This is a genomic window from Microbacterium sp. CH12i (assembly GCF_000685355.1).
Lineage (GTDB): Bacteria > Actinomycetota > Actinomycetes > Actinomycetales > Microbacteriaceae > Microbacterium.
Window position 1 is genome coordinate 169258 of record NZ_JHET01000006.1, and the last position, 114054, is coordinate 283311.

Below are 114054 nucleotides of genomic sequence, written 5' to 3' on the forward strand. Positions count from 1 at the left end.
GCATTGCTGAATTACGCCACCGCAGTCGGATATGGCGCAGATGAAGACCTGTTCGAACGCCGCTGGCCCGCGTACCATGTGGTCGGCAAAGACATCCTGCGCTTCCACGCGGTGATCTGGCCCGCGCTGCTGATGGCCGCCGGAATCGACGTGCCCAAGGGGGTCTTCGCGCACGGCTGGCTGCTCGTCGGCGGCGAGAAGATGTCGAAGTCGAAGCTCACCGGCATCGCGCCGACCGAGATCACCGACGTTTTCGGCTCAGACGCCTACCGCTACTACTTCCTTTCCGCGATCGCGTTCGGCCAGGATGGCTCGTTCAGTTGGGAAGACCTCTCGGCCCGCTACCAGTCCGAGCTTGCCAACGGCTTCGGCAACCTCGCCTCCCGCACGATCGCGATGATCGAGAAGTACTTCGACGGTGTCGTGCCCGAGGCGAGCGAGTACACGGAGCAGGATCTCGCAATCCAGAAGATCGTGTCGGATGCCCAGGCTGCAGCCGACGCATCCATCGAGCAGTTCCGCATCGACGAGGCGATCCACGCAATCTGGACGATCGTCGACGCGCTGAACGGCTACATCACCGAAAACGAGCCGTGGGCACTCGCCCGCGACGAAGACAAGCGTGCGCGCCTCGGCACCGTGCTGTACACCTGCGCTGAGGGCCTCCGTGCGCTCGCTGTGTTGCTCTCACCAGTGATGCCGCAGTCCACTCAGAAACTCTGGGAATCTCTCGGTGCTGGGGCAGGCCTCGGCGCGCTTGACGCCCAGCCGATTCGCGAGGCCGGAACCTGGGGCACCCTCGCTCCCGGCACCAAGGTCACAGCCCTTGCGCCGCTCTTCCCTCGGGTCGAGTCCACCGCCTGAGCCATGACGTACGTGAAGTCTCGTGATTCAGATGGTCGCAAAGACCTGAAGTATCCGGCGGCCCCCGAGCCGCTGGCGGTCCCCGTGTACGACAATCACGCGCACTTGGAGATCACGGACGGCGTCGAGCCGCTCAGCCTCGCCGAGCAGCTCGATCGTGCACAGGCGGTCGGAGTCGCCGGTGTCGTGCAGGCCTCCGGCGACATCGAGTCATCTCGTTGGGCGGTGGATGCCGCGGCATCCGACCAGCGTGTCCTCGCAGCCGTCGCGATCCATCCCAACGACGCACCGACGTATGCCGAAGCAGGGCAACTCGACCACGCGATCAGCGTGATCGACGAGCTCGCCTCGCACCCGCGCACGCGCGCGATCGGCGAGACGGGGCTCGATTTCTTCCGCACCGAACCCGAACGCCAGGCGCCCCAGTTCGAGAGTTTCGAAGCGCACATCGCGCTCGCGAAGAAGCACGGCATCGCGATGCAGATCCACGATCGGGACGCTCATGACGCCGTGCTAGAGACACTAAACCGCGTCAGCGCGCCCGATCGAACGGTGTTTCACTGCTTCTCCGGTGACGACGCGATGGCGAGAATCTGCGCAGATGCCGGCTATTACCTGTCGTTCGCCGGCAACGTCACGTTCAAGAACGCGCAGAACCTTCGCGACGCGCTGAAGGTCACCCCGCTCGATCGCATCCTCGTCGAGACGGATGCTCCGTTCCTGACGCCTGTGCCGCTGCGCGGCCGGCCGAACGCGCCGTACCTCATCCCGCTCACCCTGCGGTTCATGGCAGCGGAGCTCGACATGCCTGTCGATGAGCTCGCCGCGCGGGTCGCCGCGAACACTGTCGCCGTCTACGGTTCGTTCGAAGACTGACAGCCTCTTCCCGATGTAGTCTCGAGTGAGTAAACTCGTGACTACATTGACGGGAGCGCATCATGACGCGAATCGGAATTCGGGAGCTGAAGGCGCAGTTGAGCGCTCACGTGAAGTCTGCGAGTGCTGGCGAACGGGTGCTGATCACTGATCGGGGTGCGGTAGTCGCTCAGCTCGTTCCGGCTGAAGGCGAGGTCCTGCTGCAGCGCCTCATTGATGAAGGTGTCGCGATGCCGCCGGCTCACCGGGTTCGTCGGACTCCTCATCCGCGCCAGATCTCCGGCACGGTCAGCGACCTTGTTTCCGAGCAACGAGATTGATTGTCTATCTGGACACTTCGGCGCTCCTGCCCCTTGTGATCGCCGAACCAGGATCGCCGGTTTCAAAGCGGTTGTGGAAGGACGCTCACGAGGTCGTCAGCACGCGTCTGGTTGTTGTTGAGGCTGCTGCCGCTCTCGCCCAAAGTGAAAGAATCGGGCGAACCTCGGCAGCCGCGCTGGCTGATCATTTGGAAGAGGCTCAGCTGATCATTGCTGACGCCACGTTGCTAGATGTGACGACGACAGTGATCAATCGCGCGGCTGAGATAGCAGTAACGCGTGGTCTGCGCGGGTATGACGCTGTGCATCTTGCAACAGCCACGTTGATTCGAGCGCGGGACGTTGTGTTCGCTTCTGGCGACCAGCGTCTGCTCACTGCTGCCGCAGAGGAGAGGTTCACCACCGTGGACACGAGTGGCCGGGCGAACTCTGCGGCACCGGTGTGAGCGCCAGATGGGGGAGAATGGCAGGATGACTGTCACCCTGCTCGGCGCCTCCGAGATCCGTCGCCTCGCTGCCGAGCTTGACGTCACTCCGACGAAGAAGCTCGGGCAGAACTTCGTCGTCGACGCGAATACCGTCCGCAAGATCGTGCAGGTCGGCGCAGTCAAGGCGGGAGAGCGCGTCGTTGAGGTCGGCCCAGGGCTCGGCTCTCTCACCCTCGCGATCCTCGAGACCGGCGCATCCGTCACCGCCGTTGAGATTGACCATCGCCTCGCCGCGCGGCTTCCTGAGACAGTTGCCGCGCACGGTGTGCCGGCGGATGCCCTGACCGTTGTGGATGCTGACGCCCTCCGAGTCACCGAACTCCCTGGCGATCCGACGGTCCTTGTCGCAAACCTCCCGTACAACGTGTCGGTGCCGGTGCTGTTGCATTTCATGGAGACGTTCCCAAACCTGCAGCGTGGCGTCGTCATGGTGCAGGCAGAGGTCGGCGAACGACTCGCAGCACCCTCTGGCAGCAAGATCTACGGCACACCGAGCGTCAAGGCCGCCTGGTACGGCAGGTGGCTTCTTGGCGGCACAGTGTCGCGCCAAGTTTTCTGGCCAGTGCCGAACGTCGACAGCGTGCTGGTCGTCTTCGAACGATCGGATGAGGTGCGCGGAGACGAAGAACTCCGCCGCGCGACATTCCGCATCGTAGATGCCGCATTCCAACAGCGCCGCAAGATGCTGCGCCAGGCGCTGTCTGCTGTTCTCGGCGGCACGGCGGCCGAAGCATCTGCCGTGCTTGAGAAAGCCGGCGTCGCCCCGACCGCCCGCGGCGAGCAGCTCGACATCGATGATTTCGTGCGCATCGCCCAGGCCTTGGACAGCTAACCTGGAGGCGTGACCGAAACGCCGCGCTTCCGCACCGATGTCCCTGAGATCCACCGCCCCTATGCGGCGAAGGATGACCGCTACGACCAGTTCGAGTACCGTCAGGTAGGAACGTCTGGTCTCTACCTGCCGCCCATCTCGCTCGGGCTGTGGTGGAACTTCGGTGACAACATCCCGCTCGACAACCAGCGCACGCTCCTGCGCCACGCGTTCGATCGCGGCATCACACACTTCGATCTCGCGAACAACTACGGCCCGCCGTACGGCTCGGCGGAGAAGAACTTCGGCCGTATCTTCGCCGAGGACTTCCGCCCGTACCGCGATGAGCTGATCATCTCGTCGAAGGCCGGCTGGGACATGTGGCCCGGCCCCTATGGCAACTTCGGCAGCCGCAAGTATCTCATCGCCAGCGCCGAGCAGTCGCTGAGCTCGATGGGTCTCGACTCGTCGACATTTTCTACTCGCACCGGGTCGACCCTGTCACTCCGATTGAAGAGACGGTCGGCGCCCTCGACACGCTGGTTCGTCAGGGTAAGGCCCTCTACGTCGGCATCTCGTCGTACAGCGCCGAGCGCACCGCGAAGGCCGTCGAAGTCGCCCGCGAACTCGGCACGCCGCTGGTGATTCACCAGCCCTCGTACTCGATCCTCAACCGTTGGACTGAGGCTGAGCTCAACGACACGCTGCGCACCTCAGGCCTCGGCGCGATCGCCTTCACCCCACTGGCCCAGGGCCTGCTGACTGACAAGTACCTCGGCGATGGCACCGCAGATCGCGCCCAGAAGCGCGGCTCGATCTCGGAAAAGCCGCTTTCCGCCGACGGACTCAAGATCCTTCGCGGGCTCAATGACATCGCGAAGGAGCGTGGCCAGTCACTCGCGCAGATGGCCTTGCAGTGGACATTGCGCGATCCGGTGGTCGTCTCGGCCCTGATCGGCGCTTCGCGCACCGAGCAGCTCGACGAGAACATTGCCGCGCTCAACGGGCCAGCGTTCTCAGACGAGGAGCTGTCTCGCATCGACGCCCTCTCCAACGGCATCGATGTCGACCTGTGGGCGTCTTCGTCCACCCTCTGAGTCGATCATGAGCCTCGCGGCGTTTCCCGAAGCGGTGCACGTTCGTGCGCCAGGGAAGATCAACGTCTACCTGGGCGTCGGTGCTCGCCATGACGACGGTTACCATGCCTTGGCGACCGTCTTTCAGGCGGTGTCGCTTTACGAGGACGTCATCGCCCGCGCAGACGACGACTTCTCGTTGAGCGTCTCCGGAGTCGCTGACCCTGCCAGCGTGCCGCTCGATGACCGCAATCTCGCGATGCGCGCAGCCAAGCTGCTCGCGACCGCGACCGGATACACCGGCGGGGTACACCTCGAGATTCGCAAGAGTGTGCCGGTGGCTGGCGGAATGGGCGGAGGGTCAGCGGATGCCGCGGCCGCCCTCGTTGCGTGTGATGCGCTGTGGGGCACCGGGCTGTCACCGCACCGCATGCATGAGTTGGCTGCCCGGCTCGGCGCTGACGTGCCGTTCGCGCTGCACGGCGGCACAGCTGTTGGCACTGGGCGCGGAGACCAGCTGAATCCGGCGCTGGCGCGCGGACGTTTCGATTGGGTGCTCGTCACGAGCGACGAGGGGCTGTCGACACCGGCGATTTACAGCCGCTTGGATGTGCACAGGGCTGAGAGTGGTGCCCTCGCCGATGATCCGCCGCTGTCGCTGGACGTGCCGATCACCGTGCTGCAGGCGCTGCGCGCTGGCGACCCGCATTCACTCGCAGCGTGCATGTACAACGACCTTGAGGTGCCTGCTTTGCTCGAGCGTCCGACTCTCGACGACATAATCAACGAAGGTCTGCGTGCTGGTGCGTTGAGCGGTATTGTCTCGGGATCCGGGCCCACCGTCGCTTTCCTGTGTGAGACACCGGAAATTGCACAGCTTGTGCAGAACGAGCTCGCAGTATCTGGGCGCACCGCGTTGCACGTACACGGACCGGTGCCAGGGGCCCGCATCATCTCGGCGTGATGCACTCTGCGGGTACGGGGGTCATAATGGAGGTTGATGTGACCGTGCACACGCAAAGGAGGCGATGCGATGGCAGCCTCCGGCGAACGCGCACGGGTGCCCAGCATCCGCGACGTCGCGCGCCTCGCCGGCGTATCGCACCAGACGGTTTCGCGGGTCCTGAACGACCACCCCAGCATCCGGCCCGAAACCAAGCAACGCGTGCTCGATTCCATTCGGGCGCTCGACTACCGTCCCAACCTCGCCGCACGCGCGCTTGTGACGAGTCGCTCGCACACGATCGGAGTTCTGTCGGCGACGGTTGGTGAGTTCGGGCCGACATCGTCCATCGCGAGCATCGAGGATGCTGCGCGGGCCGAGGGGTACTCGGTCACCACGGTGAATCTGCCGACGACGACGCCGGAGGCGATCGGTGAAGCCATCCGTCAGCTGACTCGCGAGCAAGTCAGCGGAATCGTCGCCCTCGCCCCGCAAGTGCGGGTGTTCAACGTGCTCCGCGGTATGGCTGTGGGAGCGCCGATCGTCAGTCTGCAGGCAGCCTCGGGGGCGGACGGGTTCAGTCTGTCCTCCGATCAGGTAGCCGGAGCCCGTGCGATCACTGAGCACCTCATTTCGTTGGGCCACAGCGAAATTCTGCATCTCGCTGGCCCTCAAGATTGGATCGAGGCCGAATCGCGCATGCGCGGCTATCTCGATGCGCTGCGTGAGGCGGATTTGCCGACCTTCTCACCGATCCGGGGCGATTGGACGGCCGACTTCGGCTATTTCGCTGGCACTGAGCTTGCTCGACGCGCGGACTTCACCGCTGTGTTCGCGGCAAACGATCTCATGGCGATCGGGCTCATGCACGGATTCCGCGATGCCGGAATCGACGTACCGCGCCAAGTCAGCGTCGTCGGCTTCGATGACATTCCGGTCGCCGCACACGTCTGGCCGCCGCTCACTACCGTGCATCAGGATTTCCCTACGCTGGGGCGGCGGGCAGTCGACATCCTGCTCGCAGAGATCCGTGGCGAAATGGTGCCCGAGTTTGCGTCTGTGCTGCCGCAGATGCGACTGCGCTCATCAAGCGCATCTCGATAACGCAACGAGAAATGATCTCCACTTGACACCGGAGATCGGAAGGCGCAATATTGTGTCTCATGTGAACGGTCACATTGAGAGTGACCGTCAAAGTATCGAGGAAGATCCGTGACCAGCACAGCAGCGATGCCCTCCGTGGCAGGGCCGATCTTGGAGATGCGCAGCATCACCAAGGAGTTCCCGGGAGTGAAGGCACTCTCAGATGTGTCGATCTCCGTCAGATCGGGCGAAATTCACGCCATCTGCGGCGAGAACGGCGCTGGCAAGTCCACCCTCATGAAGGTTCTCTCCGGTGTATATCCGTACGAACCTACGACGGTGACATCCTGCTGTACGGCGAGGAACAGCGCTTCAAGGACATCGCAGCCAGCGAACAGGCCGGGATTGCGATCATCCATCAAGAACTCGCACTCATCCCCGAACTTTCAATTACCGAGAACATCTTCCTCGGCAATGAGATCTCCCAGTTCGGCACGATCGACTGGCGCGCAGCGAAAACGCGCGCAATCGAGCTGCTCGCTCGAGTCGGTCTTCGCGAGGATCCTGACCTTGCCGTCAAGCACCTCGGCGTCGGCAAGCAGCAGCTCATCGAAATTGCCAAGGCTCTCAACAAGGACGTACGTCTGCTTATTCTCGACGAGCCCACCGCCGCCCTCAACGAAAAACGACTCTCAGCACCTCCTCGACCTCATCCTCGGACTTAAGGCCAAGGGCATCGCGTCGATCATGATCAGCCACAAGCTCAACGAGATCGAGCAGATCGCCGACGAGATCACGATCATCCGCGACGGACGCACCGTCGAGACGCTGGACGTCACTCGCGGCGAGATCAATGAAGACCGCATCATTCGCGGCATGGTTGGCCGCTCGCTGGAAAGCCGTTACCCGGATCGCACCCCAGAGATCGGTGAAGTCTTCTTCGAGGTCAAGGACTGGGTTGTTCAGCATCCCACCGTCGCCGAGCGCATGGTCGTCAAGGGCTCCAGCATCAACGTCCGTCGCGGCGAAGTCGTCGGCTTTGCCGGTCTCATGGGTGCGGGGCGAACCGAGTTCGCTCGCAGCATCTTCGGCCGCTCCTACGGCACATTCCTCAGCGGGCAGATGTTCAAAGACGGCGAGGAAGTTGAACTTCGCGACGTCGCCAGCGCCATCCGTCACGGACTGGCGTATGTCAGTGAGGATCGAAAGAGCCTGGGGCTGAACCTGCTCGACACGATCAAGCGCTCGATCGTCTCCGCCAAGCTGTCGAAGATCGCCCGGCGCGGCGTCGTCGATGACCGCGAGGAGTTTGCGGTTGCCGAGCGGTACCGCAAGGCCCTGCGCATCAAGACGCCGAGCGTAGAAGAGGGCGTCGCAAAGCTTTCGGGCGGAAACCAGCAGAAAGTCGTTCTCGCCAAGTGGATGTTTACCGACCCCGATCTGCTGATCCTCGACGAGCCCACCCGCGGGATCGATGTCGGCGCGAAATACGAGATCTATTCGATCATCAATGAGCTCGCCGCATCCGGTAAGGGCGTCATCGTGATCTCCAGCGAACTGCCTGAACTGATGGGTATCTCCGACCGCATTTACACGATCTTCGAGGGGCGAGTCACCGACTGCATCTCTGCTGATCAGGCCACTCCGGAGGCGCTCATGCGCAGCATGACCTCCACGAACCAGAAAGCGACCGCATGAGCACCACGACAACCGAGACCGAGAAGCGGGGCTTCCACTTCGGCGACATCAGGAAGATGTTCGGCGGGGGATCCTCGTCGCTACGCCAGTTCGGCATCCTCGGCAGCCTGGTCGCGATCATCATCATTTTCCAGGTGCTGACTCTCGTGTTCAAGGGCCAGGGGCTGACGCTCTCGTCCGGCAACCTGATCAACGTCATCAACCAGTACTCCTACATTCTGATCCTCGCGATCGGCATGGTGATGGTCATCATCATGGGTCATATCGACCTGTCGGTCGGTTCTGTCGCTGCGTTCACGGGCATTATCGTCGCGAAGTCGATGGCCGAATGGAACCTTCCTTGGCCGCTCGCGATCGTCCTCGGGCTGGTAGTCGGCGCTCTGGTCGGCGCATGGCAGGGTTTCTGGGTTGCCTATATCGGCGTGCCCGCATTCATCGTGACACTCGCCGGAATGCTGCTGTTCCGCGGGGCGAACCAGTGGGTCGGCGATTCGCAGTCGATTCCCGTGCCGGAGGGGTTTCAGCAAATCGGCGCCGGGTACCTCCCCGAGATCGGCGGACCGTTCCAGTTCAACGTGCTCACCATGTTGCTCGCGATCCTCGCAGCTGCATGGGTCATCTTCTGGGAGCTGCGCACCCGCCGGATACAGGCGAAAATGGGTTCAGATCGCGCGCCGCTCTGGGTGAGCACGACCAAGGTCGTCCTGCTATCGATCGTCATTCTCGTCGCGGGTTGGCTGTTCGCAAACGGTCGCCCTGGAACGAGCTTCCCGATCTCGGGACTCATTCTGCTTGCGCTGGTCATCCTCTACTCATTCATCACACAGAGTACGGTGTTCGGTCGACACATCTATGCAGTTGGCGGTAACCGTCAGGCCGCCCGTCTGTCGGGCGTGAAGGATCGCAAGGTCGACTTCTTCGTGATGATGAACATGTCGATGCTCGCGGCCGTCGCCGGAATGATCTATGTCGCCCGCGCCACAGCCTCCGGCCCTCAGGACGGAAACGGCTGGGAGCTGGATGCGATCGCTTCGGTATTCATCGGTGGCGCTGCGGTATCCGGCGGTATCGGCACGGTGATCGGGTCGATCATTGGTGGCCTTGTCATGGCGTTCCTGAACAACGGGCTGCAGCTGCTCGGTGCTGGTGCCGACGTCGTCTCGATGATCAAGGGACTCGTGCTCCTATTCGCCGTCGGCATCGATGTCTGGAACAAGCAGCAGGGCCGCCCCTCTCTGATCGGGCTCATGACCCGCAGGCGCAACCGCCCGGATGCCGCAAATCTCACTGACTTTCCGCAACCCAAGTAACCGCACCAACCAATAGAGATCACACAGAGAAAGAGACCCCATGAAGAAAATTGCATTTGCGGCGACAGCGTTGGTCGCCGCGACAGCTCTCGCCCTTACCGGCTGCTCTGGTGAGCGCGGCGGCGACGCCGGCACAGCATCCGGTGAGCCGGCCGCCGCCGGATTCGAAGCAGGATCGACAATCGGTGTCGCACTGCCTGACAAGACCAGTGAGAACTGGGTCCTCGCAGGACAGCTGTTCACCGACGGACTCGAGAAGGCGGGCTTCAAAGCAGACGTCCAGTACGCCCCGGCGAGCAACACCGTCGCGGAACAGCAGAACCAGATCCAGGCGATGGTAACGGGCGGCGCAAAGGTCATCATCATCGGTGCCAAGGATGGCAAGCAGCTCGCTACCCAGGTGCAGGCTGCCCAGGATGCTGGCGTCTACGTGATCGCATACGACCGCCTCATCGAGAACACCAAGGCAGTCGACTACTACGTCGCGTTCGACAACTTCAAGGTCGGCCAGCTGCAGGGCCAGGCTCTGCTGGACGGTCTTGCTGAGCGTGCCGGACATGATGCGCCGTACAACATCGAGCTCTTCTCCGGCTCGCCGGACGACGCCAACTCGGCCGTGTTCTTCAACGGTGCGATGGACGTCCTCCAGCCGAAGATCGACGATGGCACTCTCGTCGTCAGCTCTGGTCAGACCGAGATCGCGCAGACCGCGACCGAAGGCTGGAAGGCAGAGAACGCTCAGCGTCGGATGGACTCGCTGCTCACTTCGACCTACGGCACTGCCGAGCTCGACGGCGTTCTGTCGCCGAACGACACGCTCGCCCGCGCCATCATCACCTCGGTGCAGCAGGCCGGAAAGACTGTTCCGGTCGTCACCGGTCAGGACTCCGAGGTCGAGTCGGTGAAGTCGATCATGGAGGGCATCCAGTACTCCACGATCAACAAGGACACCGCGCTCCTCGTCGAGCAGTCGATCAAGATGGTCGGCCAGCTCCAGAAGGGCGAAAAGGTCGATGTCAACGACGAAAAGCAGTACGACAACGGTGTGAAGATCGTTCCGGCCTACCTGCTTGACCCGATTATCGTGACGAAGGCAAACGCTGCCGAGGCTTACGCCAACGTGCCGAGCCTGCTTGAGATTGTGAACTCGTTCAAGTAATACGCACGACTCATCAGGAAGAGCCGCGCAGCCGTTTGGCTGAGCGGCTCTTCTCGTGAGACCTCGCCCACATGCAAAAATCATATTATTGCGACATGATCGTTCTCGCGCTCGAAGCAAGCACGACCTCGGCGAAGGCGATGCTCTTCGACACCGACACGGGTTCGATCACGGTGCGCGACCGTCGGTTCGAGGTCGACTCGGCTGAATCGACCTCCCGCGACGGCGACGCTCTTTACACCCAGCTCATGGCGCTCGGTCGAGAAGCCGCCGCCGGCGTTGAGGTCGATCTCATCGTGCTCAGCGGCACCTGGCATGGGCTCGGCCTGTTCACCCCGGATCTGCGCGCAGTCACCCCGATCATGGAATGGTCGTATACCGGAGCACAGGACCTCTGCGCGCGCCTGCGCAAGGACCAGGAACTGACCTGGTGGTTCTACGAGCGCACCGGCTGCATGGTCAACGCCGCCTACCCCGTCTTCAAGCTCATGCATCTCGCTGAACAGGCACCTCGCTTGCAGGGCTGGTCGCGCTGGATCAGGCGAGTCTGATTTTTGCACGCATGACGGGGGAGACCTGGACCAACGATTCGCTGGCATCCGGCACTGGCCTGCTCAACGCTGAGTCGGCGACGTGGGATCGCGAGGTTCTCGCGCGTTTTCGCCTAGAGGACGTTGTGCTTCCTGAGCTCAAAGACACCAGCGCAACGGCGCCGCTCTCCACGGAGGCGGCCGTGCTCCTGGGCTTGCATGCGGGGATTGCCGTACTGACTCCTGGGCCCGACGGGGGTCTCAATCAGGTGGGGGCGCTAGCCACACAGCCCGGTGACATGACCTTCTCGATGGGCACATCGGGCGCGCTCCGCTTCGCGACCCTCCACCCGTCGCTCTCTCCCACGCAAAGCACCTGGTCGTATCGCTCGCCACTGGGTCCACTCAGCGGCGCGGCAACCTCTGGCTGTGGCAACTGCGTAGACTGGGCACGCGATCTCCTCTTCGGAATTTCCGCGGAGTATTCCGCCATTGAACCCTTGCTTTCGGCGGACAAGGACGACCTTCCGGTGTTCATGCCGTTCCTGTTCGGCGAACGCAGTCCCGGTTGGCAAGACCAACGTCGCGGAGGCTTCCTAGATCTGCAACCGCACCATACTCGGGCCGACATGTACCAGGCAGTCCTTGAGGGCGTCGTCTACTCGCTTTATCACTGCTATAAGGAGCTCACCGCGCTCAACGGCACACCGCGGCGCGTTGTTCTCTCGGGTGGTGTGCTCTCCTCGCCCTTCTGGACGCAGTTGACGGTCGATACCTTTGGCACTCCGATGGAGGTGTCCACCCAGCAGCACAGCTCTCTCGTCGGTGCCGTACGCATGGGGTTGCGAGTGAGCGGCCTTGACGAGCGACATCCGGCGTTCGATGACGAACAGCCTCAGATTGTCCAGCCGCGCGAAGAGCGTCGGGCGCAGTATGACGCAGGATTTGCCCGCTACCTCGATCAGTACACGCGTACCGTGCCGGGGGCAGGCAGCGTGGGATCTGGAGAGCCCCTCACCCGATAGAGCGCACCTCGCCGAGTACGACTTCCACGTAGCAGCGTGAGTGGCTCTCGGCGGCATCTGCATCGCCATGAGCGATGGCCTGCGCGGTCTGCACGTGGTGGTGCAACGAGGTTGGATCGGGAGTCGCCGGGGTCAGTCCTGCACGCGAGCGTCCAGCGATGATCGCAGAGATCGCGGGCTTATTGGCGGCCAGCATGAGATTGCCGCTGGAATCGAGGATGACGCGACCGCGCGATTCGAGCATGCCCATGGCTTCCAGCACCCGGACCGCCTCCCGGATGACGGTTCGAGATACTTTATGGTTTTCTCGAGCTCGGCGGCTAAAGATACGATCATTGTGGCAGGATGATCGGCGAGTTCACTCACGGCTGACTCACAGGTGTCCCAACATTGTCGAGGCGTTCACCGTGGCACGCAACTCGGATGTCTCGGGCAAGGTGATCGTCGCCGTTTGGCCTGACCGCACCTGAGCGCCGACGAACAGTGCCGACGAACTAGGCTCGATAGCAACATGGCACATCTTCTCGGGGCAGAGGCCCTTCATCTAGAATTCCCGACCAAAGTCGTTTTTGACTCGATCACCCTCGGCATCGAGGAGGGTGATCGAATCGGCATCGTCGGTCGCAACGGCGACGGGAAGTCGAGTCTGCTGGCGATGCTCGCAGGTCGCCTGCAGCCGGATGACGGACGCGTGACGATGCGCGCCGGAACCACGGTCGGAGTGCTGGATCAGGCGGATACGCTCGACGACTCCCTCACGATCGCGCAGTCGGTCGTCGGAGATGTGCCCGAGTACGAGTGGGCCAGCGACGCCCGCGTGCGCGACGTGATCCAGGGGCTGCTCGCCGATCTGGACTGGGATGCCTCGGTGCAGAGCCTCAGCGGCGGACAGCGTCGTCGTGTGGCGCTCGCCACTCTGCTCGTCAAAGACTGGGACATCATCGCCCTCGACGAGCCCACCAACCATCTCGATGTCGAGGCGATCACGTGGCTTGCGGGCCACTTGAACAAGCGCTGGGCAGTGAACTCCGGTGCCTTCCTCGTCGTCACCCACGATCGGTGGTTCCTTGATGAGGTCTGCACCGAGACCTGGGAAGTGCACGATCGAATCGTTGAGCCCTTCGAGGGTGGGTACGCGGCATACATCCTTCAGCGCGTCGAGCGCGATCGGATGTCGGCCACGATGGAGGCGAAGCGCCAGAACCTTGCTCGTAAGGAACTCGCATGGCTGCGCCGCGGCGCCCCGGCACGCACCGCCAAGCCGAAATTCCGTATTGACGCGGCGAACGCCCTCATCGAGGATGTTCCCGAGATCCGCGACAAGACTTCGCTGCAGTCGCTCGCTGTCTCTCGTCTGGGCAAGGATGTCGTCGACCTGTTGGATGCCGGCGTCAGTTACCCGGCGACGGAGTTCGGTCCTGCACGCGAAGTGCTCCGCGATATCGAGTGGCGGATCGCGCCCGGCGAGCGCACCGGCATCCTCGGCGTGAACGGCGCGGGAAAGTCGACGTTGCTCGGTCTCGTTGCGGGCACTCTCGAGCCCACCAGCGGTCGAGTCAAACGCGGCACGACTGTCAAGGTGAAGACTCTCACCCAGCGCATCGATGAGCTCACCACCGTCTGGAACGACCCCGTGCGCAAGGTCATCGCGAATCTGCGCACCGAGTACACCTTCGGCACCGGTTCCAAGGCGACGTCGCTCACACCGAGTCAACTGCTCGAACGGCTGGGATTCTCCTCCGCACAGCTTTCGACCCCCGTCAAGGATCTCTCCGGTGGTCAGCAGCGTCGTCTGCAGCTTCTCTTGGTGCTACTTGACCAGCCGAACGTGCTGATCCTCGACGAACCCACGAACGACATGGACACGGACATGCTCGCGGCCATCGAGGATCTCCTCGACTCCTGGCCCGGCACCCTCCTGGTCGTCAGCCACGACCGTTACTTCCTCGAGCGGGTCACCGACCAGCAGTATGCGGTGATGGGCGGGCATCTTCGGCATCTCCCGGGCGGCGTGGATGAGTACCTCCGACTGCGCACAGCAGAACAGAAGGCAGGGTCGTCCGGATCGAATCCCACCTCTTCATCGCACTCTCGGCCCGCTCTCGATGGTGCGGCACTGCGCACGGCTCAGAAAGAGCTTTCGGCGCTGGAGCGAAAGATCCAGAAGCTCACGCAACAGATCAACAAGGCCAAGCACGCTCTCGTCGAGCACGACCAGGGCGACTACGAGGGCCTTGCGGATGCGATGAAGCAGATCGCGGCGCTGCAAGCCGAGGTCGAGGCGGGCGAGCTGCGCTGGCTCGAACTCAGCGAACAGCTCGACTAAATCAGAACAGCTCCGCTGAGTCAGATACGCGGCGCGTACTGCAACGTCCGGCGCGACACGAACTCGCGCTCTTCACCCGAAAGCGGATCGGTGAAGCGCAGCTCTTTGGCGAGAAGCTGCAGTGGGTGCTCGTGATCATCGGGCTTCTCGTCAAGCAGCAGCGGGTACAGACCGTCGTTCAGGATGCCGGCGCCCACTGACGCGAGGTGCACACGAAGCTGATGCATCTTCCCCGTGCGCGGCTTCAAGAGCGTGTGGATGACGTGGTCGTCCGCATTGATGAGCTCGATGGCCGTCTCTGAGTTCGGTTCTCGCGTCGGGTCGACCTCGACGCACACCTGGGCGCGCAGTTTCTCGATGTGAGCGTGAACGGTCAGCGGGAACGGGTTCTCCCACCCTTCGGGTCGCGCGGAGACGGCCTCGTAGACTTTCTCGATCCGCCTCTTCTGGAACAACAACTGGTATGCGCCACGCGTCTGCGGACGAACGGAGAACATCAGCAACCCCGCCGTGGCGCGATCCAGGCGGTGAATCGGTGCGAGATCTGCGTTGTCGAGCTGTCTGCGCAGCCGCACCAGGGCGGAATTCTGTACGTATTTTCCGGCCGGAGTGGTGGGTAAGAAGTGCGGTTTGTCGATGACAACGAGATCGTCGTCCTGATACAAAATCTCCGAGTAGAACGGAATCTCTGCCTCAGCCGGGGGCTCGCGATAGTACCAGACGAACTCTTCCCCGCTGAGCGGGGTGTCACGCCGGACCGGCGTACCGTCGAAGGCGACGATCTCGCCGCGGTCGAATCGTTCGAGCAACCATTTCGGCTCCAGATGGAAGAATCGCTCGACCATATAGGCACTGACGGTGGGCCACGGTCCCGTACGCGGGACGTGCAGCCGCGTGGCGCCGACCCCGTCTCGGACGGGGAGGGGAGAGCGCATGGCCATCAGAGAGCGGCCATCAGGAGTCGTAGCTCAGGCTGAGTTTGCGCAGGAGCGACGCCATCCGGTCCCGATCTGGGCGAGAGAGCGCCTGCAAGAGCTCGGCCTCGACGTCGACGAGACGGGTGATCGCGGCATCCACTCGAATCTGTCCGTCTTCCGTCAGGGTGACCAAGACGCTGCGCCCATCGTCTGGATCTGCCTCGCGACGCACGAAGCGTCGGCCGACGAGACGGTCGATCCGGTTCGTCATCGTGCCGCTCGAGACCAGAGTCTGCTGAAGCAGTTGCTTGGGGGAGAGCTGGAACGGGGTACCGGCACGTCGCAGGGCCGAGAGCACGTCCCACTCCCAGTGTTCGAGGTCGCTGCGCCGGAAAACATCGCGGCGCGCGCGGTCAAGATGCTTCGAAAGTCGATCCATCCGAGAGAGCACTTCGAGCGGCGAGAAGTCGAGGTCGGGGCGCTGTGTGTTCCACGCGCCGACGATGCGGTCGACTTCATCTGCCTCGCTCATCGTTCTATTATCGGGCATTGTGTCAGAGGACCCACCCTCGGGCATGGCAGAATTGACTCGTGGCCTCAGGCTGCGGTCCGCCGTAGTGTAATGGCAGCACGACAGCCTTTGGAGCTGTTAAGTCCAGGTTCGAGTCCTGGCGGCGGAGCATGACCGATAACAAGCTTGCGATCATTGTGCTGGCCGCAGGCCAGGGTACTCGGATGAAGTCCCGGCTGCCGAAGGTGCTGCACCCGATCAGCGGGCGCCCTCTCGTCGGTCACGTGCTGACGACGGCATCCCGACTCGGCGCGGAGCGTATCGAGGTCGTGGTGCGTCACGAGCGCGATCGGGTCGTCGCGGTACTGAGTGAGCATTACCCGGACGCGGTGGTCGTTGACCAGGACGAGATTCCTGGCACCGGCCGCGCGGTGCAGATTGCCGTCGATGCGCTTCCCGATGACTTCTCCGGCGATGTGCTGGTGCTTTCCGGTGATGTACCGCTGCTTGAGGTCGATACGTTGCAGGCGCTCCTCGAGGCGCACCGCGGAGCATCAGCCGCCGCGACCGTGCTCAGCGCGCTCCTGGATGACCCGACCGGTTATGGTCGCGTCATCCGCGACGCGTCGGGAACCGTGTCACGCATCGTCGAGCAGAAGGACGCCACGGCTGCTGAAGCCGCAGTCGCCGAGATCAACGCCGGGGTGTATGTTTTCCGCGCATCCGCTCTTCGTACCTTCCTCGCGAAGGTCGACCAGAACAACGCCCAGGGCGAGATGTACCTCACCGACGTCATCGGTCTGTTGCGCGAAGCGCAAGAGACCGTTGCCGCCGAAATCGCCGTTGATACCGCAGCGACCTTCGGCGTCAACGACCGCGTGCAGCTCGCAGAAGCGGGCCGTGTGCTCAATGCTCGCATCGTGCGGCGCTGGCAGCGCGAGGGCGTCACGATTGTCGACCCGGCCACAACCTGGATCGATGACGACGCGAAGCTTGCTCCCGATGTGACGATCCTGCCGAACACGATCATCTCCGGCGCAACAGTCGTCGAGTCCGGCGCAACGATTGGCCCTGACACCTCGCTTCTCGACTGCGAGGTTGGCACGGATGCTGTCATCCGCCGCACCGACGCCACGCTTGCCGTGATCGGCGCGGGAGCAACTGTCGGACCATTCGCTTACCTCCGTCCAGGCACAGTCCTCGGTGCGAACGGCAAGATCGGTACCTTCGTTGAGACGAAGAACTCACAGATCGGAGAGGGAAGTAAGGTTCCGCATCTCTCGTACATCGGTGACACGACGATCGGCGAACGCGTCAATCTTGGTGCCGGAGCTATCACCGCGAATTACGACGACCTCGTCAAGCACCGCACCGAGATCGGTGACGAAGTGCACACCGGGTCGCACAACGTGTTCGTCGCTCCGGTTAGGATCGGAGACGGAGCAAAGACCGGAGCGGGAGCGGTCGTCCGCAAGGCGTCCCCCCTGGTGCCCTGGCCTTGAGTGTCGCCCCTCAGCGAAATGTCGAGGGGTGGGTCGAGAAGAATCGAGCCGGAACAGGTGCTGCAGCAGCGGCATCCCGGGTCAACAGAGCCGCAGAGTAAGGCAGGCCATGGCGCGCAAGAATAAGACCGTTGAGCTGGACCGAGACAACGGCATTGCGCCGGGGATTATCGCTAAAACCAAGAAGCGGCTGGTCGTCGCGGGTGGACGCTCGCATCCCGAGCTGACCGCCGCTGTTGCCGCGGCGCTGGGCACTGAGATCGCTCCGACCGAGCACCGCACCTTCGCCTCGGGCGAGATCTATTCGCGCTTCGAGGTGTCGATCCGCGGCTGCGACCTCTTCCTGATCCAGACCTTCGGCGAGCCGGTCAATGAGTGGCTCATGGAGACGCTGATCATGATCGATGCCGCGAAGCGTGCATCGGCCAAGCGCATCACCCTTGTGGCCCCGTACTACCCGTACTCCCGCCAGGACAAGAAGGGCCGCGGACGTGAGCCGATCAGTGCCCGTCTGGTCGCTGACCTCCTCAAGACGGCCGGTGCCGATCGCATCATGAGCGTCGACCTGCACGCCGCGCAGATTCAGGGATTCTTCGACGGCCCCGTCGATCACCTTTTCGCCAAGCCAGTGCTGATGGACTACTTCCAGCGAACGCTCAACGCAGCGGATCGTGAGATCCTCACCGTCGTCTCCCCAGATATGGGTCGTGTACGTGTCGCAGACACCTGGTCGCAAAGCTTGAACGCACCGCTGGCGATCATTCACAAGCGCCGCGACCCGAAGGTTGCGAACCAGGTCTCGGTGCACGAGATCGTCGGCGCCGTTGACGGCCGAACGTGTCTGCTCGTTGACGACATGATCGACACGGGTGGAACGATCGTGAAGGCGGCGCAGGCGCTGAAGGCCAATGGGGCGCACCGCGTCATCGTTGCCGCCACGCACGCGATCTTCAGCGACCCGGCTAGCGAACGCTTGCAGGATGACGCGATCGACGAGGTCGTCGTCACCGACACAATTCCGCTTACCCAGTCGCGTCGCTGGGACGGTCTCACAGTCCTGCCGATCGCTCCGTTGCTGGCACGCGCCATACACGAAGTCTTCGAAGACGGCTCCGTCACCAGCATGTTCGGTGGCGACGCGTAGCAGCCTGAGACACTGCTGCTGAACACAGCCGTCGCATAGCGGCTCGGAATAATCTCTAGTCATGATCAGCTCCGCCGTTTCGTCATCCGTCCGAAAGGGCGCCGCTTTGGTCGGCATCGCTGGCGCGTTTGTGCTGGTTGGTTGCTCAGGCCCAGCAGACGCGCAAGACGCCTCGAGCGTTGACACGGGTGCTGCACCCGGCCCGTCACCGTCGGGCGAAAGCTCCTCGGCATCGGGCGGCGATAGCTCCGCGGCGTCGAGCGGGTACAACGACGCACGTACACCGCCGATGGCGCCTATCAGACGCCGGAGACAGTGGAGAAGATTTCCGTCACTCTCACGCTCGAGGGTGGAGTTGTGACGGAAGTCAACGTCACCGGCGACCCGCAGGCCCGCGAGACCGAGCAGTACCAGGGCGCGTTCATCGACGGCATCGCCGAAGAGGTCGTCGGAGTCGCAATCGATGACCTGAACGTGAGCCGCGTCGCCGGCTCGTCACTCACCAGCGGTGGGTTCAACTCGGCGCTCGACGCGATCAAGGAACAGGCCACGGTCTAACGCCCGATGTCTCTCTGGCGTTTCGATGCGATAGGCACGACGTGGGAGATCGAGACAGACCACCCGCTCGATCAGTCCGCTCGCACCGCTGTCACTGAGGTCATCGACGACTTTGACCACACCTGGTCGCGATTTCGCGAAGCCTCACTGGTGACGAGTCTTGCGGCTGACGGTGGCATCGTCGACGCGCCAGCGGATGCCGCAGTAATGCTCGACGCGTATCGCGAGCTTTCTGCGGCCACCGACGGTGCGGTCAATCCGCTGGTGGGGGAGAGCCTCAACGCTCTCGGCTACACCGCCGACTACTCGCTCATTGTGGGAACGCCACGACCGGCGCCCGATCACTGGGCGACGCTGCTCACCTGGACGAATACACAGCTGTCGCTGGCATCCCCTGCGCTGATCGATGTCGGCGCGCTTGGAAAAGGACGGCTCGTCGACCTCGTGCTGGCGGCTCTCGACGCAGGGGGCAGCGTCGATGGCAATGTGACTGTCGATGCTGGCGGCGATCTCGTCGTGCGTGGCGGGGAGGTGCGGATCGGGCTGGAGCATCCGTTCGACCGGACGAAGGCGATCGGAATCGCGACCATCCGAAACCAGGCGCTGTGCGCGTCGGCCATCAATCGTCGCGCGTGGGGTGACGGACTGCATCACGTTCTGGATGCCCGAACCGGAGCGCCAGTGCGCACGTGGGCGGCAACCTGGGCGATCGCTCCGGAGACGATGCAGGCGGATGCCGCGGCCACCGCCCTGTTCTTCGATGGCGGCGCGGAACTCGCGAACCGCTGGGGAGTGGAGTGGGTGCGAATGAGTACTGACGGGCGCGCAGAGCGTTCTGAAAACTGTTCCGTTGAGCTCTTCACGACGCGCACACCCCTCGGATAGGGAAGAGTTGTTCTGTGACGTTTTCATTCACTGCCATCCGCCAACGGGTGCTCGCGGTCCTCGGGACCATGTCGATGTATCGGCTGGTGCTCTTCTCCTTGGCCGCCCTCGGGTTGATCGCGCTGGCGATGTCCGCCCTCGGCGTGATCGTATCGCCGACGCCGCTTGAACTGCTGGCGTCGTTCGTTGTGCTCGCTGTTGTGATCTCTGCGATGGATGCCGGCGTGCAGCGTCTGTTGCATCTGCCGTGGCGCGTCGAATCGTCGCTCGTAACCGCTCTGATTCTGCTGTTCGTGATGCGTCCGGCGCTGGATCCGGCCGGACTGTTCGGGCTTGCGCTGGCCGGAGCGCTCGCGAGCGTCTCGAAGTACATCATCGCCTGGCGTGGCAGGCATATCCTCAACCCGGCCGCTTTCGGTGCTGCCGTGGTCTCAATTGTCGGGTCCTTCGGCGCGTTCGAGTGGCTCGGCACATCGGCATCCTGGTGGGTAGGCACTGGGGTACTGGCGATCCCCGTTGCAGTGTTGGGGCTCGCGGTGCTCTGGCGCACCGAAAAGGTGCGCGTCGTGCTGGTCTTCCTGCTCATTGCCGTCGGCACGGCCGTCGTTCGTCAAGCCGTTCAGGCGCAGCAGTTCCACATCGCCTTCGACCTCCCTACGGCGGTGCAGTTCGCGATCCTGCAGACTCCGTACCTCTTCCTTGGCGCGTTCATGGTTTCTGAGCCGCTGACGAGTCCGCCACGGCGCTGGCAGCAGTTCTCTGTCGCGGCACTGGTCGGAGTGCTGGCGGGCTGGCCGATCATGATCGGCGGCCTGTTCTCGCTCGGCCAAGAGCGCGCGCTGCTGATCGGCAACCTGCTCGCTCTGATGTTTGCACTGCGCGGGTCGGTGCGCCTGACCCTCGAGAAGCGCGAGTTCATCACACCCACAGCGGAGGAGCTCACCTTCCGAGCGAAGGGGAAACTGAAGTTCCTGCCTGGGCAATATCTCGAGCTGGACGTGCCGCATCACCGCCCAGATGCCCGGGGCACGCGCCGCGAGTTCAGCATCGTTTCGGCCCCAGCGGACTTGCCCACGCTGCGCATCGCATACAAGAACGGCGATCAGAAGCATCCGTCGAGCTACAAGCGGGCCCTCGCCGATGCCGCGCCAGGCGCCACGCTCGCCGTCACCGGCACCTGGGGCGACTTCGTGTTGCCTCGAAGCGATGTGCCTGTACTGATGGTCGCCGCCGGCATCGGCGTCACTCCGTTCGTGTCGCAGCTGCGCGAGCTGCACGCGACCGGTGAACACCGTGATGTTGTGCTCGTGTATGTCGCGGCCGAGGCCGCAGAGCTCGCATTCCGCGACGAGCTTGAGGCGACCGGCGTGCGCACCGTCGTATTCACCAGGGATCAACCTGCGGACCTTCCCGCGCACTGGACATGGGCGCGGGGAGTGCGTCTTGACGCACAGGGCTTGGAGAGCGCCGTCCCTGACATCGGCGCGCGTCACGCCTTCATCTCCGGCCCGCCACGGCTCATCGCCGACCTTGCCCCCGCATTGCAGAAGGCGCACTCGCTCACAACCGACGCGTTCGCCGGGTACTGACCCGGAAGTCAGTACGACGTTGGAGCGGCGGACGTCGGCGTCAGCGGGAGCCGCACGGTGAAGGTCGTGTCACCCGGTTCGCTGGCGACGGCGATCGTGCCGTGGTGCCCTTCGACGATGGCCTTGGCGATTGCGAGCCCGAGGCCGGTGCCGCCGGTCTGGCGGGCGCGTGAGGTATCGCCGCGTGCGAAGCGCGCGAAGAGCTCATCGCGCACCTGCGGGTCGATTCCGGGGCCGTCATCGTGCACGCGGATGACGGCACAGTCGTTCTCCGCCCCCACGCTCAACGTGATCTCGGTGCCAGCCGGTGTGTGAGTGCGTGCGTTCGCGAGCAGATTCGTCACGACCTGGTGCAGACGTCCCGCATCGCCGATGATCACCACCGGATCCTCGGGGACATCGATGCTCCAGCGGTGCTCCGGTGCCGTCGGGCGGGCGTCGGCGAGCCCTCGAGCGCGAGCTGGGTAAGGTCGACCGAGCCGTGCACGAGTTCTTGGCCCTCGTCGAGGCGCGCGAGGAGAAGTAGGTCCTCGACCAGTCGGGTCATCCGCAGCGACTGCGCCTGGATGCGCTCCAGTGAGGTTTGGGTTGTCTCCGGAAGTGAGCGATCCCGCAGCGACAGTTCGGAGTACCCGCGGATCGACGCCAGCGGGGTGCGCAGCTCATGGCTGGCATCGGCGACGAATCGTCGCATCCGCTCTTCGTTCTGCTGGCGTGACGCGAGTGAGTCGTTGACGTGGTCGAGCAGCTTGTTGAGGGATGCCCCGAGGAGACCGGTCTCGGTCCGGGGATCAGCTTCAGATGCCGGCACGCGCTCGGTGATCGTCACCTCGCCGCGATCGAGTGGCTGGTTGGCGACCCTGGTCGCTGTTCCCGCCATCGCGCGCAACGGTCGCAGGCTGAGACGAATAGTGACCGCTGTCGTCAACGCGAGCAAGATGAGGCCGCCGAGCGTGGCAAGGGCAATGACGGTGAGCAACTGCGCCATCGTGCTCTGCACTTCGTTACGGGGAAGACCTGTGACTACAGCAACGGCGCCGGCCTCCCTGACCGTGACGCGGAAGGAGCCGAGGCCTTCCAGTGCGACAGCGGTATTCGGCGCGGCCTTAACTGCGTCATTGATCTCGAGAAGCTGCTTGTCGGTGAGATCGGCGGTGCCGTCTGGAGTCACCACGACGCCGCTCGCGCCGTCGGGCGACGCAATAGCGAGCAAGAGCCCCGGCCCCTGAAAGTGCTGTCCGTTCAGAACCGTCTTCGCTGTGAGGGGTTCACCCGACAGAGCTGATACTCGCGCCTGGTTGGCGACGAGATACGTGGTCTGGCTTGCCGTCGTGCCCACCTGATCCTGCAGGCGGCCCTCCAGTGCCTGCCCGAGCGTCGCGCTCGTAATGACCGCGACGATGATGAGGATGAGCGACACAAACCCGATGACAGCGGCCATCAGCCGCGTCTGCAGGGTCAGCGGGCGATGCGTCATCCTCATCAACGTCACTGCGGAGCCTTGATCATGTAACCGACGCCGCGCACCGTGTGCAGGAGCGGCGTGCGCCCGACGTCGAGCTTCTTGCGAAGGTATGAGATGTAAAGCTCGACCACCGAAGACTTGCCGCCGAAGTCGTAGCTCCACACCCGGTCGAGGATCTGGGCTTTCGAGAGCACCCGACGCTCATTGCGCATGAGGTACCGAAGCAGTTCGAACTCGGTTGCCGTCAGCTCGATCTCGGTGCCATTGCGCTCAACTTCGTGGCTGTCCTCGTTGAGGGTGAGATCGCCCACGCGCAGGATTGACTGTCCCTCCTCGGCGCTGGCGAGGCCCGTGCGGCGGATGATCGCACGCAGTCGTGCAATGACCTCTTCCAGGCTGAACGGCTTCGTCACGTAATCATCGCCGCCGGCGGTCAGTCCCGCGATGCGGTCGCCGACGGCATCCTTCGCGGTGAGGAACAGCACCGGCACAAGGTTGCCAGATTCTCGGAGCCTCCTCAGCACACTCATGCCGTCAAGATCTGGCATCATGATGTCGAGAATCAGTGCATCAGGCTCGAATTCGCGCGCAACCTGGAGGGCTTCAAGGCCAGAGGATGCTGTGCGCACCTCCCACCCTTCCATTCGCAGCGCCATTGATAGTAGGTCGGTGAGCATCTGCTCATCGTCTACGGCGAGGATGCGGAGCGCGGTTCCGTCGGGGCGACGCAGGTCGGGCTGATCATTCGTCATGTATTCATTCTGAGGAATTAGCTATGGGGTTTCTATGGAATCCTGTATGCGTTGACTGTGAATCATGCCACGCGACGAAGAAGGGCCGAGAACCTCGCGGTTCCCGGCCCTTCTCGACGAACGAACGATCAGTGCGTGTCTTCCGCCTCGATCTCGGTGCGGTCTCCCGACCACAACGTGTGGAAGGTGCCTTCCTTGTCGATGCGCTTGTAGGTGTGTGCTCCGAAGAAGTCGCGCTGACCCTGCACGAGTGCAGCCGGCAGTCGATCAGCACGGATGCCGTCATAGTACGCAAGGGAGGACGAGAACGCCGGGGAGGGGATGCCCGCCTCAGTCGCGGCGATCACAACTCGCCGCCAGGAGGCCTGGCCGCGAGTCAGGGCATCAGCGAAGTACGGCGCGGTTGCGAGAACAGGTAGTTCCGGCGTCTGCTCGTACGCATCGGCGATGCGGTTGAGGAACTGGGCACGGATGATGCAACCGCCGCGCCAGATCTTGCTGATCGCGCCCAGGTCAATCTTCCAGTCGTACTCAGCGGCACCGGCGCGAATCTCGTCGAAGCCCTGCGAGTAGGCGATGATCTTCGACGCGAAGAGCGCGAGGCGCACGTCTTCGATGAACGCCTCCGTGTCTTCAACTTCGAATTCTTCCTCGGGGCCAGGCAGTGCCGCGGCAACAGCGCGCTGCTCAGGGTGTGAGGACAGCGAGCGGGCAAATGTTGCCTCCGCGATGCCCGAAACCGGAACGCCGAGCGAGAGCGCGGTCTGCACCGTCCACGCGCCAGTGCCCTTGGCTCCGGCCTGGTCCACGATGACATCCACGAGCGGCTTGCCGGTTTCGGCATCGACCTGTCGGAGCACCTCGGCGGTGATCTCGATCAGGTACGACTCCAGCTCACCCTTGTTCCATTCGGTGAAGATGTCGGCGATCTCGGCGGGGGTCTTGCCCGTGCCGCGGCGAATGAGGTCGTAGGCCTCGGCGATGAGCTGCATATCGGCGTACTCGATGCCGTTGTGCACCATCTTCACGAAGTGTCCGGCGCCGTCGTGCCCGATGTGAGTGACGCACGGCTCGCCCTCGGCGACCGCGGCGATCGACTTCAGGATCGGGCCTAGTGTGATCCAGGACTCGTCAGAGCCGCCCGGCATGATGCTCGGGCCGAGGAGCGCACCCTCTTCACCACCAGAGATGCCAGCGCCGACAAAGTTGATGCCTGTCTCGCGGACGGCCTTCTCGCGGCGGATCGTGTCGGGGAAGTACGCGTTGCCGCCATCGACGATGATGTCGCCCGGCTCGAACACCTCGGTAAGCGCCTGGATCACTGCATCCGTGCCAGCACCAGCCTTAACCATGATGATCGCCGTGCGCGGCTTCTGCAGCGAGTCGGCGAACTCCTGGTAGGTGGATGCCGGGATGAACCCAGCCTCCGGGTGCCCATTCAGCAGAGTCTGGGTCTTCTCGTAGCTGCGGTTGAAGATCGCGACCGTGTTGCCCTCGCGGCTGGCGAGGTTGCGGGCGAGATTCGAACCCATCACAGCGAGTCCGACGACTCCGATGTTTGCCGTGGCGGCAGAGGACATTGATGCACCTTCCGTGGGGAGAATCGGCCGGACGCGACCGAGTCGCGCGAACCACTTCCAGATTAGTCGGATGCCGACACGGCCCAGACCCGCGTTACGGGCCGTGGAGCGTCAGTCCTTGCGGTAGCTGGTGCGGCCCATCGAGAAGAGCGCGCCGATCGTGAGCACCGTGGCGCCCAGCGCCATCACGCCGATAAGCCACAGGAGGACGTGTGAAAGGAAGGCGCCGTCGAGCATGCCGGACTCCGAGTTCTGCGAGGGGAAATAACCTGAGTTTCAGCCTACCCGCACATCGGTTACGATAGAGGAGTTCCTCGGCGAGGGATGCTTCGCATGCGCGGCATCCGTTATCGACGCGGCGAATCAAGCCTCGTGGTTTTTCGCACGTCATCGTCCGAGATATCGACCAATAGACCATCACGCGGCGAGTAGTTCGTCGCGTGCCCCGAAGGAGAATCAATGTCTGAGGACATCAAGGTCCACGCCGAGGTCCGCGAACAGTTCGGCAAGGGCTTCGCCCGTCGCCTGCGCGCTGCCGGCAAGATCCCCGCCGTCATCTACGGCCATGGAACCGAGCCTGTGCACGTCGCACTGCCCGGCCACCAGGTCTCGCTCATCATTCGCCGCGCCAACGCGCTGCTCCACCTCGACGTCGAGGGCACCGACCACCTCGCGCTCGTCAAGGACGTGCAGCGTGACCCGGTGTTGCAGATCATCGAGCACATCGACCTTCTCGTCGTGAAGAAGGGCGAGAAGATCCAGGTCGACGTGCCGATCATCGTCACCGGCGAGCCGTTCGCCGGCACCGTTGCCAACCTCGACGCGACCTCGCTCGCCGTCGAGGTCGAGGCGACGCACATCCCGCAGAACTTCGAGGTCTCGGTTGAGGGCCTCGAAGAGGGTCAGCACGTCACGGCCGCCGACGTCAAGCTGCCCAAGGGCGCAACGCTTCTCGCCGACCCCGAGATGCTCGTCGTCGCGATCTACGTTCCGAACGAGTCGAGCTCGGAAAGCACCGAAGCGGTCTCCGCCGAGGGCGAGTCCGCCGAGGGCCAGGCCGAAGCAGCTGCCGCGGAGTAATTCACCGAAGCACATGCACAGAGGGGACGCGAGCACATCGCGTCCCCTCTGTCGTATCCTGACGACGTTCGAGAGGCGAGAGACGCATGGCAGATACCTGGTTGATCGTGGGGCTGGGAAACCCCGGACAGCGATACGAAACGACCCGTCACAACGTCGGTCAGTTTGTCGTGGATGAGCTGGCAGCCCGGCGCAGCGAGAGCTTCCGAGAGCACAAGACCGGTGCGCGGGTCGTTGAGACGTGGCTGCGCCCAGGAGCAGCCAAACTCGTGCTCGCGAAACCCAACACGTTCATGAATGTCTCGGGCACTCCGGTCGCTGCCCTGGCGCGGTTCTACTCCGTGCCGCCAGAGCGAACGGTCATCGTTCACGATGAACTCGATATTCCGTTCGACACGCTCAAGCTCAAGGTCGGCGGCGGGCATGGCGGACACAACGGTGTGCGCGACGTCGCGCAAGCCATCGGCACTGCGGACTTCCCCAGGGTGCGGGTAGGCATCGGCAGGCCGCCAGGACGGCAGGACCCTGCGGACTGGGTGCTGTCGCCGTTCGGTAAGACTGAGCGCGAGACGCTTCCGATTCTCGTCGCCGACTCAGCGGATGCTGTCGAGCTGCTCGTCAGCGAAGGACTAGTAGCAGCGCAACAGAAGCATCATGCGCCGCGTTGATCATCAGCCGTAGAAGTTGACTGCTCCCGCAGTCGTGCCGATTCCGAGCGCAACGCTGAGCACCAGGAAGAAGATTCCAGGCGCGATCACCCCGATGATGAGACCGGCGATGCCCCAGCCGCGCCCCTGACGCTTCACGATCGCCATGATGCCGAAAACAATTGCGGAAATGCCTGCGAGCGTGCCGACCCAGAACGAGATCTCACCCATCAGCACCTGATCGCGCACGGGGGAGAGGAAGGACAGGTCGTTGTTCGACGTGCTGAGGTCGTCGACCGCGGTAGGCAGGTTGAAGCCGATCTGGTACCCGGCGATGCCGATGATGATCGACGAGACGACGGCGGCAATGAGCGATAGCCCAAACGCCACGATTCCGAGAACCGCTGCCTTCGGCGCTGCTTGGGCAGAAGGCTGAAAGCCGTCCGGAGGGGCGCCGTAGCCACCAACGGGTGCGGAATACGCTCCGGGAGGGGTCTGGTAGTTCTGCTCTAGAGGAGCAGCCTGGTGGTACGCCGGTGCAGCGGGCGGGGCCTGATATGCGGGCGGTGCCTGAGGGGCGGACGCTGGCGCCTGGGGCACCGGAGGAACGGAGCCGTACGGCGCGGGCGGCGGAAGCTGTGGATCGGTCACGCTCCCATCCTATGGCGCGCGACCGATCCACACAGGCTTCGTGATCAGACCCGGCGCAACAGCCCGACCTTGTCGTACACATCGGTGAGCGTGGCGTCAGCGACGGTATCGGCACGCGCAGCGTTCTGAGCGAGGATGCGATCAAGCTCGGCCGGGTCATCAAGAAGCTCAAGGGCCCGTTCGCGCACCGGTTCGAACTCGGCAACAACGACCTCAGCGAGACCCTTCTTGAAGTCGCCGTACCCACGACCGGCGTACTCGTCTTCGATCGAGGCGACCTGGCGACCCGTGAGGGCGGCGTAGATGGTCAGCATGTTCGAGACACCCGGCTTGTTCTCGCGATCGAACCGCACCGTGCCCTCGTTGTCAGTCACCGCTCGCATGATCTTCTTCGCCGACTTCGCAGGGTCATCCAGCATCCAGAGCACGCCGGCGTCGCTCTCTGCAGACTTCGACATCTTGGCCGTCGGGTTTTGGAGATCGAAGATTCGCGCGGTGTCCTTTTGGATCACGGGCATCGGCACAGTGAACGTTTCGCCGAAGCGCGAGTTGAATCGCTCGGCGAGATCGCGGGTGAGCTCAACGTGCTGCTTCTGGTCATCGCCGACGGGTACGACATCGGTCTGATAGAGCAGGATATCGGCGGCCATCAGAACCGGATACGTGAACAGCCCGACGCTGGTGGCGTCGGCGCCGTACCGGCTGGACTTGTCTTTGAACTGCGTCATCCGACCGGCTTCTCCGAAACCGGTAATGGTGCTGAGGATCCAGGCGAGTTCGGCATGCGCCCTTACGTGCGACTGCACGTACAGCGTCGACAGCGACGGCTCGATGCCGGCGGCGATGTACTGGGCCGCCGTGCGACGCGTCTTCTCACGCAACTCTTTCGGTTCCTGCGCGACGGTCAGTGCGTGCAGGTCGACGACGGAGAAATATGCGTCGTAAGAGCTCTGCAGATCCCGCCACTGCAGGAGGGCCCCAATGTAGTTGCCGATCTGGAGGGAGTCGGCGGAGGGCTGCATTCCTGAGTAGAGGCGAGGTTTCTTCACGACATCAATCCTATGGCGCTGGTTCCCTGCCGTGCCGCAGCGGTGACATACGCTGGTCAGATGGCCGAGTCTTCTCCACGCAGCACGCGACGCCGCCATGACATTCCACGCGATCGAGCGCTGTATGTCGAGACACGCATACACGCACCGCTGGAGACCGTATGGGCTCTCACACAGGATCCCGCCTCGCACGTGCGCTGGGATGCGCGGTTCACATCGATCATCCCCGTGCAGACACGCGAGGATGGCGCGCAGGAGTTCCGCTACGAGCTCGACCTCGGCCTGCACGTTATCCGCGGTAGCGGCGTCTCGCTGGGTGCCCGCGAAGGCGCCCAGGGCGAACGCACCTCAGCCCTGGTATTCGACACCGAAGATCGACTGTCCCCGCTCGGACGTGGGCGTGGCTATTGGCGATATATTCCGACCGACGACGGCGTGCGCTTTCTCACCGGCTACGACTACACGCCGGGGTGGGGGCCGATCGGACGCGTGCTTGACCCGCTGATCACCCGACACGTGGTGTGGTGGCTGACAGCGTGGAGCTTTGATCGGCTGCGGCTGTGGGCGGAAGAGGGAATCGTCCCTGAACAGACCAGTTGGTGGAGGTCGCTGTTGCCAGGATCCCGTCCGAGAGCGCGCGCTCGACGTTGCCTGGCCCGGCCGCCTCGTCGCACACAACACCGCGTCATGGACGATGCCCCATCCACACTCGCGGACATCGAGTCATGACAGCCGCTGAGGGGATATTCCGACGGGCTTTGGGCGATGACTTTGACCGCCTTCATCCGCAACTCCAGCGTCGCTTCGGCGTGGGAGTCGATGCGGGCTACGGGTGCGTTGGCACGGGAGTAATGCTGGAACTGCGCCGCGGTCCGTGGTGGACGTTGCCATTTCTCGCATTTGGGACAATGCGCAACATCATGTTCCCTGAAAAGGGGCGAGACATTCCCTTTCAGATCGACAATCACCCCTATATCGACGGATACGGACGCGAAATAGTCACGTTCGTGCGCACCATGCAAGTGCGCCCCGACCGCAGACGCCGCTTCGATGCGACGATGATCTACAGCCCGAAGCGCGGGCGGGTGGTGGACTACCTCGGAACCCACCAGCACCTCGCCGTCGATCTTGATCTCGCGGTCACCGATGATGGCGCACTCAGGCTCACCTCGGGGGAGCAGCGCTTCTATGAGGGGCCGCTGGCATTCCGCTTTCCCATGCTCTTCAGTGGAATTGCTCACCTCACTGAACGCTACGACGACGAACGGGAGCTGTTCATCATCGATCTCGTCGTGCGCAACCGTCTTATGGGCAGACTCTTCGGGTACCGCGGAGAGTTCACCTGCGAATATCCGAGTGCTGAGGAGATCCCAGTGACGGTGAAGCCATATCGGGAAGAGCGGCGCGAGTGAGCGTGCGCAGCTCGGTCTACCTCGAGGCCCTCGGCAGCGACGCGCAGCGATTGCAGCCAGAGGTCTTCGCGTACATCGCGGGTCCCCCTGAGGGGCAGGCAACAGGTGTCGGTGAGGGTATCTTCGAGATCGCTGGCAGCCGCTGGGGATGGCTGTCGCCGCTCATACGCCTCGTGATCGGACCAGGGCTGCTAGTCTCTCGGCACGAGCAGGATGTCCCCTTCGACATCGTCAATCGACCTTTTCGGATGCCCAGCGGTGCGCCAGCGCTCGCCGCGGAACGACACTTCCAATTCCGAAACTCAACGCAGACCGTTGTGGATGTCATGTTCGTCGCGTCGCACCGGGAACCATCGTCAATGTTCCCGGCCAGCGTCGCCAGATCGAGATGCTCCTGGAATGCTCTGCGACCTCTGAGGGAAACCTCCGACTGCACTCGCGAGCATCGAGAATTCGACTGGGTCGTCACCGGGTGCGGCTACCTCGCGTTCTCAGCATCCAGGTAGAGGTAGAGGACGGTTATGACCGTGAGGGCGACAGAAGAACCATCACGGCGAACATCCGAAACCCGCTGCTCGGGACGCTGATGGAGTACCGAGGGTGGTTCCGCTACAAGTACGCGTGACCGGCAGAGCTCGCGTTCAATAGCTGTAATCGACGACCACCGGTGCGTGATCGCTCCAGCGCTCGGCATATGATGCCGCACGGGCCACGTGGTACGTCTGCACGCGTTCCATGAGCGGCGGGGTAGCCAAGTGGTAGTCGATGCGCCAGCCGGTGTCGTTGTCGAATGCCTGACCGCGCGCTGACCACCAGGTATACGGGCCTTCGACCTCGCCGTGAAAGCGACGCCCGACATCAACCCAACCGAGACCTGTGCCGACGGTGCCGTCGACGCCGGTGATGTCGGCTCCAGCGTCGCCCAGATAACGATCGAAGTACGCGCGCTCACGGGGCAGAAAACCGGCCTTCTTGCGGTTACCGCGCCAGTTCTTGATGTCGAGCTCACGGTGGCCGACGTGAGGTCACCTGTTACGACCGCGAGTGCGTCGCCGGCGCGAAGCTCAGCCAGTCGGATGCCGAAGGCGTCAAGAAACTTCCACTTCTCGTCTTGCTTCGGAGTGTCGACCTCGCCGGAGTGCACGTAAGCGCTCACCACAGTCAGCGTTGCGTCACCGAGAAGGAAGTCGCCCTCGATCCAGCGACCTTTCGAATCGAAGTCGTCAGCGCCGAATGCCGTGCGGGTTGCGAGCGACGGGGTACGGCTCGCGATCGCAACACCAGCGCGCCCCTTGGCCGTCGCCTCATCATGGACGATCGACCAGCCAGGCAGGGCGGCTTCAAGGTGCTCGTCCTGTCCACGAACCTCTTGCAGCGTGAGGATGTCGACGTCAGCGGCATCTAGCCAACTGCTCATTCCGTTGCGGGCGGCCGCCCGAATTCCGTTGACATTGACCGAAGCGATACGCAGATGAGGCATGTTTCCAGCCTAACGAGAGTCTCCGACATCAGAAGCGGCTGACATCAGAAGCGGCCGACAACAGGAGCGGTCGAGATCAGGGGAAGGTCACGGTCCTTCGCTGCGACAGCGATCCATGCCGCAGCGACGAGCATCACCACGCCGTTCACACGGAACCAGAGCAGCAACCCGATGAAGATCGCGAACGTGGCCAGTAGGGGATTGGTCGGTGTGTAACTCAGCAGGAATCCCGCCGCGAACTGAAGGGCCGTCATCGCGGCGCCGCCGAGGAGCGCGCCCGGCCAGATCGTGCGCCAGCGCAGCGATGTCCCAGTGAGGAAGCGCACCATCGTCGCCAGCGCTGCCGACAATAGTGCGAAGGAAACGATGACCGTTCCCACTCGGATGCTGATGTTCACTGTGCTGGATCCGGCATCCCAGCCAAACTGCGTGAGGATCCAGCTCAGCACTGCGGCGCTGGCCGAGCTCAGGATCGACCCGACGATCAGCGAGACGCCGAAGATCAGGGCAGCCAGAAGATCGCGCGCCTTGAGTATGACGTAGCTGCGTCGGTCGGGCGGCAGGCCGAAGATGTCGCGCACGGCGCGACGCGCGAAGGTCACCCAGCCGATGGCGGTCCAGATGACGACGCCCAGAGCAACCAGACCGGTGATGCTGAGTACTCCGGCCGTGCGCGTCGCGATCTCTTTGACCTGTTCGGTGGTCGCCACACCGTCCGCACTGATGATGTTGGGAATGTAGCCGTTGATCAACGCGATCATGGCGTCGACCGACTCGGCGCTGCCGCCCAACCACAGCCCAGCGATCGCGAAGGCCAGGTAGATCGCCGCGAAGATGGCGAACAGCGCCTGATAGCTCACGCCAGCGGCGAGGAGAAACCCGTTGTTCTGCAGAAAGTGCCGCCACACACGTATCGGGAACAGCCCAAGTGTGCGCCGCGTCAGATGGGTCGCCCGTTCGACCGCGACATTGAGGCGACCGCGTTCGAGATCGTCTCCAGACACGTCGGCCGGCTCAGTGATGATCGATCAGGGGTGACCGCGGAGGATCGCCTGCTTGACCTCGGCGATCGCCTTGGTGACCTCGATGCCGCGGGGGCACGCCTCCGAGCAGTTGAAGGTCGTGCGGCAGCGCCAGACGCCTTCCTTGTCGTTGAGGATGTCCAGACGTACGTCGGCGTTGTCATCGCGCGAGTCAAAGATAAAACGGTGCGCGTTGACGATTGCGGCGGGACCGAAGTACTGTCCGTCGGTCCAGAACACGGGGCATGACGACGTGCACGCCGCGCACAGGATGCACTTAGTGGTGTCGTCGAAGATCGCACGGTCGGCGATCGACTGCACGCGCTCCTTGCCCTTCTCGGGCGCAGAACCCGAAACGAGGAAAGGCTGTACCTCACGGAAGGAGGCGAAGAACGGCTCCATGTCGACGATGAGGTCCTTTTCAAGGGGCAGGCCCTTGATCGCCTCGATGTAGATCGGCTTCGAGATGTCGAGGTCTTTGATCAGCGTCTTGCACGCGAGACGGTTACGACCGTTGATGCGCATGGCGTCAGAGCCGCAGATGCCGTGTGCACAGGAGCGGCGGAATGACAGCGAGCCGTCGACCTCCCACTTGATCTTGTGGAGGGCATCGAGCACGCGGTCAGTGGAGAACAGCTCCACGTCGTAGTCGACCCAGTGCGGCTCAGCATCCTTTTCAGGATCGAAGCGACGGACGATAAACGTCACCAGGAATGACTGGATGGCCGGGTCAGCGGCGGCAGGGGTTTCTGCGACAGCGTTCGACATCTCAGTACTTCCTTTCCATCGGCTGGTAGTTGGTGATGACAACCGGCTTCCAGTCGAGTCTGATGTGGTCGGCCGGTGTTGACGAGTGCGGGTCACCGGTCAGATAGGCCATGGTGTGCTTCATGTAATTCTCATCGTCGCGCTTCGGGAAGTCGTCGCGCATATGGCCGCCCCGACTCTCTTCACGGTTCTGCGCTGCGTAAACGACGACCTCAGCGATGTCGAGCAGGAAGCCGAGCTCAATGGCTTCCAGAAGGTCGGTGTTGAACCGCTGACCCTTGTCGTCGACGTAGACGTTCTTGTACCGCTCGCGCAGCTCCTTGATGACGCCCAGGACGTGCTCAAGGGAATCGTGCGTGCGGAACACCTGCGCGTTGCGGTCCATCTCTTCCTGCAACTTCTTACGCAGCACAGCGACACGCTCGGTGCCGTTGCTGTTTCGCATGTTCTCGATCAGCCCGGAGACGAACGCGGCGGGGTTCTCCGGCAGGGGAACGAACTCTGCAGTCTTGGAGTACTCCACCGCGTTGCGGCCTGCACGCTTGCCGAAGACGTTGATGTCGAGCAGCGAGTTTGTGCCCAGGCGGTTGGACCCGTGCACCGAGACACATGCACACTCGCCGGCGGCATACAGCCCCGGCACGATGGTGTCGTTGTCGGCGAGCACCTGAGCATCGTTGTTGGTCGGGATGCCACCCATGGCGTAGTGCGCTGTCGGCATTACGGGGACAGGTTCTGTCACCGGGTCAACGCCCAAGTACGTGCGTGCGAACTCGGTGATGTCGGGGAGCTTCGTCTCGAGCACCTCGGCGCCCAAGTGGGTGCAGTCGAGGTAGACGTAGTCCTTGTGCGGTCCGGCGCCGCGGCCGTCGAGAACTTCCTGCACCATGGAGCGCGCGACGATGTCACGGGGCGCGAGGTCCTTAATGGTGGGGGCGTAGCGCTCCATGAAGCGCTCACCCGACTCATTGCGCAGGATCGCGCCCTCGCCTCGGGCACCCTCAGTGAGGAGGATGCCGAGACCAGCGAGCCCGGTCGGATGGAACTGGAAGAACTCCATGTCCTCGAGCGGTAGGTTCTTGCGCCAGATGATGCCGACGCCGTCGCCGGTGAGGGTGTGCGCGTTCGAGGTCGTCTTGTAGATTTTGCCGAAGCCGCCGGTGGCGAAGATCACGGCCTTGGACTGGAAGACGTGCAGCTCACCCGTGGCGAGGTCGTACGCGACCACGCCGGCGACCTGGGTGTTGCCGTCAGCATCCTTGACCGTGACCAGGTCGAGGACGTAGAACTCATTGAAGAAGTTGATGCCGAGCTTGACGCAGTTCTGGAACAGCGTCTGCAGGATCATGTGGCCGGTGCGGTCCGCTGCGTAGCAGGCGCGGCGCACCGGTGTCTTGCCGTGGTTTGCGGTGTGACCACCGAATCGGCGCTGGTCAATCTTGCCCTCAGGGGTGCGGTTGAACGGCAATCCCATGTTTTCGAGGTCGATGACCGCGTCGATCGCCTCTTTCGCGAGGATCTCGGCTGCGTCCTGGTCGACGAGGTAGTCGCCGCCCTTGACGGTGTCGAAGGTGTGCCACTCCCAGCTGTCTTCCTCGACGTTGGCGAGGGCCGCAGCCATACCGCCCTGCGCCGCACCGGTGTGGGAGCGCGTGGGGTAAAGCTTGGAGATCACGGCCGTGTTTGCGCCGGGCCCTGCCTCGATGGCCGCCCGCATGCCAGCGCCACCGGCACCGACGATGACGACATCGAACTGGTGGTAGTGCACGCCATCGCGAACGACGGAATCCTGAGTCTGCGTAGTCACTCTGTATGCCTCTTCTTCTACTTGACCAGCGCCTGGCACTGCGCCGCAAGGACGCTCGTGTCGGTCACACCCAAGCAGGGGTCGAACGTGAACACGACGAGCGTGCCGAGCAGGATGAGCAGGCCAGCGGCCAACCCGATTGCCCAGACAAGGGCTTTGCGGACTTTGTCGTGGGTGACGTAGTCATTGACGATCGTGCGCATGCCGTTGCCGCCGTGGATGAATGCGAGCCACAGCATCAGCACATCCCACCACTGCCAGAACGGTGTGGCGAACTTCCCAGCGACGAAAGCGAAGTCGAGGGCGTGGATGCCCTCGCCGACCATCAAGTTGACGAATAGATGCCCGAAGATCAGAACGATCAGCACAACACCGGAGCCGCGCATGAACAGCCAGCCCCACTTCTCGAGGTTGACCCCACGGCGACGGCGCGCTGGTGCGGCGACGGTCTGTGCAGACATCAGTGACCCCCTCCGAATCCGGCAAACGCGAGCATCAGGTGACGCGGCGCGAAGCCCGCCATCAGCACGACCCACACCGCGAGAACGCCCCAGAACAGTTGCCTCTGGAAGCGTGCGCCCTTCGACCAGAAGTCGATGAGGATGATGCGCAGGCCATTGATCGCGTGGAAGACGATCGCTGCGACCAGCACGACTTCGCCGAGCGCCATGATCGGATTCTTATACGTGCCGATCACCGCGTTGTAGGCCTCAGGGGAGACCCGGATCAGTGCTGTGTCGAGCACATGCACCAGAAGAAAGAAGAAGATTGCGACTCCGGTGATGCGATGAAGCACCCATGACCACATGCCTTCGCGTCCCCGGTAGAGGGTGCCGCGTGGCTTCTTAGACGTGGTCTCCGAAATCGACGGGGTCAAGCGAGTGCCTGCGGACACGGTCGTCCTCCCTGATCGATGCGAGGTCGGTAGCACGCACTGGGTCTTGGCCGACCGCAGAGGTGCCCGATCGTGTCCCATCCTATTCCTGTTCAAACACTGGGAGCGACGAAGGCGCCCCTAAGTGTCTCGACATCAAGATTCTTGCGCGGACTACGCTGGGGGCATGACCGACCCGCTGCATGACTTCTACGCCGTGATCCCCGCCGGGGGCATCGGCAGCCGACTGTGGCCGCTCTCTCGAGCGGATGCCCCGAAGTTCCTGCACGACCTCACGGGCTCCGGACACTCACTTTTGCGAGACACGTGGGATCGACTGGAACCGCTCACCGGAAGCGATCGCATCGCGGTGGTTACCGGTCGTGCGCACCGTGCCGCTGTCGAGGCTCAGCTGCCCGGCATTGCGGACAAGAACGTGTTCCTCGAGTCAGAGCCGCGCGACTCTGCGGCCGCAATCGGTCTCGCCGCCGCGATCCTGCATCGCCGCAACCCGGATGTCATCATCGGCTCCTTTGCCGCCGACCACGTCATCCGCGGCACGCGCACGTTCGAGTTCGCGGTGCAGCAGGCAGTTGAAGTGGCCAAGGCCGGTTACATCTGCACCATCGGCATCCAGCCGTCAGAGCCTTCTGTTGGCTTCGGCTACATCCAAAAGGGCGGCGAACTCATCGTCGACGGCGCGCCGGAGGCAGCCACCGTCGAGCGTTTCGTCGAGAAGCCCGACCTCGAAACGGCCAAGCAGTACTACGCCGACCGTTCGTTCCTATGGAACGCGGGCATGTTCATCTCCAAGGCGAGCGTGCTGCTTGACGAACTTGCGACGAACGAACCCGAACTGCATGCGGGCCTTCTCGTGCTCGCCGAGGCATGGGACGACCGCGAGAAGCGCGGACCTGTCGTTGACCGGGTGTGGCCCACGCTGAAGAAGATCGCGATCGATTATGCCGTCGCAGAGCCAGCTGCTGAGAAGGGGCATCTCGCGGTGATCCCCGGGCACTTCGATTGGGATGACGTCGGCGACTTCGCGTCGCTGACGAAGCTGATCAGCAATGGCCGAAAGAACGACCTCGCGGTGCTGGGCCCGAAGGCCCGCGTGCTGTCAGACGCAGCGACCGGCATTCTCGTCAGCCAGACCTCTCGGGTGATTAGCCTGATCGGCGTGAAGGACATTGTTGTCGTAGATACGCCTGACGCGCTGCTGGTGACCACCACCGAGCATGCGCAGCGGGTGAAGGGCGTGGTCGAGTCGCTCAAGCTCACCGGCCGCGGCGACGTGCTCTGACACGGTCACAGGTCTATTGCGAGTTTGTAACCATTAACCGCAATCGCTCTGTCCGATGTCGTAACACTGGGTAACTTAGCCTCGGGGCCTTGCGATTGGCGCAGGCCAGTAGTCGTGGAGGCTTACGTGACCATTTCCACTCAAAAGCGCGCTCTTGCTGCGCTCGTGGCGGCAGCTGTCGCTGTTGCACTTGCAGGCTGCGGGGCAGCTCCCGACTCGACCAGCGGTGGCAACGCCGGTGGCGAATCGATCGACTTCCTGCCCTGCATCGTTTCCGACATGGGCGGATTCGACGACAAGTCCTTTAACCAGCTGTCCTTCGAGGGCGCTACCAAGGCCGCAGACGAGCTCGGCGTGAAGCTGAAGGACGTGCAGTCCAACGCCGAGACCGAGTACGCACCCAACGTCACCAACCTCGTCGACGAGGGTTGCAACGCGATCGTTGCTGTCGGTTTCGCGCTTTCCGCGGCGACGGTAGAAGCCGCGACCGCTAACCCGGACATCGACTTCATCCTCGTTGACGATGCAGCGGACAACGACTTCGATGGCAAAAAGGACGCAGACAACGTCAAGCCGTTGCTGTATGACACGGCTCAGGCCGCGTTCCTCGCAGGCTACCTGGCTGCCGGCTACTCGAAGACCGGCAAGGTCGGCACGTTCGGTGGCCTGGAGTTCCCGACTGTGACGATCTTCATGGACGGTTTCAAGCAGGGCGTTGACTACTTCAATAAGATCAAGGGCGCTGACGTCCAGGTCATCGGCTGGGACGGCAAGACGGGCTCCTTCACCGGCGGCTTCGAGGCCAACCAGGACGCCAAGCAGGTTGCTGTCAACATTCTCGACCAGGGCGTGGACGTCATCCTTCCGGTCGGCGGTCCGATCTACCAGTCGGCACAGCAGGCCATCAAGGAATCCGGCAAGGACATCGCCCTCATCGGCGCCGACGCCGACCTGTTCGTCACTGACCCGAGCACAGCAGACGTCGTGTTGACCTCGGTTCTGAAGGCGATGGACCTGTCGACCTACGAGGCAGTTCTTGCCAGCGGCGAGGGCAAGTTCGATCCCGAGGCCTACGTCGGCACGCTGGAGAACAAGGGCGTCGGCATCGCTGACCTGCACAACTTCTCTGACAAGGTCGATTCTGCCCTCCAGGACGAGGTCGCCCAGCTGCAGAAGGACATTATCGACGGTAAGGTCACCGTCACGTCTTACCTGAGTAAGTAATCATCTGAAACGGGGAGGTCGACACGCGTCGACCTCCCCGTTTTGTCCTGCCGGGAGGTTTTTCCCTGCCAGACCGGTCTGCTGAATAGGATCAGAACATGAAGCTTGAACTGCGCGGCATCACGAAGAGGTTCGGCGCGCTGACAGCCAACGACCACATTGATCTCGTTGTGGAAGAAGGCGAGATCCACTGTCTGCTCGGCGAGAACGGTGCGGGCAAGTCGACCCTCATGAATGTTTTATACGGCCTCTACCAAGCCGACGAGGGTGAGATTCTGCTCGACGACGAGATGCAGCACTTCGCCGGTCCGGGAGATGCAATGGCTGCCGGCATCGGCATGGTCCACCAGCACTTCATGCTCATTCCGGTGTTCACCGTTGCCGAGAATGTGATGCTCGGCAACGAGAAGACCCGCTTCGGCGGGCGGCTCGACCTCTCCGCGGCTCGTGCGCGCGTGCGTGAGATTTCACAGCAGTTCGGATTCGACGTCGACCCGGACGCGCTCGTTGAAGACCTCCCTGTGGGGCTGCAACAGCGGGTGGAGATCATCAAGGCGCTTTCTCGTGACGCCAAGGTCCTCGTCTTCGACGAGCCGACTGCGGTGCTCACTCCGCAGGAAACCGATGAGTTGATGGCGACGATGCGTCTGCTCAAGTCGCAGGGCACATCGATCGTGTTCATCACCCACAAACTCCGCGAAGTCCGCGAAGTAGCGGATCGGATCACTGTGATTCGGCTCGGCAAGGTTGTCGGAGAAGCATCACCCACCGCAACGAATGAGGAGCTTGCGTCCCTGATGGTCGGCCGTGCCGTCGAGCTGAAGGTGCACAAGGATGCACCAGAACTGCGCAGCAACGGACTGGTCGTTGAAGGTCTCACGGTCACTGACCGCGCGGGCACCGTCCTCGTCGACAACGCCTCTTTCGAGGTGTGTGGGGGAGAAGTTCTGGCTATCGCTGGTGTGCAGGGCAATGGGCAGACTGAGCTCACCGAAGCGCTCATGGGCCTCCAAGAAAATGTCCGCGGGAGCGCGCGTTAGATAGTGAAGAGCTGGTCGGGCGTTCCGTCCGCCAGATTCTCGACGTCGGCGTCGGCTTCATCCCGGAAGACCGCAGCGTCGATGGACTGGTGAAAGAGTTCACCATCTCAGAGAACCTCATGCTCGACCGCTCGCATGGTGGCGAATTTGTGTCTGCGGGTACGGTGCGCCGCGGTGCACTCGATGAATTCACCCGTGCAAAGATCGCCGAGTTCGACATTCGTACCCAGGGCCCCACGCAGGCTGCCGGTCGTCTATCGGGCGGCAATCAGCAAAAGGTGGTGCTGGCACGGGAGCTCAGTCGTGAGCTCTCACTCTTCGTTGCCGCGCAACCGACACGAGGCGTGGATGTCGGATCCATCGAGTTCATCCACAAACGCATCGTCGAGACCCGTGACTCCGGAGTGCCGGTGCTTGTGATCTCCACTGAGCTCGACGAGGTAGCAGCTCTGGCCGACCGGATCCTCGTCATGTATCGAGGGCGGGTTGTCGGCATCGTGCCGGGCAACACCTCGCGTGAGGAACTTGGCTTGATGATGGCCGGCATGAACGGAGCAAGCGCATGACCACCGTGCAAGATGAGGGTCCGCTGGCGGAGCCATCCACACTGGTTGCGCCCTCGCGTTGGCGGGTTGCCTTCCAGGCGATCGTCAACGGAAACGGGATCGTCTCTGTCCTCGCTGTTCTGATCGCTGTGCTGGTCGGATCGATCATGATCGCGGCGACGAATGAAGAAGTCCAAGCTTCGGCAGGGTATTTCTTCTCGCGACCGAGCGACATGCTCGGGGCAGTCTGGCACGCCGTTACCGGCGCCTATGCCGCGCTGTTCCGCGGTGCCATCTACAACTTCAATGCTGATACCTTCGCAATCGGCATCCGACCACTGACTCAGACACTGACGTTCGCGACGCCGCTCATCGCCGCGGGTCTCGGGGTCGCGCTCGCGTTCCGTGCCGGCCTGTTCAACATCGGTGGTCAGGGGCAGATGCTGATGGCTGCGGCCGCAGCCGGCTACGTCGCTACACAGATGGACATGCCGTTCCCGTTGCATCTGATCGTCGCAGTCATCGCCGGAATGGTCGCAGCCGCTCTCTGGGCTGGCATCGCCGGGTATCTGAAGGCACGCACCGGAGCGCATGAGGTGATCACAACGATCATGCTCAACCACATCGCGTTCTACCTGCTGGCATGGATGCTTGCGACGCAGGGCCTGCTGCAGGCGTCGGGATCCAATAACCCCAAGTCTGCACCGATGCCCGACAGTGCGGTTCTGCCGCTCATCCTCGGTCCGAGCTACAAGTTGCACGCCGGGTTCCTCGTGGCGCTTGCGGCCGTGGCATTCACCTGGTGGCTCCTCGAGCGTTCGTCTCTCGGGTTCCGTTTCCGTGCAGTCGGAGAGAACCCCGCAGCTGCGCGCGTGGCGGGTATCGATGTCGGCCGGATGTACTTCACGGTGATGCTGATCGCCGGTGCACTCGTCGGTATCGCCGGCGTCAGTCAGATCCTCGGTACCGAGACCAGCGGCTTCGGCGGAGCCATCGACGCAGGCATCGGCTTCGATGCCATCACGGTCGCGCTGCTTGGCCGGTCCCGGCCTCTGGGGGTCCTCGCTGCGGGTCTGCTCTTCGGTGCGTTCAAGACCGGTGGTTTTACGATGCAGTCATCCCAGGGCATCCCCATCGAGATTGTGCTCGTCGTGCAGTCGCTGATCGTGCTGTTTATCGCGGCGCCGCCGCTTGTGCGCGCCATGTTCGGTCTGCCGCAGCCGGGTCAACCGACGCGCCGTAAGGCTCGAGCCGCGCAGCGCGCGAAGAAGGAGGTGTCGGCATGAGCACCACCGTCTCGTCAGATGACAAGCAATTCGAGCAGCCACGCACAGTCGCGGTCGTCTCCTGGAAGGCCCCGATCATCTTCGGGATCTTCACGCTGCTGTTCGCGCTGCTCCCCTTGCTCGCGCCCCGCGAAGGGGCAACCACTTTCCGGCTGTACGCCGGGAAAGCGGCGATCCCGATCCCCGATGTGATCCTGCCGGCGACGGCGACGTCGTGGATCGCCGTCTTGATACTGGCAGTCGTAACCGTGTTCGCGTTCTGGAGCGCGAGAAGACGCCGCGGCATCGCGCTGTGGGTAGTGGTTGTGTACGTGGCTGTGCTGCTGATCGGATTCTTGGCATGGGCCGCCGCAGGCAGCACTCTGCCTATGATCGGGCTGCTGGGCGGTGCACTCGCGCTTGCGACGCCGCTGATCTTCGGAGCGCTGGGCGGCGTGATCGGCGAGCGCGCCGGTGTCGTGAACATCGCGATCGAGGCGCAACTGCTCGCCGGTGCGTTCTCCGCGGCGATCGCCGCATCGATCGCCGGCACGCCGTGGGCGGGCCTCGTCGCTGCATGGTGGCCGGGATGCTTGTTGCCCTCGTGCTCGGCGTTTTCACGATCACCTACTATGTCGACCAGGTCATCGTCGGTGTGGTCCTGAACGTGCTCGTCATCGGGCTGACGACATTCCTGTTTCGCCAGGTGCTCGCCCCGAACAGTGAGACGTTGAACTCTCCACCGACCTTCGACACTATGGCGATTCCGCTGCTCAGCGACATTCCGGTGATCGGCCCGATCCTGTTTCGCCAGTCGTTCATTGTGTACCTGATGTACTTCGTCGTCGCGTTGGTGTGGTTCGGCCTCTATCGCACGCGTTGGGGGCTCCGCCTGCGCGCAGTGGGAGAGCACCCGCAGGCTGCTGACACAGTCGGCATCAAGGTGGCGGCGACTCGCTACCGCGCGGTGCTGCTGGCCGGAGCCGTCGCGGGGATGGGTGGTGCGTTCTATACGCTCGTCTCAGTTCCGCGGTTCAATCAGGAGATGACGGCAGGCGCGGGTTTCATCGCTCTTGCCGCGGTGATCTTCGGAAAATGGGACCCCATCAAGGCGACGCTTGCCGCGCTGCTGTTCGGTTTTGCCGCGAACCTGCAGGGTGTGCTGAGCGTCATCGGATCCCCGGTGCCCAGCCAGTTCATGCTGATGCTTCCGTACGTTGTCACGATCTTCGCTGTGGCGGGGCTGGTCGGTCGTTCACGCGCGCCCGCAGCTGACGGCGAACCCTACATCAAGAGTTGAGAGAAGGACATGACTGACATCGACTGGGACGAGCTCAGAACCGTCGCCACCAGTGCTATGCGCAATGCATACGCTCCGTATTCGCGCTACAAGGTCGGGGCTGCGGCTCTCGTCGACGACGGTCGCATCGTCGCCGGATGCAACGTCGAGAATGCGTCGTACGGCGTCACTCTGTGCGCGGAATGCGCGCTCGTCGGCGATCTGCATATGTCCGGCGGTGGACGATTGGTCGCGTTCGTATGCGTGAACAACGACGGCCAGACGATCATGCCGTGCGGTCGGTGCCGTCAGTTGCTCTTCGAGCACTCGATGCCGGAGATGCTGCTCGAGACGGTGTCTGGCATCCGCACAATCGACGAAGTGCTGCCCGACGCGTTCGGCCCCCGCGACCTGGAGGATGTCCGATGACAACTGTGGAACCGTTTGACGCGATCGACGTGATCCGCGCGAAGAGGGACGGCGGCGCTGTTCCCGAGCCTGAGCTGCGTTGGATGGTCGACGCCTATACCCGCGGCTACGTGTCGGATGCGCAGATGGCCTCGTTCGCGATGGCAATCTTCCAGCGTGGCATGGAGCGCTCCGAAATCCGTGTGCTCACCGACGCATGATCGCCTCGGGGGAGCGGATGAGCTTCAAAGCCTTGGGCAAGAAGACTGTCGACAAGCATTCCACTGGTGGCGTCGGCGACAAGATCACGCTGCCGCTCGCACCGCTCGTGGCGTCCTTCGGCGTTGCCGTGCCGCAGCTCAGCGGCCGCGGTCTCGGCCACACCGGCGGCACTCTCGACAAACTGGAATCGATCCCTGGCTGGCGGGCTGCCCTCAGTAACGAAGAAATGTTCGCGCAGATGCAGGGCGATGTCGGCGCGGTGATCTGCGCGGCAGGCTCAGGTCTTGCCCCGGCAGACAAGAAGCTCTATGCGCTGCGCGACGTCACCGGCACTGTCGAGGCGATTCCGCTGATCGCCTCGAGCATCATGTCGAAGAAGATCGCCGAGGGCACCGATGCACTGGTGCTGGATGTGAAGTTCGGCTCCGGCGCGTTCATGCAGGACATCGAACGTGCCCGTGAACTGGCGCAGACCATGGTCGCACTCGGCACCGACTCCGGAGTCGCCACCACGGCGCTGCTGACCGATATGAGTGTGCCGCTCGGCCTCGCAATCGGCAATGCGAACGAGGTCCGCGAGTCGGTCGAGATCCTCGCCGGCGCAGGGCCCGCTGACGTGCGCGAACTCACCATCGCTCTGGCGCGCGAGATGCTCGCTCTCGCCGGCCTCCCGGATGCCGATGTCGAAGCAGCGCTTGACGATGGTCGTGCGATGGACACCTGGAAGGCAATGATTCGTGCCCAGGACGGCGATCCGGATGCCTCGCTGCCGACGGCTCGTGAGACGCATGTCGTTGCGGCGCCAACAGACGGTGTCATCACCCGGATGGACGCTCTTCCATTCGGTATCTCGGCGTGGCGGCTGGGCGCCGGTCGTGCCCGCGCTGAAGACCAGGTCGTTCATGCCGCCGGCATCGATCTGCACGCGAAGCCCGGTGACCGGGTTACCGCGGGACAGCCGCTATTCACACTGTCTGCCGAGGACGAAGGACGCTTTGCCCGCGCCATCGATGCGCTCGACGGAGCGTGGGAGATCGGCGACGAGGCCCCGCAGGTCTCGTCCCTCGTCCGCGAGCGCATCACCGCGTAGGCTGGGCCACGCTACCGAGAGGATCACACATGTCGATCGAATCCGACGGCGACGTCGCCATCCAGGGCACTTCGTTGCGGAGTCTGCCAAAGGTCTCCCTGCACGACCACCTCGACGGTGCCGTGCGGCCACAGACGATCATCGAGTTGGCCGAGCCGATCGGGCTCGAACTGCCGAAGACGGATGCCGCAGCGCTGGGTGACTGGTTCGCTACGCGCAGCGACTCCGGCTCCCTCGTGGAGTACCTCAAGACGTTTGATCTCACGACGGGTGTCATGCAGACGCCGGAGGGTCTCACGCGCGTGGCGCGTGAGTTCGTCGAAGACCTCGCTGACGACGGCGTGATCTACGGTGAGATGCGTTGGGCCCCTGAGCAGCACCTCACTCGTGGCCTCTCGCTTGCGCAGGCTGTGGATGCTGTGCAGCAGGGCATCGAAGAGGGTGAAGATGTCGTGGATCGCTCCGGACGCAGCATCCGCGTCGGTCAGTTGATCACCGCCCTACGGCACGCTGATCGCTCGCGCGAGATCGCAGAGCTCGCCGTCGATTACCGTGGTCGCGGAGTCGTGGGGTTCGACCTCGCCGGCCCTGAGGACGGCTTCGCGCCGTCGAAGCACCGGGCGGCGTTCGACTACCTCGCGGAGAACTTCTTCCCGGTCACTGTGCATGCGGGCGAGGCCGCCGGTATTGACTCGATTCGCTCGGCGCTGCTGGATGGGCGCGCACTGCGACTGGGTCACGGAGTGCGGATCGCCGAAGATCTAGAGATCATCAGCGAGGAAGGCGACGAGGTTCAGGTGCAGTTCGGCGAACTCGCTCGCTGGGTGCGCGACCGCGAGATCCCGCTTGAGCTGTCTCCGTCGTCGAACCTGCAGACCGGCGCCGTCGCGGCGTGGGGCACGGCACTCATCGATCATCCCTTCGATCTGCTCTACCAGCTCGGCTTCGCCGTGACCGTGAACGTCGACAATCGCACGATGAGTCGCACTTCACTGACGCGCGAGCTCGCGCTTCTCGTGGAGACGTTCGGTTATGACCTCGATGACCTTGAGGCGTTCCAGTTCAACGCCGCCGCAGCATCGTTCCTCCCGGTGGAAGAGCGCGAGGAGCTTGTCGAGATGATAGCCGAGGGCTTCGGCGCTTGACTTCACGACGCAGCAGGCGCAGCCGGATGTACCGTCGACGGCGGCTCGCTGTCGTCACGGCCTCGATCATTGTCGTTATCGGTGTGGTCGCGGGCGCCACTGCGCTCATCTCGTCGCTCAACAGCCGGGCCGATGCGGCACCAGCGTCAGAGGTCGCCAGTACTCCGAGCCCCACACCAACGCCTACACCGTTGTCGCCTGTCGAGCAGATTCTGGCGGGTGCGAATGATCCGCTTGCCTGCGCCGTGAGCTTCGAAGGCCAGGGCATCGCCGACGCCCCGATGCTGCAGTGGCAGAACGCCGTTTACACGCCATTGCCGATCCCGACGCAGGAGGGGCAGGTTTTCGCTGGCTGGTATGCGACACCGGAGGCGGCGACGGCTCTCGATGCGGCCGCGCGCATAAACGGCGCAGACCTCGTCGCCTGCACCGAACAGCAGAACGTTCTGCACGTTGCCTGGATGACACCGGATGAGAACGCGGCGGTCGACGCGCAGATTCCGATCCTGATGTATCACCAGTTCACCTCCCGTCCCGAGGGCGAAGACGGCTGGCTGCGCGGTAACTACGCCTACATCGGCGACTTCGATGCACAGATGAACCACATCGCGACGACCGGGTTCTACCTGCCCACCTGGGATGAGCTGAGCGCGTTCATCGACGGACGCCTCTATTTACCCAACCACTCGGTGGTCATCACGGATGATGACGCCGATCAGTCCTGGTTCGACTTGGCGGTTCCCGTCATCGAGAAATACCAGGTGCTGTCGACCTCGTTCATGATCACCGCAGCCCGGCAGGACCCAGCACCGTCGCCGTTCGTTCAGCGTCGCTCGCACACGCACAACATGCACCAGGCCGGTGCAAACGGACAAGGGCAGATGGTGAACCTGTCGGCAGAGGAGATCGCCGCAGACTTGAACACCTCCGGTGACATCCTCGGCGTGCGTGAAGTCGTGGCTTATCCCTACGGGCACTACAACGACACCGCCAAGCAGGGTGTTGCGATGGCCGGCTACGAGATGGCGCGCACGATCGAGCCCGGCTACGTCAGCATCGGCACAGATAAGTTCGCGCTACCCGTTGTGCGGATCAACTACGGAATGGGCCTGGAAGCGCTGATCAACCAGATCGCTGACGCCATGGTGCGTCGCCAGATATTCTTCGAACGCCTCGTGCGAAGTGCGCGACGGTGTGAAGCCGAATTCTTCTTTCAACCGCGTATTCGCCAGCACCGGACGGTACCTGAGGAACGGCACCTTCTCGGGGCCGTGCACGGTCACTCGCAGCATCCGTCCTGCGCGCAGCGCCGCAGACAAGAGTGCGGCGGGGACCGTCAGCATCGGCTTGCCGAGCCGAGCCGCGATCTCGGGTACGGTGATCCGACCATCACCTGCGACGTTGAAGATTCCCGCTGGGCCGTCGGTCGCCGCCCGCACCATGGCCGACGCGACATCATCGACCCACACGAACACGAAGAGGGAGTCTGAGCCGGCTATGCGCAGAATGCGGCGGCCATCCCACAGTGCCGTGATCTGGTTCTGCACGCCCGGTCCGAGAATCGTTCCGATCCGGAAGATCACCTGCTCGAGCTCAGGATTGCTCGTGCGGTACTCGGCGAGCATCTCTTCGACAAGGCGCTTATGCCGCGAGTAGGGAAAAGCGTCGTTTCCGCGTAGCGGCTGACTCTCGTCGATCCAATCGGGATTGTCAGGGTGGTAGCCGTAGGCAGCCCCTGAGCTCGAAACGACGATGCGCCTCACGCCCGCTTCGACGCAGGCGGCGAGCACGTTCGCAGATCCGGTGACGTCCACCCGATACTCCAGCTCGACGTCGAGTCCCGGATTCACGATTGCCGCGAGATGCACGACGGTATCGATGCGGTGCTCGCGCAGGACGGGGGCGATGGAGTCGGCATCCGTCACATCGAGGACGATGTAGAGGATGCCGTCACGCTCGGTGCGAGGTCGCAGATCGGCGGCTACGACGAGATCCACATCTGCGCGTGCGGCCAGCGCACCAGCGACGTGCGAACCCAAGAAGCCGGCGCCGCCGGTGATGAGGACTCGGGTCACGAGGTTCCCTCGACCAGCGTTTTGCCCGTGGCATCGCCGGTGGCAGCACCCGTGCGCTTCTTGGTGTGTCGCGCCCAGAGCGCCGCGACGATAAGGCCCGCGACGATATCCCAGATTCCCCACCATCCAGCGACGATCGCCATGCCACCCAGGCCGCCGAAGAATGCGAACACCAGGCCGAGGCCGAGCCCGGCGTTGCGGACGCCAACCTCGAACGTCATCGCCTTGCGCTCACGCGTGCCGAGCCCGCCGAGGACCGCGGTGCCGTAGCCGAGGAAGAGTGCGACGGCGTCGTGCACGGCGACGACGAGGACGATGATCCCGAGCACTTGAATGAAGACTGCCCAGTTGCCCACCAGCGCGACGACGATGAAGCCGACGAGGGCAATGAGGCTGAACCACTTCACGTACGGATGTGCCTTCGAGGCCACCCTCGGGAGTTTCGCGCGCACGAGCAGTCCGACCGCGAACGGCAGTCCGATGATCAGCACGATCTCCAGCAGCATCTTCCAGGGATCCAGCGCGACCTGGTGCAGCACGGTGCGCGCGGTCGGGTGCAACGAGCCCCAGAACGCGATGCTCAGTGGCATCGCGACGATGTACAGCAGGTTGCCGACGGCGGTCATCGACACCGACAGCGCAACATTGCCGCCAGAGCGGTGTGTGAGCACCTGTGAGATGTTCCCCGGCGGGCAGCACGCCACCAGGATCATTCCCATCGCCATCGAGGGTGTCACCGGCAGCACGAGCGTGAGAAGAAATGTGACGATCGGTAGCAGGAGAAGCTGCGCGAGGATCGCGATGATGAACGGCTTCGGATGCTTCGCGACAACACGAAAATCGCTCGGTGCGGTGTCCAGAGCAATGCCGAGCATGATCAGCCCGAGCACGATGTTCAGAATCGTCAGCGAGCCCGGAGTAAAGCTGAGGACGACATCGTCGACGTTCATGCCGCTTCCAGTGCCGTGCGTTCGCGTCGGACCGCGGAGCGGTACGCGTCTTTGTTGACGTAGTAAGACATCCGATCCAGGTTCAGATAGTGGTAGCCGCCGTTGAGGTCGGGCCACGGAGTGCCGGTGACGCGCTGGCGGAAGCGCTCCGCTCGTGCCGGATCATGCTCGGCGGCATCCAGATACGTCGCAAGCAGCTCTGCCTGCTCGTACCGGCCCTGCCAACCGATGCCGGAGGCCTCGATCATCCCCATCACGTACAGGCCGTTGAACGATGCCGGGAACACGTTGAGGAACAGCCTCGGGGAGGCGCCGCGCCAGTGGAGGTGCTCGTGATCGACGAAGGGATAGCTGAGGGTGTAGCCGGTCGCCAGCAGAATCAGATCGTAGTCACCACTCGTCCCGTCGCGGAAGTGCACCGTGTCGCCGTCGAAGCGCGCGATATCGGCACGGATCTGCAAGTCTCCTTGGCCGAGGTGGTTGAGGATCAGGGTGTTGACGATCGGATGCGACTCGTAGATGCGGTAGTTCGGCTTGGGGAACCCGAACCGCACCGGATCACCGGTGAACGCCTGCAGCACCCGCCGGTCGACCGCCTGTTTGATTCGCGCGGGCAGCGGACGACCCTGGTTCAGGGTGTCGCTGGGCTTGCCGAACAGATAACGGGGCACGAAGTAGTAGCCCCGTCGCACACTCATGTCGACGGATGCTGCGTGGTGCACAGCATCCACGGCGATATCACAACCGGAGTTACCCGCGCCGATGAGGAGCACGCGCTTGCCCGCCAGTTGCGATGGATGCTTGTAGGCGCTGGTGTGCATCAACTCACCGTTGAACGACCCCTCAAATGTGGGAATGTTCGGCTCTGCGAGCGTGCCGTTGGCGAGAATGACGCCCGCGTACCACTGAGTGTCTTCGCCGTCTGGTCCCGCAGAGGTCAGGTTCCAACCGCCGTCACGCGGCTCGAGTCGTATGACACGGGTATCGAAGCGGAACAGCGCAGTTAGGCCGAAGTGATCGGCGTAGTCCTGAAAGTACTGACGCAGAACGCGGTGACCGGGGTAGTCGACGGTGGTTTGCATGGGGAACTCTGCAAACTCGGTGGTCGTTCGAGACGAGATCAGATGAGCCGACTCGTACATCGTGCTCCGTGGATTGTCGATGTCCCACAGTCCGCCGACCCGAAGCGAGGCCTCGTAGCCGTCGACCTCGATGCCGCGCTTTTGCAGTGCTCTCGAGGCGGCCAATCCGGAAGGACCGGCGCCGATGACGGCGTATCTGCTCATTCTGCTCCCCGCACGACGATGTGCCTGCTCCGCCTGTTCGGGTGAGGCCGATGCATCTCGATCGTAGCTGTCCTTCGAAGCTCAGAGCGTGTGAAGGTCCCGCTGTCGTGCGGCGAATACCTCGTGCACTGCGGCGAAGAGCGGATGCTCGGGCGCAAGCCCGGTGACCGCCGCCGTGAGTACGTCCGGGTTCTCGGTCTGCAGCATTCGCTGCAACTCGACGGACTGCTCGTCGGTGGGGTCATCGAACGCGACGGCTGCGGCGACCGCGGCGATCAGCGCGCTCGTCGACAGGCCGTGTTCTGCCGCTTTGACTGCGGGTCCGATGAAGCGCTCGTTGCGCGACAGCTTGCGCAACGGCTGGCGGCCCACGCGCTGCACGGTGTCGACGAGTGCCGGGTTGCGGAAACGGTCGAGGATCGTGGCGCGATACTCAGCGAGTTCGGCCGGATCCAGACCGTGCACGGCCGTGAGCATCGCCGAAGTCTCCTCCAGCGCCGCGCTGACGCGTGCGGCGATTGTGGGGTCGGCGAGCGCGTCAGAGATGCGCTCGATGCCCGCCTGCGCGCCGAAATACGCGGTCGCCGCGTGGCCGGTGTTCACGGTGAAGAGCTTGCGTTCGATGTACGGGCCGAGGTCGTCGACGAAGTGCGCGCCGGGGATGTTCGGCAGGTCGCCGGCGAAAGGGCCAGACTCGATGGCCCACTCGAAGTAGGGCTCGACCGTGACATCGACGCCGGAGCCTTCTGGCTGGGCGGGCACGATCCGGTCGACGGCGGTGTTCGCGAATACCGCCGTCGCGGTGAGTTCTGGGCCGGCGAGCCTCTCGATCTCGGCGCGCAGCTGATCGGTCGCACCGATTGCGTTCTCGCACGCCATGATCTTGAGTGGTGCGAGCTCGGGGGAGCGGCGTGTGAGGCCTGCAACGATCGCGGGCGCGATGAACCGCAGCACGGTCGGGCCCACAGCGCAGGTGACCACGTCGGCGGTCGCGACTTCTTCGGCCACGGCATCCGGATCGTTCTTGCTGTTCACCGCACGGAAGCCGGTGACAACGCGATCGACGCCGCCAGGGCCGGCTTCGTGCACTGTGTAGGATTCGGTGGCGTTGATGGCGTCGACAAGCGCGTCAGCGACGTCGGAGAACACGAGGTCGTAGCCGCCCTCGTGTAAGAGCAGCCCCACGAACCCGCGGCCGATGTTTCCTGCGCCGAAGTGCACGGCTTTCATTGCTCGCTCACCGCTCATGATTCGTTGACGGCTCATGATTCATTGACAGCAGAGAGCAGCGCGTAAAGCTCGTCGGGCGTCTGCGCGGCGGCGAGCTTTGCGACGTCATCCTCGTCAGAGAACAGGATGGCGATCTGGGAGAGGATTTCGAGGTGTTCATCGCCGCGACCGGCGATGCCGATTACGAAATTCGCCTGGTCGCCTGCCCAGTCGACGCCGCCGTCGTAGCGCACGACCGAGAGGCCGGAGGTGAGGATGGCGTCCTTCGTCTCGTTGGTGCCGTGGGGGATGGCGAGACCATTGCCCATGAACGTTGAGACCGTCTCCTCACGCTGACGCATCGCATCGACGTAGTTCTCGGTGACGGCGCCGGCGGCGACGAGAATATCGGTCGCTTCCTGGAGTGCCTCATCCCGTGTGACGGAGCCTGCGTGAATGCGGACCTGGCCAATTGTCAGAACGCCCATGATGTCTCTTTCTTTCGGTGGTGGGGCGGATGCCATGACATCCGCCCCACCGAATCGGATTACTCGCCGGATTCCTTCTGCTCGCGGACCATTTCTACGACCTCTTCATACTTGGGTGAGTTCATGAAATTGTCTACCGAGACGTGAATCGAATTCGGGGACTTGCCCTTCGCACGATCTGTCAGCTGCTGCTGGGTGATCACCAGGTCGGCGGTACCGTCGAGGTTCGCAATGGCCTGGTTGGTCACCTTGATATCTTCAATCCCGGCCTTCTTCAGCTTGTTGCGCAGCACACTCGCACCCATCGCCGATGAGCCCATGCCCGCGTCACACGCGAACACGATGTTCTGGATCGGTGCGGTGGCAGCAGCCGTGGTGGCTCCCGTGGCCGTCGCGTCGGCTCCGCCACTGCGGCGCAGCGAATCCATCGCGGCAGAGGACTTGCCCTTGTTCGCCTCGGTCTGCGCGATTGCTGCGCCGAACGTGTCCGACTCTGCTTCGAGGTCGCGCTTGTGCGATGCCCGGAGGATGACCGCGGTGATCAGGAACGTCACCGTCGCGGCGATGAGCACCGACAGGAAGACGACCAGCAGGTTGGGAACACCGGGGCCGACAGCGGCTGCCGCAACGGCGATGATGCTGCCGGGGGCCGCCGGGAAGGCGAGTCCACCACTGAGCAGCATGTTCGTGGCCACACCAGAGGCGCCACCTGCAATGAGCGCGAGGATCGTCGTCGGCTTGCTCAGGGCGTACGGGAAGTAGATCTCGTGGATGCCACCGAAGAACTGGATGATCGCTGCACCGGGAGCAGAAGCCTTCGCAACCCCAACTCCGAAGAAAGTGAACGCCAGCAGCAGGCCGAGGCCGGGGCCAGGGTTCGCCTCGATGAGGAACAGAATCGACTTGCCATTTGTCGTCGCCTGCTCGATGCCCAGCGGTGTGAACACACCGTGGTTGATGGCGTTGTTCAAGAACAGCACCTTCGCCGGCTCCACGATGATCGACACGATGGGCAGCAACTGCAGGGAGACCAGCCAGTCGACAGCCGTTCCCAGTGCGGCACTGATACCGAGCATCACAGGACCGAAAGTGAAGAAGCCGGCAACGGCGAGGATCATGCCCAGGATGCCGGCAGAGAAGTTGTTGACCAGCATTTCGAAGCCGGCCCTGATCTTGCCATCCCAGAGCTTGTCCATCTGCTTGGTGATCCAGGCCGCGAGCGGGCCCATGATCATCGCACCGAGGAACATCGGGATGTTGGTACCGACGATGACGCCCATCGTGGCGATCGTGGCGACGACGCCGCCGCGCTCGCCGTAGACCATACGGCCGCCCATGTTCGCGATGAGCAGCGGAAGGAGGTAGGTCACCATCGGGCCCACGAGTCCGACGTAGGCAAAGAAGTTGCCGCCGTCACCCTCGGCGAGGGCCGTCAAGGCTCCGTTCCACTGGATGGTTGCGGCATCCCCACCGCCACCGATGATCTCGGCGACGGGCGCCCAATGCCACCCGAAGGGACTCTCCGCACCGAAGAATCCGGCGGGAATGAAGAGCATCGTAATGAAGCCCCATGCGATGAAGGCGGCGATGTTCGGCATGATCATGCCGGAGAGGAACGTACCGAACCTCTGCACTCCGACCCTGAGGCCACCCTTGTTCGGGGCGGCGGTTGACGTCGTCGTCATGATGTCGTCTCTTTCTGATTTGAGGGTTTCTGATCTATGGGTTTCTGATGTGAGGGGAGGACCGCGACGGCTTCTGCCACGGCATTGCGAGCACTGACGGCGTCATCCGCTGCCAGTGCCACCTCGGCGAGGCCTTTCGCCTCATCGAGGGTGCGCTCAGTGAGCGCGAGTCGAACATCGGCCAACGCCGCGGGAGCCATCGAGAGGCTCGTGGCACCGAGGCCGACCAATACCGCCGCCAATAGCGGGTCTGCGGCAGCCTCACCGCAGATACCCACCGGCTTGCCGAGGCGGGCGCTGCGGCACCGACCTCGCCGACGAGACGCAGCACCGCAGGGTGCCACGGATCCTGGAAGCTCGCGACGGAACCGAGCAGCCGGTCGGCGGCCATCGTGTACTGGGTCAGGTCGTTGGTGCCGATGGATGCGAAGTCCGCGTGTGCAAGCACACGATCGGCGAGCAGTGCGCTCGCCGGGACCTCGACCATGACACCCGCTGTCTTCAGGCCGAACTCGCGCGCAAGGTCGGTGAAGTACTTCGTCTCCTCGACCGTGGTCACCATCGGCGCCATCACCCAGAGATCCGCCTCGGTTGTGGCATCCGCCTCTGCGAGAGCAGTGAGTTGCTCGCGGAGGATGTCTTCACTGGCACGCAGCGATCGAAGGCCGCGGAGGCCGAGCGCCGGATTCTCTTCGTGAGCGTCGTTGAGGAACGCGAGTGGCTTGTCGGCTCCGGCATCAAGCATGCGCACGACGACCTTCTTGCCGGGGAATGCTGCAAGGAGCTCTCGATACGACTCACGCTGCTCGGCAACGGTTGGCGCCTGAGCTGCAGAGAGGAACAGGAATTCGGTGCGGAAGAGCCCGACGCCCTCGGCTCCACGAGCGACCGCGTCTGCGGCATCCGCCGGCTTGCCGAGATTTGCGAGTAGCGCGATCGGGGTGCCATCGGCGAGGGCGCCGGGAGTCAGCGGCGCGGTTTCGGCAGACTGCCGTGCCGCGGCCCGCTGCTCGGCGCGGTCTTTCTCCTGCGCGGTGGGATCGGTGATCACGGTGCCAGCGGCAGCATCGATGATGACGGTCTCACCGGTGGTGAGGTGTGCTGCCTCAGCGACGCCGACGATGGCGACGATGCCCTTTTCTCTGGCGAGGATCGCGGTGTGCGAAGTCGGACCTCCGTCGGTCGTGATGAGGGCCAGCACCTGCTCGAGGTTCAGCAGAGCGGTGTCAGCGGGAGCCAGATCGCGGGCGACCAGCACGAACGGATGCCCTGGGTCCGGCACGCCGGGCGCTGCGACCCCACGCAACTCGGCAAGCACGCGCTGGGCGATGTCGTCGAGATCAGCGGCCCGCTCGCCGAGGTAGCCCCCGACAGCTTCGAGTGTGGCGCGGAAACCGGCGAATGCGTCGTGCACTGCCCACTCTGCGGTGCCGCCGCTGTCGATGCGGGCATCGACCTCATCCTGCAGCGTCGGGTCTTCGGCGATCATTGCCTGGGCCTCGAGAACCTCTTGCGCTGAGCCGCCGGCATTCTGCGCACGCTGCTCGAGTTCTGCCGCGACGGCGGCGACAGCCTCTCGTGCGCGAGCACGCTCGGCATCGACACCGATGGTGCTCGGAGTGTTCTCAGGCGCCGGCAGCGGTTCTGCCATGCGGACGACCGGGCCCTGGGCGATGCCCCGGCCGATGCCGACCCCTCGTAGCTCAGTCATCCGGCAGCGTCCTGGTCGTGGTCCGTCGTCAGCAGCTCGGTGAGCGTGTCCAACACGCCCTCGGCACCGTCGCCCTCGGCAGCGAGAGTGACATAGTCACCGTGTTCGATGGCGAGTGCGATGACGCCGAGAATGCTGGCGGCATTAGCGGGCTTACCGGAGTCCTTCGCGATGGTGACGGAGATGCCGGACTCCTTGGCGGCCTGTGCGAAGAGCTTCGCCGGTCGGGCGTGCAGCCCGTGGGAGGAGCCAATTCGGACGGTCCGTGAGACAGCGGTCATGATGTTCCTTTCGCAGTGGATGGGGACTCAGAGATTGTCGCCTGAGCGATCGAGAGCGTGCGGATGCCGTCTTGGTCAGTGAAGATGTCACCGGGAAGCACTACGACGGGGGCATCGGTGCTCGTGCGCATCGCATCGACGCGGTCAGCGAGGTGCGGGCCGACGAGCACAAGATCTGTGGACGCTGTCGCAACCGTGAACTCAGTGCCGGCGGCAACAACCCAGTCGAGGCCAGCGGCGGATGCCGCGCGCCGAAGCCGCTGGGCGACGAATGTGCTGGACGCTCCCGCCCCGCACACCACCAGAATCCTCATTGATGCCACCTCTTCCTGTCCTCCATTCTGGGAAATCGCTGGGAGAGGTGCCACCAGGTTCCTTTCCGCCCCTGCGGAACCTTCCGTTAGCGCCCGCCGCGTAGCGAGGACTGACATCATGGATGCATGTCGCGTCAGCGTCAGGACCAGCTCCTGCACACCCTGCTTCGTCAGGATGAGTGGGCGACGGCAGCGAGCCTCGCCGACCTGCTGGGGGTGACTCCGCGCAGCATCCGCTCGTATGTCGCAGCGCTGAATACGCGCACACCCGAGGGCGATGCAGTCGCGTCTGGACCAGCCGGATATCGGGCGGGAGCCGGCGCGCACGCAGCACTGCGTACGCGAGTGACGGGGGAGTCCGCCCCGCGTGACAGGCTGCACACGGTGGTGCGGATGCTGCTGGACGAGCCGGATGGCATCGACGTGTACGAGACCGCCGAGCAGATGCACGTCAGCGAGGCGACGCTGGAGGCCGATCTTTCGCGCGTGCGCGGCCTCCTCGACGGAACGGACCTGCGCCTCGATCGCGAACGAGAACGGGTCAGACTGCGAGGAACAGAGATCGCGCAGCGGCGACTGCTGAGCAAGCTCGCCCACGACGAGATGGACGCGGGCTCATTTCACCCGGAGAGCATCCGTCGCGCGCTCACGGGCAGCGCCGTCGCCGCGCATGCCGTCGCCCCTTTCAAGACCGCGCTGGTGCGTGAGCTCGGGGCCCTCGGGTACTACGTCAACGAACTTGCGATCTCCGACGTGCTCCTGCACATTGCGATCGCAGCCGACCGAGTATCGGCTGGCCGCCCGCTCGAGACACCCGTGCCCGGAACCTGGGAGGAGATCCCACGACTGGGCGCCGTGATCACCCGGCTCGCCGGCGAGCACTTCGGCGTCACTCTCGGTGATGGTGACAGCGCTCACCTGGCGACGCTGGTGCTTACCCGTGCAATTGCGCCAGGGCAGGATGCCGGATCGGACGCGGTGCGCAGCAGCGTTGATCCTGGCATCGAAGCCGCGGTCCGTGCCGAAATCGTGCAGGCGGCGGCGGACTACCAGGTCGATCTTGTCGATGAGGCGTTCATACTGCGGTTGGCACTGCACGTTCAGAACCTGTTGCGCCGTGCCGAGGAGCAGGCGTGGACGCGCAATCCGCTGACGCGCTCGCTGAAGTCGGCGTATCCGATGATCTTCGAAGTGGCCGTCTCGATCGCCAGCGGACTGCATGACCGGCTCGGTTCGCCTCTGCACGACGACGAGATCGCATACATCGCGATGCACATCGGCGGACGCCTCGAACGCAGCCGAAAGGCAGAGTCGATTCTCACGGCGACGATCGTGTGCCCCGGTTATTACGAACTGCATGAGCTGCTGCGCTCAAGCGTTGACCGTTCGTTGGGTTCCTCGGTTGAGGTCACCAGTGTCATCACGAGCGTTGACCCGGACTGGGAAAGCTTTAGCACCGACCTCGTGTTGAGCACGATCGAGCCGGGCACCAGCGATGACCGCTACGTGCGCATCCAGCCGTTCCTCACGGATGCCGATGTTGAGCGCGTGTCGCTGGCTGCGGCGCGCCTGCGGCGCACCCGGCGGCTGAAGCGGCTGCGCGAGGAACTGTCGCGCTACTTCGTCGCAGGCGCCTACCTGCGCCCGCTGCCGGATACCGGTGACGAAGAGATCATCCGTCAGCTGGGCGGACGACTGGTGGATGCAGGACTCATCGGTGACGACTACGTGGAGAACACGATTGCGCGGGAGCGCATGTCATCCACAGCGTTCACTGACGCGCTCGCCGTGCCGCATGCCCTGCAGATGACCGCCCAGCGCACTGCCATCGCGATCGGCGTCGCCGACGGCTCGGTAGCATGGGGAGATGGCCGCGTGCAGGTGGTTGCGCTCGCCGCGTTCAGCGAGAGCGACCGCACGGCGTTCCAGACCGTGTTCGAGCAGCTGGTTGAGGTGTTCAGCGAGCGCGAGAGCGTCCAACGGATCGTTCGACGAGGCACGACGTTCGAGGCCTTCCTTGACGAACTGGTCGCGGTAATCGACGGCTGATCACGCGAGCGGATCGAGAACTCGGGCCATCGCCTCGAGCACCTGATCCGCGTCGGCGGACGGTTGCGTATCGAGCACGACCTCCTCGCCCTCGGCAAGGCCGAGGTCCATGACGGCGAGCACACTGGACACCGCGACCGTCGTGCCATTGGCGGCCCTGAGCGTGACGGGAGCAGGATGCGCGAGCGCGAGTCGCGCAAGTTCGGCAACGGGTCTGGCGTGCACACCATTGTGCACGCGGATGATCACATGTCGACTGGGCATGATGTGATGCGGCCTGCGCTTACGAGCGCTCGTCCAGGATCGTCCTCACACCCGCCTCAAGCGCCGCCACGGCGCGGGCTGCCTCCTGGGCCGAGACGCCGCTCGCGTCGATGTAGACCTTGAGCTTCGGCTCGGTTCCGCTCGGTCTGACGATGACACGCGCTCCGCTGCTGGTGCGGTAGCGCAGCACATCACCTGACGGCTGCCCTGGGGCTGCCAGCAGGAGTCTTCGACTGACTCGACCGTGACGTCACCGATGCGGGCCGGAGGCAGCGTGCGCAAGCTCAGCATGACCTTGTCGATGATCGAGAGATCATTGACGCGAACCGAGACTTGCCCGCTGGCGAAGTGTCCGTACGTGGCGCCGAGCTCTTCGAGCAGCGTCGCGAGCGTCGCACCGCGTTCGTGTGCTTCAGCGGCAAGACCGAGAACGGCGAGCGCGGCGGAGACGCCGTCTTTGTCGCGCACAGTTTCGGGGTTTACAAGGTAGCCGAGCGCCTCCTCAAATCCGTAGATCAGGCCCGGTGCGCGGGAGATCCACTTGAAGCCGGTGAGGGTCTCGTGGAAATCGAGACCGTGGTGCGCGGCAATTGCACCAAGCCCGGGGGAGGAGACGAGCGAACAGGCGAGAGCGGCGCCGCGCATTCCCTCGGCGGCGCGCGCGGCGCGGGCGCCGAGCAGTAACCCGATCTCGTTGCCGCTGAAACGACGCCAGCCGCCCTGGGCGGATTCGTCTGGGATCGCGACAGCCAGGCGATCAGCATCCGGGTCGTTCGCGATGATGAAGTCCGCGTGAGTACGTCGAGCTGTGGCGAATGCGAGATCCATCGCCCCCGGCTCTTCCGGGTTGGGGAACGCGACGGTGCGGAAGCTCGGGTCGGGATTCAGCTGTTCGGTGACGGTCTTCGGCTGCGGATACCCGGCAGCACGCAATACCTTGGAGAAGGTCTCCCAGCCGACGCCATGCATGGCTGTGTACACCCAGGTGAGTTCTCGAGCGGAGGCCGGTGCCGGTGCGGCCGCCGCCGTCGCGGCAATGTAGGCGGCGACAATGTCGTCAGTGGCCACGGTGTAATCGGTCGAGCGCGGGAGCGCCGCGACGTTGCCGGCATCCGCCACGCGCTGGATGTGTGCGGCAATGTCTGCATCGGCGGGCGCGACGATCTGCGAACCGTTCTCGGCCCCGCCGAGGTACACCTTGTAGCCGTTGTCGTTCGGTGGGTTGTGGCTGGCGGTCACCATGACACCGGCATCCGCACCGAGGTGGCGCACCGCGAAAGCGAGCACCGGGGTCGGCAACAGCCTGGGCAGTAGGATCGCCCGCAGTCCTGCACCAGCAAACAGCTCGGCCGAATCGAGCGCGAACCGACGGGAGTTTCGGCGACCGTCGTACCCCACGACGACCGTGGGAGTACCGCCATGGACACGCTCACGCAGGTATGCAGCAAACCCTGCGGCGGCCTGTGCGATGAGCACCCGGTTCATCCGGTTGCTGCCCGCGCCGAGTGCACCTCGAAGGCCAGCGGTACCGAAGGCCAGGCGTGCACCGAAGCGGTCATCCAGATCAGCGAGCGCCCCGGTGTCGCCGGCAGCGGCGCGGGTAACGATGCCGGCAAGCTCGTCGCGCGTCTCGGCATCCGGGTCCTGACGTAGCCAGGCCCGTGCCTCGGCGAGCCGGGCCTCAGTCTGTTCGCCTGTGCGCATCGGCATGTTCACAGTGCCTCCACTACCCGTGCCAGCAGTGCCGAAATGACCGGCTCCGCATCCTTACCAGCCGCGATCACTTCGCCGTGACTGAGCGGGGTCTTCTGGATGCCGGCAGCAAGGTTCGTGATCAGCGAGAAGCCGAGCACCTCCATTCCAGCCTCGCGGGCAGCGATCGCTTCGAGCGCGTCGACATGCCCACGATGTGGCCACCAATGTGCTTCGCCATCTGCACCTCGGCCGGGGTCTCGTAGTGCGGGCCGCGGAACTGCGTGTAGATGCCCTCGTCAAGCGAAGGGTCGACGGTGTGAGCGATGTCGCGCAGACGCTGCGAATACAGGTCGGTGAGGTCGACGAAGTTCGCGCCCTCGAGCGGTGAATCGGCGGTGAGGTTGAGGTGGTCGCTGATCAGCACGGGCTGCCCAGGCGTCCAAGTCTCGCGGATACCGCCAGCGCCGTTGGTGAGCACCATGATCTTTGCCCCTGTGGCAGCGGCGGTGCGGACGCTGTGGACGACCCGACGAACGCCGTGGCCCTCGTAGTAGTGGGTGCGCGCGCCGATGACGAGAACGTTCTTGCCTGCGGGCGTGCGGATGCTGCGAATCGTGCCGATGTGGCCGTCGAGGGCGGGCTTGGAGAAGCCGGTGACCTCGGTGGCAGGAATCGTCGCCGTTGTCTCGCCGATGAGGTCTGCGGCCTTGCCCCATCCGCTGCCGAGAGTGAGGGCGATGTCATGCTTCTCCACGCCGCTCAGCCGCGCGATGTCTGCGGCGGCGAGGACTGCCACCTCGAACGGGTCTGCGTTCGGGGCGTCGAGAGGATTGTCGTGAATGTCGGTCATGGATCCACTCTAGGCAACGTGACTGCAAGTGGGTGAGAGTGCGGAAGAATAGACATTATGTCTTCAACCCCATTCGAACGCACTCAGCACGTTGCCGTCCTTGGTGGCGGCCCTGGCGGATACGAAGCAGCACTTGCCGCCGCCCAGCTCGGCGCCGAAGTGACCCTGGTGGAGCGCGTCGGAGTGGGCGGGTCCGCCGTGCTGACCGACGTCGTGCCATCAAAGAGCCTTATCGCCACGGCCGATGCTGCGGTGGCGATCTCAGAGGCCACCGACCTGGGTGTGCAGTTCTATGCCAAGGGTGGGGACGGCAAACCGCTCAAGCCCGAGATTGCGATCAACTTGGCCGCTGTCAACAAGCGTCTGCTTGCTCTTGCCGGGCAGCAGTCCGAAGACATGCGCAGCACTCTGCTGGAATCTGGCGTGCGCATTCTGTCTGGCCACGGCCGGTTGGAAGGGCCGAACGCGATCGTCGTGTCGACCGGACCTGGCGGCACTGACTTCGATCGGGTTGAGGCCGACACGATCATCGTCTCGGTTGGTGCCTCGCCGCGTGAGCTCGACAGCGCAAAGCCTGACGGCAAACGCATCCTCACCTGGACGCAGCTGTATGACATGAAGGCGCTTCCCGAGCACTTGATCGTGGTCGGCTCCGGTGTCACCGGGGCCGAGTTCGCATCGGCGTACATGAACCTCGGCGCGAAGGTCACGCTGATCTCCAGCCGTGACCAGGTCCTCCCCGGCGAAGACAAAGATGCCGCGCACGTGCTCGAGAAGGTCTTCAAGCGCGGCGGAATGACGGTGCTGTCGAAGTCCAGGGCCGACAAAGTCGAGCGCACGGATGACGGCGTCATCGTCACGCTCTCCGATGGGCGCACCGTCGAGGGCAGCCACTGCCTGATGGCGGTCGGGTCTATCCCGAACACCGCCGGAATCGGTCTCGAAGAGGCCGGTGTCGAGCTCACCGAGTCCGGTCACGTTCGCGTGAACAGGGTCGCGCGCGCCTCGGTGCCGAACATCTACGCGGTTGGCGACTGCACGAACTTCATGCCGCTGGCATCCGTCGCCTCGATGCAGGGTCGTACCGCCGTTTTCCACGCGTTGGGCGACATCGTGATTCCGCTGGAGAAGATCAAGGTCACCTCGAACATCTTCACCGCGCCAGAGATCGCCACGGTCGGCTGGGGCGAGAAGGATGTCGAGGATGGCGCCGCCGACGGTTTCGTCTACAAGCTGCCGCTCGCCGCGAACCCGCGCGCGAAGATGATGGGCATCAAGGACGGCTTCGTGAAGATCATCGCCCGCAAGGGCAGCGGCACCGTCATCGGGGGAGTGATCGTCGCTCCCAAGGCGTCAGAGCTGATCTACCCCATCGCCGTCGCCGTTGAGCGCCGCCTTACGGTCGACCAGGTGTCCCGCGTGTTCGCCGCTTACCCGTCGCTGTCGAGTAGCATCACCGACGCGAGCCGCGCGATGCACCTGGTGAATATCTCCTGAGCTCGATAGGTCAGGAGATCGTCAGCAGCTGGTGTCCCGAAGACACAGTGGTGCCGGCTGCGGCATTGATGTTGCCGATCACGCCGTCCTTGTGAGCCTGGAGGGGCTGCTCCATCTTCATCGCCTCAAGGACGACGACCAGGTCGCCCTTGACGACCTCCTGGCCCTCTTCCACAGCGACCTTGACGACGGTTGCCTGCATGGGCGACTTGACGGCGTCACCGGATGCTCCGGCCGAAACCGATGTGGCATGGCTGCGACGCGACGGGGGCACAACTGCAGGGCGACCTGATGCGCCTGCGGCGACGGTGATTCGATCCGGCAGGCTGACTTCGAGACGCTTGCCCGCAACTTCGACGACCACCGTGTGGCGGCTCGCCGCCGCAACCGGAGCCTCGAGTTCGCCGTCCCACGCCGGGATGTCGTTGTCGAACTCGGTCTCGATCCACCGTGTGAAGATGCCGAACTCGCCATTCTCGGCGGTGAAAGCGGCATCGCGGACGACCTTGCGGTGGAACGGGAGGACCGTGGGTAGACCAGCGATTTCGAACTCGTCGAGGGCGCGGCGGGCACGCTCCAGTGCTTCTTCGCGGTTCTTGCCGGTGACGATGATCTTCGCCAGCAGAGAGTCGAACGCGCCGGAGACTTCGTCGCCAGCGGTAACGCCAGAATCCAAGCGGATGCCGGGCCCTCCGAACGTCTTGAAGACGTGAATGGGACCGGGCTGGGGGAGGAATCCGCGGCCGGGGTCTTCGCCGTTGATGCGGAACTCGATGGAGTGCCCGGTCGGGGTGGGGTCGTCGTAGTCGATGGTGCCGCCAGCTGCGATGCGGAACTGCTCGCGCACCAGGTCGATGCCGGTGACCTCTTCGGAGACCGGATGCTCGACCTGCAGGCGGGTGTTCACCTCGAGGAACGACACGGTGCCGTCGGCGCCGATGAGGAACTCGCAGGTGCCCGCGCCCACGTAGCCGACCTCTTTGAGGATGGCTTTGGACGACTCGTACAGCTGACGGTTCTGCTCTTCGGTGAGGAACGGCGCCGGGGCCTCTTCTACGAGCTTCTGGTGACGGCGCTGCAATGAGCAGTCGCGGGTGGAGATCACGACGACGTTGCCATCAGCATCCGCGAGGCACTGGGTCTCAACGTGACGGGGCTTATCGAGGTACTTCTCCACGAAGCACTCGCCGCGGCCAAACGCCGTGACGGCCTCACGCGTGGCGGATTCGAAGAGCTCGGCAACCTCGTCCAACTCACGGGCGACCTTCAGGCCGCGTCCGCCACCGCCGTACGCTGCCTTGATAGCGATCGGGAGGCCGACCTCTTTCGCGAAGGCGACGACCTCTTCTGCGGTCTCGACGGGGCCGGGGGTTCCTGGTGCGAGCGGAGCGCCGACCTTCTCGGCGACGTGACGTGCGGTGACCTTGTCGCCGAGTGCCTCGATCGCCTCGGGCGACGGACCGATCCAGATCATGCCGGCGCCGATCACAGCGCGGGCGAAGGCCGCGTTTTCTGCGAGGAAACCATAGCCAGGGTGCACCGCATCTGCACCAGCGCGCCGGGCGACAGAGAGGATCTTGTCGATGTGCAGGTAGGTATCGGCGCTGGTTGCGCCGTCAAGTGCGTAGGACTCATCTGCCAGCCGCGAGTGCATGGCCTCGCGATCCTGGTCTGCGTAGATGGCGACGGAGGAGATTCCCGAGTCACGAGCGGCGCGAATGATGCGGACGGCAATCTCGCCGCGGTTCGCGATGAGGACCTTGGCGATAGCAGGCATGAGTGTCAGCCTAGCGAGATCCATTCAATTCCTTTTGACGACTCTCCACAAGAAAGTCTCGAAAACGTGGCGTGATGTCTACGACCACAAATCTGTCCAGGTGACCCCGAGATCGCCGGCCAAGCCTCGGATCGTCGACAGCGACATACCGACGACGGTCGAGGGGTCGCCGTCGACGCGGGTGATAAACGCGCCGCCGAGGCTGTCGACGGTGAACGCACCTGCCACGTGCAGCGGTTCACCGGTGGCGACGTACGCCGCGATCTCGTCATCGCTGATGTCAGCGGCGAAGGTGACGGCGGCCTCGGCGACGGCGGTAGCTTCGCGCGGTTCCGCGCCGGGCTGGATTCGGAACACCGAATGCCCGGAGTGCAGGATGCCGGTAGCCCCGCGCATTTCGCGCCAGCGCCTCGTCGCCTCATCAGCGGTGTACGGCTTGCCGTAGACCCGACCGTCGAGAGCAAACATTGAGTCGCCGCCGATCACCAGCCGTCGAAGGCAGAATTGTCGGTGGCGAGGCGAGTAGCGACGTCAGAGGCCTTGGCTCGCGCCAGCAGCAGCACGAGCTCGGTCGGAGTCAGTTCTGCACCGCGATCGGCGGATGCTTGGGCTGCCACAGCATCCTCGTCAGTCTCGGGAGCCATCGTCAGAGGCTCAATGCCTGCCTGGCGCAACAGCATGAGACGGGCGGGTGAGGTGGAAGCGAGACAGACCTGCATCCCTTCAGAGTAGGGCGAGTGCGCCGTACGTGGGATCCTTAGGGTATGACTTCCTCTGCAGGACCCCTGCTCGACCTCGACATCACCGGAATCGCCCACGGCGGCACCTTCATCGCCCGCCATGAGGGGCGTGTGGTGTTCGTCTCGGATGCTATCCCGGGCGAGCGAGTGCGCGCGCAAGTGACTGACCCTTCAACGGGCGCAGACGACAAGCGGTCGTTCTGGCGCGCTGAGACTGTTGAGGTTCTTGAGGCTTCTCCGCATCGACGTGCGCACGTCTGGAAAGAAGCCGACCTTCGCGCGATCCTGCTGACCGGGCTGGTGGCGCCGACCTCGGGCACATCGAGCTCGCACATCAGCGAACGCTGAAGCGCCAGGTTCTTACCGAGGCTCTCGACAAGTTCGCAGGCGCAGGTCTCACCGCCCCAGAGATTGAGCCCCTCGATGACGGCGACGGTACCGGGTGGCGCACGCGCGTCTCGCTGCACGTCGACAACGACGGGATCGTCGGCCCGTTCGCTGCGCGCAGTCACCGCGTGATTCCGGTGCAGTCGTACCCACTTGCACGTCGTCGCGTGGCGGCTGAAGCGCTCTCCATCAAGAATGCAAAGCCCGGCCGTATCGACATCGTCGAGTCCGCAGACGGCCAGATACACGTCATCCCTCGCCCCGAGCGTGGCAAGCGGCCGGCGCCTCAGGTGATCAGCGAGCAGGTCGGGACGCGCAAGTTCCAGGTCGACGCCGATGGGTTCTGGCAGGTACACGCTCACGCTGCGAAGACGCTTGATGGCGCGGTGCACACCGCGCTCGCCGGTCGCGTCGATCCGGATGCTACGCACTTTGACCTTTACGGCGGCGTCGGCCTGTTCGCGGCCTCACTCGCTGAACTCGGTGCGAAAGACATTGTCACGGTCGAGTCGAGCGGGCGCGCCACCGAACACGCGCAGCGCAACCTCGAAATGTTCGACAACGCTGACGTGCATGCCGTCACAGCACGTGTTGACCGCTACCTGGCCGACGGACCCGGCGACGTGAAGGTAGGCACGGTGGTACTTGATCCGCCGCGGTCCGGTGCGGGGCGCGCGGTTGTCGAAGGCGTGCACGCGCTGAATCCGCAAGCGATCGTCTATGTCGCCTGCGACCCGGTGGCGCTGGCCCGTGACCTCGGCACCTTCCGTGGGCTCGGCTGGGAAGCCACCTCGTTGCAGGGCTTCGACCTGTTCCCGAACTCGCACCACTTCGAGGTCGTCGCTCTGCTCACCCGCTGAACTCTCTTCACCCGTTGAAATTCGTGCGTATCGATAGGCTGACAGCATGAGCACCGTCGCATTCATCGACGATCACGAGTCCGTTCGCCTCGGCCTCGAGCTTGCGTGCGAGCGCGATGGAGCACAGAGCGTGGTGTTTTCCGGCAGCACTGTCGGGTCATATCTGGACTGGCGGGCCTCAACCAGATCCGCGCCAGCCGATGTCGTCGTGCTCGATCTCACACTGGGAGATGGCACCACTGTCACTGAGAACGTGGCAAACCTCGTCGCTGACGGTGCGAGCGTCGTCATCCACAGCGTCGCCGATCGTCCGGCGGCTGTGCGTGAAGCGCTCGCCGCTGGTGCCGCCGGCGTCGTCAGCAAATCGTCCGCGTTGGATGATGTGCTCGATGCGATCCGAACGGTCGCCCGGGGCGATGCGCTCAACAACGTCGAATGGGCGAGCGCCGTTGAGGGTGACCGCGATTTTGCCGACGCTCAGCTTTCGGTGCGGGAGCGCGAGGTTCTGCGTCTGTACGCTGCGGGGCTGCCGTTGAAGGTTGTCGCTGAGCGGCTTGGTGTGGCGTACTCAACCGCGAAAGAGAACATTACACGTGTGCGAGTGAAGTACGTCGACGTCGGCAGGCCCGCACCGACGAAGGTCGATCTGCTCAGACGTGCGATGGAGGACGGCATTGTTGCGGTCGATGGGGCCGTCAGTGCAGGCTGACACGGTCCTCCGCGACGCGTGGAGCCAGATCCCGTCTCCGGGCACCGTGGGGACAGAGTTTGAGCGCTTCACGGGCAAGCGAATGGAGCGCATCCTCGCTACGGTCGTGGCGATCGGGTCGGCCATGCTCGGCGTACAGGCGCTGTTCGCCGCTATCGGCGGGATGTCGGAAGGCGTATCGACGGTCCGCGTCATTTTCATGGTGATCGTCTACGTGCCGTTGATCGCCATGTTGGTCGCCTGCGTGATCGGCCGTGCTGTGCCGCTGATGTCAGGCATCTTTGCTGTCATCTACCTGGCGGCGCTCGCAGCCTGGCCGCTGGTTCAGGATGCTTCGCACTTGGCGACTGCTGGTCAGCCGTGGATCTTCTTCCTCGTGAACGTCGGGGTGGTGGCTGCGATGCTTGCTTTCCCGGTGAGGCTGCAGCTCATTTGGGTGGTGGGAGTGCCGCTGCTCTATGGATACGTGCGTCTCGTGGAGGGCGAGTTCACGAGCACTTTCTGGACCACGACGGCGTTCGATGTGTCGTTCACTCTCATTCTCGGCATCGTGCTCGTTTCGCTGGGATGGATGTTTCGTTCGGTCGCGGCCGGTGTGGACGAGGCGCGTGGACGTGCCGTTGCGTCGTACGCGGCGGCAGCAGCGGATGTGGCAGCCGAAGAAGAGCGCGTCGCCATGGCCGCTCTCATGCACGACAGCGTGCTCGCCGCGCTGATCGCCGCGGAACGCGCTGACACTGACCGCGCTCGCGATCTCGCGGTGGCGATGGCAAAGGAAGCTCTGACTCGGCTCGCGAACACCGAAGCCACGATCGCGCAGGAAGGCAGCGATGCGCCGGTTGGCATCGCGCAGATAGTGATTGAACTGCGCCGCGCCCTCTCAGAGATCGGTGCTGACGCCATTGTTGAGGAGCGCGGCGGAGCAGGCCAGATTCCTGGCCGTCCCGCCCGCGCCCTGGTGTTGGCAGCACGTCAGGCGATCGGTAACGCCGTCGCGCATGCCGGTGGTCGTGGCCTCCACATTCTGGTGACCGGGCACGGAGATGAGGGGATTACCGTGACAGTCAGTGACACCGGCCCCGGATTCAACACGGACGAGATCGGCGAGGATCGGCTCGGTATCAGCGCATCGATCCTCGCGCGCATGGCCGGGGTGGCGGGGTCCGCGACTATTGATTCGGACTCTGCCGGCACCACCGTTGTGCTCGGGTGGGAGCGCGAATGAATCGTTCGGTTCGTAGCGTTGCCACCGCACTCGCCGTCGGGTTCGCAGTCTACTTTGCGGCGCGTGCCGTGTGGTGGATCGTGCAGCCGACGGCCCCGCTGCTGATGATCGCATCGATCCTCTTGTATCTCGGTGTTCTTATCGCGACGGTGCTCGTGGAATCTACCGATGGTGGGCGGATGTCGCTGTGGTGGGGTGTCGTCGCGGTGATCGCCAGTATCGCGATTCCCATTATGGTGAGCCTGTCTTTGCTCCCGGCCCACCGGGCGGAACCTTTTGCGACGTGGTACATCGGCGCGGTGGGCCTTCTTGCGGTGGTGTGTATTGTCAGGCGGCGACTACTTTCCGGATGGCTTGTGCTCGGTGTCCTCGCGGCGTTGTCTTCGACGTTCCTCGGACCCTTCGTTGCGCTGGAACTCGGTCTCGTCGGCTCGATCATGTGGGTGTGCGTGGCACAACTGCTGGTGCTGTTCTGGGATCGTGCGGTGCGCGACACTGAGCGCCTTGCCGACATTCAACAGGCGGTTTCGGCGTGGCATGCCACGCAGCTGGTTCGTCAACGGGAGCGCCGTGTGCGGGTGAAGTACGCGCTGGGTACGGCCGGGCCCGTGTTGATAGAACCATCGCCTCGCACGGGCAGCTGAGTGCGGAGGAGCGTCTCGAGGCGAGGCTTGCCGAAGGGCGTCTGCGAGACGAGCTGCGCGGTGCGAGCCTGCTGAACGACGCGGTGCGCGAAGGAATTCAGGATGCCAGGCGTCGAGGGGTCGCAGTGACGGTGTTCGATGAGGGTGGGCTGGATGAGCTCGACGAAGAGCGCAGGGCCGAGATCCGCGATGAACTCGCGGGTGTGCTCACGCACGCTGAAGCTGACAGGGTGATTATCCGCGCAGCGCGCGATGAGAAGACCGCCGTCACGGTCGTCGGCCGCTCTGGTGCGGGGGACTCCTCAGACGAAGATTCCGTTGGTCTCTGGCATGAGATCCCCAGAATTCGGAGATGGGCGAGGGGCGGCGTAGACGCCCGCCCCTCGCCGCGTGCGGATCAGTTACCCGAAAACTGACCGCTGGTGATCGATCGTCGTCTGCCTACCCTGGGGCCGAGAGACCGATCAAACGCGAAGCGTTGGATCAAGTCTGACCCTTAGCGAACATGTTGTCTGTAGGTACTTTGGGGGACAAAGATACTTTGGTGGACCAGAACCGGCAGGAAGCCGTTCAACCCGAGAAGCGTCCCCAGGGGATGTCGCGGCGCAGAGGCTTGCGAATGGGGCGCCGGGTGCGCTGCCAGGCCGAGATGTGTGGTTCTTCGGCGACAGCATCTGCCGATTCGCGTTCATACGAGTCGGTGACGACGGCGATGAGCGCGGCGAGTTCTTCTTCGTTGGCCGTGCCGCGAAGGATCCGCAGATCGGGCGACTGCTGATCGGCGTTGGTCACAGCGGGATGTTCCCGTGCTTCTTGGGCGGCAGCTCCTCGCGCTTGCCGCGGAGGGAACGGAGGGCCTTGGCGATCGAGACGCGGGTGTTGGCCGGCTCGATGATGCCGTCGAGCTCGCCGCGTTCCGCAGCCAGGAACGGGGACGCGACGTCGTAGGTGTATTCGTTGGCGAGGCGGGTGCGTACTGCGGCGACATCCTCGCCGTCCTCCTCAGCCTTCTTGATCTCGCCGCGGTAGAGGATGTTGACGGCGCCCTGTCCGCCCATCACAGCGATCTCCGCGGTAGGCCAGGCCAGGTTGACATCGGCGCCGAGCTGCTTGGAGCCCATCACGATGTAGGCGCCTCCGTAGGCCTTCCGCAGGATCACGGTGACAAGAGGCACGGTGGCTTCAGAATATGCGTAGAGCAGTTTTGCGCCACGGCGGATGACGCCCTCCCACTCCTGGTCGGTGCCGGGAAGGTATCCGGGCACGTCGACGAGGGTGACGATGGGGATGGAGAACGCGTCGCAGAATCGGACGAAGCGGCTGGCCTTCTCGCCGGCCTGGATGTTCAGGGTGCCGGCCATCTGCGAGGGCTGGTTGGCGATGACGCCGACGGTGCGTCCTTCGACGCGGCCGAACCCGATGAGGATGTTCGGTGCGAACAGTGGCTGCACTTCGAGGAAGTCGCCATCATCGACGACATGCTCGATGACTGTGCGCATGTCATATGGCTGGTTCGCGGAGTCGGGGATGATCGTGTTGAGGGTGCGATCAGCATCCGTCGTCTCGAACTCGAACACGGTCTCGTAGGAGGGGAGCTCGGCCATGTTGTTGTCGGGAAGGAAGCTGAGCAGGGTGCGCGCGTAGTCGAGAGCGTCGTCCTCGTCTTTGGCAAGGTAGTGCGCCACGCCCGAGCGGGTGTTGTGTGTGTATGCGCCGCCGAGCTCTTCCATGCCGACGTCCTCGCCGGTGACGGTCTTGATGACGTCGGGGCCGGTGACGAACATCTGGCTGGTCTTGTCGACCATAATGACGAAGTCGGTGAGGGCGGGTGAGTAGACGGCGCCGCCGGCGGCCGGGCCCATGATGATGGAGATCTGCGGGATGACGCCGGATGCGCGGGTGTTCAGGCGGAAAATCTCGCCGTATTTGCCGAGGGCGACGACGCCTTCCTGGATGCGGGCGCACCGGAGTCGAGGAGGCCGATGCAGGGCATCCCGCCTGCGAGAGCGAATTCCATTACTTTGATGATCTTTTCGCCCGCGACCTCGCCAAGCGAACCGCCGAAGGTGGAGAAGTCCTGCGAGTAGACGGCGACGTTGCGTCCGTGGATGGTACCGATTCCGGTGACGACGGAGTCGCCGTAGGGCCGAGAGCGATCCATGCCGAACGCAGTGGTGCGGTGGCGTACATACTCGTCGAACTCAACGAAACTGCCGGGGTCGACGAGAAGCTCGATGCGCTCGCGGGCGGTCATCTTGCCCTTAGCGTGCTGCTTCTGTTTCGCGACCTTCTCAGAGTCGACCACGGCCTCGGTGAAGCGAGCGCGAAGGTCGGCGATCTTGCCGGCGGTGGTAAAGAGGTCAGGGGTGTCCGTCACGGATTCAACCCTAGTAGCGAGATGCGGTCGGGCGTTGGATGCCTCGCACAACGGGTTGCGTGATCCTTTGGCGGGTTCCGCTCCCAAGGTGCTGGTCATTGCGGAGGTTCGCGGGCACGATCGCAGGTGCTGATGAAGATCGCGTACCTCGATACGTCAGCTTGGTGATCTTGTTAAGAATCGTATAAAAGCCCATGCGTAAAAGCGCGTTGAGAAGAAGCGTCTGGTCGTAATGCTTGAGGGATGAAAGCGCCCCGGTCTCGAGCATCCGAGCGTGTCGGATTGCAGATTCGGGAGTTGCGCGCGAAGTCGACGATGAGTCGCGCGAAGCTGGCGGAGCGCGCCGACATGGACGTCTCGCACTTGGCGCGGATCGAAGGTGGCATCGGCAACCCGACCCTGTTCGTGCTGATTCAGCTGGCGACCGCGCTAGAGGTCAAGCCGACGGTCTTCCTTCACGACCTGACCGCGGCAGACCTGCCCGAAGACATCAAGCCATACTCTGAGGCTGACTTCCGTCGCGAACTACGCCGTCGCGAAGCTGAGTAGGGCCGCGACTGCTCACACAACGAACCGCCAGACGTACTCCAGCCCATCGGCCTGCCGAAACCAGGCCAGAGTCACGACGACTTCGTCGATATCGGCGGCGCAGAGGCAGAGCTCGATCCGCTCGGCGGGCAGCACTTGGCCCCACAGCTGCGTCCGATCCACGCCTTCACCACGATCGCGGAAAAACGCGCACAAAATCGGCGGCATCCCGGCCCTCGTTCACGACGACGGGGTGCGTGGGGTCGGCGCGTTCGATGCGCCACGGCACTCGGTACGCGGGTTGCGGAGGCTGTTCAGTCGGTTCAACGGGTCGTAGCATGCGGCCCACGGTAGGACCGACATCCGACGATGCGAGCGCCCTCTGAGAGCGTCTGGAGCGAACGGGGGAGAAGCCCTAAGAATCGGTGTCTGTGGAGGGAGAGACTGACTCGTCCAGCTCCTTGGGCTTGCGCTTACCGCGCGTCAAGCCGCTCACCTTGTTCCCGGCCCAGCCAGCGCCCTTGGCCACCGTGCCCGCAGCACCAGAGACTGCGTTTCCGGCATACCGTGCACCCCGCAGCATCCGCATCTCCAGCTTTTCTGCGCCAGGTACTGGCTCAAGCTCTGCTGGCAGCACCGCGGGTGCGACACCGAACGCGCGATGAGATGTCGTGAGCACCCGCCGGCCAAGAAGGTGGTTCCCTGCCCCGCCGACAGCTGCGCCGATCCCGAATGGAAGCGCCTTTCCGATGAAAGACGCGCTGCCAGCCGCGGCGAACTGCTTCACGAACATCGTCTTAAGGCGGTCGACCACGGGCCCTACCGCTGCGCGAGGCAGCGACTTGGTCACGAGCTCACCCCAGTACGACGAGCGGTTCGTACCGCGACCGGTCGCCTGCTTGGCCAACTGCCCGACCAGGTCGACGCCTTCTTTGCCGAGCATCAGCGTCATCACGAGCGCACGCGCACGATCGGGGTTCTCGATCGCGATGCCGTGCACCTCCGCGATGGACTGCGCGAACAGTGCCGTCGACTCGACGAAGCCGAGCGTCTCAACGCCCGACAGCGCCAGAGTGATGCCGGTGCCGATTCCGGGAACGACGGCGGTCGCGCCGACCGCTGCGCCGCCAGTCGTGACGGCGGCGAGGTAGCGGCGCTCGAGGATGCGCACCAGTTTGTCGGGAGTGGCATCCGGGTTGCGCAGACGGATGCTACGGATATGCGCCAGCACGAGCGGGCGCTGGATGGCCAGCACCCGATCGAGTCCACGCACTGCGGCGGGATGCTCGTCTGAGCCGACGGGTGGTACTCCCTTGTCCCATGGGGCGTCATTTGGGAGGGAGTGGATCGTGTGCACTTTCTTTGCCATCACCGAAGATCCTAGGTTTGGTATCCGAGAAAAAGCAGAGAGCCGCGCCCCTTCATCAAGGGCGCGGCTCTCTGGAAGTTAAAGATCAGACGTACAAGTTAGCCCGCTCGAGGTCTTCAGCGAAGTCAACCTCGACGGCGTACAGGTCGGAGACGTCCATCGGCTCGAGCAACAGACCGTCTTCGGCGATCGCGAGCTCAAGCCCACGCTCGAAGTAGTCCTGGTCGTCGACGCGCTGCAGCTGACGCATGAACGCCTTCTTCTGCATCGACGAGATGTAGTTGATGCCGACAGCCTCGCCGAGTCCGCCCTTGACACTCTTCGAGAGCTGGTTGATGAAGCCCTCTGCGGTGACGGTGTACTTGACCTCTTCGTCGCTCACCTTAGAGGTGTTGACGGTCACGAACGACTGGTCGCGCTCGATGAACTCGATGGCGCGGCCAAGAATGCGCGGGTCGAAGACCACGTCGCCGTTCATCCACAACACACCGCCCTTGCCTGTCGCGCCGAGGGCGCGCAGAAGACTCTTGGACGTGTTGGTCTCGTCGTAGCGCTCGTTGTGCACGTAGTTGACGTGCGGGAAAGCCTCGATGATCGTTTCGGCGCGATAGCCGACGACAGCAGTGATGCGGGCCTCGCGGCCGAAGGCGGCACGGATGTTCTCGTGCTGCTGTTGCATGATGGTGCGGCCGTCGCCGAGCTCGGTGAGGGGCTTCGGCAGGGCGCGGCCGAGGCGTGAGCCCATGCCAGCGGCAAGAATGACGGTCTGAAGAGTCACGATTTCTCCTAAAAAGAATCTGTGTTCACGGTCAGTTAATTGACCAGACACTTCTTCGTGCCGCCTTCATGCTAGCGATTGCCCCTGGGTAGGTCCGGGATAGAAGGCCGCCGTTGCTATTTCGTGATCGAGTACACACCTGACACACAGGTCGGATGCCGTGCATAGAGCAGATATATGAATTGTGTCGCTCGACCCAGAGAAAGTCCAGGGCCATTGGTACCTTAGGACGGTGACTGCTTCTCCCGATGACCGTACCGCCCAGCCGGATGTTGTGAAGGACGACCCCTCGGTCACGCCCGACGCGGTCCCGTCCGCGGCGAAGAAGACCACGCCGCGAACCGCAGCAGCGGCTGCAGCAGCGAAGGCGGAAACGGCGAAGACCACAGCGGCGAAGGCTTCGGCTGCGAAGACCGCCGCCGCGAAGACCGCCGCCGCGAAGCAGGCCGCCGCACGCTCGGCAGCCAACCGACGACCGCGAAGACGACTGCAGCGAAGACCGCTGCCGCGAAAGCTGCTGCGGCGAAGAGGGCGGCCGCGAAGACCGCGGCTGCGAAAGCGGCAGCAGCGAAGGCTGCCGAAGACGAGAAGGCTGCCGAAGATGGGAAGGCCGCCGAAGAGCTTGACGTCGTGAAGGCCGCCGAAGAGCTTGACGTCGAGCAGGCCGCCAACAGCGTGCCTGAGCCGACGCCCATCACGAAGGCTCCTGCGCGCAAGCCGGCCGCCGCGCGTTCGCGCCCCACGGCGAAGCCCGCCGCTCGACCGAAGCCCGTTGTGTCTGCCGATGACGCCGCCCCCACCGCTGATGCGGTTTCATCGCCAGTCGTAGAGGCATCAGTAGAGGCGCCGGCTGAACCGGTCGTAGAGGATATCGTCGCTGAGTCGCCTGTCGAGCTGGCCGCGACTCTGGCATCCGATGAAGACGTCCCCTCGACTGCCTCAGCCGCCGACGCGATTGTCATTCGTGGTCTCGTCAAAAAAACTTCGGCGATCACCGTGCGCTGAACGACATCAACCTCACGGTTCCAGCCGGCTCCTTTTACGGAATCGTGGGTCCGAACGGTGCCGGCAAGACCACCACGCTGTCGATTCTCGCCGGACTTTTACGCGCGAGCGCCGGCCAGGTCGTCGTCTGCGGCATCGACCAGGCGACCGACTCATTGGCTGCGAAGCGCATCATGGGTGTGTTGCCCGATCGCCTTCGCACCTTCGACAGGCTCACCGGCAGGCAGTTGCTGCACTATTACGGACTGCTCCGCGGGCTCTCCGCTGACGTCATTGAGAAGCGCACCGCTGACCTTGCGCGTGCCTTCGACCTCGTTGATGCTCTCAGCCGCGTCGTCTCGGACTACTCCGCGGGTATGACCAAGAAGATCATGCTCGCCGGCGCCATGATTCACTCCCCGCGCGTGCTGGTCCTGGACGAACCCTTCGAATCTGTGGATCCGGTCTCCTCAGCAGTCATCCTCGATATCCTCCGTGCCTACGTTGCGCATGGTGGCACCGTCATCCTCTCCAGCCACGGCATGGATCTGGTCGAGCGCGTCTGCTCGCGAGTGGCGATCATCGTCGGGGGGAGACGTGCTGGCAGAGGGAACCGTCGAAGAGGTTCGTGCCGGTCAGACTCTGGAAGCGCGCTTCGTCGAGCTTTCCGGCGGCATCGGCGAGGTGGAGGGGCTCGAGTGGCTGCACACATTCTCCGACTAAGGCTGGCGCTCATGCTCGGCGCCTTCCGTGGTGGAAGAGCCGTGCGAACACTACTGGGCTTCGCCGCGATCGTTATCGCCACTGTCGCCGTCTGCGTCGCCGTCCTGAGCCTTGGCAACGCACCCCTGGCCGTCGCGCGTGCCGTGATCGTGCTCGGTGGCGCGGCCATATTACTCGGCTTCCTTATCGGACCGATCCTCACCGGCACGGTCGATCAGCTTGATCCGAGGCGTTTCGGGGTTTTCGGTGTCGATGACCGTCAGATGCTCTGGATTCTCGCGCTCGCTTCGCTCATCAGCATCCCGTCCTTGGCATTGCTCGCAGTCGGCGTCTGCGCTCTCGTCGTCGTCGTCGAGCTCGGGACGCCGTGGCCCATCGCCGCAGTCGCACTGCTGCTCGCAGTGGTCGCCTCGGCGCTCGCAGCACGTGTTGGGATGGCGCTCAGCGCCCTCCTGTTGCCAGAGCGACGTTCGCGAGAGCTCACCGCCCTGTTCGCGCTGGCGGTTGTTGTCGTGGCGTTCCCGGTGGCGGTGTTTCTGGCTTCGCTCGAATGGGATGGGCAAGTGCCGATCCCGGTGGCCGCTGTCACAGGAGTGATTGCTCTTACCCCGCTTGCGGCGATTCCCGGCTTCGCCTTCGCGATCGCTGCCGGTGATGTCGCAGGCATGTGGCTCGGCGGCATCGTTGCCGGAGTGACCCTGGTGGCCTTGTGGATGCTGTGGTCGTGGCTGGTGCGCCGCCTACTGACCAGTACCGAACGTCCCGTGGCATCCCGCGAGCGGTCGGGGCTCGGCTGGTTCGCCCTGTTGCCAGCCAACGCTTTCGGAGCGATTGCCGCACGAAGCCTCGTCTACTGGCTGCGTGATCGTCGCTACATCGTCAACATCATCGTCGTGCCGATCGCCGGTGTTCTCACGGTCTTCCCGCTGGTCGTCGCCGGCGTCCCGCTGTACATCGCAGCCCTCGTGCCGGTTCCCGTCATGGCCTTGTTCTTCGGGTGGCTGCCGCACAACGATGTGGCCTACGACTCGACAGCTTTCTGGACCCACGTTGCGAGCGGGGTGCGCGGACTTTCTGACCGCTTCGGACGCCTCATCCCGGTCGCGCTGGTCGCCATTCCGGTGCTCGCGATCGCTATCCCGCTCTCACTCGCTCTCGTCGAGAGCTGGTACCTGCTCCTGCCGATGATCGGTGTCGCGGCGAGCCTGTTCCTTTCGGGGCTTGGGCTCTCGAGCATCTCGTCGGTGGTGTCGCCGTACGCGGTCTCGCGGCCCGGCGACAGCCCGTTCCAGCAACCTCAGCGATCAGCATCCCGTGGCGGTTTCGGCCCCGCCAGCGCGTTCCTCGGGACGCTCATCGTCAGCGCACCGACCCTGTGGCTGTTCGTCATGACCATCATCGAGAACGGTGCGTACAATCCCACGACATTCTGGGTCGGGCTCGGGACGGGAGTTGCGATGCTCGCAATCGGCGCGCTCATCGGCGGACGCATCTACGATCGCGGCGGCGAACGGCTCATGGAGTTCGTTGAGACCGCTTGAGTGACGCCGCATCCGCCCCGCACCATCGTCAGGACGGTTAGACTCACCGCTATGAGTACTCCGCTGGACAGCCCCGATCAGGGCGGCGTGGCAACGCTCGATCGCGAACTGGAAGAACTTCTCAACGAAGAGAACCTTGAGCCAGGCGACCACGAGCGCTTCTCGCACTATGTCAAAAAAGACAAGATTCTCGAGTCCGCGATGTCGGGTAAGCCGGTGCGCGCGCTGTGCGGCAAGAAGTGGACGCCGGGTCGCGATCCGGAGAAGTTCCCGATCTGCCCCACGTGCAAAGAGATCTACGAGTCGATGGTCGGCTGAGCGCCGATTACTGGCTACTCTGCGTCGAGAAACACCGTCCGGATCGCAGGATCCGACTTGCTGAGCGCCAGCGCGCGCACCGGCATCTCTTCGCGTACCCGCATGTGGTGCTCGCGAGCGGATGCCGTGCCCTCCGCACCCTCGTAGGCGCGGTCGATTTCGCCTCCGTCAACCAGCGTGATCTGAAGCGGGCGGGCGTCAGAATGCTCTGCCGGCGTGCTCAGATCTTCGAAGCCGTCTGAGATGACGATGGTCTCTGCCGTAGCAACACCGTCGCGAAGCGTGCGGAAGGCAGCTTTGCGTCCGCCCTTTGAGCCCTTGTCCGTCGAGGCTTTCGCAACGCCGACCCACGCACCGGAAGAGTCCCTGCGAGCGACAAGCTTGTAGACCATGCCGGCTGTGGGGTAGCCAGAGCCAGTGACAACGGAGGTGCCGACCCCATACGAGTCGACAGGGGATGCCGCGAGAGCCGCGATCGCGTACTCGTCGAGGTCGCTCGTGACAGTGATTTTCGTGTCGGTCGCGCCGAGCTGGTCGAGCTGCGTGCGTACAGCTGCCGCGACGGTAGGCAGGTCGCCGGAGTCGAGGCGCACTCCGCCGAGTCCGGTGCCGGCGACCCGAATCGCTGTTTCGACACCCTTGCGGATGTCGTACGTGTCGACGAGCAGCGTGGTGTCGGTGCCGAGACTTTCGATCTGCGCCCGGAAGGCATCTTCTTCGGTGTCGTGCAGAAGCGTCCACGAGTGTGCGGCGGTGCCCATCGTTGGGATACCCCACTGCCGGCCCGCTTCGAGGTTGCTCGTCGCGCTGAAACCTGCGATGTGTGCGGCACGGGCCGCAGCAACCGCAGACCATTCTGCGGCTCGACGTGAGCCCATTTCGGCCAGGGGGCGTTCGCCAGCCGCAATGCTCATCCGAGATGCGGCCGTGGCGATGGCAGAGTCATGGTTGAGCGCGCTGAGCGCCAGCGTCTCCAACACCACGGCATCGGCGAAGGAGCCCTCGACCGTGAGGATAGGGGAGCCGGGAAAGTACAGCTCGCCCTCACGGTAGCCCTGGATGGATCCCGTGAAACGGTACTTCTCGAGGTACTTCAGCGTCTCGGCATCCACCACATCGCCATCACGCAAGAATCGCAATTCATCGTCGCCGAAGCGGAAATCGCGCAGCAGCGAGAGTAGACGCCCTGTGCCGGCGACAACGCCGAAGCGTCGACCGCCGGGCAGGCGTCTGGCGAACAGTTCGAAGACGCTGGGCCGTGCGGCGGTGCCGTCACGCAGCGCGGCCGCCAGCATGGTGAGTTCGTATCGGTCTGTGAGCAGCGCCGTCGACGAGGTCATGCGCTCAGCCTAGTGAGCGTGGCGGCACGCGCCGTTCGCAATGGCAGCAGGTAGGCTGGTTAGTCATGAACGACGCACCCATCGGGATCTTCGACTCCGGTGTCGGTGGGCTTACGGTGGCTCGCGCGATCCGCGCTCAGCTGCCTCGTGAATCGCTCGTCTACATCGGTGACACCGCACATTCGCCGTACGGACCGAAGCCCATCGCTGCGTCCGCCGCTACTCGCTCGAGGTGCTCGACACCCTTGTCGATCAGGGCGTGAAGATGCTGGTCATCGCCTGCAATACGGCATCCGCAGCCATGCTCCGCGATGCGAGGGAGCGCTACGACGTACCCGTCGTCGAGGTCATCGGTCCGGCTGTGCGCCGCGCTGTCTCCACCACGCGCAATCGACGCATCGGCGTCATCGGAACGGCGGGCACGATCGGCTCCCGCGCGTATCAAGACATGCTCGAGGTCAACGAGCGCCTGGAAGTCTTCACCGCTGCCTGCCCGAGGTTTGTTGACTTCGTCGAGGCGGGGGTCACTGGCACCTCGGAGGTACTCGCCGTCGCCGAAGAATATCTGGCGCCGCTTCGCGACGCCGAAGTCGACACGCTCGTGCTCGGGTGCACCCATTACCCATTCCTGCGCGGCGCGATCAGCTACGTGATGGGGGAGGGCGTGACCCTCGTTTCCAGCGACGACGAAACTGCCGGTGATGTCTACCGGCAGCTCGTCCGCGGCAACCTGTTGGCCCCGCCGGATGCTCTCGCCAGTTATGTCTATGAGGCGACCGGCGAATCCACCGAAGAGTTCACGACGTTGGCCAACCGTCTGATGGGTGCTGAAGTGCGCAACGTTCAGCACGTGCAGACCGGTGTGATCACACTTCCCGACCTGACAGAGCTGGCTGAGGCCGGCGTACAAAACCCCGAAGGAAATTCATGACTGACATCGTCCGGGCCGACGGCCGCTCCGTTGACCAGCTCCGTGAGATCACGATCGAACGAGGCTGGAGCGCACAGGCTGAGGGCTCAGCTCTCATCAGCTTCGGCGGCACGAAGGTGCTGTGCACGGCATCCTTCACCAACGGCGTGCCGCGCTGGCTCACCGGCAAGGGCAAGGGTTGGGTGACGGCGGAGTACGCAATGCTGCCCCGTGCGACCAACAGCCGCAACGACCGCGAGAGCGTCAAGGGCCGCATTGGCGGACGCACCCATGAGATCTCGCGTCTCATTGGCCGCGCGCTCCGCGCGGTTGTCGACACCAAGGCGCTGGGCGAGAATACGATCGTCATCGACTGCGACGTGCTGCAGGCCGACGGCGGCACCCGCACCGCCGCGATCACCGGCGCATACGTGGCGCTCGCCGATGCGATTGAGTGGGGCCGCAAGAAGAAGTTCATCGCCCAGAAGGCTCAGCCACTGCTCGACTCGGTCGCTGCGATCTCGGTCGGGATCATCGACGGCACTCCTATGCTCGATCTGCCATACGTCGAAGACGTTCGTGCCGAGACCGACATGAACATCGTCGTCACCGGCCGTGGCCTGTTCGTTGAGGTGCAGGGCACCGCCGAGGGTGCACCGTTCGACAAGCGCGAACTCGACGCGCTTCTTGAGCTCGGTCTCGCCGGCTGCGAGACGTTGAAGGGCCACCAGCTGGCAGCGCTTGCGGGCGAGTGACATGAAGGTCGTCCTCGCCACGCACAACGCGCACAAGATCACCGAGTTTCAGCAGATCGTGGCGATGACTCGCCCCGACCTCGAGGTCATCGGATATGACGGTCCGGAGCCGGTCGAAGACGGCGTGACCTTCGCCGAGAACGCCCTGATCAAGGCGCGCGCCGCCGCCGCGCATACCGGGCTCGCGGCATTCGCCGACGATTCTGGTATCTGCGTGGATGTGCTCGGTGGTTCGCCGGGCATCTTCTCGGCGTACTGGGCTGGGCAGAAGAAGGACGCCACCGCGAACCTGGATCTGCTGCTAGACCAGCTCGCCGACATCGACGACCCGCACCGTACCGCGCAGTTCGTTTCCACAATCGCGCTGGTGACTCCGGACGGCGTCGAGCACACGGTTGCGGGGGTGTGGCCAGGTCGGCTCGCACGCGAGGCAGCGGGTGCCGGCGGTTTCGGCTACGACCCGATCTTCATCCCTGACGGCCAGTCAGAGGGTGCAGAGCGTACTGCGGCAGAGCTCACGGCGCACGAGAAGCAGTCGCAGTCGCATCGGGCCCGTGCCTTTGAGTCTTTCATCCCGCTTTTGAAGACGCTCTGACGTATAACACACTGATTTTGAGGACCCGCTGTCGCTACTGAGAATTGTTACCCTTCCCGACTAGGGGAAACGGCCTCTGACGGCCGAGTTCTCTCGTAGCCTGGTGGCATGCATGATCACGCACACGGTGGAGGGATCCGCGGTTCCAGCAACCGCAGATTGCTGACCATCTCGCTGTGCATCACCGCGACCGTGATGATCGTGCAGGTGGTTGGTGCAGCTCTCACCGGGTCGCTCGCGTTGCTGGCGGATGCCGCGCACATGTTCACCGACGCTTCGGCTCTTGTCGTCGCGCTGATCGCTAGTGCGGTGGCCGCGCGGCCCGCTGATGACCGTCGCACCTTCGGGTACCAGCGGGCAGAGGTGTTTGGCGCACTGATCAACGCCATCATCCTCATCGTGCTGTCACTGCTGGTCGGCATCGAAGGCGTGCAACGACTCCTCACACCCACCGACACAGATGTGGCTGGTCCACTGATGCTCATCGTCGCGGTGATCGGTCTGATCGCAAACGCGGTCGCGATGTGGTTGCTGAGCAGCGCGCAGAATACGAGCATCAACGTGCGTGGTGCGTACCTTGAGGTGCTCGGCGACATGATCGGGTCTGCCGCAGTGATCATCGCGGCCATCGTCATCGTTACGACGGGATGGATGCCGGCGGATGCGATCGCCTCTCTCCTCATCGCGGTGATGATTATTCCTCGAGCCATCACGTTGCTGCGCGAGGTGTTTTCCGTACTGTCGGAGTCGGCGCCGAAAGACACGCAGGTCAGCGAGATTCGTGCACACCTGCTCGGCTACGAGGGAGTCAGTAGCGTGCACGACGTGCACGTGTGGCAGCTGACACGCGGAGCGCCGGTATTCACCGCACACGTCAAGGTTGACCCGGCGCTGCTTGAGTCTGGACGTCGGGAGCGCTGCTCGAGCAGTTGCAGGGATGCCTCACGGAACACTTCGACGTGGCGCATTCGACGTTCCAGATCGAGCCAGAGGGCGCCGCCGAGTGCGAGGACACGCACGCGTAGCGCTCAGTTTTCGACGACGATCTCGTCGGCCGTTTTGTCTGGCCGCAGGCCCCGCCAGCGCGAGTGGCGCAGGATGCCGTCTGGCGTCCAGTTCGCAAACTCCACCTCGCCGACGAGTGTGGGCGTGACCCAGAGTGCGTCACGGGCATCTGCGTCAGGCACGCCGACAACGGGTGTGCTGTCGGTGCGCAGCGGCTCGAGAAGGGCTGTGAGATCGCGCAGCATCCGCTCGGTGAACCCGGTCCCGACTCGCCCGATGTAGCGCAAGCCCGTCTCTGCAGGAATCGCAAGCAGGAGCGATCCGATGCTGCCTTCGCGGTCGCCTTTACCGGGGCGGATGCCGGCGATCACCACCTCCTGCATGCGGGTGTGCTTGATCTTCAGCCAGGACCCGGATCGGATGCCGGGGCGGTAACCCGACGAGGATTCTTTGGCGACCACGCCCTCGAGTCCGAAAGTCTGGCTCATCTGCATCGCCGCCTCGAGGTCATCGAAGACCGGCGGGACGGTGACCGGGCCTTCGGCGCTTTCTGCGAGGGTCTCCAGCAACGCACGCCGCTCTCGCAGCGGAACGCCGGTGAGGTCGTGACCGTCGAGGCGGAGCAGGTCAAAGAGGTAGTAGACGATCGGAGTGCGCACGACCTCGCGCTCGATCTCCCGGGCCTTGGTCAGGTGCATCCGATTCTGCAGTCTGCTGAAGCTGGGGCGACCAGAAGCGTCGAGGGCGACGATCTCGCCGTCGACGATCGCGTCGGCAACCGCAAAGTGCGGCGTACCGTCTGCGGTGAGTTCCGGGTATCGGGATGTGATGTCGATGCCGCTGCGGGCATGCAGGTGCATTCGACCGCCGGACCACGTGCCGAGCGCGCGGATTCCGTCCCACTTGATCTCAATCCACGGTGCACGCAGAGCGCGAACGAGACCGGGCGTTCCCGATTCGGCGAGCATCGCCTGGGGGACGGCGGAGGGCATCTCTTCAGACGGTGGAGGCATCGACGGTTTGGCACGGCGCGGTGCGGTTACCGTGCGCTGCGGTGTCGTCGCGGATGCCGCGTTCGTGACCAGCGCCGCGAACGGATCCATGCCGGCCTCGACCCGTTCGGCGAGCTCATCGAAGCGCAGCTGGCGGAGATACGGGTCATCGAGTTCGTCCCAGCTGCGGGGAGCGGCCACGGTGGGGTGAGCGCGCCCACGCAGCGAGTAGGGCGAGATTGTCGTCTTCTTGCCGTTGTTCTGACTCCAGTCGAGGAAGACTCGGCCTTCGCGCACGGCCTTCGCCATCGTGCTGGTCGCAATGTCGGGGTGATCAGCTTCGATAGCGCGGGCGAGTTCGCGGGCCACGGCAGAGGCCTGATCGCTGGTCTGGGTGCCGTCAAGGTGGCAGTAGAGGTGAATGCCCTTGCTGCCGCTCGTCACGGGTACCGGGTCGAGCCCGATGTCGCTGAGGATCGCTCGAGCGAGACGGGCAACGTGCGCACACAGTGCGAGGTCGGCGCCCGGTCCAGGGTCAAGGTCGAGCACGAGACGGTCAGGGTTCCGCCGTCGGTTGTCCTTGTCGAACCGCCACTGCGGCACGTGCAGTTCGATGCTGGCGACCTGCGCGAGCCAGACGAGAGTCGGCAGGTCATCGACCAGGGGATACTCCTTCGCTCCGCCGGAGTGCTCGATGGGCAGCCGGCGCACCCAGTCGGGAGTGCCTGGCTCCACCTGTTTGGCGAAAAACGCGTCGGCTGGAGCATCCGCCGTCCCCACGCCGTGCACCCAGCGTTTACGAGTGACGGGGCGTCCCGCGAGAAGCGGGAGCAGCGTGGCGCAACGGCGGTGTAGTAGGCGATGATCTCGCCCTTGGTGGTGCCGGTTTCTGGGTAGAGCACCTTGTCGAAATTGGTCAGACGCACGCGGCGACCGTCGACATCGACGACCTGTGCGTTGCTGGGCATGACGAAAGAGTAACGGCAAGCCCCTGGCATCCATGGCCATCGGCGGTGTGTACTGGTGTGTATGAGGACGATTTGGAAGGGAGCCCTGACTTTCGGGCTCGTGAACGTGCCGGTGAAGGTGTACTCGGCCACCGAAGATCACGACGTTTCGTTGCATCAGGTGCACGACGAGGATGGCGGGCGCATCCGCTACAAGCGCACCTGTGAGATCTGCGGAGAAGTCGTCGCGTACTCGAACATCGACCGCGCGTTTGAGGATGATGGTCAGATGGTCGTGCTTACGAAGGAAGATCTTGATGCCCTTCCGGCAGAGCGCAGCCGTGAGATAGATGTCGTCGAATTCGTGCCGAGCGAGCAGGTAGATCTGCTCACGCTCGATAAGGCGTATTACCTGGAGCCTGATTCGAAGTCTCCCAAGGCATATGTATTGCTGCGCAAGACTCTCGAAGCGACGGATCGCACCGCGATCGTGCGCTTCACTCTGCGTCAGAAGACGCGGCTCGCGGCGCTGAGGGTGCGTGGCGACGTGCTCGTACTGCAGACGCTGCTGTGGGCGGACGAGGTGCGCGAGGCATCGTTTGACTCGCTGAACGACGACGTGAAGATCTCGAAGAAGGAGCTCGAGCTGTCGGCGAGTCTCGTAGAGAGTTACTCCAGCGACTTTGATCCGGAGTCGTTCGTCGACGAATACCAGCAGGAACTCCGCACGCTCATTGACGCCAAGATCGAGGCGGGCGAAGGCTTCGACGTAGCCGAGACATTCAAAGACGAGCAGGTCGAAGGCAAAGGCGGCGAGGTCATTGACCTCATGGAGGCACTGCGCGCGAGCGTGGCACGCTCGAAAGAGAAGCGCGCTGATACTGCCTGACGCCCCACGCCCTGACGCCGGAGCGGCTTAGCGCGTGCCGTCCTCGTCAACGTCGGGTGCACGGTCGAAAACTCCGGGCTTAAGCGTCAGTTCTTCTGCTTCAGAGGCATCGGTGTCGGGGTCGCCGCCAGCGGCGAGTTCTTTCTTTACCTTGTGTCGCTCTGAGAAGTAGTGCCAGAGCGTGATGATTGCGGTGCCGCCGACGGCCGCGAGCAGGATGATGTCGATGTAGTCGGTGACCAGCTTTGCGATCCACGGGATGTACGCGATGACGTAGCCGAGCATCGTCAGACCGAAGCCCCAAAGGAGTGCCCCGATGAGGTTGTAGAGGCTGTACTTCTTCCACGGCATGTGACCGACACCCGCGGCGACGGGCGCGAATGTGCGGACGATGGGCACGAAACGAGCCAGGATCACGGTGAGACCGCCGTAGCGTTCGAAGTACGCGTTCGTTCGCTCTACGTTCTTGCGACTGAACAGCCCGGATTCCTTGCGTTCGAATACCGCAGGTCCGCCCTTGTGGCCGATCAGGTACCCGACTTCACCGCCGGCGAACGCGGCGAGAGCGATGAGCAGAGCCACCAGCCAGATGTTCAACCCGAACACGTTGTTGGTGTGGGTGAGTAGCCCCGCGATCACGAGCAGAGTGTCGCCGGGCAGCAGGAAACCAATCAGTAGACCGGTCTCCGCGAACACGATGAAGCACACCACCAGCAACGCCCAGGGACCAGCTGCTCCGATGATGAGTTCCGGATCGAGCCAGGGGATGAGTGCGATGTGATGCATGGGGTCCCGTCAAGCAGCGTCGTGCAGCGGTCAGATGGTGCTATCTGTGCGGAAGATGGGACTTGAACCCACACGCCCTGAGGCACAGGAACCTAAATCCTGCGTGTCTACCAATTCCACCACTTCCGCGCGGTGATTCCATTCTAGGTGCGCAATCAGACGCTCGAACATCAGGGCACCCACCATGATAATTCCGGAAACCCCGACGCTACCCTGTGGATAACTTTCGAGGCTGATGCTCGATTCTTGCGAGGATGCCGGAGTGAGCCAGCCGTCCCTCCTCGTTGCCGAGCGCGTTCGCCGTCGGCTGCGGGCGGAGCAGACCGATCCGTCCGTTGCGCCGGAGGAGGCCAGACGGATCGCGCAGGCAGAAGTGCGACGGCATAACGATCTGGCGTTGTCGCGTGGAGAAGCGATGATCGACGATGAGACTGCCTGCGTGCGGGATGTGCTCGCATCGGTCAGCGGGTTCGGGCCCCTTCAACCTCTTCTTGATGATCCCGAGATCGAGGAGATCTGGTTGAACGGGCCCGACCGCGTCTTCGTGGCGCGATCCGGCGTTTCAGAGCGTGTGGCGATGCGGCTCACCGATGCGATGGTGCGCGAACTCGTCGAGAGGATGCTGCAGGCCACCGGCCGCCGGGTCGACATCAGTCAGCCTTTCGTCGACGCATCGCTACCGGACGGATCGAGGCTGCACGTCGCCATCGCGGATGTGGTGCGCGGCTCGTGGGCGCTGAATATCCGTAAATTCTTGCCGCGCTACCGCACGCTGGAGTCACTGGTTGAGCTGGGGTCGGTGCCGCCCGACGTCGCAGACCTGTTGAGCCGGGCGATGCGTGACGGGAGCAGCATCATTGTTTCGGGTGCCACGCACGCGGGCAAGACCACGCTTCTCGGTGCGCTGTTGGCGACCTGCGCCCACGCGCAGCGCATCATCACAGTGGAGGAGACTTTCGAACTTGCAGTCGACGGGCCGGATGTCGTTGCGCTGCAGGGACGTCAGGCGAGTTTGGAGGGGAGCGGCGAGATCACCCTTCGCCGCCTCGTGAAAGAAGCGCTGCGCATGCGGCCTGACCGACTGGTCGTGGGCGAGGTGCGTGATGCCGAGGCGCTTGACCTTGTGCTCGCGTTGAACACCGGTGTACCGGGTGCCGGAACCGTTCACGCGAACTCCGCGGTGGAGGCGATCGAGAAGCTCACGATCCTTCCGCTGCTCGCCGGCCGCAACATCGACCGTTCCTTCATCGCGCCGGCGCTCGCGGCATCCGTCTCGCTCGTTGTGCACTGCGCGCGAGATAGTGCAGGCGAGCGGTACGTCGCCGAGGTGATCGCGCCTACCGGTGAGGTCGTCGAGGGCCGGCTCATCACGAGGTCGCTGTACCGGACTGAGGCTCGAGCATGACGCTGCTGGTCGGAGCGCTGCTCGCAGCCGGGCTGCTGCTGTGCGTGTCGCCGTGGCTGTGGCCTCATCGTGAGAAGAAGGCAACGCGAACGACGACGCGCGACGGGTGGCTCGCTCGACTCATCGATGAAGCTGGCTATGCGTCGGTAGAACAGCGCACCATGGTCGCCGTCATTGCCGCGATTGCGCTTGCTGCGGCATCCGTTGTCTGGTTAGTCACTGCCATTGCGGTGCTGGCGGTTCTCGCGGGGTTCGCCGCGGCGACAGCGCCGATCGCGTTCCTGCGTGCGCGTCGACTGCGCCTGCTCAAGGCCAGGCGTCAGCTCTGGCCGGACGTCTGCGATCTACTCATCGCGTCGATCCGCGTTGGACTGTCGTTGCCGGATGCAGTGGCGAGTCTGGCGGAATCGGCGCCGACGATGGTGCGTCCGGCTTTCGTGGTGTTCGCGCGGGATCTGCACTCCACTGGCCGCTTCGAGAGCAGCATTGAGCGGCTGAAGGCGACTGTCGCTGATCCCATTGCCGATCGCATCGTCGAGACGCTGAAGATGGCGCGAGAAGTTGGCGGCACTGAGCTCACCGGCGTCCTGCGTGCGCTCTCAGCCTCGGTGCGTGCCGACGCCGCACTGCGGGGCGAGGTCGAGGCGCGCCAGTCGTGGATTCGCGGCGCCGCGGTGCTCGGGGTCGTGGCGCCGTGGGTGATCCTCGGCCTGCTCGCGCTTCGTCCGGAAGGAGCGCAGGCGTACGCCAGCGCCGAGGGCGTGCTCGTGATCTGTGCTGGTGCAGCGATGTCAGTGGTCGCCTATCGAATCATGGTGCGCATCGGTCGGCTGCCAGAGCCTCGACGGTGGTTCGCATGAGCGGGGTCACGGATGCTGCGATGGCAGTCCTGCTGGGCGGAATCCTGGCGGCCGGCATCCTCTGCATTCTCGCTGCCGCCCCGCGCTGGCATGCCGCGTCATTGGCTACGCGCATCGCGCCGTATGTGCGGGATGCCGTCGATGACTTCGCGCTGCCATTCGGAGTGCTGCCGAAAGCCGGTATTCTTCCGGCCCACATCGGTGGTGGATGGGCCCGGCTACGGGCGGCGTTCGCACGTGCGTTCGGCGATAGCACCGCACTGTCTCTCCGGCTCGCTCGGGCAGGTCTCCAAGCCGACGCGGCGGCGTTCCGAGGACGACAGCTCGGCTGGGCGCTTGCGGGATTCGGCCTGGGAAGCGTCCTGGTCGTCGCGCTCGCGCTGGCAGGACGCCTGTCGCCACCGGCCGCGGTGCTACCAGTGCTCGTCGGCGGGGCGGCAGCAATCGCGGTCGATCTACTGCTCTCCTCGCGAGTGAAAGCGCGAATGACCAGGTTGAGCGACGAGCTACCAACCACCCTGGAGTTTCTGGCGTTGTGTCTGTCCGCCGGTGAAGGGTTCCTCGATGCTCTGCGCCGAGTGGCCGCGGTGGGGTCCGGGGAGCTGACCCAGGAGCTACGACAGGTGGTTCTGGCTGTCAGGACAGGGTCACCGCTGGCGACCGCTCTCGGCGAGATGTCGACGCGACTGCGTCTGCCGGGCCTTTCCCGTGCTGTCGATCAGATCGTCGCGGCGCTTGAGCACGGTGCGCCGCTGGCCACTGTCTTGCACGCACAGGCCTCAGACGCCCGCGAGGACGCGAAGCGCGTGCTGATCGAGCAGGCCGGAAAGCGTGAAATCTACATGTTGATGCCGCTTGTCTTCCTGATTTTGCCGCTTTCCGTTCTATTTGCGGTTTTTCCTGGTGTGTTCATCCTGCGACTCGGCATCGGCTGAGTCACCGAAGAGAGGAACGAAAATGAATCGAATCCAACGCTGGTGGATAGGCGTGACGGCCGACGCCCGAGAGCTCGCCGAAGACGAGGTCGGTGATGTGCCCGGATGGGTCTTGGTGACATTGATGACGGCCGGACTTGTCGTTTTGATCTGGGCAGTTGCGGGCCCCGCCCTCACCGGACTCTTCGAACAGGCGATCTCGCGAGTGTCCGGACCCTGAGATGCGCTGGCGGGCGGCAATTGACGACGAACAGGGTTCGAGTCCTGTCGAGTTCGTGCTCGTCGGCTCGCTCCTCACCGTTCTGACTCTCGCTGTTCTGCAACTGGGACTCGCCATGTACGTGCGTAATGTCGTCCACGATGCCGCTGTCGAAGGGGCGTACTACGCCGCTCTCGCCGACACCGCGCTGGGTGAAGGCGCAGAGCACACGAGGCTCTCGATCACCCGAGCCGTCGGTGACAGCTTTGCCGAAGACATCACGGTCGCCGAGAGCGATCGGCTCGGACAGCCGACGGCTGTCGTGACCGTCCGCACCACGCTGCCCGTCATCGGACTGTTGGGCATTCCGTTCGCGATGGAGGTGGATGCCGATGCGCCATTGGAGTCGCTGGGTGACGAATGACGACGGTTCTGCCGCGATGGAGTTCATCACCGTCGGCGTCATCTTTCTCGTACCGCTCGTGTATCTGGTCATCACGCTCGGAGCCATTCAGGAGCACCTGCTCGGAGTTGAAGCCGCAGCCCGTCACACCGCCCGCGTGATTGGGCAAGCGGATGACGCAGCAACTGCTGCAGCCAACAGCGATGCACTGCTCGCAAACGTCATTGACGAGTACGGGATGGACGGCGGAAACGTCGAGGTATCAGTGACGTGCACCCCGGCCGGCGTGGAATGCCCCTCTGCGGGTGCAACCGTGCTCGTCACCGTGAGTACCTTCGTCTCCCTCCCATTCGTGCCGCCGATCTTCGGGCTCGACACCGCAGCGAGTATCCCGCTGCGTGCGGTAGCCGCGCAGAAAGTCTCCCGGCTCTGGGGCACCGGATGATGCGGCGACCCCAGGAGTACGATGAGGAAGGCAGCATCCTTCCGCTCCTCCTCGGCTACGTTGTGCTCGCGATCGCACTGATCTTCGTGTGCACCTGTGCGACCGACCTCTACATCGCGCAGAAGCGCCTCGACTCCCTCGCCGATGCCGCCGCGCTCGCCGCGCCGATGGCTTCACACTCGTGGTCGACGGCGATGCCGTGCGGGCGGAACTCACCGACGCCGGGGTGCAAGAGCAGGCGGCAGCGATCGTTGCCTCGATGGCAACCGACGCGAGCGTGGTCGCGGCATCCGCGCCCGACGACGTCACTGCTCGCGTCACTGTCGCAATCGCGTGGCATCCACCGATCTTCTCGCCGTTCGTGCCCGATGGTGTGGCGCTCGAATCCACCTCGACCAGTCGCACGGCCTTGCGCTGATGCTTAGCGAGAATCCTTGCGGCTCACTTGCGACGGCGACGAGGCGAACTGAGCTCTACTTCGGGCTGAACCGCGGGATCCAGCGGATGAAACCGAGCGCTCCCAAGAATCCGACCACTCCCATCACCCCGGCGGCCATCGACAGCGACGCGATGGCCGTCACGCCAGCCACGAGGAGGGGAGCGACGGCACCGCCGGCATCCGTCAAAGTCCGCCATGAGCCGAGAAACGGAGCGGGGTCGTGTTTCGGAGCGACATCGGCTCCGAGAGTGAGCAGGATGCCGCTGGAGAGGCCGTTGCCCACGCCGAGTACAGCCGCCAGCATCCCAAACCACAGCACCGCGGCATCGCCGTCGTGGGTGAACGACAGCGCAAAGAAGCCGGCGCCCATCAACACCATCGCTGGCATCGCAGCCCAGAGCCGGCCGAATCGGTCCATCACTTGACCGCTCGCATAGAACAGTGCGAAGTCGATGGCGCCTGAGACGCCGACAACCAGCGCGATCGTCTGCGCGTCGAGTCCGATCGTGATGCCCCACAGTGGCAGCACGACCTGGCGAGCCGAACGCACCGCACTCAGCGACGCAGCGGCGAGTCCGAGCCGAGCCAACACTCCACGATGACGCCACATCGTCAGGAAGATACCCACGCGCTCCATGGTCGGGATCGATCCGGTCACAGCTTCACCGGAATCTTCAGCGATAGCGACGTTTGATCCGATCGGAGCGATGGTCTTCTCGGGATCTGGACCAAACAGGACCAGTGCGACCATCACGACCAGGCAGCAGAGGAAGAACCAGATCGCCGCGTGTTCGTCATGGAAAACCTGGAGCAGGCCCGCAGCGACGAAAGGCCCGATGAAAATTCCGAGTCTGAAGCTGCCGCCAAGCAGCGACAGGGCTCTGGCGCGAAACGCGATCGGCACACGTGTCGTCATGAACGCATGCCGGGCGAGCCCGAAGGCCGCCGCGCAGAACCCGAGCAGAAACACGGATGCTGCGAACACGGCGATCACAGGGGCAAACACCATGCCGATCACCGCGAACATCGAGACCACGCCAGCGAACACCATTGTGTAGCGCTCGCCGATGCGCGCGACTGCCCACCCGGCGGGAAGGTTGCCGCACAGCTGGCCGACCACCAGAGCGGCGGCGACGAGCGCGGCGAAGGCGACATCGGCGCCCATGTTTGCCGCAATGATGGGGATCAGCGGGAGGACGGCGCCTTCGCCGAGGGAGAACAGGATGGTGGGGAGGTACACCATCGGTCCGAACTGTCTCAAGACCGAGGATGCGCTGCTCACGTAGCCACGCTACCGCCGACGCAGCTAATCGGGTTTTCGCATCCACGCGCCGCAACCGATCCGAGTAGGCTGAATTATCATGCTCGAACTCGATCTTTCCGCCGACATACAGCGCTCAGGCACACCTTCGGCGACATCAGTGAGGTCGTTGATGTCCCGCGACTCCGCGAGGATATCGCCCGGCTCAGTGAGGAAGCGGGCGCCCCCGACCTCTGGGACGACACCGAGCGCGCTCAGAAGGTCACGAGCGCCCTCAGCCACCGCCAGTCCGAACTCGCACGCATCACGGGCATCGCGCAGCGCCTTGACGATCTTGAAGTGCTTGTAGATCTCGCGAACGAGATGGGCGACGAAGACTCTGCACAGGAGGCGCGCGGCGAACTGACCGCGCTGACCGACGTCATCAACCAGCTCGAGGTGCAGACGCTCCTCGATGGTGAGTACGACGATCGTTCGGCGATCATTACGATCCGCTCTGGCGCGGGCGGCGATGATGCGACCGACTTCGCCGAGATGCTCATGCGGATGTACCTGCGTTGGGCTGAGAACCACAAGTATCCGGCGAAGGTCATGGACACCTCATACGCCGAAGGCGCGGGCATCAAGTCCGCCACCTTTGAAATATCAGCTCCCTACGCCTTTGGCACGCTGTCAGTTGAGGCTGGCACCCATCGTTTGGCGCGCATCAGCCCGTTCGGCTCAGCCGATAAGCGACAGACCAGCTTCGCCGCTGTCGAGGTCATTCCGTTGATGGAAGAGGCAATCGCGGTCGAGATCCCCGAGAACGACATCCGCGTCGACGTGTTCCGCTCTTCCGGCCCCGGTGGGCAGTCTGTCAACACGACAGACTCGGCGGTGCGCCTTACCCACCTTCCGACCGGCATCGTCGTGTCGATGCAGAACGAGAAGTCGCAGATCCAGAACCGTGCGGCCGCCATGCGCGTGTTGCAGACCCGACTTCTGCTGCTGCAGAAAGAAGAAGAAGCAGCGAAGAAGAAAGAGCTTGCCGGCAACATCACCGCGAGCTGGGGCGATCAGATGCGCTCGTACTTCCTCTACGGTCAGCAGCTCGTGAAAGACCTGCGTACCGGTCAAGAATCCGGCAACCCCGCAGCGGTGTTCGACGGTGACCTCGACGACTTCATCTCTGCGGGCATCCGTTGGCGCAAGCGCAGGGACGACGACTGAGCAGCGCACGAAGATGGCCCCAGTAACCAGATTCCCGGGGCCATCTTCATGCTCAAATCAGGAGACGCAGACCGGCATCGCGGCGGCGAGGCCCTCGCTGAACTCCAGTGCCATGTCCGGGTCGGTGAAATTGTCATCCCCGGAAGCGATCTGCCACAGCGTGTCATCAGACATGTCAGAGGCGAGGAACTCGTTTCCGAAGCAGAGCAGCATTTCGTCGGTGTAACCTTCAGCGCCGCTCAACCCGACAAGGATCTTGAATCCGTCGGCGAGTTCCTGCGCGGTCGGACGGTTGCTGGTCTCGGTGACACCTGTATCGCTGCCCGTGCCCTCGTCGGTCTGAGAAGAGTCCGGTGTCGACGGATCGTAGGAATCGATCGCGGAGTTCAACAGGAACAGACCGAAGACGAAGACCATGATGAACCCGAGGATGGTTCCCACGATTGACAGGGCAAGACCGGCAATTGCCGGCCACTTCTTGCCCTTCATGAAGAACGCGACGATCGCGACGACGAAGGCTGCGAACAGCAGAACCCAGCCGACGATCATCACGGCCGGAATGCAGACGGCGATCGTGCCGAGTACCGCAAGGCCGAGCGATACCAGTCCGAGGACCGACGGCTTCTGGGTTGCTTGCGGTGCGAGCGAGTGGTCGGCCATCGTCTGCGTGGGCGGGGAGTACTGCTGGGCCGGCGCCTGAGCGGCAGCGGCGTACGCCGGCACCGCTGGCACCGCTGGCACCTGTGCTTCGGACTGATTCGCAGCGGGAACCTGCTCCCGCTGCGCGGGAATCTCAGCAGGCTCGGCAGGCGTAGCCGGAGCGAAATGTTCGGTCCAGTTCTGGCCGTCCCACCAGCGCTGGCGTCCGGAACCATCGTCGTACCAACCTGCGGGCGTGCTCATATTTCTCCTTGAAAGCTCGAATGACAGGAGTCAGAGCCGTAGCGACGAACCCCCTCCAATATGAATACCAGGGAAAGACCGCGAGTGTGTATGGGTAGGACTGTCCATCGGCCAGGGTGTCGCTCGCGGCCAGGGGAGAGGGCGCGCTTAGGCTCATATCGCCATGATTCGGTTTGAGAACGTCACCAAGCGCTACCGCGGTACGAAGCGACCGGCCCTCGCAGGGGTCGACTTCGAAGTCGAGCGGGGCGAGTTTGTCTTCCTCGTCGGAGCATCAGGGTCGGGGAAATCCACCTGTCTCCGGCTCATCCTCCGAGAGGATGTCCCCACCACCGGGCGTGTTGCCGTGCTGGGACGCGACCTGCGCACGCTCGCAAACCGCAAGGTGCCGTACTTCCGCCGCCACATCGGTTCTGTCTTCCAGGACTTCCGGCTGCTCTCGTCTAAGACGGTGTTCCAGAACGTCGCCTTCACGCTGCAGGTCACCGGCGCCTCGCGTGGTTTCATCCACCAGGCGGTACCGGAGGCGCTTGCGCTTGTCGGCCTCGACGGCAAAGAGAAGCGGATGCCACACGAGCTGTCTGGCGGTGAGCAACAGCGCGTGGCCATTGCCCGCGCGTTGGTAAACCGTCCGCAGGTGCTGCTGGCCGATGAGCCGACCGGAAATCTTGACCCCGGAACGTCCGTTGACATCATGCAGTTACTCGCCCGTATCAATGCTGGCGGCACCACAGTGGTGATGGCAACGCACGAGGCCGGGTTCGTTGATCAGATGCAGCGCCGAGTGATCGAGCTGCGCGACGGTGAAATGGTGCGCGACGACGTTCATGGTGGCTACGGCGATCGCTCGAGCATCCCGCAGCTTGTCCCGGAAGCAGCCCGTGGCGCCGCGGCTGTCGCTGCACTGACTGCCGTGCAAGAAGTGCATCGTCAGACAGAGTCGCTTGAGCCCCTCACCGCCGAGATGCTTGCGTCGATGAAAGCGGCTCGCGCTTCGCAGCCCGACTCGCAGGCGACGTCCCAGCAAGAGGCCCCAGCGACAGAGCAGCGACCGACAGCGGTCGGCCCGCGCACTCATCCCATCGTGCTGCCAGAGGTCGATGTCGCCGAGCTTGGCGTTGCAGACCGCCTCGGGCTCTCCGATACGCGCAACGACGAAGAAGTGGGGCCGACCTCGTGAGGGTGGGACTGATTCTCATGGAGGCCCTGGGGGGCCTGAGACGCAACATTTCGATGGTGATCTCCGTCGTGCTCGTGACGTTTGTGTCACTGACGTTCGTCGGCGCGGCGATCCTGATGCAGGGTCAGATCGGCACGATGCGCGCCTACTGGACCGAGCGCGCGCAGGTGGCTGTTTACATGTGTTCGCCGGTTTCAGAAGCCGAGACGTGCCTGGATGGTGCGGCCACTGAAGACCAGGTCGCACAAGTCAAGGCCGAACTTGAAGGCCCTGCGCTCAGTTCACTGATCAGCGACGTGCGATTCGAGACGCGGGCCGAAGCCTATGCGAATCTCATCGATCAGATCGGTGAAGAGCAGGCGGGTGTGCTCACCGAAGACCAGATGTTCGAGACCTATTGGGTGACCCTCAAGGATCCCAGTCAATCGCAGGTGATCGTCGAGGCGTTCGGCGGCGTGAACGGGGTGGAGGAGGTACTGGATCAACGCCAATACCTTGATCCGTTGTTCTCCGCACTCACTGTTGCGACGTACATCGCCGTCGGCATCGCCGTGCTGATGCTCATCGCCGCCGTGCTCTTGATCGCCACCACCATTCGGCTCTCGGCATACGCGAGGCGCAAAGAGATCGGGATCATGCGCTTGGTGGGCGCCTCGAACAGGTTCATCCAGACGCCGTTCATTCTCGAGGGCGTGTTCGCCGCATTCATTGGCTCGGCCCTCGCCAGCGCGGCGGTGGTCGCCGGTGTGCACTTCGGCGTCTACGGGTACCTGAAGGGTCGAGTTCCTTTCATCACCACCTGGGTGACGATGCAGGATGCTGCGCTCGTCGTGCCGGTCCTGATAGGCATCGGCGTGCTGCTCGCTGCGCTCTCTGCTGGCTTCGCGATACGTCGCTGGCTCCGTACCTGAGATAGGCTGTAGGGCTGGCCACCGGAGAGATAGGAACAACCATGCCCAGGGAACGCGGGGAGAAGGTCGTTGCGACCAATCGTCGCGCGCGTCACGACTTCACCATTGAGAAGTCGTACGAGGCGGGGATGGTGCTTACCGGCACCGAAGTGAAGTCGCTTCGACAGGGTCGGGCGAACCTTTCCGACGGCTACGCGTTCGTCAAGGGCAACGAGGTGTTCCTCGATTCTGTGCACATCCCGGAGTACTCGCAGGGGCACTGGACGAACCACTCTGCGAAGCGCATCCGCAAGCTGCTGCTGCACCGCGAAGAGATCGAGAAGTTACAGCATGCGGTCTCCGCTGGCGGTTACACGCTCGTACCGCTGAAGCTGTACTTCTCTGACGGACGCGCCAAGGTCGAGATCGCTCTGGCGAAGGGAAAGCGCGAGTTCGACAAGCGCCAGACCCTGCGCGAGCGCCAAGACACCCGCGAAGCCGCCCGAGCGATGCGCTTGCGCAACCGCACCGGTGAGTAGGGTCAACCTTCGGTAGGGGTAAACCCGAACACTCTTCCGAGAAACGCCAGTTCCCGCTCCAGCGCGTCCACGCCAGTCTCCGCACGGCGGAAGCCGTGCCCCTCGCCGGGGTACAGGACGTATTCGTGCGGCACGCCTCGGGCAGCGAGGGCGTCACGAATGGCCTCCGACTGCGACGGTGGTACCACCCGATCGTCCGCTCCCTGCAGGAGCAGCACCGGCACATCGATCTGGTCTGCGTGAGTGAGCGGTGAGCGGTCGATGTACAGTTGCTCGGCCTCGGGGAGAGGACCGACGAGTCCGTTGAGGTAGTGCTTTTCGAAGTCGTGGGTGTCCTGTGCCAGCATCCGTAGGTCGGTGACACCGTAGCGACTGATTCCGGCAGCGAAAACGCCGCCGTGGACGAGGGCTGAAAGCACTGTCCATCCACCCGCGGACCCGCCGCGGATCGCGATGCGGGCGGGGTCTGCCCGACCAGATTCTGCGAGCCCGCGGGCAGCGGCGAGCACGTCTCGACGTCGACGACACCCCACTGTCCGTCCAAACGTTCCCGGTACTCGCGGCCATAGCCTGTTGACCCGCCGTAGTTCACGTCGAGCACGCCGATGCCGCGGCTCGTATAGAACGCGATCGCGGCGGATGCCGCCCCGGCCACGTGCGCGGTCGGTCCGCCGTGTACGAACACGATGTATGGCGGTAGTTCGCCCTCGGGGGCAGCGGCCTCAGGGTTCGCTGGTGCGTAGTCGAACGCGTGCACTGGTCCGTGTGCCCCGTCGATAGTGATCTGCTTCGCCGGCGGCATCCATCCGAGATCAACCGGCGTACCGCCACGGATGCCGACCACAGAGCCCGAATCGACATCAACGCTCCACAACCCGGCGTTGACGGTCGCACCTCCTCCGGACAGCAGCACGCGTGTGCCTGCCACGTCGTCGACGCTGACGTGTGCGCTGGCCGGTACGTCCAGTGTGCGAACGGTGCCGTCCCGCTCGATCACCACGACCTCGTCCGACCCGTTCGTGCGGACGGCGACGATGCGACCGTCTTCGAGCGGCTGGTACCACCGGTTGCCCAGTACCCACAGTCCGTATCCGGTGTCGGCATCTGCGGGTGCGACACTGCGAGGTCGCTCATTCGACTCGGTCGTATCGAAGGCGACACGATACAGATTCCAACGGATCGAACCCCCGTCGCTGACAGGCTCGCGTTGGGCAAGAGACGAGCGCTCGTCGAGGAACAGGAGGTCATCGTCCGCCAACCACGCTGGCTGCAGTGCAGTGCGTGTGCCGATCGATCGCGACTCTTCGAAGCCTTCGGAGTGTACGCGCAGAAGCGCGCGCTGCCACGGCATCTGCATGCCACTCCACTCGACATACGCCAGGTGTTGTCCATTCGGCGACAGCGCGGGATGCGCGAAGAACGATCGGCCCTCGATGAAGACATGGATCGCGGACGGATCTTCTGCGGCTGATCCATCGGTGGGAATTTCCACGATCGCGCGCAGGTGCGGTTTCGCGGTGAGATCCTCGCGTACGGCGAGCAAACGGCCATGCTGGATGCTGAGCCCGCCGTGGTTCGGTCCTGAGGGCGTCAGCGGCTGCGGTTCTCTGCCGCGCTCCATCCGGTACACCCGCTGATCCTTGGCGTTGACGAAGTACAGGGTGCCGTCGGCATCCGCTGTCCATGCGCCACCGCCGTACTCGTGCACTCGCGAGCGTGCATTCCACGGTTCGGGGAGCAGCACGTCGCCGGTTGAGCTTCGCACAGTGACGCGCCCACCCTCGGCAGGCACCGATTCACCCCACCAGATCTCGCTGTCCACGAAGCGTGCCCCGTCGATGCGAGGCGCCGACGCCACAATGTCGGCGGGGTGAAAGGGAGAAGGCCAGGTTCCGAACGACTGCATGCATCGAGCCTATGCCGCTGCAGACCGGCACCAGACGGTGCGCGCGTGCAGCGGAAACGACACGTGCACGACAAACGGTGACGTGAGAGCTACACCGAGCGGAGCACGGCCACGATCTTGCCGAGCACGACGGCGTCATCGCCGAGGATCGGTTCGAACGAGGAGTTGCGGGGGAGTAGCCAGGTGTGCCCGTCACGCTGACGGAACGTCTTCACCGTGGCCTCGCCATCGAGCATCGCTGCCACGATCTCACCGTTCTCTGCGGTGTTCTGGGTGCGCACGACCACCCAGTCGCCATCGCAGATCGCGGCATCAATCATGGATTCGCCCGAGATCTTGAGCATGAACAGATCGCCCTTGCCAACGAGCTGGCGCGGAAGCGGGAAGATCTCTTCGACCTGCTGATCGGCGGTGATCGGCACGCCAGCGGCGATCTGTCCGACGAGGGGCACCATCGCAGCGTCGCCCACAGGCGTGCTGGAATCTGCCGGGTTCTCGCCGCTCACCGCGGGCAGATCAATGAGCACCTCCATTGCGCGGGTCTTGCCCGGATCGCGTCGCAGGTAGCCGCTGAGCTCAAGCTGACCCAGCTGGTGGGTGACGCTCGACAATGACTTGAGCCCGACTGCGTCGCCGATCTCGCGCATGCTCGGCGGGTAGCCGTGCCTCGCGATCGAGGTCTGGATGACCTCGAGGATCGCTAGCTGCTTCGGGCTGAGGCTCTTTCGCCGGCGAGTGCGCGGCACCTCAGGATCGGTGGCGGAGATGTCGCTCATGGTGCTCCTTCGTGCGCGATTCCGACGCTGCTCTTCGAATGTCGGTGGCCCATGGTGGGGTGTGTATATCGAAACCGTATCCGAGAAACAGTCAAATTAGGAAGATCTGTTCGAGCGTGTCGGCATTTCTGAGGAATCTGTTTCGAATAAGTCTTGACAGATGTTCGAATTCGAATATACATTCGGTACGTAGCTTCGCATTCCCCGCTCCCGGCCGAGCGGCGAATGCGAACGCTACGCCAAATGAGGCAGAGGAGAATCTCATGAGCACCATCACCGTCACCCCCCAGGCAGTCTTTCCCGTTCGTACTGCCTTTCCCGTTCGGACTGCGACGCGGCTTCGCATGACCGTTCGTGGGCGTCGGGTGCTGGTCGCTCTGGCTGCGCTTCCGCTGGCTGCCGGAATTGGTTTTGCTGCGCTCAGCGGCGGGTCCGCAATCGCATCGGGCGAGACTGTTGCGACGGCGAGCTTCGAATCCGTCACGATCATGCCGGGCGACACCCTCTGGTCGATCGCCGAGTCGGTCGCTCCGCACGCTGATCCTCGTGGAGTGATTAGCGAAATCCGGAAGCTCAACGCGCTGAGCGGCGGATCACTGCAGGTCGACAGTCGCTCGCGATCCCCGCTGATTACGCTGGCTGATCGAACCACACGCCGACTCACCGCAGGCCGATCTCATCGTTAAGATGGGGAGGGTGACTGCTTCTCTCGACGACCTGCCCCTCCGCGACGATCTTCGCGGGCTCACGCCATATGGTGCACCGCAGGTTCCCCTGCCGATTGCACTGAACGTCAATGAGAACACCCACCCGGTTCCAGACGAGGTGGCAAGCGACATCCTCGATGACATTGCGGTCGCACTTCGCGATATAAACCGATATCCGGATCGCGAGTTCACGACGTTGCGCGAATCGTTCGCCGACTACCTCGGCCACGGCCTCGATGCTTCGCAGATCTGGGCAGGCAACGGATCGAACGAGGTGCTTCAGCACATTCTGCAGGCTTTCGCCGGACCAGGACGCACTGTCTTCGGATTCGCACCCACGTACTCGATGTACCCGCTCCTTGCGCGCGGCACTGGCGCGAGCTGGGTAGCAGGATCCCGCCACGACGATTACACGATCACTGCCGAAGAAGCCGCGGCCCAGGTCGCAGACGCCGACCCTGACGTAGTCATTCTTTGCACCCCGAACAATCCCACGGGTACACCTCTGGGCCTTGACGTTGTCGAAGCCGTCTATGAGGCCGCTCGCGGCGTGGTCATTGTCGACGAGGCGTACCAAGAGTTCGCACCTCGAGATGCGGCATCCGCTCTGACCCTTCTCGAAGGTCGTCCGCGCCTTGCAGTGTCGCGGACGATGAGCAAGGCGTTCGCGTTTGCGGGCGCTCGGGTGGGCTACCTCGCGGCAGACCCTGCGTTCATTGATGCGCTCCGTCTCGTACGGTTGCCGTACCACCTCAGCGCGCTCACGCAGGCCGCCGCCGTCGCCGCGCTTCGTAACTCTGCCACGATGCTCCGCATGGTTGACGAGATCGTCGAGCAGCGCGACCGGATCACGGCAACGCTCGAAGCCCTCGGGTATCAGCCGCATGCGTCGTGGTCAAACTTCGTACTGTTTGGCGGGGTCGCAGATCCCGACGCAACCTGGCAGGCACTTTACGAGCGGGGCATCCTGGTGCGCGATATCGGGATCCCGAACCACCTGCGCGTGAGTGCGGGCACTGAGGCTGAGACCACGGCGTTCCTCGACGCGCTGGCCTCGATAGACTCGGCGTCATGAGCGCTTCTCGCACCGCCAGTCGTACCCGCAGCACATCTGAGTCGACGGTTGAACTTGAACTCAACCTCGACGGCACAGGGCAGAGCCACATCGACACTTCGGTGCCGTTCTTCGATCACATGCTCACCGCATTCGCGAAGCACTCGTTGACCGATCTCACGGTGCGCGCCTCCGGTGACACGAACATCGATGCGCACCACACGGTCGAAGACATCTCCATTGTGCTCGGTCAAGCGATTGGTGAGGCGCTGGGTGACAAGTCCGGCATTTCCCGCTACGGCGATGCACTTGTCCCGTTAGATGAGGCGCTTGCTCAGGCTGTTGTCGACATCAGCGGTCGTCCGTACCTCGTGCACGAGGGTGAGCCGGCTGGCTTCGAGCACCACCTCATTGGTGGGCACTTCACGGGCTCGTTGGTGCGCCACGTTTTCGAGGCGATCACGTTCAACGCGGCGCTCACAGTGCACGTGCGTGTGCTCGGTGGGCGCGACCCGCACCACATCGCCGAGGCGGAGTTCAAGGCGTTCGCCCGTGCATTCCGCCAGGCAAAGGCGCTCGATCCTCTGGTGGTCGGCATCCCGTCCACCAAGGGTGCGCTGTGACCCGCAGGCCTAAGGTCGCGGTCTACGACTACGAATCCGGCAACGTCCACTCCGCGGTTAAGGCCCTTATCGCCGCCGGAGCAGACGCGAAGTTGACCGGCGACCGCACGGAGTCGCTGGAAGCGGACGGACTGTTCGTCCCCGGCGTCGGCGCGTTCGCTGCGGTGCGTGCCGCGCTCAGCGCGCGAGGCGGAGACGAAATTATCCAGCGCCGCCTGGCGGGTGGACGGCCTGTGCTCGGCGTGTGCGTCGGCATGCAGGTGCTCTTCGAGCACGGCGTCGAGCGCGGCCAGAACGTCGAAGGGCTCGGCGAGTGGCCGGGCACAGTGACCGAACTGGATGCTCCGGTGCTGCCGCACATGGGCTGGAACACCGTCACGCCGGGCGAGGGGAGCGTGCTGTTTCACGGCATCGAAGACGAGCGCTTCTACTTCGTGCACTCCTACGCGGCGCAGGCCTGGGAGCTCGAGGTCATGCCACCGTTCCCCGAGCCCACACTGACCTGGACCACCTACGGGAACCCTTTCCTTGCAGCGGTCGAGAACGGGCCGCTTTCAGCGACGCAGTTCCACCCGGAGAAGTCTGGTGAGGCCGGCATCCGCCTGTTGAAGAACTGGGTCGAGACGCTGTGACCCGTATTGCGTCCTAGCAACTTGCGTTCTGGTAACTCCGAGTCATAGTTTGAACCCGGCTCCGAGGCGGGCTACTCTCGGTTCTCGTGCCCGCCTAGGGCGCAATTCACCCACCTGAGGATGACATGAACGATTTCGCGTCCACGCCCAAGCTCATACTTCTTCCCGCCGTTGATGTCGCGGGCGGCAAGGCCGTTCGTCTGACCCAGGGCGAGGCGGGGTCTGAGACCAGCTATGGCGATCCGCTTGACGCTGCCGGAGAGTGGGTGGCGCAGGGTGCCGAGTGGATCCACCTCGTCGACCTCGATGCAGCGTTCGGCCGCGGAAACAACACCGCGATCATTCGCAAGGTCATCAAGCAGTTCCGCAACGTGAGCATTGAAGTCTCCGGCGGCATCCGCGACGACGCGAGCCTCGAGGCTGCGCTCGAGAGCGGTGCCACTCGCATCAACCTCGGCACCGCTGCGCTGGAGAACCCAGAGTGGGCTGCCGACGTGATCGGACGCTACGGTGAGGCTGTCGCCGTCGGGCTCGATGTCCGTGGCACAACTCTTGCGGCCCGTGGCTGGACGAAGGAAGGCGGGGACCTCTGGGAGGTTCTCGAGCGTCTTGAGGATGCTGGCTGCAGCCGTTACGTCGTCACTGATGTCACGAAGGACGGCACTCTGCGCGGTCCGAACCTCGAACTCCTGCGCGAGGTCACCTCGCGCACACCGAAGCCGGTCGTAGCGTCCGGTGGGATTGCGAACCTTGATGACATCGCGGCGCTCCGCGAGCTGGTCCACCTTGGTGTCGAGGGTGCGATCGTCGGCAAGGCTCTCTACGCCGGTGCGTTCACGCTGGCTGAGGCGCTGGATGTCGCAGGGGACTGACGACGCCTGCCACCCGGCGGACTCAGCGGCGGTCGGAGCCGGCGATTCTGCTGGCGTTCCGTGGGAGGGGCGCAGCTTCGAGTCGAACCCACACTCGGGAGATGACGGATCCGCCGACCCGGCTCTACTTGCGGCACTGCTGCGTTTTCGTGCGGGGGAGGGCAGTCAGGTCGAAGTCGTCGATGCTTTCCGCTCTGCTCGGGTGCTGATTCCCCTGATCGCTGAGAAGGGCGAAGAAGGCGTTGCTCCCAACGGGCTTGCCGTCGACAAGACTCAGGAGCTGTCGATCGTGACCGTCGCAGCACCCGATGGACGCAGAGTTCAGCCGGTTTTCTCGTCGGTTGACGCAATGCAGAAGTGGGATCCAACGGCGCGCCCGATTCCTGTCGAGGCGCTGCGTGCGGCGCTGGCGGCGTCGTCTGAAGACACCGACCTCATCGTGCTCGATCCGACGTCCGACACGGAGTTCGTCATCCGCCGCCCTGCGGTCTGGGCGATCGCTCAGGAGCACGCGTGGGAGCCGAGCTTCCTCTCGCCAGAGGTGTTCTCCGCGCTTCAGGAGAGCGTCGGGCATGAGCTTGCCGTCATCGACGTCGCCGTAGCATCCGGCGACCCCGACGCGCGGCTGCACGGCCCAGAACTCATCGTGATCCTTGAGCTCGTCGACGGTCTGGAGCGCGAGGTGCTCGACGCCGTTCTCTCACGTCTTGCGCAGCGCTGGGCCTCCGACGATCGCATCGCGGTCCTCGCGGACTCCCTGACGGTGAAGCTCACCCGCTCCGCCTGACCGCCCCAACACTCTGAGCCATCGAGCGTTAGTTGACCGGCCCCGTCCACTTCTCGCCGGGCCCCTTGCCGATGGGGTCGGGGATGACGGATGCTTCGCGGAAGGCGAGCTGCAGCGAACGCAGTCCGTCGCGCAGCGACCGGGCGTGCATGTCGCTGATCTCAGGGGCACCCGCGGTGATGAGACCGGCGAGGGCGTTGATGAGCTTGCGGGCTTCGTCGAGGTCGAGCTCGCTGTCGGGGTTGTCTGCGAGACCGACCTTCACTGCCGCGGCGCTCATGAGGTGGACTGCTGCAGTGGTGATCACCTCGACCGAGGGCACATCTGCGATGTCGCGCGTGGCGGCGGATGCGGCCGCCTCCTGCTGCTGCCAACGCTCGTGGCGCTCGTCGTTGCTGTCATCCTGAACCGGAATCGTCACTTTGCCTTGCCTTCTGTTAGACTTTGGGGCGGCTCCGGAGCTTATGCTTCGGAACGAAAGAGGATTCACTTCCCACCCGCGCTTGCCGTTCCAGGCTACCGGGTCTTGCACTCCACCGGCTCACGCCGGCAGATCGGACAAAGTCCGATGGTCAGGGTGCGAAGCCGGTGTCTGAATGCCGGTGGGTGGGGACGAATCTGATTTCGCCCGTGACGCAGTCTGCGCCACGGTGGCTGAATCCATCGTCTAAAAGGAGCCCCGCATTAGCGATCCCCGCACCAATGAGCGCATCCGCGTCCCCGAGGTTCGCCTCGTCGGCCCCGCTGGTGAGCAGATCGGCGTCGTCCGCATCGAGGCAGCGTTGCGCCTTGCGCAGGAAGCCGACCTCGACCTTGTCGAGGTAGCACCCAACTCGAAGCCCCCCGTTGTCAAGATCATGGATTTCGGGAAGTTCAAGTACGAGGCTGCCCAGAAGGCGAAGGAAGCGCGTCGCAACCAGGCGAACACGATCCTCAAAGAGGTGCGGTTCCGCCTGAAGATCGAGGCGCACGACTACACGACGAAGCTCAAGCGTGCTGAGGGTTTCCTCAAGGCTGGCGACAAGGTCAAAGCCATGATCTTGTTCCGTGGTCGTGAGCAGTCCCGCCCCGAGCAGGGCGTTCGTCTGCTCCGCAAGTTCGCCGAAGATGTGGCCGAGCTCGGCACTGTCGAGTCGAACCCCATGATCGACGGTCGAAACATGGTCATGGTCGTTGCTCCGTTGAAGAACAAGTCCGACGCGAAGGCTGAGCAGAACGCACAGCGCGACGCTGTTCGTGCTGCGAACAAGCAGGCCGCACACAGCACGGATGAAACGTCTGAGGCCGCAACAGCGGAATAACCTCCGCTCCCACATACTCCCGCTCCCGGCGGGTTGAAAACGTCGCCTGAAAAGGCGCCATACGAAGGAAGAGAAGATGCCGAAGCAGAAGACCCACTCGGGTGCTAAGAAGCGCTTCAAGATCACCGGCAGCGGCAAGCTGAAGAAGCAGCAGGCCGGGATGCGCCACAACCTCGAGCACAAGTCGAGCCGTCGCACCCGTCGCCTCAACCAGGACCAGGTGCTGTCGAAGGCTGACACCAAGACTGCCAAGAAGCTTCTCGGTCGCTAACGCGCCGGTACGCACGAATAGGAACCCAGGAAAATGGCAAGAGTAAAGCGGGCGGTAAACGCCCACAAGAAGCGTCGCGTCATCCTTGAGCGCGCCTCCGGCTACCGCGGCCAGCGTTCGCGCTTGTACCGCAAGGCCAAAGAGCAGGTCACCCACTCGCTGGTCTACTCGTACCGTGACCGTCGCAAGCGCAAGGGCGACTTCCGTCGTCTGTGGATCCAGCGCATCAACGCTGCTGCACGCCAGAACGGCATCACGTACAACCGCTTCATCCAGGGCCTGGGCCTTGCCGGGGTCCAGGTTGACCGCCGCATGCTCGCTGAGCTCGCGGTCCACGAGTCGGCGCTTTCGTCTCGCTCGTCGAGACGGCTAAGAAGGCACTGCCTTCGGACGCAACGCACCGAAGTCGGCTGCGTAAGCTTCTTTCATGAAACGGGCGCTCCTTCGGGTGAAGCGCCCGTTTTTGCGTCTTCAGCTGTGCCGCACAGGTGTGCTCTGCAGTGCGCGCGAGATAGCAGCATCGACCAGCATCGCGCCGATGACAGCGAACGCGTAGACGAGCAGATCGCGCTGATCAAATCCTGCGCCGAAGACGAGCGCTGCGGGCGGGAACATTCCGGTGAGCTTCGAGGGCACGTCGGTGAGTTGCAAGAACTCAATCGCGGTGCAGAAGATGATCGCGAGCGCCGCGGGAAGCGAACGTGCGCTGCGCGGAAGCAGGAAGACGAAAATCAGATAAATGAGAACCGCGTAGAGCGCATCGCCGGCGATGTCGCCCAGGATGCCGGTGCCAAGGCGATGCACGATGAGACCTGCGGCGACTGTCACCACAGCGAGGACCGCGACGGCGAGACGACGTCGCGACGAGGATCGCAGAGCGGTGGGAGGCACGTCGGAACTCTAATCCGGCAGACTGCATGATTGCCGGGCGGCGACGTGTGGGTGAACGTGGCGTGAGAACGATCGCGGTGTCCCTAGACTGGTGTGGTGCTGGAGAACCCCCGCTCCCCGCGTGTCCGAGCAGTCGCGAAGCTCACGAAGCGCGGCGCGCGTACCGAGACCGGACTCTTCCTGTTGGAGGGGCCGCAGGCTGTTCGCGAGGCGCTCGCATACCTCCCTGAATCGATCATTGAATTGTTCGCGACGCCGACAGGCTGGGAGAGGCATCCTGACCTCCGTGCCGCGGCATCCGCTAACGGCATCGATGTCGAGTACGTCACCGAGTATGTGCTCAACGCAATGGCAGACACTGTGACGCCCCAGGGCATTGTCGCCGTGGTGCGGCAGATGCCGACATCTGTGCGCGACATTTTTGAGGCATCGCCTCGCTTGATTGCGATCTGCGAAGAGGTACGTGATCCGGGAAACTTGGGCACCATCATTCGGGCCGCTGATGCTGCGGCGCGGAAGCAGTGGTGTTGACCGGTCGAACCGTCGACCCTTACAACCCCAAGGTTGTGCGCGCCACCACTGGTTCGCTTTTCCACCTGCCGGTCTCGGTCGGCGGCGATCTCGAAGACGTCGTCGAGCGTGCCCATGCTGCCGGGCTCCTGGTGCTCGCAGCCGACGTCAAGGGCGATGACCTGCTGCAGGCTCGCGCAGACGGTGTGCTCGCACAACCGACAGCGTGGTTGTTCGGCAATGAGGCACACGGGCTCGAAGAGTCTGCTCTCGAGCTGGCCGACCACGTTCTCAAACTGCCGATTTTCGGCCGCGCCGAGTCTCTGAATCTCGCCACGGCCGCGAGTGTTTGTCTCTACGAGAGTGCGTTCGCTCAGCGGGCCGTCGACGGCCTCTGATCGTATCTCGTCATGAAGACGTGTTTCAGATCGGTTACAACTCGATAACCGGCAGTGCGTGGTGCTGGTTACTACGCCCGCGTACTCCTATGGTGGGGGGATGACCGAGACTGGTACACCCCTTGTCGTGGTGGAGAACGTTCAGAAGCATTACGGCGAGTTCCAAGCGCTGACCAATATCGACCTCACGGTGAACAAGGGCGAGGTCGTGGTCGTGATCGGGCCGTCCGGTTCTGGCAAATCGACACTGTGCCGAACGATCAACCGCCTCGAGACGATCACCAGCGGCACGATCAAAATCGATGGCAACGTGCTTCCTGCCGAGGGTAAAGGCCTCGCAGAGCTCCGGGCAGATGTCGGGATGGTCTTCCAGTCGTTCAACCTCTTTGCGCACCTCACGATCCTCGAGAATGTGACGCTCGGCCCGATCAAGGTCCGTGGGCTCAAGAAGGCTGCGGCCGAGAAGGAAGCGATGGAGCTTCTGGAACGCGTCGGGGTTGCGCAACAGGCTTCGAAGCTTCCTGCACAGCTCTCGGGTGGTCAGCAGCAGCGCGTCGCGATCGCCCGCGCCCTAGCTATGCACCCGAAGGTGATGCTCTTCGACGAGCCGACCAGTGCGCTTGACCCCGAGATGATCAACGAGGTTCTCGACGTGATGGTCCAGCTCGCGAAAGAGGGGATGACGATGATCGTCGTCACCCATGAGATGGGCTTCGCTCGTAAGGCCGCCGATCGTGTGGTCTTCATGGCGGACGGGCAGATCGTCGAAGAGGCGACGCCCGAGGAGTTCTTCCTGCACCCGAAGAGCGACCGCGCCAAGGACTTTTTGTCCAAGCTCCTCACCCACTGACCAACTTGCACACACAGCACAAGAAGGAGACGCACATGCGACGTACACGGACTCTGGCAGGGATTGGCATCGCGGCAACCGCGCTGCTCGCCCTGACCGCCTGCAACAGTGGCAGCCCCAGCACCCCCGGCGGCGACGCTGGCGGATCGACGGAAGCACCCTCGACCTGGTTTGAGGTTGCTACCGACGTAACGCTCGACGGAAGCCCCACGTTCGACAAGATGGAGAAGGCCGACAAGGTCACGATCGGCGTGAAGGAAGACCAGCCCGGTCTTGGCTACCTCGACGTCACGACCGGAGAGCGCTCTGGCTTCGACGTTGACATCGCACGCTGGATCGCAGCATCCCTCGGCTTCGACGAGGACAAGATCGAGTTCAAGCCGATCGCGTCGGCTAACCGCGAGCAGGCGATCATCAACGGTGACGTCGACTACTACGTCGGCACCTACTCGATCAACGACAAGCGCAAGGAACTCATCGACTTCGCTGGGCCCTACTTCATCACCGGACAGGGCCTGCTCGTCGCCGCCGATGCTCCGGAGGCTGACAAGCTCGAGGACTTCAACGGCAAGACCGTCTGCTCGGCGACCGGCTCTACGCCCATCCAGAACATCAAGGCGAACTTCCCCGAGATCAAGACCCAGGAGTACGACCTGTACTCGGCCTGTGTGGAGGACCTGCTCAACGGCAAGGTGGATGCTGTCACCACCGACCAGGCGATTCTGATCGGCTACGCCGCGCAGTACCCGGACGACATCAAGGTCACTGGCGGGCTGTTCACTGAGGAGCGCTACGGCGTCGGCCTCGCCAAGGGCGACACGGTTCTCAAGGACCACATCAACACCCTCTTCACTGACGGTGGCGACATCTGGCAGGCGATCTTCGACAAGAACCTCGGATCGTCTGGCATCAAGGTCGATCAGCCCAAAGTCGACTGACTGATTTAGGGGGCGGTCCTTCGGGATCGCCCCCTCTTACTCCAGAAGGGGAGACGGCGTGGACGTCATCTTCGGCAACCTCGACCTGTGGGGAGAGGCGATCAGCAACACGCTGCTTGTCTTCTTCATCGGTGGGCTCATCGCCATCGTGCTCGGGTTCATCATTGGCGCCGCGCGCGTCTCACCCGTGCCCGTCGCTCGCGCTGTCGGCACGCTGTACGTCAATATCGTGCGAAACACGCCGCTGACGCTGGTCTTCTTCTTCTTTGTATTTGGCTACCCGGTGCTCGGGTTGCCTGAGCTTTCCAACACGGCGCTCGGCATCATCGCGATCGGCATCTACACCGCCACGTACGTCGCTGAGGTGCTTCGCGCTGGTATCAACACGGTTCCGGTAGGGCAGGCGGAAGCTGCGCGCGCATCGGGTTGCCGTTTGGGCAGGTGATGGCCTCGGTGATCTTGCCGCAGGCGTTCCGCTCTGTGGTTCCTCCGATGATGAGCGTGTTCATCGCATTGCTCAAGAACACCACGGTGGCCGCAGGGTTCGGCATCGCAGAGCTCGGAGCGCTGCGTGCATCTGTCAATGACGCCGGCGATCGTCCAGGCAACCCGATGGAAGTCCTGCTGTGGGTTGCGCTGGTGTTCGTGCTGCTGGTGTTCGTACTCAGCGTGGTGCAACGCCGCCTAGAGAACAAGTGGAGGATCGTGCGATGACTTCCGTGCTCTATGACGTCCCCGGGCCACGTGCGATCGCGCGGAACCGCCTCATTGCTGTGATAACTGTGCTGGTCGTTCTTGCCGCACTCGGATTCATTGTCTACCGGATGCTTGTCACCGGACAGTTCTCTCCCGAGAAGTGGTACGTCTTCACGTTCTCGAACGTCTGGGTGAGTATCGGCAAGGCGTTGGGGGCAACCCTCGCGGCGTTCGCCCTCGCTGGCGTGCTCAGCATCGTGGTCGGATTCGTTCTTGCCATCGGCAGGGTGTCCGATCATGCATGGGTGCGCGTGCCGCTCACCGGCATCATTGAGCTCTTCCGCGCCGTACCGGTGCTGGTGCTCATGATGCTGCTGTACTTCGGTCTTCCCGTGGTCGGCATCAAGATGGACCGTACTGGGCTGTCGTGCTCGCCCTGATGGCGTACAACGGTTCGGTGCTCGCCGAGGTCTTGCGTGCTGGAATCGAATCGCTTCCGCGTGGTCAGAAGGAAGCCGGCTACGCGATCGGTCTTCGTAAGAGCGGCGTGATGAGCCTGATCCTTTTGCCGCAGGCGATCCGTGCAATGCTGCCGGTCATCGTCGCGCAGCTTGTCGTGACCATGAAGGACACCGCGCTCGGGTTCATCATCACCTACCCAGAGCTGCTGTATTACGCGAAGCAGCTGATGGGGCAGCAGGGGCGCCCGATTCTGCAGTCCGCGTTTGTCATCGGTGGCATTTACATCGTTCTGTGTCTGATCCTTGCCGGAATTGCGAAGTGGGTCGAGATCAAAACGCGTCACTCGCCGAAGGTCAAGGCGATCGCCGCTGATCAGGCCGCCGTGATGCACGAGGGCACCGATACCGAGTTGCTCATCGTTCAGAAGCCGAAGCCGCGCGAATGATGCAGCGGTGAATCAGGTCCCGGGTGGTCCTGTGCCCGTGTCGCAGTTTCCGGTCGCCACAAGCCGCAGTCTCGACTCCTGGCTTAGCGATCAGAACGTCAACGCTGACCCGCGGGAGATTTCGACGCGGTTGCAATGGGTGGCGTTCGCGCGGGCGGCGGACATATCCGTTGGCGCAGCGATGCTGTCCCTCGGCATTACTGCGATTGCGATTGGTTTCTTTTGGGGCGCGGCAGCCGGCAGCATTGTTCCGATGATCGTCTTCGGCATCGTCGCGGTGCTGCTTGTGCTCCTCGGATTGCTCCTGATCCATCGCGCGCGCTCTCGGTGGCCGAACGAGCGCCGCTCTCGCGTCATCCGTGGAGCGGGCACCGCTCGTGGGGGCTGGTTCGCCGCGGGCGGTATCTGGCTGGTATTCGCGGTGATCCTGCTTTCTACCTTGCCCTCGCTCGCCTCGCGGGAAGAGGGCATTGTCATCGGGCTGGTCGGAATCGTAGTCTGCATGGCGTTTCTGCTGGTGAGCGGCCTTGCGATTCCCGCAACAGTGCTCGCACGAGCACGTCAGTCTCTGCGTCGGGTGGCGTCGACGGACCTGAAGTACCGCACGATGCTCGAGCAGGACCGTCTCACGTGGCATCCGCAGTTCGGCGACCAGATGTACGGCCCGCTCTGAGCCGGTCGCCGTCGCCGGTAGACTCATGTCTCGTGTCTGATGCCCCAGAAATCACGCCCGAAGCGGTCGAGGCCGCCGTTGCTGCAGCTCTTGCGGCGATCAACGCCTCCGCCGACACCGCAGAGCTGAAAGCCGCTCGTGCTGAGCACGTCGCCGAGGGATCGCCACTGGCGGTTCTGAACGCGTCGATGCGGCAGGTGGCTCCCGAGAACAAGGCTGCTTTCGGCAAGCTTGTTGGTCAGGGGCGAGGCCAGGTGACGAAGCTCTCGCCGCGAAAGAGGCCGAGCTCGCCGAGGCAGAAACTGCTGCCCGCCTCGAGGCGGAGCGAGTGGACATTACCGCCGTCGCATCCCGCACGCGCGTTGGCGCTCGGCATCCGCTCACGCTTCTCCAGGATGACGTGTGCGACATCTTCGTCGGCATGGGCTGGGAGATCGCGGAGGGACCGGAGCTCGAACACGAGTGGTTCAACTTCGACGCGCTCAACTTCGACGTCGATCACCCCGCGCGTCAGATGCAGGACACCTTCTTCGTCGATCCGGTCGACCGCCATCTCGTGATGCGCACGCACACGAGCCCGGTGCAGGTGCGCTCGATGCTTGACCGCGAGGTGCCGATCTACGTGCTGTGCCCTGGTCGGGTCTACCGCACGGATGAGTTCGACGCGACGCACCTTCCCGTGTTCACCCAGTTCGAGGGCCTGGTCATCGACAAGGGCATCACGATGGCGCACCTCAAGGGCACGCTTGACCACTTCGCGAAGCTGCTCTTCGGCCCCGAGGCCAAGACACGCTTCCGAACTAACTACTTCCCGTTTACCGAGCCCTCCGCCGAGCTTGACCTGTGGCACCCGACCTTCAAGGGCGGTGCGCGCTGGATCGAGTGGGGCGGCTGCGGCATGGTGAACCCGAACGTGCTGCGTGCAGCAGGAATCGATCCCGAGGAGTACAGCGGGTTTGCGTTCGGGATGGGCATCGAGCGCGGACTCATGTTCCGAAGCGATGTAAAAGACATGCGTGACATGGCCGAGGGCGATGTGCGCTTCAGCGAGCAGTTCGGGATGGTGGTGTGATGCGCGTCCCGCTTTCGTGGTTGCGTGAGTACGTCGATGTGGCAGCGGATGCTACGCCAGAAGACGTGCTCGAGGCACTGGTTACTGTCGGTTTCGAAGAGGAAGACATTCACCGCTTCGAGGTTTCCGGACCCGTTGTTGTTGGGCAGGTGCTCTCGTTCGATGCCGAGCCGCAGTCCAACGGCAAGACGATCCGCTGGTGCCAGGTCGATGTCGGTGAAGCAGAGCCGCGCGGCATCGTCTGTGGTGCAGGTAACTTCGCCGTCGGTGACAAGGTCGTCGTGACCCTGCCCGGCGCCGTGCTGCCAGGGCCCTTCTCGATCGCTGCCCGCAAGACGTACGGCCATGTGTCGGACGGCATGATCGCGTCGGCACGTGAACTGGGTCTCGGGGATGAGCATGACGGCATCCTGATCCTGTCGTCGCTCGGCATCGACGCTCCGGTGGGAACCGATGCGATCACGTTGCTGGGTCTGGATGACGTGGCGGTTGAGATCAACGTCACGCCAGACCGCGGCTATGCCTTCTCGATGCGCGGTGTGGCCCGCGAGTACTCGCACGCGACCGGCGCTGACTTCCGCGACCCGGCCGAGCACGAGTGGGCAGATGTCGCACCCGGCACTGGTTTCCCGATCGCTGTGACGGCTGAGCCGCTGCGAGACGGTGCGGCTGTGCAGGAGTTCGTCGTCCGCGTCGTCCGCGACGTTGACCCGACACGGCCCACGCCCGCGTGGATGATCACGCGGCTTTCGCTTGCCGGCATCCGCTCGCTTGGCGTGCTCATTGACATCACTAACTACGTGATGCTCGAGCTTGGTAACCCGATCCACGGCTACGACCTCGACAAGCTGAGTGGCGGGATCACCGTCCGCCGTGCGCAGCCGGGCGAGAAGATGAAGACCCTCGACGGCCACGAGCGCTCGTTGCACGTTGAGGACCTACTCATCACCGACGAATCGGGCCCGATTGGTCTGGCTGGCGTGATGGGTGGCGGCACGACAGAGATGGGTGATGCGACTCGCAACGTGCTCGTCGAGGCGGCGATCTTCGATCCGGTGTCGATTGCGCGTAGCGCTCGTCGCCATAAGCTTCCGAGCGAAGCATCCAAGCGCTTCGAGCGCGGTGTTGACCCGCTTATTCCTTTCGTTGCTGCGCGGCGCGTGGCCGATCTGATGGTCGAGCTCGCGGGTGGTCGTATCGACGAGGTTGGCGGTGCGCTGTTCTCTGAGGTCGAGATCGCTGGCATCGAGCTTCCTGCCGAGTTCGTGCCAGGGCTCATCGGCGTCGATTATGAGGATGCTGAGATCACCGGCGCCTGGAAACCATCGGCGCCGAGATCGAGCAGACTGCGAACGGCTGGCTGGTTATTCCGCCGAGCTGGCGGCCTGACCTCACCGACAAGTGGACACTGGCCGAGGAGGTCGCCCGTATTCATGGGCTCGACCGCATCCCCTCTGTGCTGCCGACGCCGCCGTCTGGTCGGGGTTTGACCGAGGCGCAGCGTGGTCGTCGTCGCGTGGCGAACGCGCTCGCGGCTGCAGGGCTCGTCGAGACGCCGGCGTTCCCGTTCACGAGTGAAGAACAGAACGATCTGCACGGCTCGGCGACGGGGGAGCACCTTCCCAGCATTCGTCTTGCCAACCCTCTCGATGGGCAGGCGCCGTTCCTGCGCCGCTCGCTGATTCCTGGACTGCTGCAGATCGCGCACCGAAACATCGCGCGCGGTCTCACCGACCTTGCGATCTTCGAGACCGGAGCCGTGTTCCTGCCGGAGCCTGGCGTGGTCTACGGCACCGATGAGGTTCCGCCGCTTGCCCAGTTGCCATCGGACGAGACGTTGGCAGCGTTGAACGCCTCGATTCCGCCCCAGCACCGTTATGTCTCGGCACTGTTCGCAGGAAACGTGACGCCGCGTCAGCCGGGTAAGGCCGCGGAGCCCGCAGACCTTTCGGCCGCACTGGATGCCGTGCGCCTGATAGCGGAGGCCGCAGGCGTCACGATCGATGTGGCTCAGGGGCAGCGCGTAGCGCTCCACCCTGGTCGCACCGGTGTCCTCAGCGTCAACGGGGCGGAGGTCGGCTATGTCGGCGAACTGCACCCGACGGTGGCATCCGATGCCGATCTCCACGGACGTGCTGTCGTGCTCGAGATTGATTTGGATGGGATTCTTTCGCTGGCAGGGGAGCGGGTCGTTGTCGAGTCGCTGTCGACGTTTACGGCTGCGACGCAGGATGTTTCGCTCGTTGTGCCGACGTCAGTGACGGCG

General features: G+C 63.8%; 102 protein-coding genes, 2 tRNA genes and 24 pseudogenes (2 of these 128 cut by a window edge). 83 read left to right on the plus strand and 45 right to left on the minus strand.

Annotated features, from left to right (window positions below; translation table 11 throughout):
* The 13 genes and pseudogenes from metG to DC31_RS16915 all read left to right on the plus strand — a co-directional run.
* Window positions 1–864: the 3' portion of a methionine--tRNA ligase gene (gene metG, locus DC31_RS07270; RefSeq protein WP_036278594.1), read on the plus strand. 714 nt of this gene lie to the left of the window's left edge; 864 of the gene's 1578 nt are visible here — the last part of the coding sequence; its start codon lies off the left edge, out of view; the stop codon is at window positions 862–864.
* A gap of 3 nt (window positions 865–867) precedes the next feature.
* Entirely contained in the window at window positions 868–1740 is an 873-nt protein-coding gene (locus tag DC31_RS07275; RefSeq protein ID WP_036278596.1) for a TatD family hydrolase, read from the plus strand.
* A 62-nt stretch (window positions 1741–1802) separates the two neighbouring features.
* A complete protein-coding gene (locus tag DC31_RS07280) occupies window positions 1803–2060 on the plus strand; it encodes a type II toxin-antitoxin system Phd/YefM family antitoxin (protein ID WP_036278597.1) in 258 nt (85 codons plus the stop codon).
* The gene (locus tag DC31_RS07285; protein WP_036278598.1) at window positions 2057–2506 is read left to right on the plus strand and encodes a type II toxin-antitoxin system VapC family toxin; all 450 of its coding nucleotides are present in this window, start codon (window positions 2057–2059) and stop codon (window positions 2504–2506) included. The genes DC31_RS07280 and DC31_RS07285 overlap by 4 nt, the downstream gene beginning before the upstream one ends.
* Before the next feature lie 25 nt (window positions 2507–2531).
* Window positions 2532–3380 (plus strand): 16S rRNA (adenine(1518)-N(6)/adenine(1519)-N(6))-dimethyltransferase RsmA, encoded by an 849-nt coding sequence (gene rsmA / locus DC31_RS07290; protein WP_036278600.1) that lies wholly within the window; start codon window positions 2532–2534, stop codon window positions 3378–3380.
* Between the two features lie 9 nt (window positions 3381–3389).
* A pseudogene (mgrA, locus tag DC31_RS07295) lies at window positions 3390–4456 on the plus strand (L-glyceraldehyde 3-phosphate reductase).
* Window positions 4457–4463: 7 nt separating this feature from the next.
* A complete protein-coding gene (locus DC31_RS07300; RefSeq protein WP_152545368.1) occupies window positions 4464–5399 on the plus strand; it encodes a 4-(cytidine 5'-diphospho)-2-C-methyl-D-erythritol kinase in 936 nt (311 codons plus the stop codon).
* 69 nt (window positions 5400–5468) lie between these two features.
* Window positions 5469–6482: a LacI family DNA-binding transcriptional regulator gene (locus DC31_RS07305; protein WP_036278601.1), complete on the plus strand. Its 1014-nt coding sequence runs from the start codon at window positions 5469–5471 to the stop codon at window positions 6480–6482.
* A 126-nt stretch (window positions 6483–6608) separates the two neighbouring features.
* Window positions 6609–8159: pseudogene (mmsA, locus tag DC31_RS07310) on the plus strand (multiple monosaccharide ABC transporter ATP-binding protein).
* Window positions 8156–9469 (plus strand): multiple monosaccharide ABC transporter permease, encoded by a 1314-nt coding sequence (gene mmsB / locus DC31_RS07315; RefSeq protein WP_051606557.1) that lies wholly within the window; start codon window positions 8156–8158, stop codon window positions 9467–9469. Before mmsA ends, mmsB begins: the two are co-directional and overlap by 4 nt.
* A 40-nt stretch (window positions 9470–9509) precedes the next feature.
* Window positions 9510–10628, plus strand: coding sequence for a substrate-binding domain-containing protein (locus DC31_RS07320; protein WP_036278603.1), 1119 nt, complete (start codon window positions 9510–9512; stop codon window positions 10626–10628).
* A 95-nt stretch (window positions 10629–10723) separates the two neighbouring features.
* A complete protein-coding gene (locus DC31_RS16910; protein ID WP_051606560.1) occupies window positions 10724–11179 on the plus strand; it encodes an FGGY family carbohydrate kinase in 456 nt (151 codons plus the stop codon).
* A gap of 11 nt (window positions 11180–11190) precedes the next feature.
* Window positions 11191–12183, plus strand: a complete 993-nt coding sequence (locus tag DC31_RS16915; protein ID WP_051606572.1) for a xylulokinase — start codon at window positions 11191–11193, stop codon at window positions 12181–12183.
* On the opposite strand, the gene DC31_RS07330 is transcribed toward DC31_RS16915, so the two are convergent.
* Window positions 12173–12445: a hypothetical protein gene (locus DC31_RS07330; RefSeq protein ID WP_152545369.1), complete on the minus strand. Its 273-nt coding sequence runs from the start codon at window positions 12443–12445 to the stop codon at window positions 12173–12175. The two genes, DC31_RS16915 and DC31_RS07330, sit on opposite strands and share 11 nt — an antisense overlap.
* A gap of 249 nt (window positions 12446–12694) precedes the next feature.
* Between DC31_RS07330 and DC31_RS07335 the strand changes: the two genes are divergently transcribed.
* A complete protein-coding gene (locus DC31_RS07335) occupies window positions 12695–14509 on the plus strand; it encodes an ABC-F family ATP-binding cassette domain-containing protein (RefSeq protein ID WP_036278607.1) in 1815 nt (604 codons plus the stop codon).
* A 20-nt stretch (window positions 14510–14529) separates the two neighbouring features.
* Here the strand turns inward: DC31_RS07335 and DC31_RS07340 are convergent, their stop codons facing one another.
* The gene (locus tag DC31_RS07340; RefSeq protein ID WP_200872880.1) at window positions 14530–15444 is read right to left on the minus strand and encodes a pseudouridine synthase; all 915 of its coding nucleotides are present in this window, start codon (window positions 15442–15444) and stop codon (window positions 14530–14532) included.
* 19 nt (window positions 15445–15463) lie between these two features.
* A complete protein-coding gene (locus tag DC31_RS07345) occupies window positions 15464–15958 on the minus strand; it encodes a MarR family winged helix-turn-helix transcriptional regulator (RefSeq protein WP_036278611.1) in 495 nt (164 codons plus the stop codon).
* Window positions 15959–16034: 76 nt separating this feature from the next.
* On the opposite strand from DC31_RS07345, the gene DC31_RS07350 reads away from it, so the two are divergent.
* From DC31_RS07350 to DC31_RS07375, 6 genes and pseudogenes are all read left to right on the plus strand, one after another.
* Window positions 16035–16106, plus strand: a tRNA-Gln gene (locus DC31_RS07350).
* 1 nt (window position 16107) lies between these two features.
* Window positions 16108–17540: pseudogene (glmU, locus tag DC31_RS07355) on the plus strand (bifunctional UDP-N-acetylglucosamine diphosphorylase/glucosamine-1-phosphate N-acetyltransferase GlmU).
* Window positions 17541–17548: 8 nt separating this feature from the next.
* On the plus strand, window positions 17549–18583 hold the full coding sequence (locus DC31_RS07360; RefSeq protein ID WP_036278613.1) for a ribose-phosphate diphosphokinase: 1035 nt from the start codon (window positions 17549–17551) through the stop codon (window positions 18581–18583).
* Window positions 18584–18898: 315 nt separating this feature from the next.
* Window positions 18899–19141, plus strand: a complete 243-nt coding sequence (locus tag DC31_RS19320; RefSeq protein WP_235201389.1) for an FMN-binding protein — start codon at window positions 18899–18901, stop codon at window positions 19139–19141.
* 6 nt (window positions 19142–19147) lie between these two features.
* A complete protein-coding gene (locus DC31_RS07370; protein ID WP_036278615.1) occupies window positions 19148–20026 on the plus strand; it encodes an FAD:protein FMN transferase in 879 nt (292 codons plus the stop codon).
* A gap of 14 nt (window positions 20027–20040) precedes the next feature.
* The gene (locus tag DC31_RS07375) at window positions 20041–21615 is read left to right on the plus strand and encodes an FAD-dependent oxidoreductase (RefSeq protein WP_036278617.1); all 1575 of its coding nucleotides are present in this window, start codon (window positions 20041–20043) and stop codon (window positions 21613–21615) included.
* Between the two features lie 8 nt (window positions 21616–21623).
* Here the strand turns inward: DC31_RS07375 and DC31_RS20235 are convergent, their stop codons facing one another.
* The 5 genes from DC31_RS20235 to DC31_RS19910 form a co-directional block, all read right to left on the minus strand.
* Entirely contained in the window at window positions 21624–21995 is a 372-nt protein-coding gene (locus DC31_RS20235; RefSeq protein WP_327036837.1) for a sensor histidine kinase, read from the minus strand.
* Window positions 21992–23098 (minus strand): histidine kinase dimerization/phospho-acceptor domain-containing protein, encoded by a 1107-nt coding sequence (locus DC31_RS07380; RefSeq protein WP_327036847.1) that lies wholly within the window; start codon window positions 23096–23098, stop codon window positions 21992–21994. Before DC31_RS07380 ends, DC31_RS20235 begins: the two co-directional genes overlap by 4 nt.
* A gap of 5 nt (window positions 23099–23103) precedes the next feature.
* Window positions 23104–23832, minus strand: coding sequence for a response regulator transcription factor (locus tag DC31_RS07385; RefSeq protein WP_036278618.1), 729 nt, complete (start codon window positions 23830–23832; stop codon window positions 23104–23106).
* Between the two features lie 128 nt (window positions 23833–23960).
* Window positions 23961–25412, minus strand: a complete 1452-nt coding sequence (gene gndA / locus DC31_RS07390; RefSeq protein WP_036278619.1) for an NADP-dependent phosphogluconate dehydrogenase — start codon at window positions 25410–25412, stop codon at window positions 23961–23963.
* Between the two features lie 111 nt (window positions 25413–25523).
* Complete coding sequence (locus tag DC31_RS19910) at window positions 25524–25649, minus strand: hypothetical protein (RefSeq protein ID WP_268748223.1); 126 nt, start codon at window positions 25647–25649, stop codon at window positions 25524–25526.
* Window positions 25650–25871: 222 nt separating this feature from the next.
* Here DC31_RS19910 and DC31_RS07395 point away from each other — a divergent pair, with 222 nt between their 5' ends.
* Together DC31_RS07395 and pth are read left to right on the plus strand one after the other, a co-directional pair.
* Window positions 25872–26492: a 50S ribosomal protein L25/general stress protein Ctc gene (locus DC31_RS07395; RefSeq protein WP_036278620.1), complete on the plus strand. Its 621-nt coding sequence runs from the start codon at window positions 25872–25874 to the stop codon at window positions 26490–26492.
* An 86-nt stretch (window positions 26493–26578) separates the two neighbouring features.
* Entirely contained in the window at window positions 26579–27160 is a 582-nt protein-coding gene (gene pth, locus DC31_RS07400; protein ID WP_036278622.1) for an aminoacyl-tRNA hydrolase, read from the plus strand.
* Window positions 27161–27163: 3 nt separating this feature from the next.
* Here the strand turns inward: pth and DC31_RS07405 are convergent, their stop codons facing one another.
* Both DC31_RS07405 and trpS read right to left on the minus strand, forming a co-directional pair.
* Window positions 27164–27790: a hypothetical protein gene (locus tag DC31_RS07405; RefSeq protein ID WP_036278624.1), complete on the minus strand. Its 627-nt coding sequence runs from the start codon at window positions 27788–27790 to the stop codon at window positions 27164–27166.
* A 44-nt stretch (window positions 27791–27834) separates the two neighbouring features.
* A complete protein-coding gene (gene trpS / locus DC31_RS07410; RefSeq protein ID WP_081813766.1) occupies window positions 27835–28839 on the minus strand; it encodes a tryptophan--tRNA ligase in 1005 nt (334 codons plus the stop codon).
* A 60-nt stretch (window positions 28840–28899) separates the two neighbouring features.
* Here trpS and DC31_RS07415 point away from each other — a divergent pair, with 60 nt between their 5' ends.
* The 4 genes from DC31_RS07415 to DC31_RS20515 are packed head-to-tail and all read left to right on the plus strand — an operon-like array spanning window position 28900 to window position 30876.
* Window positions 28900–29568 (plus strand): hypothetical protein, encoded by a 669-nt coding sequence (locus DC31_RS07415; protein ID WP_081813777.1) that lies wholly within the window; start codon window positions 28900–28902, stop codon window positions 29566–29568.
* Window positions 29565–30251: a DUF4166 domain-containing protein gene (locus tag DC31_RS07420; RefSeq protein WP_036278628.1), complete on the plus strand. Its 687-nt coding sequence runs from the start codon at window positions 29565–29567 to the stop codon at window positions 30249–30251. Before DC31_RS07415 ends, DC31_RS07420 begins: the two co-directional genes overlap by 4 nt.
* On the plus strand, window positions 30248–30757 hold the full coding sequence (locus DC31_RS07425) for a DUF4166 domain-containing protein (RefSeq protein WP_036278630.1): 510 nt from the start codon (window positions 30248–30250) through the stop codon (window positions 30755–30757). Before DC31_RS07420 ends, DC31_RS07425 begins: the two co-directional genes overlap by 4 nt.
* On the plus strand, window positions 30646–30876 hold the full coding sequence (locus DC31_RS20515) for a DUF4166 domain-containing protein (protein WP_442921880.1): 231 nt from the start codon (window positions 30646–30648) through the stop codon (window positions 30874–30876). Before DC31_RS07425 ends, DC31_RS20515 begins: the two co-directional genes overlap by 112 nt.
* A 16-nt stretch (window positions 30877–30892) precedes the next feature.
* On the opposite strand, the pseudogene DC31_RS07430 reads toward DC31_RS20515, so the two are convergent.
* The 6 genes and pseudogenes from DC31_RS07430 to sdhC all read right to left on the minus strand — a co-directional run bounded on the left by DC31_RS07430 (window position 30893) and on the right by sdhC (window position 36223).
* Window positions 30893–31731, minus strand: a pseudogene (locus tag DC31_RS07430) (exodeoxyribonuclease III).
* Between the two features lie 44 nt (window positions 31732–31775).
* Window positions 31776–32735 (minus strand): YihY/virulence factor BrkB family protein, encoded by a 960-nt coding sequence (locus DC31_RS07435; protein ID WP_235201391.1) that lies wholly within the window; start codon window positions 32733–32735, stop codon window positions 31776–31778.
* Window positions 32736–32759: 24 nt separating this feature from the next.
* Window positions 32760–33521, minus strand: a complete 762-nt coding sequence (locus DC31_RS07440) for a succinate dehydrogenase iron-sulfur subunit (protein ID WP_036278632.1) — start codon at window positions 33519–33521, stop codon at window positions 32760–32762.
* Between the two features lies 1 nt (window position 33522).
* Window positions 33523–35328, minus strand: a complete 1806-nt coding sequence (gene sdhA, locus DC31_RS07445; RefSeq protein WP_036278634.1) for a succinate dehydrogenase flavoprotein subunit — start codon at window positions 35326–35328, stop codon at window positions 33523–33525.
* A 17-nt stretch (window positions 35329–35345) separates the two neighbouring features.
* Window positions 35346–35789 carry a succinate dehydrogenase hydrophobic membrane anchor subunit gene (locus DC31_RS07450; RefSeq protein ID WP_036278636.1) on the minus strand — a complete coding sequence of 148 codons (444 nt, stop codon included), beginning with the start codon at window positions 35787–35789 and terminating at the stop codon, window positions 35346–35348.
* Window positions 35789–36223 (minus strand): succinate dehydrogenase, cytochrome b556 subunit, encoded by a 435-nt coding sequence (gene sdhC / locus DC31_RS07455; protein WP_235201392.1) that lies wholly within the window; start codon window positions 36221–36223, stop codon window positions 35789–35791. Before sdhC ends, DC31_RS07450 begins: the two co-directional genes overlap by 1 nt.
* Window positions 36224–36389: 166 nt before the next feature.
* On the opposite strand from sdhC, the gene DC31_RS07460 reads away from it, so the two are divergent.
* From DC31_RS07460 to DC31_RS19325, 9 genes and pseudogenes are all read left to right on the plus strand, one after another.
* Complete coding sequence (locus DC31_RS07460) at window positions 36390–37505, plus strand: mannose-1-phosphate guanylyltransferase (RefSeq protein WP_036278638.1); 1116 nt, start codon at window positions 36390–36392, stop codon at window positions 37503–37505.
* Window positions 37506–37631: 126 nt separating this feature from the next.
* Window positions 37632–38729, plus strand: a complete 1098-nt coding sequence (locus DC31_RS07465) for a BMP family lipoprotein (RefSeq protein WP_051606581.1) — start codon at window positions 37632–37634, stop codon at window positions 38727–38729.
* A 98-nt stretch (window positions 38730–38827) separates the two neighbouring features.
* A pseudogene (locus DC31_RS07470) lies at window positions 38828–40335 on the plus strand (ABC transporter ATP-binding protein).
* Window positions 40332–41600: an ABC transporter permease gene (locus DC31_RS07475; RefSeq protein ID WP_081813768.1), complete on the plus strand. Its 1269-nt coding sequence runs from the start codon at window positions 40332–40334 to the stop codon at window positions 41598–41600. Before DC31_RS07470 ends, DC31_RS07475 begins: the two are co-directional and overlap by 4 nt.
* Window positions 41597–42879, plus strand: a pseudogene (locus DC31_RS07480) (ABC transporter permease). The gene DC31_RS07475 and the pseudogene DC31_RS07480 overlap by 4 nt, the downstream one beginning before the upstream one ends.
* A gap of 9 nt (window positions 42880–42888) precedes the next feature.
* On the plus strand, window positions 42889–43287 hold the full coding sequence (locus DC31_RS07485) for a cytidine deaminase (protein ID WP_036278640.1): 399 nt from the start codon (window positions 42889–42891) through the stop codon (window positions 43285–43287).
* Window positions 43284–44578: pseudogene (locus tag DC31_RS07490) on the plus strand (thymidine phosphorylase). The gene DC31_RS07485 and the pseudogene DC31_RS07490 overlap by 4 nt, the downstream one beginning before the upstream one ends.
* Before the next feature lie 29 nt (window positions 44579–44607).
* On the plus strand, window positions 44608–45723 hold the full coding sequence (locus DC31_RS07495; protein ID WP_036278642.1) for an adenosine deaminase: 1116 nt from the start codon (window positions 44608–44610) through the stop codon (window positions 45721–45723).
* Window positions 45724–46319: 596 nt separating this feature from the next.
* Complete coding sequence (locus DC31_RS19325) at window positions 46320–47213, plus strand: polysaccharide deacetylase family protein (protein WP_235201408.1); 894 nt, start codon at window positions 46320–46322, stop codon at window positions 47211–47213.
* Here the strand turns inward: DC31_RS19325 and DC31_RS17565 are convergent.
* From DC31_RS17565 to DC31_RS07540, 9 genes and pseudogenes are all read right to left on the minus strand, one after another.
* A pseudogene (locus DC31_RS17565) lies at window positions 47142–47798 on the minus strand (NAD-dependent epimerase/dehydratase family protein); the annotation flags it as partial. The gene DC31_RS19325 and the pseudogene DC31_RS17565 overlap by 72 nt on opposite strands.
* On the minus strand, window positions 47795–48748 hold the full coding sequence (locus DC31_RS07505; RefSeq protein ID WP_036278643.1) for a bile acid:sodium symporter family protein: 954 nt from the start codon (window positions 48746–48748) through the stop codon (window positions 47795–47797). The gene DC31_RS07505 and the pseudogene DC31_RS17565, both read right to left, overlap by 4 nt.
* Window positions 48745–50034 carry a flavin-containing monooxygenase gene (locus DC31_RS07510; protein ID WP_036278645.1) on the minus strand — a complete coding sequence of 430 codons (1290 nt, stop codon included), beginning with the start codon at window positions 50032–50034 and terminating at the stop codon, window positions 48745–48747. Before DC31_RS07510 ends, DC31_RS07505 begins: the two co-directional genes overlap by 4 nt.
* An 81-nt stretch (window positions 50035–50115) precedes the next feature.
* Window positions 50116–51264 (minus strand): mannitol-1-phosphate 5-dehydrogenase, encoded by a 1149-nt coding sequence (locus DC31_RS07515; RefSeq protein ID WP_036278907.1) that lies wholly within the window; start codon window positions 51262–51264, stop codon window positions 50116–50118.
* A 32-nt stretch (window positions 51265–51296) separates the two neighbouring features.
* A complete protein-coding gene (locus DC31_RS07520; RefSeq protein WP_036278647.1) occupies window positions 51297–51731 on the minus strand; it encodes a PTS sugar transporter subunit IIA in 435 nt (144 codons plus the stop codon).
* Window positions 51732–51790: 59 nt separating this feature from the next.
* Entirely contained in the window at window positions 51791–53416 is a 1626-nt protein-coding gene (locus DC31_RS07525; RefSeq protein ID WP_036278649.1) for a PTS mannitol transporter subunit IICB, read from the minus strand.
* A pseudogene (gene ptsP, locus DC31_RS07530) lies at window positions 53413–55127 on the minus strand (phosphoenolpyruvate--protein phosphotransferase). Before ptsP ends, DC31_RS07525 begins: the two are co-directional and overlap by 4 nt.
* The gene (locus tag DC31_RS07535; RefSeq protein ID WP_036278651.1) at window positions 55124–55408 is read right to left on the minus strand and encodes an HPr family phosphocarrier protein; all 285 of its coding nucleotides are present in this window, start codon (window positions 55406–55408) and stop codon (window positions 55124–55126) included. Before DC31_RS07535 ends, ptsP begins: the two are co-directional and overlap by 4 nt.
* On the minus strand, window positions 55405–55722 hold the full coding sequence (locus DC31_RS07540) for a PTS sugar transporter subunit IIB (RefSeq protein WP_036278652.1): 318 nt from the start codon (window positions 55720–55722) through the stop codon (window positions 55405–55407). The genes DC31_RS07535 and DC31_RS07540 overlap by 4 nt, the downstream gene beginning before the upstream one ends.
* A gap of 126 nt (window positions 55723–55848) precedes the next feature.
* On the opposite strand from DC31_RS07540, the gene DC31_RS07545 reads away from it, so the two are divergent.
* Complete coding sequence (locus DC31_RS07545; RefSeq protein ID WP_036278655.1) at window positions 55849–57771, plus strand: BglG family transcription antiterminator; 1923 nt, start codon at window positions 55849–55851, stop codon at window positions 57769–57771.
* On the opposite strand, the gene DC31_RS07550 is transcribed toward DC31_RS07545, so the two are convergent.
* The 3 genes and pseudogenes from DC31_RS07550 to DC31_RS07560 form a co-directional block, all read right to left on the minus strand.
* Window positions 57772–58035, minus strand: a complete 264-nt coding sequence (locus DC31_RS07550) for an HPr family phosphocarrier protein (protein ID WP_036278657.1) — start codon at window positions 58033–58035, stop codon at window positions 57772–57774.
* Window positions 58036–58054: 19 nt separating this feature from the next.
* Window positions 58055–59745: pseudogene (locus DC31_RS07555) on the minus strand (phospho-sugar mutase).
* A 2-nt stretch (window positions 59746–59747) separates the two neighbouring features.
* Window positions 59748–60580: pseudogene (locus tag DC31_RS07560) on the minus strand (purine-nucleoside phosphorylase).
* 57 nt (window positions 60581–60637) lie between these two features.
* Here DC31_RS07560 and DC31_RS07565 point away from each other — a divergent pair.
* On the plus strand, window positions 60638–62077 hold the full coding sequence (locus DC31_RS07565; RefSeq protein WP_036278659.1) for an NAD(P)H-quinone dehydrogenase: 1440 nt from the start codon (window positions 60638–60640) through the stop codon (window positions 62075–62077).
* Window positions 62078–62087: 10 nt separating this feature from the next.
* On the opposite strand, the gene DC31_RS07570 is transcribed toward DC31_RS07565, so the two are convergent.
* The gene (locus tag DC31_RS07570) at window positions 62088–63854 is read right to left on the minus strand and encodes an acetyl/propionyl/methylcrotonyl-CoA carboxylase subunit alpha (protein WP_036278908.1); all 1767 of its coding nucleotides are present in this window, start codon (window positions 63852–63854) and stop codon (window positions 62088–62090) included.
* A gap of 78 nt (window positions 63855–63932) precedes the next feature.
* A pseudogene (locus tag DC31_RS07575) lies at window positions 63933–64573 on the minus strand (Maf family protein).
* A 45-nt stretch (window positions 64574–64618) separates the two neighbouring features.
* Between DC31_RS07575 and DC31_RS07580 the strand changes: the two are divergent.
* The 5 genes and pseudogenes from DC31_RS07580 (at window position 64619) to DC31_RS18680 (ending at window position 68835) form a co-directional block, all read left to right on the plus strand.
* Window positions 64619–65841 (plus strand): annotated as a pseudogene (locus DC31_RS07580) (class I SAM-dependent RNA methyltransferase).
* A 46-nt stretch (window positions 65842–65887) separates the two neighbouring features.
* The gene (locus DC31_RS07585) at window positions 65888–66550 is read left to right on the plus strand and encodes a response regulator (protein ID WP_036278660.1); all 663 of its coding nucleotides are present in this window, start codon (window positions 65888–65890) and stop codon (window positions 66548–66550) included.
* Window positions 66540–67775, plus strand: a complete 1236-nt coding sequence (locus DC31_RS07590) for a sensor histidine kinase (protein ID WP_036278910.1) — start codon at window positions 66540–66542, stop codon at window positions 67773–67775. Before DC31_RS07585 ends, DC31_RS07590 begins: the two co-directional genes overlap by 11 nt.
* A complete protein-coding gene (locus tag DC31_RS07595) occupies window positions 67772–68419 on the plus strand; it encodes a hypothetical protein (protein WP_200872881.1) in 648 nt (215 codons plus the stop codon). The genes DC31_RS07590 and DC31_RS07595 overlap by 4 nt, the downstream gene beginning before the upstream one ends.
* A gap of 125 nt (window positions 68420–68544) precedes the next feature.
* Window positions 68545–68835: a hypothetical protein gene (locus tag DC31_RS18680; RefSeq protein WP_200872882.1), complete on the plus strand. Its 291-nt coding sequence runs from the start codon at window positions 68545–68547 to the stop codon at window positions 68833–68835.
* Between the two features lie 154 nt (window positions 68836–68989).
* On the opposite strand, the gene DC31_RS07600 is transcribed toward DC31_RS18680, so the two are convergent.
* Both DC31_RS07600 and DC31_RS07605 read right to left on the minus strand, forming a co-directional pair.
* Window positions 68990–69211 carry an acyl-CoA carboxylase subunit epsilon gene (locus DC31_RS07600; RefSeq protein WP_036278662.1) on the minus strand — a complete coding sequence of 74 codons (222 nt, stop codon included), beginning with the start codon at window positions 69209–69211 and terminating at the stop codon, window positions 68990–68992.
* Window positions 69208–70796: pseudogene (locus tag DC31_RS07605) on the minus strand (acyl-CoA carboxylase subunit beta). The gene DC31_RS07600 and the pseudogene DC31_RS07605 overlap by 4 nt, the downstream one beginning before the upstream one ends.
* 243 nt (window positions 70797–71039) lie before the next feature.
* On the opposite strand from DC31_RS07605, the gene DC31_RS07610 reads away from it, so the two are divergent.
* Window positions 71040–71345 carry a helix-turn-helix domain-containing protein gene (locus DC31_RS07610; RefSeq protein ID WP_036278664.1) on the plus strand — a complete coding sequence of 102 codons (306 nt, stop codon included), beginning with the start codon at window positions 71040–71042 and terminating at the stop codon, window positions 71343–71345.
* Between the two features lie 12 nt (window positions 71346–71357).
* Here DC31_RS07610 and DC31_RS18415 read toward each other — a convergent pair whose 3' ends face one another.
* The 3 genes from DC31_RS18415 to DC31_RS07625 form a co-directional block, all read right to left on the minus strand.
* Window positions 71358–71507 (minus strand): hypothetical protein, encoded by a 150-nt coding sequence (locus tag DC31_RS18415; protein ID WP_160173215.1) that lies wholly within the window; start codon window positions 71505–71507, stop codon window positions 71358–71360.
* A gap of 232 nt (window positions 71508–71739) precedes the next feature.
* Window positions 71740–72693, minus strand: coding sequence for a hypothetical protein (locus DC31_RS07620; protein WP_036278666.1), 954 nt, complete (start codon window positions 72691–72693; stop codon window positions 71740–71742).
* Window positions 72694–72778: 85 nt separating this feature from the next.
* Entirely contained in the window at window positions 72779–73471 is a 693-nt protein-coding gene (locus tag DC31_RS07625) for a phosphocholine cytidylyltransferase family protein (RefSeq protein WP_036278668.1), read from the minus strand.
* A gap of 232 nt (window positions 73472–73703) precedes the next feature.
* Between DC31_RS07625 and DC31_RS07630 the strand changes: the two genes are divergently transcribed.
* Genes DC31_RS07630 through DC31_RS07645 form a run of 4 tightly spaced genes read left to right on the plus strand, consistent with a single transcriptional unit; the run spans window position 73704 to window position 77037 of the window.
* Complete coding sequence (locus DC31_RS07630; protein WP_152545370.1) at window positions 73704–74105, plus strand: hypothetical protein; 402 nt, start codon at window positions 73704–73706, stop codon at window positions 74103–74105.
* Window positions 74102–74476: a hypothetical protein gene (locus DC31_RS19330; RefSeq protein WP_036278671.1), complete on the plus strand. Its 375-nt coding sequence runs from the start codon at window positions 74102–74104 to the stop codon at window positions 74474–74476. The genes DC31_RS07630 and DC31_RS19330 overlap by 4 nt, the downstream gene beginning before the upstream one ends.
* Before the next feature lie 44 nt (window positions 74477–74520).
* On the plus strand, window positions 74521–76719 hold the full coding sequence (locus tag DC31_RS07640) for an ABC transporter ATP-binding protein (protein WP_235201393.1): 2199 nt from the start codon (window positions 74521–74523) through the stop codon (window positions 76717–76719).
* A gap of 51 nt (window positions 76720–76770) precedes the next feature.
* On the plus strand, window positions 76771–77037 hold the full coding sequence (locus DC31_RS07645) for a DUF3039 domain-containing protein (protein ID WP_036278673.1): 267 nt from the start codon (window positions 76771–76773) through the stop codon (window positions 77035–77037).
* 14 nt (window positions 77038–77051) lie between these two features.
* Here DC31_RS07645 and DC31_RS07650 read toward each other — a convergent pair whose 3' ends face one another.
* A complete protein-coding gene (locus DC31_RS07650; protein WP_036278675.1) occupies window positions 77052–78377 on the minus strand; it encodes a nicotinate phosphoribosyltransferase in 1326 nt (441 codons plus the stop codon).
* Between the two features lie 65 nt (window positions 78378–78442).
* On the opposite strand from DC31_RS07650, the pseudogene murI reads away from it, so the two are divergent.
* From murI to DC31_RS07670, 4 genes and pseudogenes are all read left to right on the plus strand, one after another.
* Window positions 78443–79308, plus strand: a pseudogene (gene murI, locus DC31_RS07655) (glutamate racemase).
* Window positions 79305–80042: a ribonuclease PH gene (gene rph / locus DC31_RS07660; protein WP_036278677.1), complete on the plus strand. Its 738-nt coding sequence runs from the start codon at window positions 79305–79307 to the stop codon at window positions 80040–80042. The pseudogene murI and the gene rph overlap by 4 nt, the downstream one beginning before the upstream one ends.
* Before the next feature lies 1 nt (window position 80043).
* Window positions 80044–80637 (plus strand): RdgB/HAM1 family non-canonical purine NTP pyrophosphatase, encoded by a 594-nt coding sequence (rdgB, locus tag DC31_RS07665; protein WP_036278680.1) that lies wholly within the window; start codon window positions 80044–80046, stop codon window positions 80635–80637.
* A 108-nt stretch (window positions 80638–80745) separates the two neighbouring features.
* Window positions 80746–81662: pseudogene (locus tag DC31_RS07670) on the plus strand (cation diffusion facilitator family transporter).
* A gap of 3 nt (window positions 81663–81665) precedes the next feature.
* Here DC31_RS07670 and ligD read toward each other — a convergent pair.
* Window positions 81666–83602 (minus strand): annotated as a pseudogene (gene ligD / locus DC31_RS07675) (non-homologous end-joining DNA ligase).
* Window positions 83603–83663: 61 nt separating this feature from the next.
* Here ligD and ku point away from each other — a divergent pair.
* On the plus strand, window positions 83664–84470 hold the full coding sequence (gene ku, locus DC31_RS07680) for a non-homologous end joining protein Ku (RefSeq protein WP_036278682.1): 807 nt from the start codon (window positions 83664–83666) through the stop codon (window positions 84468–84470).
* A 27-nt stretch (window positions 84471–84497) separates the two neighbouring features.
* On the opposite strand, the gene DC31_RS07685 is transcribed toward ku, so the two are convergent.
* Complete coding sequence (locus DC31_RS07685) at window positions 84498–85256, minus strand: DedA family protein (protein ID WP_036278684.1); 759 nt, start codon at window positions 85254–85256, stop codon at window positions 84498–84500.
* Between the two features lie 47 nt (window positions 85257–85303).
* Window positions 85304–85385 (minus strand) — tRNA-Leu (locus DC31_RS07690).
* Window positions 85386–85518: 133 nt separating this feature from the next.
* On the opposite strand from DC31_RS07690, the gene DC31_RS07695 reads away from it, so the two are divergent.
* The 8 genes and pseudogenes from DC31_RS07695 (at window position 85519) to DC31_RS19340 (ending at window position 89921) form a co-directional block, all read left to right on the plus strand.
* The gene (locus DC31_RS07695) at window positions 85519–86661 is read left to right on the plus strand and encodes a CpaF family protein (RefSeq protein WP_036278913.1); all 1143 of its coding nucleotides are present in this window, start codon (window positions 85519–85521) and stop codon (window positions 86659–86661) included.
* A complete protein-coding gene (locus tag DC31_RS07700; protein ID WP_036278686.1) occupies window positions 86658–87521 on the plus strand; it encodes a type II secretion system F family protein in 864 nt (287 codons plus the stop codon). The genes DC31_RS07695 and DC31_RS07700 overlap by 4 nt, the downstream gene beginning before the upstream one ends.
* Window positions 87518–88456: a type II secretion system F family protein gene (locus DC31_RS07705; protein ID WP_036278688.1), complete on the plus strand. Its 939-nt coding sequence runs from the start codon at window positions 87518–87520 to the stop codon at window positions 88454–88456. The genes DC31_RS07700 and DC31_RS07705 overlap by 4 nt, the downstream gene beginning before the upstream one ends.
* 22 nt (window positions 88457–88478) lie before the next feature.
* Window positions 88479–88676, plus strand: coding sequence for a hypothetical protein (locus tag DC31_RS07710; protein ID WP_036278690.1), 198 nt, complete (start codon window positions 88479–88481; stop codon window positions 88674–88676).
* Window position 88677: 1 nt separating this feature from the next.
* Window positions 88678–89079, plus strand: coding sequence for a TadE/TadG family type IV pilus assembly protein (locus DC31_RS07715; protein ID WP_036278691.1), 402 nt, complete (start codon window positions 88678–88680; stop codon window positions 89077–89079).
* Window positions 89069–89503, plus strand: coding sequence for a TadE family protein (locus DC31_RS07720; protein ID WP_235201394.1), 435 nt, complete (start codon window positions 89069–89071; stop codon window positions 89501–89503). Before DC31_RS07715 ends, DC31_RS07720 begins: the two co-directional genes overlap by 11 nt.
* Window positions 89503–89613: pseudogene (locus DC31_RS19335) on the plus strand (hypothetical protein); the annotation flags it as partial. The gene DC31_RS07720 and the pseudogene DC31_RS19335, both read left to right, overlap by 1 nt.
* 71 nt (window positions 89614–89684) lie before the next feature.
* Entirely contained in the window at window positions 89685–89921 is a 237-nt protein-coding gene (locus DC31_RS19340; RefSeq protein ID WP_235201413.1) for a hypothetical protein, read from the plus strand.
* A gap of 55 nt (window positions 89922–89976) precedes the next feature.
* Here the strand turns inward: DC31_RS19340 and DC31_RS07730 are convergent, their stop codons facing one another.
* Complete coding sequence (locus DC31_RS07730) at window positions 89977–91185, minus strand: MFS transporter (RefSeq protein ID WP_051606587.1); 1209 nt, start codon at window positions 91183–91185, stop codon at window positions 89977–89979.
* A 118-nt stretch (window positions 91186–91303) separates the two neighbouring features.
* On the opposite strand from DC31_RS07730, the gene prfB reads away from it, so the two are divergent.
* A protein-coding gene (gene prfB / locus DC31_RS07735) for a peptide chain release factor 2 (protein ID WP_152545371.1) occupies window positions 91304–92412 on the plus strand; the annotation gives its coding sequence in 2 pieces (ribosomal slippage) (window positions 91304–91337 and window positions 91337–92412; 1110 coding nt in all).
* A 57-nt stretch (window positions 92413–92469) separates the two neighbouring features.
* On the opposite strand, the gene DC31_RS19345 is transcribed toward prfB, so the two are convergent.
* Entirely contained in the window at window positions 92470–93315 is an 846-nt protein-coding gene (locus tag DC31_RS19345) for a DUF2510 domain-containing protein (protein WP_051606589.1), read from the minus strand.
* 163 nt (window positions 93316–93478) lie between these two features.
* Here DC31_RS19345 and ftsE point away from each other — a divergent pair, with 163 nt between their 5' ends.
* Genes ftsE through smpB form a run of 3 tightly spaced genes read left to right on the plus strand, consistent with a single transcriptional unit; the run spans window position 93479 to window position 95924 of the window.
* Window positions 93479–94495 carry a cell division ATP-binding protein FtsE gene (gene ftsE / locus DC31_RS07745; protein ID WP_036278695.1) on the plus strand — a complete coding sequence of 339 codons (1017 nt, stop codon included), beginning with the start codon at window positions 93479–93481 and terminating at the stop codon, window positions 94493–94495.
* Window positions 94492–95406: a permease-like cell division protein FtsX gene (gene ftsX, locus DC31_RS07750; protein ID WP_036278697.1), complete on the plus strand. Its 915-nt coding sequence runs from the start codon at window positions 94492–94494 to the stop codon at window positions 95404–95406. Before ftsE ends, ftsX begins: the two co-directional genes overlap by 4 nt.
* Window positions 95407–95447: 41 nt before the next feature.
* Window positions 95448–95924: an SsrA-binding protein SmpB gene (gene smpB, locus DC31_RS07755; RefSeq protein WP_036278699.1), complete on the plus strand. Its 477-nt coding sequence runs from the start codon at window positions 95448–95450 to the stop codon at window positions 95922–95924.
* A gap of 2 nt (window positions 95925–95926) precedes the next feature.
* Here the strand turns inward: smpB and DC31_RS20520 are convergent.
* Window positions 95927–96726, minus strand: a pseudogene (locus tag DC31_RS20520) (alpha/beta hydrolase family protein).
* On the opposite strand from DC31_RS20520, the gene DC31_RS20250 reads away from it, so the two are divergent.
* Window positions 96676–97395, plus strand: coding sequence for a hypothetical protein (locus tag DC31_RS20250; RefSeq protein WP_327036839.1), 720 nt, complete (start codon window positions 96676–96678; stop codon window positions 97393–97395). The pseudogene DC31_RS20520 and the gene DC31_RS20250 overlap by 51 nt on opposite strands.
* A gap of 524 nt (window positions 97396–97919) precedes the next feature.
* On the opposite strand, the gene lexA is transcribed toward DC31_RS20250, so the two are convergent.
* A complete protein-coding gene (gene lexA, locus DC31_RS07765) occupies window positions 97920–98606 on the minus strand; it encodes a transcriptional repressor LexA (protein ID WP_036278701.1) in 687 nt (228 codons plus the stop codon).
* 263 nt (window positions 98607–98869) lie between these two features.
* Here lexA and DC31_RS07770 point away from each other — a divergent pair, with 263 nt between their 5' ends.
* From DC31_RS07770 to DC31_RS07795, 6 genes are all read left to right on the plus strand, one after another.
* Complete coding sequence (locus DC31_RS07770) at window positions 98870–99292, plus strand: LysM peptidoglycan-binding domain-containing protein (RefSeq protein ID WP_327036840.1); 423 nt, start codon at window positions 98870–98872, stop codon at window positions 99290–99292.
* A 1-nt stretch (window position 99293) separates the two neighbouring features.
* A complete protein-coding gene (locus DC31_RS07775; protein ID WP_200872883.1) occupies window positions 99294–100388 on the plus strand; it encodes a histidinol-phosphate transaminase in 1095 nt (364 codons plus the stop codon).
* On the plus strand, window positions 100385–100990 hold the full coding sequence (gene hisB / locus DC31_RS07780) for an imidazoleglycerol-phosphate dehydratase HisB (protein ID WP_036278703.1): 606 nt from the start codon (window positions 100385–100387) through the stop codon (window positions 100988–100990). The genes DC31_RS07775 and hisB overlap by 4 nt, the downstream gene beginning before the upstream one ends.
* Window positions 100987–101622 (plus strand): imidazole glycerol phosphate synthase subunit HisH, encoded by a 636-nt coding sequence (gene hisH / locus DC31_RS07785; RefSeq protein WP_036278705.1) that lies wholly within the window; start codon window positions 100987–100989, stop codon window positions 101620–101622. The genes hisB and hisH overlap by 4 nt, the downstream gene beginning before the upstream one ends.
* Window positions 101623–101747: 125 nt before the next feature.
* Window positions 101748–102494 carry a bifunctional 1-(5-phosphoribosyl)-5-((5-phosphoribosylamino)methylideneamino)imidazole-4-carboxamide isomerase/phosphoribosylanthranilate isomerase PriA gene (gene priA, locus DC31_RS07790; RefSeq protein ID WP_036278707.1) on the plus strand — a complete coding sequence of 249 codons (747 nt, stop codon included), beginning with the start codon at window positions 101748–101750 and terminating at the stop codon, window positions 102492–102494.
* Complete coding sequence (locus DC31_RS07795) at window positions 102478–103281, plus strand: SseB family protein (protein WP_036278709.1); 804 nt, start codon at window positions 102478–102480, stop codon at window positions 103279–103281. Before priA ends, DC31_RS07795 begins: the two co-directional genes overlap by 17 nt.
* A 28-nt stretch (window positions 103282–103309) precedes the next feature.
* Here DC31_RS07795 and DC31_RS07800 read toward each other — a convergent pair whose 3' ends face one another.
* Complete coding sequence (locus DC31_RS07800) at window positions 103310–103696, minus strand: DUF1844 domain-containing protein (protein WP_200872887.1); 387 nt, start codon at window positions 103694–103696, stop codon at window positions 103310–103312.
* Between the two features lie 268 nt (window positions 103697–103964).
* On the opposite strand from DC31_RS07800, the gene infC reads away from it, so the two are divergent.
* The 3 genes and pseudogenes from infC (at window position 103965) to rplT (ending at window position 105284) form a co-directional block, all read left to right on the plus strand.
* Window positions 103965–104582, plus strand: a complete 618-nt coding sequence (gene infC, locus DC31_RS07805) for a translation initiation factor IF-3 (protein ID WP_081813770.1) — start codon at window positions 103965–103967, stop codon at window positions 104580–104582.
* Window positions 104583–104658: 76 nt separating this feature from the next.
* Complete coding sequence (rpmI, locus tag DC31_RS07810; protein WP_036278714.1) at window positions 104659–104853, plus strand: 50S ribosomal protein L35; 195 nt, start codon at window positions 104659–104661, stop codon at window positions 104851–104853.
* Between the two features lie 33 nt (window positions 104854–104886).
* A pseudogene (gene rplT / locus DC31_RS17575) lies at window positions 104887–105284 on the plus strand (50S ribosomal protein L20).
* Window positions 105285–105324: 40 nt separating this feature from the next.
* On the opposite strand, the gene DC31_RS07815 reads toward rplT, so the two are convergent.
* A complete protein-coding gene (locus DC31_RS07815) occupies window positions 105325–105744 on the minus strand; it encodes a ribosomal maturation YjgA family protein (protein WP_051606590.1) in 420 nt (139 codons plus the stop codon).
* Between the two features lie 96 nt (window positions 105745–105840).
* Here DC31_RS07815 and DC31_RS07820 point away from each other — a divergent pair.
* The 9 genes and pseudogenes from DC31_RS07820 to pheT form a co-directional block, all read left to right on the plus strand.
* A pseudogene (locus tag DC31_RS07820) lies at window positions 105841–106652 on the plus strand (TrmH family RNA methyltransferase).
* Window positions 106653–106752: 100 nt separating this feature from the next.
* Window positions 106753–107502: an amino acid ABC transporter ATP-binding protein gene (locus DC31_RS07825; RefSeq protein WP_036278716.1), complete on the plus strand. Its 750-nt coding sequence runs from the start codon at window positions 106753–106755 to the stop codon at window positions 107500–107502.
* A 35-nt stretch (window positions 107503–107537) separates the two neighbouring features.
* Window positions 107538–108440 carry a glutamate ABC transporter substrate-binding protein gene (locus DC31_RS07830; RefSeq protein WP_036278718.1) on the plus strand — a complete coding sequence of 301 codons (903 nt, stop codon included), beginning with the start codon at window positions 107538–107540 and terminating at the stop codon, window positions 108438–108440.
* Between the two features lie 58 nt (window positions 108441–108498).
* Window positions 108499–109154 (plus strand): annotated as a pseudogene (locus DC31_RS07835) (amino acid ABC transporter permease).
* Window positions 109151–109576: an ABC transporter permease subunit gene (locus DC31_RS20255; RefSeq protein ID WP_327036841.1), complete on the plus strand. Its 426-nt coding sequence runs from the start codon at window positions 109151–109153 to the stop codon at window positions 109574–109576. Before DC31_RS07835 ends, DC31_RS20255 begins: the two are co-directional and overlap by 4 nt.
* A complete protein-coding gene (locus tag DC31_RS20260) occupies window positions 109564–110043 on the plus strand; it encodes an ABC transporter permease subunit (RefSeq protein ID WP_327036842.1) in 480 nt (159 codons plus the stop codon). The genes DC31_RS20255 and DC31_RS20260 overlap by 13 nt, the downstream gene beginning before the upstream one ends.
* Window positions 110044–110050: 7 nt before the next feature.
* Complete coding sequence (locus DC31_RS07845) at window positions 110051–110716, plus strand: hypothetical protein (protein WP_036278721.1); 666 nt, start codon at window positions 110051–110053, stop codon at window positions 110714–110716.
* 32 nt (window positions 110717–110748) lie between these two features.
* Window positions 110749–111788 (plus strand): annotated as a pseudogene (gene pheS, locus DC31_RS07850) (phenylalanine--tRNA ligase subunit alpha).
* Window positions 111788–114054: pseudogene (pheT, locus tag DC31_RS07855) on the plus strand (phenylalanine--tRNA ligase subunit beta) (it continues 228 nt past the right edge of the window). Before pheS ends, pheT begins: the two co-directional pseudogenes overlap by 1 nt.

Bases quoted from the DNA above. Each gene is read 5' to 3' on its own strand.
- DC31_RS07275 (WP_036278596.1), top strand. From the start codon at position 868: ATGACGTACGTGAAGTCTCGTGATTCAGATGGTCGCAAAGACCTGAAG.
- DC31_RS07280 (WP_036278597.1), top strand. From the start codon at position 1,803: ATGACGCGAATCGGAATTCGGGAGCTGAAGGCGCAGTTGAGCGCTCAC.
- rsmA (WP_036278600.1), top strand. From the start codon at position 2,532: ATGACTGTCACCCTGCTCGGCGCCTCCGAGATCCGTCGCCTCGCTGCC.
- DC31_RS07300 (WP_152545368.1), top strand. From the start codon at position 4,464: ATGAGCCTCGCGGCGTTTCCCGAAGCGGTGCACGTTCGTGCGCCAGGG.
- DC31_RS07305 (WP_036278601.1), top strand. From the start codon at position 5,469: ATGGCAGCCTCCGGCGAACGCGCACGGGTGCCCAGCATCCGCGACGTC.
- mmsB (WP_051606557.1), top strand. From the start codon at position 8,156: ATGAGCACCACGACAACCGAGACCGAGAAGCGGGGCTTCCACTTCGGC.
- DC31_RS07320 (WP_036278603.1), top strand. From the start codon at position 9,510: ATGAAGAAAATTGCATTTGCGGCGACAGCGTTGGTCGCCGCGACAGCT.
- DC31_RS16910 (WP_051606560.1), top strand. From the start codon at position 10,724: ATGATCGTTCTCGCGCTCGAAGCAAGCACGACCTCGGCGAAGGCGATG.
- DC31_RS16915 (WP_051606572.1), top strand. From the start codon at position 11,191: ATGACGGGGGAGACCTGGACCAACGATTCGCTGGCATCCGGCACTGGC.
- DC31_RS07335 (WP_036278607.1), top strand. From the start codon at position 12,695: ATGGCACATCTTCTCGGGGCAGAGGCCCTTCATCTAGAATTCCCGACC.
- DC31_RS07340 (WP_200872880.1), bottom strand. From the start codon at position 15,444: ATGCGCTCTCCCCTCCCCGTCCGAGACGGGGTCGGCGCCACGCGGCTG.
- DC31_RS07345 (WP_036278611.1), bottom strand. From the start codon at position 15,958: ATGAGCGAGGCAGATGAAGTCGACCGCATCGTCGGCGCGTGGAACACA.
- DC31_RS07360 (WP_036278613.1), top strand. From the start codon at position 17,549: ATGGCGCGCAAGAATAAGACCGTTGAGCTGGACCGAGACAACGGCATT.
- DC31_RS07370 (WP_036278615.1), top strand. From the start codon at position 19,148: ATGTCTCTCTGGCGTTTCGATGCGATAGGCACGACGTGGGAGATCGAG.
- DC31_RS07380 (WP_327036847.1), bottom strand. From the start codon at position 23,098: ATGAGGATGACGCATCGCCCGCTGACCCTGCAGACGCGGCTGATGGCC.
- DC31_RS07385 (WP_036278618.1), bottom strand. From the start codon at position 23,832: ATGACGAATGATCAGCCCGACCTGCGTCGCCCCGACGGAACCGCGCTC.
- gndA (WP_036278619.1), bottom strand. From the start codon at position 25,412: ATGTCCTCTGCCGCCACGGCAAACATCGGAGTCGTCGGACTCGCTGTG.
- DC31_RS19910 (WP_268748223.1), bottom strand. From the start codon at position 25,649: ATGCTCGACGGCGCCTTCCTTTCACACGTCCTCCTGTGGCTTATCGGC.
- DC31_RS07395 (WP_036278620.1), top strand. From the start codon at position 25,872: ATGTCTGAGGACATCAAGGTCCACGCCGAGGTCCGCGAACAGTTCGGC.
- pth (WP_036278622.1), top strand. From the start codon at position 26,579: ATGGCAGATACCTGGTTGATCGTGGGGCTGGGAAACCCCGGACAGCGA.
- DC31_RS07415 (WP_081813777.1), top strand. From the start codon at position 28,900: ATGGCCGAGTCTTCTCCACGCAGCACGCGACGCCGCCATGACATTCCA.
- DC31_RS07420 (WP_036278628.1), top strand. From the start codon at position 29,565: ATGACAGCCGCTGAGGGGATATTCCGACGGGCTTTGGGCGATGACTTT.
- DC31_RS07440 (WP_036278632.1), bottom strand. From the start codon at position 33,521: ATGTCGAACGCTGTCGCAGAAACCCCTGCCGCCGCTGACCCGGCCATC.
- DC31_RS07450 (WP_036278636.1), bottom strand. From the start codon at position 35,789: ATGTCTGCACAGACCGTCGCCGCACCAGCGCGCCGTCGCCGTGGGGTC.
- DC31_RS07460 (WP_036278638.1), top strand. From the start codon at position 36,390: ATGACCGACCCGCTGCATGACTTCTACGCCGTGATCCCCGCCGGGGGC.
- DC31_RS07475 (WP_081813768.1), top strand. From the start codon at position 40,332: ATGACCACCGTGCAAGATGAGGGTCCGCTGGCGGAGCCATCCACACTG.
- DC31_RS07485 (WP_036278640.1), top strand. From the start codon at position 42,889: ATGACTGACATCGACTGGGACGAGCTCAGAACCGTCGCCACCAGTGCT.
- DC31_RS07495 (WP_036278642.1), top strand. From the start codon at position 44,608: ATGTCGATCGAATCCGACGGCGACGTCGCCATCCAGGGCACTTCGTTG.
- DC31_RS19325 (WP_235201408.1), top strand. From the start codon at position 46,320: ATGAACCACATCGCGACGACCGGGTTCTACCTGCCCACCTGGGATGAG.
- DC31_RS07505 (WP_036278643.1), bottom strand. From the start codon at position 48,748: ATGAACGTCGACGATGTCGTCCTCAGCTTTACTCCGGGCTCGCTGACG.
- DC31_RS07510 (WP_036278645.1), bottom strand. From the start codon at position 50,034: ATGAGCAGATACGCCGTCATCGGCGCCGGTCCTTCCGGATTGGCCGCC.
- DC31_RS07515 (WP_036278907.1), bottom strand. From the start codon at position 51,264: ATGAAAGCCGTGCACTTCGGCGCAGGAAACATCGGCCGCGGGTTCGTG.
- DC31_RS07520 (WP_036278647.1), bottom strand. From the start codon at position 51,731: ATGGGCGTTCTGACAATTGGCCAGGTCCGCATTCACGCAGGCTCCGTC.
- DC31_RS07525 (WP_036278649.1), bottom strand. From the start codon at position 53,416: ATGACGACGACGTCAACCGCCGCCCCGAACAAGGGTGGCCTCAGGGTC.
- DC31_RS07535 (WP_036278651.1), bottom strand. From the start codon at position 55,408: ATGACCGCTGTCTCACGGACCGTCCGAATTGGCTCCTCCCACGGGCTG.
- DC31_RS07540 (WP_036278652.1), bottom strand. From the start codon at position 55,722: ATGAGGATTCTGGTGGTGTGCGGGGCGGGAGCGTCCAGCACATTCGTC.
- DC31_RS07545 (WP_036278655.1), top strand. From the start codon at position 55,849: ATGTCGCGTCAGCGTCAGGACCAGCTCCTGCACACCCTGCTTCGTCAG.
- DC31_RS07550 (WP_036278657.1), bottom strand. From the start codon at position 58,035: ATGCCCAGTCGACATGTGATCATCCGCGTGCACAATGGTGTGCACGCC.
- DC31_RS07565 (WP_036278659.1), top strand. From the start codon at position 60,638: ATGTCTTCAACCCCATTCGAACGCACTCAGCACGTTGCCGTCCTTGGT.
- DC31_RS07570 (WP_036278908.1), bottom strand. From the start codon at position 63,854: ATGCCTGCTATCGCCAAGGTCCTCATCGCGAACCGCGGCGAGATTGCC.
- DC31_RS07585 (WP_036278660.1), top strand. From the start codon at position 65,888: ATGAGCACCGTCGCATTCATCGACGATCACGAGTCCGTTCGCCTCGGC.
- DC31_RS07595 (WP_200872881.1), top strand. From the start codon at position 67,772: ATGAATCGTTCGGTTCGTAGCGTTGCCACCGCACTCGCCGTCGGGTTC.
- DC31_RS07610 (WP_036278664.1), top strand. From the start codon at position 71,040: ATGAAAGCGCCCCGGTCTCGAGCATCCGAGCGTGTCGGATTGCAGATT.
- DC31_RS07620 (WP_036278666.1), bottom strand. From the start codon at position 72,693: ATGGCAAAGAAAGTGCACACGATCCACTCCCTCCCAAATGACGCCCCA.
- DC31_RS07645 (WP_036278673.1), top strand. From the start codon at position 76,771: ATGAGTACTCCGCTGGACAGCCCCGATCAGGGCGGCGTGGCAACGCTC.
- DC31_RS07650 (WP_036278675.1), bottom strand. From the start codon at position 78,377: ATGACCTCGTCGACGGCGCTGCTCACAGACCGATACGAACTCACCATG.
- rph (WP_036278677.1), top strand. From the start codon at position 79,305: ATGACTGACATCGTCCGGGCCGACGGCCGCTCCGTTGACCAGCTCCGT.
- rdgB (WP_036278680.1), top strand. From the start codon at position 80,044: ATGAAGGTCGTCCTCGCCACGCACAACGCGCACAAGATCACCGAGTTT.
- ku (WP_036278682.1), top strand. From the start codon at position 83,664: ATGAGGACGATTTGGAAGGGAGCCCTGACTTTCGGGCTCGTGAACGTG.
- DC31_RS07685 (WP_036278684.1), bottom strand. From the start codon at position 85,256: ATGCATCACATCGCACTCATCCCCTGGCTCGATCCGGAACTCATCATC.
- DC31_RS07700 (WP_036278686.1), top strand. From the start codon at position 86,658: ATGACGCTGCTGGTCGGAGCGCTGCTCGCAGCCGGGCTGCTGCTGTGC.
- DC31_RS07705 (WP_036278688.1), top strand. From the start codon at position 87,518: ATGAGCGGGGTCACGGATGCTGCGATGGCAGTCCTGCTGGGCGGAATC.
- DC31_RS07710 (WP_036278690.1), top strand. From the start codon at position 88,479: ATGAATCGAATCCAACGCTGGTGGATAGGCGTGACGGCCGACGCCCGA.
- DC31_RS07715 (WP_036278691.1), top strand. From the start codon at position 88,678: ATGCGCTGGCGGGCGGCAATTGACGACGAACAGGGTTCGAGTCCTGTC.
- DC31_RS07730 (WP_051606587.1), bottom strand. From the start codon at position 91,185: ATGGTGTACCTCCCCACCATCCTGTTCTCCCTCGGCGAAGGCGCCGTC.
- DC31_RS19345 (WP_051606589.1), bottom strand. From the start codon at position 93,315: ATGAGCACGCCCGCAGGTTGGTACGACGATGGTTCCGGACGCCAGCGC.
- ftsE (WP_036278695.1), top strand. From the start codon at position 93,479: ATGATTCGGTTTGAGAACGTCACCAAGCGCTACCGCGGTACGAAGCGA.
- smpB (WP_036278699.1), top strand. From the start codon at position 95,448: ATGCCCAGGGAACGCGGGGAGAAGGTCGTTGCGACCAATCGTCGCGCG.
- lexA (WP_036278701.1), bottom strand. From the start codon at position 98,606: ATGAGCGACATCTCCGCCACCGATCCTGAGGTGCCGCGCACTCGCCGG.
- DC31_RS07770 (WP_327036840.1), top strand. From the start codon at position 98,870: ATGAGCACCATCACCGTCACCCCCCAGGCAGTCTTTCCCGTTCGTACT.
- DC31_RS07775 (WP_200872883.1), top strand. From the start codon at position 99,294: ATGGGGAGGGTGACTGCTTCTCTCGACGACCTGCCCCTCCGCGACGAT.
- hisB (WP_036278703.1), top strand. From the start codon at position 100,385: ATGAGCGCTTCTCGCACCGCCAGTCGTACCCGCAGCACATCTGAGTCG.
- priA (WP_036278707.1), top strand. From the start codon at position 101,748: ATGAACGATTTCGCGTCCACGCCCAAGCTCATACTTCTTCCCGCCGTT.
- DC31_RS07795 (WP_036278709.1), top strand. From the start codon at position 102,478: ATGTCGCAGGGGACTGACGACGCCTGCCACCCGGCGGACTCAGCGGCG.
- rpmI (WP_036278714.1), top strand. From the start codon at position 104,659: ATGCCGAAGCAGAAGACCCACTCGGGTGCTAAGAAGCGCTTCAAGATC.
- DC31_RS07825 (WP_036278716.1), top strand. From the start codon at position 106,753: ATGACCGAGACTGGTACACCCCTTGTCGTGGTGGAGAACGTTCAGAAG.
- DC31_RS07830 (WP_036278718.1), top strand. From the start codon at position 107,538: ATGCGACGTACACGGACTCTGGCAGGGATTGGCATCGCGGCAACCGCG.
- DC31_RS20255 (WP_327036841.1), top strand. From the start codon at position 109,151: ATGACTTCCGTGCTCTATGACGTCCCCGGGCCACGTGCGATCGCGCGG.